We start from the raw sequence: 115,343 nt of genomic DNA on the forward strand, positions 1-115,343 counted from the left end.
TGCGGTCGTGCATATTCGCCACGCATGTTGTTCATGTGGCCGAACGCACGCATCTCGGTGATGGGCGGCGAACAAGCGGCTAGCGTGCTGGCCACTGTGCGCCGTGATGGCATCGAAGCGCGTGGCGGCGAATGGTCGGCGGAAGAAGAAGCCGATTTCAAGACCCCGATCCGCGAACGCTACGAGCGCGAAGGGCATTCGTATTACGCCACCGCACGCCTGTGGGACGACGGCATCATCGACCCGGCCGACACCCGCCGTGTGCTGGGCCTGGCCTTGTCGGCCTCGCTGAATGCGCCGATTCCGGAACCGCGCTTCGGCATCTTCCGCATGTAAGTGCTGGCCGTGAGTTTTGCCTGGCAGCCTGCCCCGGCTGCCAGGTTTTTCGGCCCGTTTTTTCGGCGTGCGACCCTGGCCAGTACCGCTCGCGCGCCCCCAGTTTCCCGCAAGACGGAGATCGCATTTCATGAGTATTGCCGCTGCCATTGACCACACCGCCTGGAAGACCATCGAGCTTGAACGCAAGCCGCATGCAGCCATCGTCTGGTTGAACCGCCCGACCGTGCGCAATGCCTTCAACGAGGTGATGATTGCCGAGGTCACCGAGGTCTTCCGCTTCCTGTCGGTCGACACCTCGCTGCGAGTGGTGGTGCTGGCCTCGCGTGGCCCGGTGTTCTGCGCGGGTGGCGATCTGAGCTGGATGAAGTCGATGGCCACCTACACGCCGGAACAGAATCTGGCCGATGCACACGGCCTGGCCGACATGCTGCGTGTGATCGACCGTTGCCCGCATGCCGTCGTGGCACGAGTGCAGGGTGCCTGCTACGCCGGTGGCCTGGGTCTGGTGACGGTGGCCGACGTGGCGATTGCCAGCGACGACGCTGAATTCTGCCTGTCCGAGACGCGCATCGGCCTGATCCCGGCCACCATTTCGCCCTATGTGTTGCGGGCCATGGGCGAGCGTGAGGCACGCCGCTGGTTCCTGTCGGCCGAACGCTTCGATGCCGCGCGCGCAGCGCGCATGGGCGTGGTGCACGAAGTCGTGCCGGTGGACGAACTCGACGCCACCGTGGACCGCCTGCTGGCCACGCTGGTACGCGTCAGCCCGAACGCCCTGCGCGAATCCAAGACGCTGGTGCGCGATGTGGCCGGACGCACCATCAGCGACGAACTGATTGACGACACCGCCAGCCGCATTGCGGCCATCCGCGTGTCGGAAGAAGGGCAAGAGGGCGTCAAGTCCTTCCTGGAAAAGCGCAAGCCCAATTGGCTGCCCCAGGAACTGCCCACCATCTCGGTAACCGCCCCTTCGGAGCAATGACGTGTTCCAGACCTTGTTGATCGCCAATCGCGGCGAAATCGCCTGCCGCGTCGCCGCCACTGCCCGCCGACTGGGCATCCGCACCGTTGCGGTGTATTCCGATGCCGATGCCAACAGCCGCCACGTGGCTGCCTGCGACGAGGCCGTGCACATCGGCGGCCCCGCACCGCGCGACAGTTACCTGCGCGCCGAACGCATTCTGCAAGCAGCCCGCGACACGGGCGCGCAGGCCGTGCATCCGGGCTACGGTTTCCTGTCGGAGAATGAAGGGTTTGCGAAAGCCTGCGCCGACGCAGGCATTGTCTTTGTCGGCCCGCCGGCATCTGCCATTGCCGCGATGGGCAGCAAATCCGCCGCCAAGACCTTGATGGAAAAAGCGGGCGTACCCTTGGTACCCGGTTATCACGGCGATAACCAAGACCCCGCTTTCCTGCATGAACAAGCCGACAAGATCGGCTACCCGGTGTTGATCAAGGCCAGCGCGGGTGGTGGTGGCAAGGGCATGCGCATCGTCGAGGCATCCGCCGATTTCGATGCGGCCCTGGTGTCGTGCAAGCGCGAGGCTGCATCCAGCTTCGGCGACGACCGCGTGCTGATCGAGCGCTACCTGAAGAAGCCACGCCACATCGAAATCCAGGTGTTTGCAGACACGCACGGCAACGTGGTCTATCTGTTCGAGCGCGACTGCTCGGTGCAGCGTCGCCACCAGAAGGTGATCGAAGAAGCCCCTGCCCCCGGCATGACCGAAGAACGTCGCCGCTCGATGGGCGAGGCTGCTGTCGCTGCGGCCCGTGCAGTGGGTTATGTCGGCGCAGGCACCGTGGAATTCATTGCCGAGCCCGATGGCCGCTTCTACTTCATGGAAATGAACACGCGCCTGCAGGTCGAGCATCCTGTGACGGAAATGATCACTGGTTTCGACCTGGTTGAATGGCAACTGCGTGTGGCGGCAGGTGAAGCGCTGCCGGCCACGCAGGAATCGCTGCGCATTCATGGTCATGCGATCGAAGCACGTGTCTACGCCGAGAACCCCGACACCGGTTTCCTGCCGTCCATCGGCACGCTGTCGCACCTGGCTTTGCCGCCGCATGTGGCGTTCCAGCGCAATGCCAGCGGCCACGCGGGTGACGAACCTGCAGCGGTCCGTATCGACGGCTCGGTGCGCCAGGGCGACACCATCACCCCGCATTACGATCCGATGATCGCCAAGCTGATCGTCTGGGGTGCCGACCGTGACCAGGCGCGTGCGCGCATGGTGCAGGCGCTGGCGCAGACTCGCGTAGTGGGCGTGCAGACCAACGTGGCGTTCCTCGCGCGGCTGATGCAGGACACCGCCTTTGCCGCTGCCGATCTGGACACCGGTCTGATCGAACGCCAGCGCGAGACCCTGCTGCCCACACCCAAGCCTGTGGCCGATACGGTGCTGGCGCTGGCCGTGGCGGCCGTGCTGGCACGCGAGGCAGCCCCGGTGTCGACCGACCCTTGGGCGATTCCCGACAACTGGCGGCCCGGTGGCGTGGCCACCCGCAGCTTCCAGTTTGACGATCATGGCCAGGTTCGCCACGTATCGCTGCTGCGTCGTCGCAGCGGCCTGGCGCTCGACCTGGGCCAGGGCGAACAGACCTTCACCTGGGCCACTGCCGACAGCGCGCTGCGTGTGCAAGTGGGCGAGACCCGTGCCGCTGGCACCGTGATCGAACAACCCGGACACGAGCAGGATCGCCTGACCGTGTTTGTAGGCACCGCTGCGCATCCGTTGATCCTGCAAGACCCGCTGGCGGTGGCCAGCCACGTCGAAGCCGAAGGCGGCCGTCTGACCGCGCCGATGCCGGGCAAGGTCATCGCTGTGTCGGTCAAGGAAGGTGATGTGGTCGAGCAAGGCCAGCCGCTGCTGGTGATGGAAGCCATGAAAATGGAACACACGATTGGTGCGCCGAGCGCGGGAACCGTGCGCGAGGTGTTTTACAGTGTGGGGGAACAAGTGCAGGAAGGCGCGCAACTGATCTCGCTGGAGGTCTGAGGCGCGGCCGGCCTGCCTCAAGGGGGACCGCATCGCCGCCTGGCGCGTGCGTGTCCCATCTCCGACCGCTTAGCTGGAACTTTCATGCACATCCTGTATGCCCCCAACGATGCTGGTGCTTCCGAGTGGATCACCGCGTTGACCGCAGCCGTTCCCGAGGCCACCGTATCGGTCTGGGACCCGGAAGGCCCGAGTGTCGGTGCCGACGTGGCGGTGGTCTGGGGGCCGCCGAAAAACCTGTTTACGCGCGAACCCGGCCTGAAGGTGGTGTTCACCCGTGGCGCAGGGGTGGACAGCGTGCTGGCCTTGCCCGACCAGTCGGCCTCGGTGCGCATCATCCGTCTGGAAGATGCCGGCATGGGCGTGCAGATGGCCGAGTACGTGGTGCACGAACTGGTGCATGCGTCGCGCGCCTTCGGCAAATTGGCGGTGGCGCAGGCCGAACGCGAGTGGTTGAACCTGCCCGCGACCGAGCGTCGCGATTGGCCCGTCGGCGTGCTGGGCCTGGGGCAACTGGGCACCCGTGTGGCGCAAGTGGTCGCCAGCCTGGGTTATCCGGTGGCAGGTTGGTCGCGTTCGCCGCGCGAGGTCGACGGTGTGGAATGTTTCTCTGGCCAGGCCTCGCTGAATGCCTTCCTGGCGCGCACGCGGGTGCTGGTCAACGTGCTGCCGCTCACCCCGGAAACTGAAAACATCCTTTGCCGCGATACCTTGTCGCGCCTGTGGCCCGATGCCTACCTGATCAACGTGGCGCGCGGGCATCACCTGGTCGATCAGGACTTGTTGGACTTGCTCGATGCCGGATACCTGGCGGGTGCGTCGCTGGACGCCTTCCGGGTGGAACCGCTGCCCATCGACCATCCGTTCTGGACTCACCCCAAAATTCGCATTACCCCGCACAACGCAGCCATGACCCTGCGCGATGAGTCGATTGTCCAGATTGCCGACAAGCTGGCTGCGCTCGCGCGCGGTGAAACCGTCGGCGGGACCGTCGACCGTCAGCGCGGGTATTGAGCCTGCCTTTGCTTTGCCGCTGCGTTTCCTTCGCACTCGCAGCGCGTATGAAGGCGCGTAGCGCGGCCACTTTGTCGCGCGCGCTGCCGCGTTTACCGATTCCTGGAGTTCGTTGATGTCGTATCCCCAACGCGTGAAGATTGTCGAAGTCGGCCCCCGTGACGGCCTGCAAAACGAAAAAGAACTCGTCCCCACCGACGTCAAGGTGGAATTGTGCGACCGCCTGAGCGCAGCCGGTTTCCCCAATGTGGAAGCCACCTCGTTCGTGTCGCCCAAGTGGGTGCCGCAGATGGCCGATGGTGCGGAAGTGATGGCGCGCATCGCGCGTCGTCCGGGCACCATCTACTCGGTGCTCACGCCGAACATGAAGGGTTTTGAAGGCGCACTGGCTGCCAAGGCCGATGAAGTCGTGATTTTCGGCGCGGCCAGCGAAGCGTTTTCACAGAAAAACCTGAACTGTTCGATTGCCGAATCCATGGACCGCTTCGCGCCCGTGGCTGAAGCCGCGAAGGCGCATGGCATCCGTCTGCGTGGTGCGCTCAGCACTGCGCTGGGCTGCCCTTACCAAGGCGAAGTGCCGATCGAAGACGTGCTGTATGTGGCGCGCCGCTTCAAGGAAATGGGCTGCATCGAGATCGACATTGCCGACACCATCGGCGTGGCCACCCCGCAGAAAGTGCGCAAGGTGATGGAAGCCGTGGCCAAGGAATTCCCCATCGAGGGCATCGCCGGTCACTTCCACGACACCTACGGCCAGGCCGTGGCCAACGTGGTGGCGGCGCTGGATGTGGGCATCAGCATCTTCCATTCGTCGGCTGCCGGCCTGGGCGGCTGCCCGTTCGCCAAGGGCGCAACTGGCAACGTGGCCAGCGAAGACGTGCTGTACCTGATGCGCGGTCTGGATATCGAAACCGGCGTCGATCTGGATGCCGTGGTCGATACCGGCCAATGGATCTCGGCGCACCTGCAGCGCAAGTCCTCGCGCGCCGGCAACGCGATCGCAGCCAAGCGCGCAGCATAAGCGGGCTGGTGATGAGTGCATCTTTGCCGCTGCCCAAGGTGGCGGTGCAGTTCGACCCTGCCGTCGATCCCGACCCGGTGCCCAGTCCTTGTGTCAGCGCCTGCAAGATCAGTCTGGTCGATGGCTGGTGCGAGAGCTGCACCCGCAGCCTGGATGAAATCAAGGCATGGCGCGCGGCCGACAACGATGCGCGTCGCGCGATCTGGCGCAATCTGCCGGATCGGCGTGCGCAGCGATTGGCTGAGCTTGCTCAGGCAGCGGATCGAAAATTGGCCTGAATAACGGGCCTGGCTCAGGTCTGCGGACAAGGGGCGGGCGAGTGGAGATCAATGCGGTGAACACCATAGTGATCGATACGGGCACCAAGGCCTCCGGGGACCGCCTGGCCCCTGATCGGCAGCCCGCAGCGCCTGCGCCAGACTCGTCCCCTGACAGTGCAGCCCAGTGTCTTGCTCGCGTGCCCGCACTGCGTGTGCTTGAACGCGGCTGGTTGTCTGCCAACAGCATCGTGTTTCTGGATGGCAACCGCTTAGCCGATGACCACCTGGCTGACAGCCAACCGACGCTGCCCGGCGCAGTCGTCGTCGACACCGGTTATGTCAGTGATGCCGCGCAAACCGTGTCCTTGCTGCGCGACACCTTGAATGGACGCCTGCTGTCGGCCATTCTGAACACCCACCTGCATTCCGACCATTGCGGCGGCAACGCTGCCGTGCAGGCGGCTTGGCACTGTCCGATCCTGATTCCCCCTGGCGAAGCCGATGCGGTCGCTGCCTGGGACGCCGGTGCGCTCAGTTACGACGCCACCGGCCAGGAATGCCCGCGTTTCGCCTACGACGCCTTGCTGACGCCGGGCGACACGCTGCGTCTGGGCGGCACGAACTGGGACGTGCACGCCGCGCCCGGTCACGACCCGCATTCCATCATGCTGTTCGCCCCCGAGCATCGGCTGCTGATCTCGGCCGATGCCTTGTGGGAAAACGGTTTGGGCATCATTTTCCCGGAACTGCTTGGCCGCCCCGGTTTTGGGGCCGCGAAAGAGGCGCTGGATCGCATCGAAAGCCTGGCTCCCGACTGTGTAATTCCAGGTCACGGCCCTGCCTTCGTTGACGTACCGCAAGCCATCGCCCGCGCACGCGCACGCCTGGCGGGGTTCGAGGCAAACCCCGACCGACACGCCATGTACGCGCTGAAAGTGTTGGTGCAGTTCCTGTTGCTGGACCAGCGCACGCTGTCGCTGGCGCAGATTGAAACGCTGCTGGGCAGTGCGGATTACCTGGTGCAGCTGAACCAGCGTTATCTGCGTCAGACCGTGCCAATGCTTGCACGGCAGGCCTGCGAGGCGCTGGCCAAGTCTGGGGTGGCGGTATTCGACGGGACGGGGCTGCGTCTGCCGTAGAAGACGTTGGGCGCATAGCTGCAGAAGCGAAGCGCAGAACGTCCGCCTGACCCCGACTCTGGGGCCAATCAGGGAAGCCACCGCTGGTGACCCCTTGACCGTTACCCCTCAAACCTTGAACGTCCCCACCAGCGTATCCAGTCGCACCGACATGTCACGCATGTCGCTGGCCGAACGCGCGGTTTCTTCCATGCCCGCGTTGGTCTGTTCGACCATTTGTGCAATGCCTTCCACACGCTGCGCAATCGAGGTACTGGCCGACGATTGTTCGCGCGTGGCATGGGCCACTTCACGCACGCGTTCCAGGGTCTGGTCTGCACGGTGACGGATTTCACGCAGCGACTCGGCCACATGCTGCGTGAGCGACGTGCCTTCTTCCACAATCGGGCGAACCCGGCTCATGGTCGCGGTCGAGTCCTTGGTCTCGGCTTGCACCGCGTGCACCATCTGCTCGATTTCAATCGTGGCAGACGCCGTCCGTTCCGCCAGCTTGCGCACCTCGTCTGCCACCACGCTGAAGCCGCGCCCTTGCTCACCGGCGCGCGCTGCTTCAATTGCGGCATTCAGCGCCAGCAGGTTGGTCTGCGACGCGATTTCCTTGATCGATGCGGCAATCACATTGATCTGCTCGGCGCGCAATTCCAGGCCTGCGATTTTTTCCGACGCTTCGCCCACGGCCGCCGCAATGCGCTGCATGCCGCTGGAGGCGCTGTTGACCTGGCTTTCGCTGTCGCGGCACAACACGGCCACGCCTTCCGACAGTTTCTCGGTTTCCAGTGCGGCTTCCGAAATATGGCTGACCGATACCGTCAGTTCTTCAATCGCAGCAGCCATCGATGCCGTGGCCTCGCTCTGGCTGGCGGTGGCGGCCGAGACCTGGTGCACCGATTCCGACAGGCGATTGGCGTCGCGGCTGAGTGAACCCGCTTCATCGCGCACGTTGACGATCATGCCGCGAATGGACTGCGACATGGCCCCAAACGCCGCCAGCAGGCTGCCTGGTGCCGACGCGTTGGATGCGCTGCCGGTGAAGTCGCCTTCGGCCGCGCGCTGCATCACCACCACTGCGCCTGCCGGCTCGCCGCCCAGCTGGCGCATCACGCGGCGCACGATCAATACGCCGCCAAGCACCAGAATCAGTGTCACGACAATGGCCAGCACGGCGCTCTGGACCAGTTCATCGTGGAATTCCGCCTCGACACGATCCAGCCAGACACCGGTGCCCACCACCACACCCCAGGGTTCGTACAAGCTGATGATGTTCTGCTTGCGCATGGGTTCCGGCGACCCGGCGCGTGCAAGCAGCGTGCTGTAGACAAGCTCTCCCTTGTTGGCGCGCATGTCGGCAACCCGGGCGGCGGCAATGGCTTCCTTGGTGGTATTGCCCACCACGGCGCGGAACTGGTGTTGCCCTTCCTGCGCAGCGTTCGCGTGCACCAGGGTAATGGCATCTTTTTCACGCCAGACGAACACGTAGTCGGCGTTGTCGCCGAAGCGGATACTGCGCAGGGCCTCATAGGCCGTCTGTTCCGCCTGCTCGCGCGGCATCTGGCCTGACGAGGCAAGCTTGGCGTAGCGGTCCAGCACGCTTCGGGCGGCCTGGGTGATGGAGCGGATCTCGGTGGTCTTGGCTTCAAGCTGCTGTTGATAGCTGCGATATACCGAATAGACCTGAATGCCGATCAGCAGAAGCGCGGCAAGCGCCACCAGGCCGTACAGCTTCAGGCGGAATGCCTCACGCCAGCCGCTGCGGGGTGCGCGGGAGTGAGCAGGCGATACGGGAGCATGGACCAGGGTAGCGGCCATGAGAGATCCTTCGTGGGTGATGTGGGCAGACAAGCGATCCGCCCAGCGTGAAATACAAGGCTGGTGTCGACGCGCAATGCCCCTGGTCGGCGCGGGAACCGCACGACCGGCAAAACGTCACCAGCAACAACGGGGAAGTGAGCCTGTGAACAGGGACCACGCAGGGACCTGTGTACGGAGGCAAGGACAACGCGGGGGCAAGGCCTCAAAGGCTGCGGCTTTGGACCAAGCCCATGCCTGAACGCCATGACCGCCAAGCGTTTGCAGCCGGCTCGTCGTGAACTGACGGCCTCTGTATGAACGGCAAAAATCCGGGTTTCTTGATGACCGTTGGTCTGGTATCCAAGTGGATCATCCTGGCTTGTCGCGCCGTGTGCGGTGTGACTTGAACGTATTTCCAAAAACACTTCCGCGTGGCACGGACATTCACCAGCAAGTAAAAGATAAACGCAAAAAAACGCGCTCGCTGACAGGGTCAGCGAGCGCGTCGATACGTTCGCCCTGTCTTTGTCAGACCTTGAACTGGCCTACCAGCGTATCCAGACGCACCGACATATCACGCATGTCGCTGGCCGAGCGCGCGGTTTCTTCCATGCTGGCGTTGGTTTCTTCAACCATCTGCGCAATGCCTTCCACACGCTGCGCAATCGCCGTGCTGGCCGACGATTGCTCGCGGGTGGCGTTGGCCACTTCACGGATGCGTTCCAAGGTCATGTCGGCACGGCTACGGATTTCGCGCAGCGATTCGGCCACTTCGTGGGTCAGCGACGTACCTTCTTCCACGATCGGACGCACGCGGCTCATGGTGGCCGTCGAATCCTTGGTTTCGGCCTGCACGGCCTGCACCATCTGTTCGATTTCAATCGTGGCAGACGCGGTACGTTCGGCCAGCTTGCGAACCTCGTCAGCCACCACGCTGAAGCCGCGACCTTGTTCACCGGCGCGCGCCGCTTCAATCGCGGCGTTGAGCGCCAGCAAGTTGGTCTGCGACGCGATTTCCTTGATGGCTCCGGCGATCACATTGATCTGCTCGGCACGTGCTTCCAGTCCGGCAATTTTGGTGGATGCCTCACCCACGGCTGCCGCAATGCGCTGCATGCCGCTGGATGCGCTGTTGACCTGGTTTTCGCTGTTGCGGCACAGGCTGGCCACGCCTTCCGACAACTTCTCGGTTTCGATCGCGGCTTCCGAGATATGACTGACCGACACCGTCAGTTCTTCAATCGCCGCAGCCATCGAAGACGTGGCTTCGCTTTGTGTGGTGGCGGCGGTGGTGACCTGCTGGACCGAATCGGCCAAACGGGTGGCGTCAGTCTTCAGCGTGCCCGCTTCGCCCCGGATGTTCTGCAGCGTGCTGCGGATCGAGCCGGACATGTCACCGAAGGCGGCCAACAGGCTGCCCGGATGGGCGCGGCCGTTGTCGGTGCGCGAGAAGTCGCCTTGTGCGGCGGCGGTCATGACCTGCACGGCACCGGCCGGCTCGCCACCCAACTGACGCATCACGCTGCGCACGATCAGCATGCCGATCACCAGCAGCAGTGCAATCGCAACGATGGACACGACGATGCTCTCGATGATGCTTTCGCGGAAAGCGGCGTCGACGCGATCCAGGTACGTCCCAGATCCCACCACCAGGCCCCAGGGCTCATAGATGGTGTTCATGTTCATCTTGGTGACGGGTTGCGAGGCACCCGGGCGTGCTTGCAGCACCTGGGCGAACTCGCGGCCGCCCTTGGCACGAACGCTGTCGACACGCGCCTGTGACACCTTTTCGGCGGCCTCCAGCGGCATGTTTCTCAAGGCCACCGACACACGTGTGATCGAGCCTCCTTCGATGCCGGGTACGCCGTGCACCACGGCAATCTTGTCGCTGATGCGCCAGGCGAAGACGAAGTCCTTGTCCGGTCCGAAGCGCATGCCACGCAGCGCCTGGTAGGCCTGCGTTTCCGCCGTGGCGCGATCAATCTTGCCTTCCTTGACCAGCTTGTCGAAGCCATCGAGCACCCCCATGGCCGAATCCAGCACCGAGCTGAGTTCGGTTTCCTTGGCCTCGATCTGTTCCTGATAGTTGCGCACCAGCGTGTAGGCGTTGAATGCCAACAGCAGCAGGGCTGCCACCGCCACCAGGCTGTAGAGCTTGAGGCGGAATGAGGCGCGCCAGGCTTTTTTGGATCGCCGCGACGCAGTCGGAGCTTGTGTCAGGATGGGTGATGACGGAGGGAAGGTGGCTGCCATGGCGCGTAGGGTTCCAGAAAACAGAGAAGGGCGCGTTCATGACGTGCCCACGTGACAATCTATTGATGAAAAGGTGTTCCCGGTCTGCAGAACTTATCGTGTCGAAGCCGTCAGAGGCGTTAAGTCCTCTGACTTAGCCTCAGACCTTGAACTGTCCGACCAGGCTGTCCAGGCGTACCGACATGTCGCGCATGTCGCTGGCCGAACGGGCTGTCTCTTCCATGCTGGCGTTGGTTTCTTCGACCATCTGCGCAATGCCTTCCACGCGCTGTGCAATCGAGGTGCTGGCCGACGATTGTTCACGGGTGGCATTGGCCACTTCACGCACGCGTTCCAGGGTCATGTCGGCACGGCTGCGAATTTCGCGCAACGATTCCGCCACTTGGTTGGTCAGCGAGTTGCCTTCCTCGACGATGGGCCGCACGCGGCTCATGGTTGCCGTCGAATCCTTGGTTTCGGCTTGCACGGCCTGCACCATCTGTTCGATCTCGATGGTGGCGGACGCCGTGCGCTCGGCCAGCTTGCGCACCTCGTCGGCCACCACGCTGAAGCCCCGGCCTTGCTCGCCGGCGCGTGCCGCTTCAATCGCGGCGTTGAGCGCCAGCAAGTTCGTCTGCGATGCGATTTCCTTGATCGCGCCGGCGATCACGTTGATCTGTTCGGCGCGTGCTTCCAGGCCGGCGATCTTGGTGGACGCTTCACCCACGGCTGACGCAATGCGCTGCATGCCGCTCGACGCGCTGTTGACCTGGCTTTCGCTGTTGCGGCACAAGGTAGCCACGCCTTCCGACAGCTTTTCCGTCTCGATGGCGGCTTCAGAAATATGGCTGACCGACACCGTCAGTTCTTCAATCGCAGCGGCCATCGAAGCCGTGGCTTCGCTCTGGTGGCTGGCGGCCGATGACACTTGCTCTACCGATTCCGACAGGCGGCCTGCATCGCGTTTGAGCGAGCTGGCTTCGTCACGGACATTGACGATCATGCCGCGAATGGAGCCGGACATATTGCCGAAGGCGGCCAGCAGGCTGCCGGGAATCGTCTTGCCATAAGTATGGATGGCAAAGTCGCCGTCGGCGGCGCGCTGCATGACGGCAACGGCGCTGGCGGGTTCGCCGCCCAGTTGGCGCATCACGCTGCGCACGATTAAGGCACCGCTCAGCAGCAGTACGCCGATCACGGCCAGCGAAATGATGATGCCCTTGATCAGATCGGCACGCAGATTGTCCTGGATATTGTCCAGCCACACACCCGAACCCACCATCAGACCCCAGGGTTCGTACAGCGCGCTCAAGTTGAGTTTGGCGACCGGGGCTTCCGTGCCCGGGCGCTTTTGCATCACCTGAACGTATTCACGTCCGCCCGCAGCACGCACGGCGTTGATACGCGCCTGTGCCATTTCGACAGGCGAGCGGCCATTCGACACCACGTTGCGGGCAATCGACTGACCTTCGGTCCCCGGAATGCCATGCACCATTGCAATGGTGTCGGCCAGTCGCCACGCGAAGACGAAGTCCTTGTCCGGGCCGTAGCGCATGCCGCGCAAGGCCTCGTAGGCCTGTTGTTCGGCCGTGGCGCGATCTAGCTTGCCGTCGTCGACTTGCTTGGCATACCGGTTGAGTACGCCAATGGCGGCGTCCAGCACCGAGCCGACTTCCCGTTGCTTGGCTGCAAGCGCTTCCTGATAGTTGCTGTACAGCGTGTAGGCATTGAAGCCCAGCAGCAGGACGGTGGCTACCGCAACCAGGGCATACAACTTCACGCGAAACGAATTTCGCCAGCCTTGCAAGCTGCGGCGCACGGGTTTGTGGGCGTGCAGGGCTACAGGCGTGGCGAGGGTGGTTTCCATGTCGTCTCGTATTCGGGGTGGGTAAAATCGAATTTGTCGATAGGGATAGTTACCTGTTACGACAAAAATCAATCCCCCGAATAGCGGGAATCTGGCCAATCGTGCCGAAAACACCACAGCCAACCGCATGGTCGACTGGTCAGCACGCCTTGTCATGAAACGGCATGGGAGCACTGTTAAGCAATGCTCCCTGCGTTCGATCAGACCTTGAAGGCACCCACCAGGCTGTCCAGCCGTACCGACATGTCACGCATGTCGCTGGCCGAACGCGCCGTTTCTTCCATGGTGGCGTTGGTTTCTTCCACCATCTGCGCAATGCCTTCGACGCGTTGCGCAATCGAGGTGCTGGCCGACGACTGTTCGCGGGTGGCGTGGGCCACTTCGCGCACGCGTTCCAGACTCATGTCGGCACGCTGGCGGATCTCGCGCAGCGAATCGGCCACCTGGCGGGTGAATGCCGTGCCTTCGTCCACGATCGGGCGCACCCGATCCATGGTGATCGTCGATTCCCGGGTCTCGGTCTGGACGGCATTGACCATCTGCTCGATTTCCACCGTGGCAGAGGCCGTGCGTTCAGCCAGCTTGCGCACTTCGTCGGCCACTACGCTGAAGCCACGGCCTTGTTCCCCGGCACGCGCCGCTTCAATCGCGGCGTTCAAGGCCAGCAGATTGGTTTGCGAGGCAATTTCCTTGATCGACGCGGCAATTACCGAAATCTGTTCTGCACGCGTTTGCAGACCGGCGATCTTGGTGGACGCATCGCCCACGGCGGTGGCGATGCGTTCCATGCCTTCAGAGGCGCTGTTGACCTGGCCTTCGCTGCTGCGGCACAGGCTGGCAACGTCTTCCGACAGCTGTTCGGTGTCGCGGGCGGCCTCTGAGATATGGCTGACCGAGACGGTCAGTTCTTCAATGGCAGCCGCCATCGAGGCCGTGGCCTCGCTCTGGTGGGTGGATGCCTTGGACACCTGGTGCACCGATTCCGACAGGCGCGTGGCGTCTTCCCGAAGCGCGCCGGCTTCGTCGCGCACGTTCACGATCATGCCGCGCACCGACGCCGACATGTCACCGAACGCAGCCAGCAGGCTGCCTGCCGGCACACGACCGGTGCCAAGCTGGCTGCCTTGTGTGAAGTCACCGCCGGCGGCCTGTTGCATGACCAGCACTGCACCGGTGGGTTCACCGCCCAATTGGCGCATCACACCACGCACGATCCAGATGCCGCCCAGAACCAGCACCAGAATGACCAGCACCGAGGTCACCACGCGTTCGATCAGGTCTGCACGGAATTCGGCTTCTACCCGGTCCAGGAACACGCCCGTGCCCACCACCACGCCCCAAGGTTCGAACAAGGCATTGATGTTCTGCTTGGGCAGCGGATCGGGCATGCCGGCACGGGTCTGCGTGACCCGCGCCAAGGCCTGGCCACCGGCTTTGCGCAGCACGCCCAGCCGGTCGGCAACGATCACATCCTTGGGCCGCTTGTCGGTGCCGATGTTGAATTGGTACTGGCCTTCCTGGCTGGCAATGCCGTGGACCATGGTGATTGCATCGCTGATGCGCCAGGCGAAGACGTAGTCGTCGTTTTCGCCATAGCGCATGCCGCGCAGTGCGTCATAGGCGGCGCGCTCGGCATCTTCGCGGGACATTTTCCCTTGCTCGGCCAGCGTGGCGTAGCGTTTGAGAATGCCCAATGCCGTCTGCATCACCGACTGGATTTCGGTGGTCTTGGCTTCAAGCTTGTCGTGATAGCTCAGCACCACGGAATAGGTCTGCAAGGCGATCATCAGCAGTGCAGCAATCGCCACCAAGCCATACAGCTTGGCGCGGAATCCGGCCTGCCAGCGCGAGGTGCGCGTGGCAGCAGGCGGCGGGGAAATGGAAGAATGGGTAGCGTTCATGTGGCGTCTCGGTAGGGCGGTTGTCGGCCCGAGGGGCCAGTTCAAGCCTGGTGCACAGGGCGCGATCGCAACGCGGCGGCCTTCATGCGGTTGCCGCATGATGACTGGCTGTCAGCGTGTCAATCGAAGGAACTGGCGGGTGTTTGTACGTGTTTATACGTATCTGCTGGGAAGCCGTTTTTTCAAACGTCGCATCGCGCCAACACGGTCGTCGGACCGTGGGGCAGGAGGCATGTACGGCATGCAAAAGGGATCGGATTCAGGCCGGGCGAAATCAGCGATTCGCGTGGTGCGGCTTGGGGATGCGGCATGTGAGATGCCGCATTGAAAGACCCCATCAGCCGGGCCTGCCGGCCCGACTGAACGAGGTAAAAAGTCTGAGGCAGAGATCCGTGATTGGATCTGGCTGCTTCAGACCTGCAATTCAGACTTGCAAGGTCAGACCTTGAAAGCACCCACCAGCGTATCCAGACGCACCGACATGTCACGCATGTCGCTGGCTGAACGGGCTGTTTCTTCCATGCTGGCATTGGTCTGTTCGACCATCTGCGCAATGCCTTCCACACGCTGTGCAATCGAGGTGCTGGCCGACGACTGTTCGCGGGTGGCGTTGGCCACTTCGCGTACACGTTCCAGGGTCATGTCGGCACGGCTGCGAATCTCGCGCAGCGACTCCGCCACCTGATGCGTGAGCGACGTGCCTTCTTCCACGATCGGACGCACGCGGCTCATGGTCGCGGTCGATTCCTTGGTTTCGGCCTGGACGGCATGCACCATCTGCTCGATCTCAATCGTGGCAGACGCCGTACGTTCAGCCAGCTTGCGCACCTCGTCGGCCACCACGCTGAAGCCCCGGCCCTGCTCACCGGCACGGGCGGCTTCAATTGCCGCGTTCAAGGCCAGCAAGTTGGTCTGCGATGCAATTTCCTTGATGGCCGCTGCAATCACATTGATCTGCTCGGCGCGTGCTTCCAGACCAGCGATCTTGGTGGATGCCTCACCCACGGCCGAAGCAATACGCTGCATGCCGCTGGACGCGCTGTTGACCTGGTCTTCGCTGTTGCGGCACAGGCTGGCGACACCTTCGGACAGCTTCTCGGTTTCAATCGCGGCTTCCGAGATATGGCTGACCGACACCGTCAGTTCTTCAATCGCAGCAGCCATGGAAGATGTGGCTTCGCTCTGGTGGCTGGCGGCCGACGACACTTGCCCCACGGATTCCGACAGGCGTTCGGCGTCGCGTTTGAGCGAGCCGGCTTCGTCACGCACGTTGACGATCATGCTGCGAATGGAACCCGACATGTCACCGAAGGCGGACAGCAGGCTGCCGGGGATTTTCTTGCCGCTGGTGGATGTGGTGAAGTCACCGTTGGCCGCCTGCGCCATCACGCGCACGGCACCGGCAGGCTCGCCACCCAGCTGGCGCATGACCGAGCGGACGACGACCAGGCCCAGGCCCAGCAGCACCAGCGCCGAGATGGCGCTGAGCACCACGCTGGCAATGATGTCTCGTCGGAATTCGGCTTCCACGCCATCCAGCCAGACGCCGGTACCGATCACCACGCCCCAGGGTTCGTAGATGACACCGACGTTCTGCCGTCCGACCGGCTCGGTGGTGCCAGGGCGCTTCTGCATGACCTGGTACAGACGGCGACCGCCGTTGGCGCGCATGTCGTTGACGTTTTCGGCAACGATGGCTTCGCGGGGACGCGAATCGACCACGCTGCTGAACATCATCCGGCTTTCCTGTTCGGGCGTGGCATGTACCAGGGTGGCACCGTTTTCCACCTTCCAGGCAATCATGTAGTTCTTGTTGTCGCCATAGCGCATGCCGCGCACGGCCCGGAAGGCTTGCTTCTGTGCTTCGGCCATATCAAGGGTGCCATCCTTGACCAGCTTGTCGTAGGTCGCAAGAATGCCCACCGCCGCATCGGCCATCGACGAGATTTCGTCACGCTTGGAATCAAGGGCGTCTTCGTGGGTTTTCACCACCCCGTAGATCTGCAGCGCGATCAACAGGATGGTGGCAATACAGACCAGGCCATACAGCTTCAGGCGGAAAGAATCGCGCCAGGTGTTGCGACGTGATGAGGCAGCTGTGGGGCTGGTGGCGGGCGGCGTGGAGAGAACGGCAGCCATAAAACCTTTTCTGATGGATGCGAGCGGGGGAATCTGGATACAGCGGGTATCCCGTCGTACCTACTTTGGCACTGCCGTGATCCCGGCGCGGCACGGCCGGGAAAAAGCGGTAACTGCATTAACGACCAGGCACGGAAGAACATTAGGGTTAATACCTAAATGCGCTTGGTTCTCGTTCACTTTTCCGGCTGACTTGTCTTGTGCCGCAGCAGGAGTGCTGCACGTGCAGCACGCCCGCTTCGCCATACCTTGCTCAGACCTTGAAGGCGCCTACCAACTGATCCAGGCGCACCGACATGTCGCGCATGTCGCCTGCCGAACGGGCGGTTTCTTCCATGCTGGCGTTGGTCTGTTCAACCATTTGCGCAATGCTCTCCACGCGTTGGGCAATCGCGGTGCTGGCCGACGATTGTTCACGGGTGGCATTGGCCACTTCACGCACGCGTTCCAGCGTCATGTCGGCACGGCTGCGGATTTCGCGCAGCGAATCGGCCACGTGCTGGGTCAGCGCATTGCCTTCGTCAACGATCGGTCGCACACGCGCCATGGTCTGCGTCGATTCCTTGGTCTCGCGCTGCACGGACGACACCATCTGCTCGATCTCAATCGTGGCCGATGCCGTGCGTTCAGCCAGCTTGCGCACCTCGTCGGCCACCACGCTGAACCCACGGCCTTGCTCACCAGCACGGGCGGCTTCAATCGCGGCGTTCAAGGCCAGCAGATTGGTCTGCGATGCGATTTCCTTGATCGATGCGGCAATCACGTTGATCTGCTCGGCACGTGCTTCCAGGCCGGCGATCTTGGTGGACGCTTCACCCACAGCAGAAGCAATGCGTTGCATGCCTTCGGACGCGCTGCTGACCTGGCTTTCGCTGCTGCGGCACAAGCTGGCCACGCCTTCCGACAACTGCTCGGTTTCGATTGCGGCGTCCGAAATGTGATTGACCGACACCGTCAGTTCTTCGATGGCTGCGGCCATCGAGGCCGTGGCTTCGCTTTGGTGACCGGCGGCGGATGACACCTGCTGCACCGATTCCGACAGACGGCTGGCATCGTGTCGCAACGAGCCCGCCTCGGTCCGCACATTGACGATCATGCTGCGAATCGATCCCGACATGTCACTGAAGGCCGTCAACAGACTGCCCGCGCTGCGTTTGCCGCCGAGCGTCGAGCCGCTGAAATCGCCGCCTGCGGCGCGCTGCATGACCTGTACCGCACCAGCCGGTTCACCACCAAGCTGGCGCATCACGCTGCGTACGACCAGGGAGCCACCTGCGATCAGCAGCAGCGCGGCGACGGCGGTCTGGATCAGGCTGAAGATCATGCCTTGTTGAAAGGCGTCGTTGACCCGATCCATCCAGGTACCGGTGCCGACCACCAGGCCCCAGGGTTCGAAGATCACGATGATGTTCATCTTCGGCAGCGGTGCCGAGTCGCCGCGTTTCTGCATCACGTTGTTCATGGCTTCGCCGCCACTGCTGCGGATGCTGTTCACACGGTCTGCCGCAATGACTTCCTTGGGGCGCGAATCGGTGATGTTGCGGAACTGGTTCTGGCCTTCCTGGCCCGGAATGCCGTGTACCACCGTCGTCGCATCGGAAATGCGCCAGACGAACACGTAATCGGCGTTGTCACCAAAACGCATGCCGCGCAGGGCTTCGAACGCGGCCTGCTCGGCCTGGGCGCGATCCATCTTGCCGTCGGTCACCAGCTTGGCGTAGCGCCCCAGAATGCCGGTTGCGGATTGCGATACTGATCGGATTTCATTGATCTTGGCGGTCACCTGTTGCTGGTAGTCGCTATATACCGACCAGGCCTGCAGTACCAGCACGATGAGGGTCGCCAGGGCCACCAGGCCATACAGCTTCAGACGGAACGAATCGCGCCAGCGACCTCGCGCAACGGTGGCGGGTGTCGTCGCAGTGACGGGGGAAGAAAAGGCGTCGGAGGGGATGGCAGCCATGTCGATCCTAGGATGACTGTGTAAAGACGAATGTGTCGGTGAAGCCATACGGATGACGAGCGGGCGCGGATGAGGCGATGTCGCACGTTTTGAATAAAGAGGGTCGAATCGCCAGCAATGACGCAGGTTTTCTGCTCGGGCAGATGCCGCAGGCGGGCGTGCGCGACCATGACGCGATGATGACTGAGCGCGAACGGCTCAATCGAATGAATTAGAAGGTTTTTTGGGGCTTCGGCGGTTGAGCCTAATAATTTATTAGGGAAAGCCCGAGCAATTTACTGCGTTATTTACGCAGCGCGGTTTTACCCGGTGGCAAGATAACCACGCTTTGCAGGCAGTAACGCCGGTGCTCGGGAAAACCGAAACCGATAGTGCCCGCCTCATCCGTCACTGCGTAATAGGTCTGTTCGTGAATGGCACCGCCACGCGGCGCATCGGTCAGTTTTACACCCGGATAATTCTTGCGAACAGTATGTTGACGCACGCAAATGCGATCGATATCGAATGCCAATCGTTTTATCGTCAACGGGAACGCTTTGGGCACCCGATATTCAAGATAATCCACACTGCCTTGGCGCAGTGGAAATTCAGATGTTTGAAAGGTGCTGACCGTATCGGTGTCGTTGACCAATTCGGCCGGTATCGGCAACAAGGCTTCCACGTCGCTTACGCCGCCAGACACCGCGCCGCGCATCTGGTGTACGAATTGCCAGAACTCAGTTGCCGACCGGTCGCCAGCCACGGCAATCGATGACAGGCTGCCCAAAACCAGGGCAGCTGCGAGCAGGGCGGCGGGATGACGCAGGGACATCGTCGTCGTGGGTGCGAAGAAGGGAGACCGGCACTCTATCACCCTGTCGTGCCGGCCGTACTACCACGCGTCAGACTTTGAAGGCACCCACCAGGGTGTCCAGGCGCACCGACATGTCGCGCATGTCACCGGCCGAGCGGGCGGTTTCTTCCATGCTGGCGTTGGTTTCTTCAACCATCTGCGCAATGCTCTCCACGCGTTGCGCAATCGCGGTGCTGGCCGACGATTGTTCACGGGTGGCATGGGCCACTTCACGCACGCGTTCCAGCGTCATGTCGGCGCGGCTGCGAATCTCGCGCAGCGATTCCGCTACCTGATTGGTCAGCGAAGTGCCTTCCTCCACGATGGGCCGGATGCGGCTCATCGTGGCGGTGGATTCTTTGGTCTCGGCGTTCACGGCGTGCACCATCTGCTCGATTTCAATCGTGGCAGACGCCGTACGTTCGGCCAGCTTGCGCACTTCGTCGGCCACCACACTGAAACCACGGCCCTGCTCACCGGCGCGGGCCGCTTCAATCGCCGCGTTCAAGGCCAGCAGATTGGTCTGGGACGCGATTTCCTTGATCGCCCCGGCAATCACATTGATCTGCTCGGTGCGCGCTTCCAGACCGCTGATCTGGGCAGACGCTTCACCTACGGCTGCCGCAATGCGCTGCATGCCGCTCGCCGCGCTGTTGACCTGGCCTTCGCTGTTGCGGCACAGGGTCGCCACGCCTTCGGAGAGTTGCTCGGTTTCAATGGCGGCATCCGAAATGTGGTTGACCGAGACCGTCAATTCTTCGATGGCCGCCGCCATGGACGACGTCGCTTCGCTCTGGTGACCCGCTGCGGCAGAAACCTGCTGGACCGATTCCGACAGGCGGCCTGCGTCGTGTCGCAACGATCCGGCTTCGTTGCGCACATTGACGATCATGTTGCGAATCGAGTTCGACATGTCGCCAAAGGCGGCCAGCAGGCTGCCGGGCACCCGTTTGTCACTGCGACCGCTGGTGAAATCGCCGGCAGCTGCCTGCTTCATCACCTGCACCGCACCGGCCGGTTCCCCGCCCAACTGGCGCATGACACTTCGCACGATCAGCGCACTGCTCAGGATCAGCAGCAGTGCGGCAGCCAGCGTCTCCAGCCCGCTTTTCAGCAAGCCCCGCTCGAACGCCTCGTCGACATGATCGAGCCACACGCCGGTACCCAATACCAAGCCCCACGGCTCGAAAATCATGGTGATGTTCTGCTTGGGCAGCGGATCGGGCGAGTCGCCCCGTTTCTGCATCACCAAGGTCAGTGCCGAGCCGCCTTGGCTGCGCAGTGCCTTGACGCGATCGGCGGCAATGACCTCTTTGGGGCGGGAATCGACAATGGCGCGGAACTGGTTCTGACCTTCCTGAGCAGGATTGGCGTGCACGACCGTCGTGGCATCTGCCATGCGCCAAACAAACACGTAGTCGGCATGGTCGCCAAACCGCATGCCACGCAAGGCTTCAAACGCCGCGTGTTCGGCCTGCGGGCGCGTAAGTTTGCCGTCGTCCACCGCTTTGGCAAAGCGCGTCAGAATGCCGATTGCCGACTGCGCCACCGAGCGAGCCTCTGTAGTTTTGGCTGCGATCTGCTGGCGATAATCGCTGTAGACCACCCAGGCCTGCAAGGCGATCACGATCAGCGTGGCCAAGGCCACCAGCGCGAAAAGCTTCACGCGAAACGATTGATGCCAGCGCGATCTTTGAGCGGTGTTCAGCGTACTGGGCGGGGAAGTCGGGGTTTGGGCTAGAGGGGTAGTCAAGTTAATCCTGAACAACAGGTGAATGCTAAGAATCGGTGAATGTGCACGCGAACTACCGTCTTCGTTTTGCGCAAATCAACGCAACCGGGGCGTGGGCAAAAAAGACGTGGCGGATAAAAAAACCCGTGCTGAACACGGGCTTGAATATCGACGCAAAGCATCCTTGTCGCGAGACGACTCAACCAGATTGATTAGTGGTGCTGGTGGGATAGTTTTTTATCGGGGTGGAAATATATGACGGTTTTTTTCTCGCCGCAATATCATTTGCGGCAATTAATTATTCCGTTGTTCGATATCAGACTGTCATCAAACTGAATTCCAAGGCGGTGTGCATCCCGTCGCTAGCTGGACGTTTTTGCCCGGTGTCCGCTGACTTCATCACCCGCATCGTGCGGCAGACGCATGGCGTCGATCACGGCCAGGGCGGCAAGCACGCCCATGGCTGCCAGCGCCAGCTGGAAGTCCAACATCGTCGGCAGCGCGTCTGCACCCACGGGGCGGCTGACGTAAGCCGCCACCTGCAAGGCCAGCGCGCCCAGCGCCACGCCCATGCCGGCATTCATCTGCTGCAACACGCTGAACAAGGTGGTGCTGCCACTCATCTGCGCGGGTTTCACATCGGCAAACGCAATCGTGTTGAGCGCGGTGAACTGCATGGATCGGCACGCCCCGCAGAAGAACAGAATGGCCGCCATGACCGGAATCGGGGTGGCGGGCGTAAGCAGGGCGCAGCCCGCAAAACCCACCGCCACCAGCAAGCCGTTCACTACCAGCACCTTGCGAAAACCAAAGCGGCGCAGCGTCCAGGTGGTACCGGGTTTCATCAGTAGATTGCCGGCGAACAGCGCCAGCATCAGCATGCCTGCCGTGACCGCCGACAGGCCGAAGGCCAGCTGGAACATCAGCGGCAACAGGAACGGCGCGCTGCCGATCGCAATGCGAAACAGTGAACCGCCGAGCACATTCACGGCAAAGGTAGGCACCGGCAACGCCGACACATCGACGAGCGGATGAGGGGTGCGCTTCATGTGGCGCAGCGTCAGCACGATGCTGATCACGCCCACGCCAAGCGTGGCGGCAACCAGCGGTCCCTGCAAGGGCATCTGGCTGGCCAGTTCCAGCCCGATCATCAACGCCGTGCATCCCAGCGCCGACAACACGAAGCCGGTCTTGTCGAAGGGACGGATGCCGCCCGGTGCCCCGCGAATCCAGCGCAACGCCAGCACCAGGCCAATCAGGCCAAGCGGAATGTTGAGATAGAAAATCCAGTGCCAGCCGAAATGCGTGGTGATGAATCCGCCAATCGGCGGCCCGATCACCGGTGCCGCCAAACCCGGCCAGGTGATCGTGGATATCGCCCGCACCAGGTCTTTTTTGCTGGTGCCACGCAAGACCACCAGTCGCCCCACCGGCACCATCATCGCCCCGCCCATGCCTTGCAGAATGCGGGCGGCGGTGAAGGTTTCCAGCGTGGTTGCCAGTCCACAGGCAAGCGATGCCAAGGTGAAGATCGCAATCGCACTGCCGAACACGCGACGCGGCCCGAAGCGGTCTGCCAACCAGCCACTCAGGGGAATGAACACGGCCAGCGCCAGCAGGTAGGCGCTGATGCCGATCGATAACTGGGCGGGTGCCACCCCAAAGCTGCGCGCCATTTCTGGCAAAGCCGTGGTGATGACGGTTGCGTCGAGGTTCTCCATGAAGAACGCACCAGCAACCAGATAAGGGATGTAGCGCGCGCCGGATGCGTCAGGCGCATCAGGTGTCATCGGCTGAGATGCACTGCTCAAGGGAAAAGCCTTCGTGGCGGTCCCGGCGAGCGCCGGGAAGATGACGGGACAAGGCGCTCATGTTACGCCTCGCTCTTTACGCCTGGGTCATTACGCCCCGCCCGTTATGCCTCCCTCCTTGCTTGCCTCTTGTCCGTGTCGGCTTTCCGCCGCCGTGTCGTCGCCACGGACTTACAGGAAGCGTCCTTCCGACAGCAGTTCAGTGGCACCGTTGATCAGGTAGTCGCCAGTTGCCTTGGCCTTGTAGGCCGTCGGGTTGTGGCTGATGACAGTGCGGATATTGCGCCAGTGGCGATCCAGGTTGTGTGCGCGCCCGGTGGCCGACCCGCCGGCTATGTCGAAGATCAATTCACCCGCACGTGGCCCGAGCTGCGCCACCAGCACCTGGGTCTGCGCGACTGCAAGCGTGCTTTCCAGGACCAGCGCATCGGCGTTGTCTGCATGGTCGATGATCGCCTGATACGAACGATCGAGCGCGGCAGCCGCGTCGCGCACCAGCAAGGGCAGGGCGCGGGCAATGGCGGCGATTTCGCCCACCACTTTCTGCGTGAAATAGTCGCCGCCTGCCGTCTCGGCATGGCTGTGGGCAATCGGCCGGGCATGGCTGCGGACATAGGCAACGGCATCGTCGCGCACGGCTTGTGAGATGCCCGCTGCCACGGCGGCCAGGTGCAACTGGCGGAACGACGACGCATAACGTCCGATCAGGTTGGCGCTGCCGCCTGACGCAATTTCCGCTTGCCACACCTTCACGTTGTCGACGGTAATCGTGCCACTGGCCGTCAGGCGTTGGCCCATACCGTCCCAGTCGTCCACCACCGACACACCTTCGCGGGTGGCAGGTACCGTGACCACGACGCGTTGCTCGTTTTCATCGTTGGCGCTGATGTACAGATAGTCGGCATAGATCGAACCGGTACCGTAATACTTGCGGCCGTTCAGGCGGAAGTGGTCACCTTCACGGGTCAGCCGGGTGTTCAAGATGCCGGGCCGGGGCGTGCCGCGTTCAGTGCTGCCCGCCGCATAGATTTTGCCCGCCAGAAAGCGCGGTACGTGCTCGGCCAATTCGGCCGGATTGCGATGCAAAGTCAGCTTCTCACCAAAGCCGAAATGCGAACGCAGCGAGTGCGCCACCTGCGGGTCTTTGGCGGCCAGCGTCAGCAGCAAGTCGAACACATCCTGCACGGATCCACCCGGCCCGCCCAGGGATGCAGGTATGCGCAGACCGGTCAGCCCGCTGTCGCGCAGCAGTTGGAAGCCTGCAAAGGGATATTCCCGCTCACGCTCGCGTTGGCTTTCACCCTCGCCGATCTGTGCCGACACCGGGACGATGCGGTCGAGCAGGGCTTGCAAGCTTGGAGTGGTTGGTGCGGCGGATGACTGCACCGATGAGGACGCACGCGAATCTGACCTGGACGAATCCAACACAAGCGAAAGAGGCACGATAAATTCCGATGAGGCTTATGGAAGGCCGCATCCGGGCGATGCGCGGCCAGCCAAAAAGCATACGTGCTGGGTCCGTCCGGGAAAAATAGCTGTGTGCGATATGCATATCCTTGCGCGTGCCGCGAAGACCGTGCAATCGCACGAGCGGTCAGCGGGCGACGCCCTGCCGATGTTAGGATTGACCATCCTCTATCTGTATCAGAAGGACGCGACGAAGACGCCATGAAGAGACTACTCACCATTTTGCTGCTGGTTCTCGTGGTCATCGGGGGCCTGCTCTGGTGGCAAAAACGTCAGAGCGCACCGACGGCGCAGACACAGGCACCGCAGGTCGTCCCGCCTTCGTCAGATGCTGCACAGACACCCCCCACGCCGCCAGACGCATCGCTTGCGGCCCCGTTGCCTGAGCAACCCGCCATCAAATTCCCCATCGAACCGGTGCCCGAACAAGGTGGCAAGCCGCCCGTGGCCGCAGGGGCCAATCTGAGCGAATCGGTGACTGCACTGGCCGGCAAGGACAAGACGCTGTCCTACCTGCATCTGGATGGCCTGGCGAATCGTTTTGTCGTCACTGTCGACAACCTGGCACGTCCGCACGCCGCGCCGCGCCTGTGGCCGGTCAACCCCACGCCGGATCGTTTCACGGTTGACCCAGATGGCACCAGTACGGTGATCGGTGCCAGCAATGCGGCGCGCTACAAACCCTTCGTCAATTTTGCCCAGTCCGTCGATGCCAAACGCGCGGTCGAGGTCTATACCCATTTCTACCCCGACTTCCAGGCGGCCTACGAAGAGATCGGTTATCCCGGCCAATATTTCAATGACCGCTTTGTTGCCGTGATCGATGATCTGCTGGCCACGCCAGAGGTCGAAGAACCGATCAAGGTGGAACTCACCGAGATCAAGGGCGACGTCAACACCCAGCGGCCGTGGGTGCGTTATCAGTACGTGGATTCGCGCCTTCAGGCCCTGTCCGCAGGTCAGAAGATGATGCTGCGCATGGGCTCGGAAAACCGCAAGATCGTGAAGGCCAAGCTGCAAGAGATCCGTGCGGAAATCGCACGTGGTGCGCCAGCGCAGTAAGTCGGCAAGCCGTTGCGCATGAACCTGCTTGCGGTGATCCGCATCAGGTCATGTGCCTTTGAATCAGGTCATGTGCCTTTGATGATGAGTGTCTGAGCGTTCATGCTTGGCCGTTTATACGTGGCAGTTCATACATGGCCATCCGACCCGGATCATTTCCTCTGGACTTGATCCGGCACCGCAATTCCCCAGCGCGTCATGAACTCCCGTTCACCCAGGCGCGTCACCTGTAGCGCACGCGTATCCAGATCACGGCTGATCCATTGCCGTGCTTCGATGGCGGCAAGCACGGCGGCACCCAGCGCACCGCCCAAGTGTGGGCGGCGCATGCTCCAGTCCAGGCATGCACAGGCAAACCGCCGACGCAGCTTGCGTGTGGCGTTCACGTCCACCCCCAAGGCTGTCAGCGAGGCCTCGCCCTCGGCACTCACCACATAGTCAGTGCGATCCGGGTCGCCATGAATGCCGGCCGGCGCATCGGCCTGCAACCAGCCCGCGCGCATGAAGTGATCGTGAATAGCCACCCCCAAGGTGCCGGCCATATGGTCGTAGCAGGTGCGTGCCAACTGCAATCGCCCGGGCGTCGTTGGCGCAAACACCGGCATGCGCATGCCGGCCAGCACCATCAAGGCTTCAAGCGCCGCCGCAACATGCTCATCGGCCAGGGCGTAATAACGGTGCTTGCCCTGCGCATACATGCGCAGCAGGCGCAGTTCTCTAAGCTTGCTCAGATGCGCGCTGGCGGTCGATGGGCTGACTTCCCCCACCACCGCCAGTTCGGTACTGGTGCGGGCATGGCCGTCCATCAGCGAGCACAGCATGCGCGTACGCGCAGGCTCGGCAATGGCAGCGGCAATATGGGAGATGCGGGTGTCGGAGAGTTCTGCGGTCATGCCAGCATCGTAGCGAAGACTGGCGCACACGCTTCGGCCTGCAACGAATCGTGGTGGTGGATGGGCTGGCACAGTGCGGAACATAATTTGCCTCAAGTCTTGCCCAAGGAGTCCGCACCCCATGATCGCCGTCATCTTCGAAGTCAACATCCACCCCGACCACAAACAGACCTATCTGGACATTGCAGCGGGTTTGCGTCCGCTGCTGGCCGATATCGATGGATTTGTGTCGATTGAGCGCTTCGCCAGTCTGAGCGATCCGGGCAAGATTCTGTCGCTGTCGTTCTGGCGTGATGAGGAAGCGGTGCAGCAGTGGCGACGCATCGAGGCGCATCGTGCTGCGCAAGCAGCGGGCCGTGAAAACGTATTCGAGGATTACCGATTGAGCATCGCGGAAGTGACCCGGCGCTACGGCATGAACGATCGGGCACAGGCACCGACAGACAGCCGCGCGGTGCATGGGTGAGGGTGTCCTGTAGATACGTGGCTGTGGTCAGGCGTTGACGCGATCAACGCTTTTCTGCTGCCGCCACGGCCTCTCGCAGTTGCGTCAATTCCAGGCAGCCCTGCAAGCACAGGAATTCCAGCTTCTGCACATTGTTTTTCGCGCGCTGCAATTGCCCGGTCTTGATGAACAGCTCGCCCTGATACTCAATCGCGTTGCGATGATCGGGGTCGTAATACAGCGCTTCGCGATACCACTTCGCTGCCTCGTCGTACTGACCCAGATTGCGCAGGCTGAAGCCCAGCAGGTTGTACAGGTCGGCATGTTTCACGGTGGCCGTCAGTGCCCGCAGATCGTCGGCGGCCGACTGATAATCCTTGGCGTAGACCTTGGCACGAATCGGTGCCAGGTCAGGCAGGTCGGTCGATGCCGGTGTGTCGGCGGCGAAGGCCATGCCGAAGGGGGCGACAAGCATCGCGGCCGCCACAACTGCAGCCGCAAGCCGGTCCGAAAAACGGCGGGTCACGGCATGGTTTGTCACGTCGCCCCGAGCGCGGCCATGCATTGGCTGCGCCGTCACGCCGCCGCTCGCAGTGCCTGCACGTCGTTGCGATTGTGCATGGCGTCCATCACCTGACGTTTGACCGCGGCAAACTCGGCGCTTGCCCGGTCACGCGGCAAGGGCAGCGTGACCGGAATTTCCGCTGCGATGCGGCCAGGTTTGGCGTGCATCACCACGATCTTGTCGCTCAGGTAAATGGCCTCGTCCACATCGTGTGTCACCAACACCATGGTGACGCGCTCTGAGCGCCAGATGTGCAGAATCTCTTCCTGCAGGCGTTCACGCGTCAGGGCGTCGAGCGCACCCAGCGGTTCGTCCAGCAGCAGAATTTCAGGCCGCCCCGCCAGCCCACGCGCAATGGCTGCGCGTTGTGCCATGCCGCCCGACAACTGGTGCGGATAGGACGACTCGAAGCCCTGCAGGCCCACCAGCACAATGTGGTCATGCACCCGTTTCTTGCGTTCCGCCTCGGGCAGTCCGGCGTTCTCCAGACTCAGGCCAATGTTCTGTTCCAGCGTCAACCAGGGCAGCAGGCGATGGTCCTGAAACACAATGCCGCGCTTCAGGCTGGTACCGACGATGCGCTCACCGTCCAGCAAGATGTCACCGCCGTACTCGTCGTCCAGCCCGATGGCCAGACGCAGCAGGGTGGACTTGCCGCAGCCGCTTGGCCCGACGATGCTCACGAACTCGCCGGGTGCCACGTCGAAGCTCACCCGATCCAGCACCTTGAATTCGGCCTGGTCGACCGCGTAGGACTTGCTGACCTGCTTGAATTGAAGACTGCCGCGTGTCGACATGGGGGTATCCTGTGTTGTTGCTGGTGCTTTGTTGCTTGTGCGTTATTGCAGTGGCCGCTTGGATGTTCGCGGCCACGGTTCAGTCATCGAAGTTCAACCACCGTCAGTTCAACCACCGTCAGTTCAACCCTCGAACCCTTGCTTCCAGCGCAGCACGCGCTTTTGCAGCAGGAACATCAGCCGGTCGATGCCAAACCCCACCAGCCCGATTACCACCATGCAGACCAGCAGCTGGTCTGTCATCAACAAGGCCTGGGCACGGAAGATCAGGAAACCGACGCCGTGAAGCCCGCTCAGCCCCTCGGCCACCACCACCATCGCCCACGCCAGGCCAGCTGAATAACGCAGGCTGACCATGATGCTGGGCACGGCGCTGGGAATGATCACCTTGCGCACCAGCTGGCTACGCGTCAGCGTCAATACCTTGGCCAGCTCGACATAGTTCTTGTCGACGCTGCGAATGCCTTGCAAGGTATTCAGGAACACCGGGAAGAACACGGTCTTGGCAATCACCAGAATCTTGGCGGGTGCGCCGATGCCCAGCCACAGCACGATCAAGGGCAACCACGCGATGCCGGGAATGTGGCGGATGCTGTCGAAGGTCGGGCCCAGGAAGCGCTCGACATTCTTTGACAGGCCAGCCGCCACGCCCAGCACCAGGGCTGCCACCGATCCGTAGATGAAGGCCTGGCTGACAATGGAGATGCTCTCTGCAAAATCCTTGTGAAAGGATTCGGCGAACAGCATCTTGAAAAACGCCTTGGCCGTGACCGCAGGCGAGGGCAGGAAAATCGGCGGTACCCAGCGATACCAGGATGCCGCCTGCCACAGCGCAAGAATGCTCAGGGGCAGGATCAGCCCGATCCACCAATTCGCCCTGGGCAAGCGTGCCTTGAAGGGCGTGGCGGCCGGGATCTTGCGGGCCGTCGCAATGACGGGAGGGGCCGTGGCGCTCATGGATGCGTCCTCTGGATAGCGCCGGGGTAATCAACCCCGAACGTCATTGGTAGACCGAGTATTCGGCCTTGCCGAAGAAGCGGGCATCGACGAACTTGTCGATCTGGTCGTCACTCAGGCGACGGTCGGTCAGAATATCGTCGCCTTTTTCCACATACCAGGCCTGGAATTCCTTGATATTGCGACGCGCGGCATCCGCATCCGGTTCGCCTTTCATGAATTCAAAGCTGGACGGGTCGGTAATCTGGAATTTGGCAATATGCACCGGTACGCGAGTGCCTTCCGCAATAATCTGCGAGGCCTCATCGATATTCTCGCTGATCCATTTCTTGGTGCGTTCGTGTGCGGTCAGGAATGCCTTGACCGAATGCGGGTATTTATTCACGAAATCACGCATCGCAAAATAAGACACCCGACCCGCGCCATTCACATATACCCCGTCATTGGGCGAACGGCCTACCACCTTGACCTGACCGGTTGCCCACAGCGCGGCGGCATTCGAGGTTCCCAAGTGGGCAGCGGTGGCGTCGATGGCACCGCTCAACAGCGCAGAATTCACCGCCGCCACGTTGTCGATCGACTGGTAGCGCACCTTGCCTTGCTCCTTACGCGAATCCAGGGGCAGGCCTGCCTTGGTCAGAATCTCGAAGGGCGAAGTGAAGTAGCAGCTGACACGGCTGCTGGCGAATTTCTTGCCTTCCAGGTCGGTCACGCCCTTGATGCTGTCGTCATTGGCACGCGCCAGAATGGGGGTACGGAACTGGTCGGATGGCTCGGACAGCCACACGATCACGGCATCCAGGCCATTGGCGCGGTGCACCGTGGCCGGGTAGACCATGCGCTGTGCAATGGCAATGCCGCCACGATCCAGCGCGGCGGATTCGGCACCGACCAGTTCAGCCGTACCGGTGGCCACCAGGTTGACCTCGGGAATGCCGACGCGGTCGAACTCTTCTTTCAGAAAGCCTTTTTGCTTGGCAACCACCGTCCACGGGCGCAGCTGCAAGTTGATGAAATCGAGTTTCTGCTCACCGGCTTTGGCGGTGGGCGAGGTGTTCTGGGCTGCCACCGCGTAGGTCTGCACCGCACCCACGGCACCGACGGCGGTTGCCACGGCAAGGGCGATTTTCAGCACGCGCGGGCTGATTTTATTGGCTCGTTGCGTCAATTGTGGCTTGTTCAATTGTTCGGCAGGCATGATCGATTCCCGTAATCGGTTGCGGATACTCGGTATGTGAATGTCGATATACGGAAATCGTCGCCGGCAGTTAATGCCGGGGAATCGAGTTTGCGGATAATCGAAGTGTGCGTTTTGCGAAAGAGGAATATATCAATCGGTGTCGTCGCCTGTTATATCGAGTTGCTATAACCATCTGGCTGCACTTTCTGGTGATATCCATATGCGTATCCAGAAATAAGGAAACAAGAAAAGGGTATTAACGCGCAGAGGCAGGCTTGGATATAACAGGGGCTTCCTCACGCTCGCGGCGTTGTTGTTCCCGCGTCTTTCACTGGTTGCCATGTCCAAGCCTGCTCGCCCATTCCGCTTTCTGCCGTCGCACTGGCTGGTGCTGGCCGGTCTGTTCGGACTTGCCGGTCTGTTCGGACTTGCCGGTCTGGCGGTGGCCGCGACCTATCCGTCTGCGGATCTGTCTTCCAACGCGATCGCGCCGCGTGCCCATGCGTCGGTACACACCGCCGCACACCCGTCAGGCCGACCCGCACTGCGCGTAGGGGTTGAAGCCTTGCCGCGTGGTGAGCGCCCGGGCGATGTCCGGCTCTACACCGAAGAAGGGTTTGAATTCGAGCTTGGCGCGTCTTTGGCGGCGCGTCTGGGCCGGGAGGTCCGGTATGTGAAAGTTGACTTGGCGCAGCGGGGGCGGGCGCTGGACGACGGGGCGATCGACGTCTTCGTGGGGCGTTTCGCTGCGCGTCCAGTGCTCGCCGGGACGGATGTGTTCGTCAGCGGGTATCGCTCGGGCCTGAGCGTGGCCATGCGCACCGACACCACGGTGCGAAGCTGGAAAGACCTGGCGGGTCGCACGGTGTGCGTGTCCGACGCCAATCTGCAGGCGCGCGACACCGCGATCCGTCACGGTGCGCTGGTGAAAGTAACCGAGGTGCCCGCACTGTCGCTGATGCAGGTGCGCACCGGTGAATGTGACGCCGCGATCCACGATGCTGCGCTGTTGCAGGCCTTGTTCGAAGACAGGAAGTGGGAGAAGTTCTCGGCGAGCTTGCCGGCGACTGACCCGCTGCCCTTGTCGGTGGCGGTGGCACACAACGCGCCCGAATTGTCGGCAACCGTACGCGAGGTATTGGCCTCGTCGCGTCAGGCATCTGCCTGGCGTGAACCCACCAAGAAATGGGCCAGCAACGTCGCCTTCGAAGTGGACCTCGAACAAGACTCGCCTGACTGCCATTGAGCGCAGGCAGGGCATCCAGTCGATCTGTGAGACGGCTGTCCGCACTGACTCTGGTGGCAGCATGCACCTTGTTCAGCGGGTGGTTCTGGCAAGGCGGCACCTTGGTGCAGATGTTTGACAGCATCGATCACCACATCGCCACTCAATTCCCGGACAACCCGAATGCCTGGCATCTGGCGTCGCTGCGGCGGGTCTACCAGCAGCCGCCCTCGACGTGGCCCGCGCCGCAGCGCGACCCAGATGCGGTCGCAGCCGACTTGGCACCTTGGCAGCGCGATTCGCCCCAAGCCGCTGCCGCTGTCGTTTCCACATTCAGCACGACACCCACCATCGCCCAAGTTGAACTCGGCCAGCGTCTCTTCAACGATCCCATTCTGTCGGCCTCGGGCCAGATATCGTGCCAAAGCTGCCACCACCCGGAACTGGGTTGGGGCGATGGTTTGTCGCGTTCAGTGGGACACAACCGCACGCAGGGCAAGCGCAATGCGCCGCCGCTGTTCAACGCCGTGCATCAACGCAGTTTGGGTTGGGACGGCAGCGCCAGCAGCCTGGCCGCCCAGTTGCGCAATGCCATGACCCACCCCGCCGAGATGGGTGTGCAAACGCCAGATGACATCGTGCGCAGGCTGGAACAGCACGCCGATTATCGACAGCGTTTCACCCAAATCTACGGCCCTGCACCGATTGCATCGTCGCAGCTCGACGACGCCTTGATCGCGTTCCTGGGCACACTGGAACGCCCCACCACGCTTGACCATTTTCTGGCCGGCGACAGCACACGTTTGAGCGACCAGCAGGTGTGGGGCATGCACCTGTTTCGCACCAAGGCGCGCTGCATCAATTGCCATGCCGGCCCGCTTCTGAGCGACCAGGGGTTCCACAACCTTGGGCTGTCTTTTTTCCTGCAGGCCTCGGAAGACCTGGGCCGCTATCAGGCGACTGACAACCCAGAAGACGCGGGCCGTTTTCGTACGCCCAGTCTGCGACACCTTGCACAGACGGCCCCCTACATGCACAACGGTGTGTTCCGCGATCTGCGTGGCGTGGTCAATTTCTACACACAGGGCGGTGGAGAGACGCGAGTCCGCAACGATCAGGAAGCTGCGCACCCGCTGTATGTCTACGCCGCCAGAAAGTCTGCCTTGCTCAAACCGGTGGCGCTGAGCGCCGAAGAAATCGACGCGCTGACCGCATTTCTACAAGCGCTTTGACACCCGTATTCTGGTAGCGGCTGACCTGTTCCCAGAGCTAGCTGCTTTCACTTTCACTGATCCGGGCCGCGCTCTTTTTGCACAGATTGCCGACACGGGTTTTTTGCCCGTGCCTGCATCCGTGTTTATTTGGGCGCGGACGTTCAAACCTGCGCCATGCCACCATCCACGAACAATTCCGCCCCGTTCACAAAGCTGGAATCCGACGATGCCAGAAACACGATGGCGCGCCCGATTTCCTCGGCTTCACCCACGCGTCCCATCGGCACCTGGCTGGCCAGATGGGCAAGCAAACCGTCTTGCTCTTCCTTGGTGTTTACCAGCCCCACCAGACCCGGTGTGCGGATCGGCCCCGGGCTGATCACGTTCACGCGAATGTCGCGATCTTTCAGGTCCAGAATCCAGCTGCGTGCCAAGTTGCGCACCGCCGCCTTGGAGGCGCTGTACACACTGAATGCGGCGGTCCCCATGCTGCCTGTCGTGGACCCCGTCAGAATCACCGAGGCTCCCTTGCTCAGCAAGGGTAGCGCTTTCTGCACCGTGAACAGCACCCCCTTCACATTGCGATCGAAGGTGTCGTCGTAATGGGCTTCGGTAATTGCGCCAAGCGGCTGCATGTCACCACCGCCTGCATTGACAAACACCACGTCGAGCCGACCGGCGCGGGCCTGTATCTCTGCGTACAAGGCATCCAGATCGGCCAGTTTGGTGGAGTCCCCACGCACGCCGATCGCGCCATTGCCGATCAAGGCTACGGCCGCGTCGAGTTCTGCCTGACGACGGCCGGTGATGAAAACGGTCGCGCCTTCATTGGCCAATGCCTGCGCAGATGCCAGGCCGATGCCAGTGGTGCCGCCGGTGACCAGGGCGATCTTGCCGTCGAGTTTTTTCGTCATGTCGTTCTCCAATCAATGAGTTGATGGATGAACGATATAGATCAACAAAGCGCTAATAAATACGATAATTTCCACTTTATAATTTCTGTATGTGAACAATCAATCAAACAGCCGTCCTACGCGTCTGTTGCAGACACCTCATGGAGTCCTGGTGGACCAATTGCTTGCTCTGCGCGTGTTCGTCCGCATTGCCGAAGCCGGCACCTTTGTACGCGCAGCGGAATCGCTGAACCTGCCCAAACCCACCGTGACCAAGCTGGTGCAAAGCCTGGAAGCGCATCTGGGCGCGAAGCTGCTGCAACGAACCACCCGGCGCGTATCGGTCACCCCGGAAGGCGCGGCGTATTACGAACGTGCCCGCGTCTTGATTGCCCAGCTTGAAGAGATGGATGCCACGGCGTCCAGCACACGCACGTCACCCTCTGGACGACTGCGGGTCGATATCGGGTCTTCGCTGGCAAATGTCATTCTGATTCCGGCCTTGCCCGACTTCCGGGCGCGGTATCCAGACATCCAGCTTGAAATCGGTGTCAGCGACCGGCCGGTGGACCTGATCGGTGATGCCATCGACTGCGTGATTCGTGGAGGCGAGCTGGCGGATTCCACCTTGGTGGCTAAACGCATTGCCGAGCTGGACTACGTGACCTGTGCCAGTCCAGACTATCTGGCGCGTTTCGGTACGCCCAGGCATCCCGCCGAACTGGAAACCGGGCACCAGTTGCTGAACTACTTTTCGTCCTTGAGCAACCGGCCGTTTGCGCCGGTATTCGTCAAGGCCGGCGAAAGGCTGGAAACCGCCGCGCAAGCTGCGGTGGCCGTCAACGAAAGCACCGCCCATGTCACCGCGCTGCTGGCCGGTCTGGGCATTGGCCAGACCTTCCGCTTCATTGTGCAGCCCCTGATCGATGCGGGTGCGCTGGTGCCCGTGCTGACCGACTGGTCGCGGCCGAAGCATCCGCTGTTTGTGGTGTATCCGCAGAATCGCCACCTGAGTGCTCGGCTGCGGGTGTTCGTGTGCTGGGTGGCCGAGGTGTTCGACGCCATCCAGCCTGCCACCGGCACACCGCGCTATCCGCGCACCTGAATGCTCAATGCTCGTCGAGGTTGTTGAACACGATCTCCAGCGTCTTGTTCAGGCGGGTGATCTGCGCCTCGGTCAGACCCCGGAAGCTGCGCGCAAAAATGTGCCCCGTCGCCCCCTGAATCGCCACGATGGCGTCACGGCCGGCAGGGGTCAGCGACACTTCCGTCACCCGGCCGTCGTTGGCCGAGGTATTGGTCTCCACCAGGCCTTCGGCCTTCATGCGATACACGATCTTGGTGATGGTCGACAGCTTGGCTATCGCATGCAGCGAAATGTCCGACATGCTGGACGTGCCGTGTTCCTTCAGGATGAACAGCACGCGCCAGGTGGGAATATCGGCGTTGACCTGACGCAGCGCGTGTTCCATCTGCTGGGTATAGACACCGCTCAGGCGTGCCAACCAGTAGAACGGAAACTCTTCTTTCTTGAAATCCTCGCTCGCGGGGTTGTATTGGCTCAGCCGTTTTTTTGATGCCATGACATGAAAGCCGCCGTGCGGTCGAAAGTGGGTAAGAGAGGCGATGCAGCGCGTAGATGCTCGCGTTTCGCGAGACAGCATTCTATCAAGCATGCAATTGCCTCCCTGATCTCCCCTACCAGCCCGGCCCGCACTCGCTCTGCATTTTGCGCACCATGGCATCGAAGAATGTGACCGCGAAGCCCCTGTCTGCGACCAGCATCGCGGTGAGGTCGGCGCATCGTTGGCGCGTTTCGGTCGGCAAGATCGTGTCTTCACCCGGCAAGGTGCCGGCCCGGCACTGAATTTCAGCCGCGCGTTGCACCGTCCACAACAGGAAGAACGCCGTCGGGATGCTGCGCTCGGCCACCGCAATGCCGTGATTGCGCAAGACCAGAATGTGTTTGTCGCCCAGGCTGGCGATCATGCGTGCCTTCTCGTCCTCGAACAGCGTAATGCCTTCGAAAGTATGGAAGCCCACGCGCCCATGCAGCTGCGCGCCGTAGAAGTTGTTGTGGTCGAAGGCTTGCTGTTTCTGCACGATCGCCGATACCTCGGTGGTGTGCGTGTGCAGCACACATTGCACGTCGGGCCGCGCGCCATGCACCGCGCTGTGCAGCGCAAAACCCGCAGGGTTTGCCTCGTAGGGGGACGCGTCCAGCTTGTTGCCGTTCAGATCCACCTTCAGCAGATTGGCGGGTGTCACCTCGGTGTAGGTCAGGCCGAACGGGTTGACCAGATAATGGTGCGCCGGACCAGGCAGACGCGCCGATATGTGATTGAAGATGGCCTCGGACCACCCCATGAAATCGACCAGGTGATAACACTGCGCCAGTTGCCATCGCAGCGCCCATTCTTCATCGCTGCAATTGGCCGGGCGGGTCATGGACGAATCGACAATGGGCGCGTTCATGCGTGGGCCTCTCGTTGGCTGACGCGTATGGGGGTGGTTGATGCGTGGGGCGACGATGCGCACGCACGCGCCGCCTTGCTGCGAAATCGAGCCAGTGCAATCACGTCTTTCGTGACTGGCATGTCGATGCCTTGCAGGGCGGCAAGTTCGATGATGGCGTCGCCGATGGCCGCCAGTTCCAGCGGTCGGCCCTGGTCGAAGTCCTGCAACATGGACGTGCGCACCGCGCCCATGCCTGCACCTTGCGCGAGGAAAGACTGCAGGTCCACGGGAAAACGTGCGCCGTAGGCTGCCGCCACCTGCAAGGCTTCGTGCAGGATCTTGCGCACCAGGGGCACGATGTCCGGATCGCTGTACAGGCGATCCAACGTGGCACCAGTCACTACCGACAGCGGATTCGAGGTCAGGTTGGCGATCACCTTGGTCCACACGTTGTCGCGGATGGCGGTGCTGACGCGAGCGTCGATGCCGGCGGCGCGCAGCACCGCCGCCAGGCGATGCGTGCGCGGGTGTTCGGTGTGATCCGGTTCGCCCAGCACCAGCAGCAGCGGGTTGGTGGAATGCACCGTGCCGGGCGCGGTGCGTTCCGCCGTGATGAGAACCACTGCGCCCAGCACCTGTTGCCAGGGCAGCATGGCCAGCAAGCCACCGCCGGGATCGACGGCTTCGATGGCACGTCCTTGCAGTCTCCCCGACACGCCCTGGAAGTACCACCAAGGCACGCCGTTGACCATGGGCACGACACAGGTCTCCGGGCCGATGAGCGGGGCCAGCCCAGGCAGCACATCGCCCAGCGAGTGCGCCTTGGTGCAGATGAAGATCGCATCTTGCGGCCCCAGTCCATCGGGCACGCCGGTTACCTGCACCGGCACCTGGTGCGTGCCATCGATCCGGGTCAGTCGCACGCCATCGCGCCGCACGGCATCCAGCGTGTCGCCGCGTGCAAGCAGAGTGACCGCCTGACCGGACATGGCCAGCAAGGCTGCCAGCGTGCAGCCGATCGCGCCCGCGCCCACGATGATGAGACGCATCGGGGCGCTGGTGTGCAAGACGGCGTCGTTTACCGTGCGGGTGCCTGGCGCGGGACCGGCCAGCGAGGGGCCAGCATTTGTATCGATATCTGCACCGACGTTGGTATCAACGTTCGTACCAATGTTCGTACCAACGCCTGCACCACCGTTCGCCACGACATCCGCGGCGACGCGCATATCCGCTGTGCTCATGGGCACCTCCGAGACAGGCGTCCGGCGCATGCGCATGTGCGCGCAAATGTGCATCGATCGCCGTGTTTTCGCTATTAGGCGGGTTCGCGGCGAAATGCACGGTAAACAATGTGTGCCTGAATGCCGGATCGGCATCGGCGCAGGGGAATGCGCCGATGCCGATCCGACGCACGCCGGGGCGATTCGTCTCGAACCACCTGGCGTGGCGCGTTCAGTTCACCTTTCCCATCGTGTCGATGGCCAGCAGCCGTTCGATGTCGTAGGCGTCCCACAGTGCGGTCCGATCCAGCTGGTTCAACACCGGCTTGATCCGCCGATCCAAGCGGTCGCGGGTCAGGTTGCCGATCTCGGCGGCCAGCGCGATCGACGCCGCCAGCACCGCATCCGGCGTGTCGGCCAGTTCCTGCACGATGCCAAGCTGATAGGCGCGCGTGCCGTCGATTGGCCGGCCGGTGTAGGTCATCCAGCGGGCCTGACCGGGTGACATCAGCTGGCTGATCAGGCTGTAGCCGCCGAAGGCTCCTACCTTCACTTCGGGCAGCGCCATGCGCGCATCCGGCGTGGCGATGCGCATGTCGCAGGCGCTGGCCAGCATGAAACCCGATCCCATGGCCGCACCGTGCAGGGCAGCCACCGCAGGCAGCGCGCTCTGGTAGACGGCACGCATGCCCTCGCGCACGGCAGCCGTGCCCTGGCTGGTGCCTTGGGCATCCAGTGCCGCGAATTCCTTGAAGTCATTACCGCCGCAGAAGTGCTTGTGCGGCAGGCCGGTGAACACCAGGGCCGCCACGCTGGCATCGGCTTCCAGTTCGCGCACCAGGGGTGGCAGGCTGCGCCAGCGCTCGAAGCTCAGCGCGTTCACCGGCGGGCTGTCGATGCGGATCACCGCCACCGCGCCTTCTCGTTCTACCTTGAACATGGCTTACCTCGATGCCGCGTAGGCGGGTTGGCGTTTTTCCAGGAAGGCACGGGCACCCTCGGCGGCTTCGGGGGTGCGGCGCACGGCGGCGGTCAGCGTGCACTCGTACTCGTAGCCTTCCTTCAGGTTCATCGATTCCAGGCGGTTCAAGCCCTCTTTGGACAGGCGGATTGCCACCGGGCTTTTGTCGGCAATCTCGTTGGCGTACTTCATGGCTTCGGTCATGACCTGGTCTGCATCGACCACGATGTCCACCACCCCGAAGCCTTTGGCTTCTTCTGCGGTGAAGCGCCGCCCGGTATAGGCCATCAGGCGGGTCATGCCCTTGGTTGCCAGGCGTGCCACATGGCCCGCACCACCCAGTACACCCACGTCGATTTCGGGCAGCGCAAACTTGGCGTTGCGCGACGCAATGCGGAAGTCGCACAGGCTCGCCAACACAATGCCGGTGCCCACTGCCGACCCGTTGATGGCACCCACTACCGGTACCTTGCAGTCGTAGATGGCGTTGAAGCACAGCCGCACATGGGCCAGGTATTCCGTGGACCCGTGAAAATCCAGGTCGACAAAATCGTTCACGTCGTTGCCGCCGCAGAACACCTTGCCGGCACCGGTGAACACCACCACCCGCACGTCCGGGTCGTCGTTGACGGCGTGGAAGACGCGCCGCAACTGGTCGTAGGTGACCAGGTCAACCGAGTTCACGGGCGGGCGGTCCAGGGTGACGACCGCCACGCCGCGCTCGACTTCGACACGTACAAAGGATTCCGACTTGATCATGGACGCGCTCCTGATGGCAGTGGCTGCCAGTTCGTTGACGTTGAAAAGACTGGTCGTTGAAAAAACAGAAGGCGGGCGCATACGCTGCGCCGCCGTCATGCGATCTGCGCGGGACGGACGAACAGGGACTGTGCCCGGGCGGTTTGCCGGGACAGTCGAGTACCCATACCGATGCGTCTAATGTCCCAGGTAACTGTCGGCCACCAAGGAGCCAGACAGAATGTCCTCTGCGGGGCCGTGCGTCAGCGACTGCCCGTTCTCCAGCACGTAGGCAACCTGCGCAACCGCTGTAGCCAGCGCCAAGTTCTGTTCCACCAGCAGCACGGCCACCCCGCGCCGGCGGATTTCCGCGATGGCATCGGCCACCAGTGCCACCGCCTTGGGTGACAGCCCCTGGCTGGGTTCGTCCAGAATCAACAAGCGTGGCCGGCTCATCATGGCGCGGGCCAGTGCCAGCAACTGCTGCTCGCCGCCCGACAACATGCCCGCGTGTTTGTCGCGTCGTTCCCGCAGAATCGGGAACAGCGCAAAGATCGGGTCCAGGTCGGCATCACGCGGCGCGCCATGCACGAAGGCACCCAGCGCCAGGTTTTCCAACACCGTCATCTGCGGAAAGACCTGCCGTCCTTCGGGCACCTGGATGACCCCCGCCCGCACCCGTGCCGAGGTGCTTGCATGGGTGATGTCCTGACCATCGAAACGGATGCTGCCCGCCCGCACCTTGATCAGCCCGGACAAGGCACGGCACAGCGTGGACTTGCCCGCGCCGTTGGCACCCACCACCGTGACCGCCTGCTGAGCGGCCACCGCCAGGTCCAGCCCGTGCAGCACTTCCAGGCGGTCGTAGCCCGCCACCAGTCCTTCAATGCTCAGCATCGGCCTGCCCCTTGCCCAAATACACGTCGATCACCGCCTGGTTGCCCTGGCACTCAGCAGGTGAACCCTGGAACAGCAGCTGCCCCCGGTCCATCACCGCCACGTGTTGTGCAATCTCCATCAGGAAACGCACGTTGTGCTCCACCAGGATGATCGTCAGCCCACTGTCGTTGGCCCGGCGGATGGCGCGGCCCATGCCGGCGATCTCGTCACTGGTCAGGCCCACGGCGGGTTCGTCCAGCAGCAGCATGCGCGGCCCCACGGCCAGCGCCAGTGCCATGCCCAGACGGCGCAGCACGCCGTAGGGCAGTTCGCCCGCCACGCGGTCGTAGAAGGGGGCCAGATCCAGCCCCGGGTCCACCGCCACATCGCGGTTCAAACCGTGGCCGGCTTCGGCCGCAATGCGCAGGTTCTCGCGCACCGTCAGGCCCATGAAAACACGGGTCTGCTGAAAGGTGCGGGCAATGCCGTAGCCCACCGAGCGCGCCATCGGCCACGGGCCGTTGTCACGGCCATTGAAGGACAGCGACCCTGCACTGGGCGGAATCAGGCCGGAGATCACGTTGATCAAGGTGGTCTTGCCTGCACCGTTCGGCCCGATCAAGCCGAGGATGATGCCCTCGGGCACCTCCAGGCTGACATTGCGCAGCGCGTGCACGCCCCCAAAGCTTCTGGACAGATTGCGAATCGACATGAGGCTCATCTCGCACCCTCCGTCACGGTCGGGGCAACAGTGGTCGTGGTCGAAGCCGTCCGCCGCTGGCGGGCGCGCCAGCCCTTCTTCAACAGCCCTGCAATGCCCGACGGGGCGAACAGCATGAAGCCCAGCAACAGCAGCCCGTAGGCCAGCAGGCTGTAGCTGCTGGCCACGCGCAAGGTCTCGGGCAGCGTGGTCAGCAAGATGGCTCCCAGGATCGGTCCCCACAGCGTGCCCATGCCGCCGACCACCACCAGCACCACCATCTGGAAGCCGGTGGTCATCACCGCAAAACTCTCAGGTGCCACGAAGTTGGAGATCGCCGCAAACAGGGCACCGGCTGCACCCGCAAAGAAGGCACTGAACGCAAACGCCGTCATCCGTGCTGCGGCAATGCGAATGCCCAGTGCCTGGGCCAGCACCACGTCTTCACGAATGGCCAGGCTGGCCGCACCCAGCGGCGAGCGCACGAACACGCCGGCAGCCAGGTAGGTCACCCACAGCAACAGCAGCGAGATGATCAGGTTGTTGCCCGCCGAATCCAGCATCAGGAAGGGCAGCGGCGGCGGGCTGGGGATGCCGACGAACCCCACCACGCCGCCTGTCCAGTCCTCGGCCACAAAGAACATCTGGTGACCGATCAGACCGATGCCCAAGGTCAGCACCGCGAAGTACAGGCCCTTGGTACGAAACGCCAGCAGCGCCACGATGATGCCCACCACCATGGCGATCAGCCCGCATACCGGCAAGGCCAGCCAGAAGTTCCAGCCGGCCCGTGAGGTCAGCAGCCCACCTGCATAGGCACCGACACCGAACAGCGTGCCGTGCGCCAGCGACAGGTAGCCGGTGTAGCCCAGCAACACGTCGAAGCTCACGGCCAGCACGGCCCAGATTGCGGCCAGCGTGGCCACGTAGCGCACGTAGTCGTTCAGGAACGGCGTGGCCGCGCAGGCCAGCGCCAGCAGGGCAGTGGGAATCAGATAACAGCGAATCCTGGATTGCACGTGTGTCTCCTTCAGCGTTCGAGCACGACGCGGCCGAACAGGCCTTGCGGACGCAGCAACAGGACCAGCACCAGGATGAGGAAGGTCCCCACATCCTGCAGCTGGCTGGAGATATAACCGGCGACCATCACTTCCACGATGCCCAGCAGCAGACCGCCCAGGATCGCGCCCCACAGGTTGCCGATACCGCCCAGCACCAGCACCACAAAGGCCTTCAGCACGGGGTTGATGCCCATGGTCGGGTACACGGGAAAGTTGGCGCTGAGAATCGCGCCGCCCAAACCGCCGAGCAGCGCACCGATGGCAAAGGTGGCCAGTCGCACGTCACGCAGCTCGATGCCCATCAGTTGCGCTGCGCCCTTGTTCTGGGCCACGGCACGAATCGCCAGGCCCAGCCGTGAGCGGTTCAGCACCAGCCACACGCCGCCCCAGGCTGCCAGCGTCAGCGCGATCACGAATATCTGGAAGTACGCGATGCTGAAGCCCGCCATGCGCAGCACGCCGGGAATCGGGGAAGGCGTGGTGCGCGGTTCCGAGCCCCAGATGATGGTGGCCGTCTGCTGCAGGATGATCGACGCGGCGAGGGCCGCGATCATCAATGACAGTGAACTGCTGTGGTCCAGCGGTTGGAACACCACCCGGTCCAGCACAATGCCCAGCGCGATCACGATGACGGTGGCGATCACCACCGCCAGCCAGAAGTTCACGCCTGCGCCGACCAGCGCATAGGTGGAAAACGCGCCCAGCATGTACAGCTCGCCGTGGGCGAAGTTGGGGATCAGCAGCACGCCGAACACCAGCGTCAATCCAAGTGCGATCAATGCGTAGGTGCTGCCCAGCGTCAGGCCGTTGACGAGTTGCTGCGGAAGCATGTCCAGCATGGCGCGTCTCCCTGGCTCAGTTGGGCTTCAGATTGGCCAGCGGCTGCCAGCCGTTGCCCTTCCAGATCTGCACACCACCGGGCAAGGTCACCTGACCGTCGGTGAACAGCAAGCCGCCTTCGCCAGGGGCATACGGATTGATCGCCATCGGCACATCCGTGGTCTTCAGTTGCGTGAAGGCCTTGGCCACGGCTGTGCTTTCCAGCGTGCCGGCTTTTTCGATGGCTGCCTTGAAGATGTAGACCGCGTCGTAAGACAGCGTGGACAGTTCACCGATCTCGGCGTTGAACATTTTCTTCAGCCGGGCTTCCAGTTTCAGTGCCTTCTCGTTGCCCAATGCCACATAGTCCTGAGACGTGGGCGGAATGGCATTCAGCACCCCTTCCATCTCGGCCGACGATATGTTCTTCAGCACGGTGGACGGCGGCGAGACGAACTCCCAGATCACCTGTCCTTGGTACCCCAGATGGCGGGCGGTCTTGGTGATCAGTGCACCTTCGGCTGGGTAGCCGCGCAGCACCAGCGCAGCCGGTTTGAGCGCCGCGATCTTGGTCAGCTGGGCTGCAAAGTCGGTGTCGTTGAGCTTGTGATATTCCTGCGCCACCACCTTGTTGCCCTGGCCTTCCAGCGCATCGACCAGCGGCTTTTGTGAACCCATGAAACCGGCGTGGAAGCGGTCGGTCATGATCGCCACCGTGGGGTAGGCACGCGCCTTGGTCAGCCGGGTCAGCGCATCGTTGTAGGTCTGCACGCTGGCCTGGTTGCGGAAGATGGTCTTGCCATTGGTCAGGCCATCGGCAATCGATCCATCGATCAGCTGGATCACGTCCGGCCGCGATTCGATGATGGGTTTCAAGGCCGGGGCCACGCCACTGGCAATCGGCCCGATGATGAACTTGGCACCTTCACCCAGCAGCTTGCGCAAGGCCGCCACGCCCACCGTCGGGCTTGCCTGATCGTCTGCCGTCTTGATCACGATCTGGTAGCTGGTGTTGCCGACTTTCACGCCGCCAGACGTATTGATTTCGTCGGCCGCTGCCTTGATGGCCTGACTTTCCGGCAGTCCGTAGAAGGCAGCCGGGCCGGTGATCGGGTGGATCTCACCGATCACCAGTTCTGCCGCCTGCGCCGCCACCGAGGCGGCCATCGACGCAGTGGCGGCAGCCAGACCGAACAGCAGGCGTGTCGCGAGCTTGGGTGTCTTGATCATCTTCGTCTCCACTATTTATGTTTTATGGACGAGCGATAGAACAGGCGGATGGGTGTCCGCTGGGGGTGTCTCCCCCGGGCGTGCATGGACGTGACGGATGCGTCAGGCCTGGCCAGGCGGTTGCGCCAGACTTTTTCTCAGTACGTGCTTCTGGATCTTGCCTGCCGGGGTCTTGGGCAGGTCGTCGACGAACACCACTTGGCGGGGGCTCTTGAAACTGGCGATCTGCTGGCGCGTGAAGGCGATCAGTTCCGCCTCGTCCAGCGTGGTGCCGGGTTCGCGCACCACCACCGCCACCACGCGTTCGCCGTAGTCGTTGTCGGGCATGCCCACCACAGCGCATTCACTGACGGCGTCGTGGGTGACCAGCACCTGTTCCACTTCCTTGGCGAACACGTTTTCGCCACCGGTGCGGATCATGTCCTTCATGCGGTCGACCAGGTACAAATAGCCTTCTGCATCCATGCGGCCCACGTCACCGGTGTGCAGCCAGTCGCCGCGCAGCGCGTCTTCCGTGGCCTCGGGGCGGTTCAGGTAACCCGTCATCAGGCCGTAGCTGCGAATACAGATTTCGCCCATCTCGCCCTGCGGCACTTCCTTGCCGTTTTCATCGAGCAAGGCCACCTGTGCACCCGGCACCGGCGTGCCGATGGAATGCGGGCGCGCGTGTGATTCTTCCGGCCGCAGGATGGTGATGTACGGGCCACCTTCGGTCAGGCCGTAGGCGTTGGCAATGTTCAGCTGCGTGGCACCGCGTTCGCGGAAGGCTTGCGCCACTTCCACGATCAGGTTCGATGGGTCGTAGCTGGCATAGGCAATCAGGCGCATCGACGACAGATCGGACTTGCCCCAGGCGTTTGATTCCACCATTTTGCGCAGCACCACCGGCACGCCGAACATGCCGTTGCAGCGATGGTCGTGAATCGCGCGCACGGCGGTTTCCGCCTCGAAGCGTTCGGTCACCACGACCGACCCTTGCTGCATGAAATACAGCTTGATGTAGTCCCAGGCACCGGTGTGAAACAAGGGCATGTAGCAGAAGAAACGTTCCTTGCTGCGGATGCCGAAGGCACCGATGGCCGACAGCGCATCGAGGATGCTGCGCTGGTGCGAAATGATCGCGCCCTTGGGACGGCCGGTTGTACCGCTGGTGTACAGGATCAGGTGCGGGTCAGTGGCCGACACCGGGCGGGAAATCGGTGCACTGCTTTGCCGGCGATATAACTCGTCCCAGGCGATCTGTCCGTCAGTGGCCAGGCCGCGCTTGATGATCTTGGGTGGTTCCAGCATGTCCACCATGGCGTCTGCTGCCAAGGGGTCGAACTCGTCGCTGGTCATCAGCAGCTTGGGCTGACAGTTGCCCAGAATGTAGGCAACTTCCGAGGCCCGCAGCATGATGTTGATCGGCACCAGAATCGCGCCCATGCCGGCCAGCGCGTAGTGCAGCAGGATGTAGTCGTCTGAGTTGCGGTCCAGCGCCGCCACGCGGCTGCCACGCACCACACCAAGTGCCGACAGGCCGCGCTGCAACAGCGCCACATCGTCGGCAAACTCTGTCCAGGTGCGCTGCCGGTTCTTGAAGATCAGCGCCACCTTGTCGCCGACCCAGCGGCGGTTCGAGTCGACGATGTCCGACATCAGGAAGGGGAAGCCCACGGGGCTGTCAGGCTGCACTGAAACCTCCGTCAACGGCGAGCACCACACCGGTGGTGAAACTGGACCAGTCCGACGACAGGAAGAGCGCAGTGCGGGCAATGTCTTCAGGGCGACCCAGGCGGCCGATCGGCAGCACCTGGGGCTTGGAGTATTCCAGCGTGGCCGCCGTCATTGGCGTTTCAATCACACCCGGGCAGATGCAGTTCACCCGAATGCCGCGCGGTGCACATTCCACCGCCAAGCCGCGTGAAAATGAGGCCACGCCACCCTTGCTGGCGGTGTAGGCACTGAGCTTGTCCCATCCGGCAATGGCTACTACCGAGGCCAGGTTGACGATGCTGCAACCGCCTTTCTTGTCCATCAGCTTGACCGCCTCGCGGCAGACGTTGAAGGTGCCGGTCAGGTTGACCGCAATGATCAGGTTCCAGGTGTCATCCGAGACGCGGCCAATCGGCCCATCGTCACGCGGCCGCCAGATGCCCGCGCAGTTCACCACCGCGTTGATGCCGCCGATGGATTCGCTGGCTTGAACCACGCCCGTTGCCACCGCTGCCGAATCTGCCACGTTGAAGACGGTGGTGCTGTGGCGGTCCGGGTCGGGCAAGCTGAGCCGCAAGGCTTCGCAGGCATCGTGGTCAAGGTCGTTGAGCGCCACGCGGGCACCGGACGCGGCAAACACGCGGGCCATTTCGGCACCGATGCCGCTTGCCGCGCCAGTAATGAGCGCACGCATGCCTTCCGTCTGGAACGAGGTCATCCTTTGAATCTCCTGGATATCCGGGCCGTTCGCCTTGATGGCTTGTTATCGGTCGGGCCGGATCATTGCGGTTGTCGACTACATCAGAATCTTCTCCGCCCGAAGGGTGGGGTCGTCAGGGTGGGGTTCGTCATTGAGCGGCCTTGCCGCCAGTCAGGCCATGCAGCGCCAGCGACGCGATCTGATCGGCGATCTGCTGCGGGCTGCGGTCCACGTAATCGGCCCAGCGGTGAACGGTGGACAGCACGCCCAGCACCGCGTACGTCGCCACTTTCGGGTCGCTGGTGGTGAAGCTGCCGTCGGCCAGTCCAGCGTCAACAATGTTCTGCACCATGGCTTCGAAGTTGCGTTCGATCTGCGCCAGGCTCGTGCGCGCGGCATCATCGAGCTGATGACGCTCGCGCCAGAAAATGCTCAGGAAACGGCGGTTGCCGATGTTGTAGGCAACCTGCCTTTCGATCAGCTGGTACAGCCGGTCGGCAGCGGGTGCATCGGACGCCGACATGGCCGCCACCTGCTGGAAGAAATCCTTGGTGATGTCTTCGTACAAGGTTTCCAGCAGGTGGGACTTGTTGCGGAAGTAGTAGTACAGCGTGGGCTTGGTGACACCGCATGCCTCGGCGATTTCATTCATCGAGGTGCGGTGGAATCCGTTGCGCTCGAAGAGCGTCATGGCGTGTTCGAAGATCTCGCGCGCGGCGACGGCGCTGCGTTCGGGTGCGCTGTCGATAACAGGCGTTTTTGCGTCTGAAACAAGTGCTGCTGATGAAGTAGCCTTGAACACATGAATCCCCTGAAACCGTTGATATGACTCTATACCTACCGGTAAGTAATGATCAACTCAGGGTTTTCCATCTGCGTGATTCAAGAGTTGGCTTAAGATGCTGAATCATCCTTGTTGCTTGAGTACGCCATGTCCGACGATCTGCAAACCATGTCCCTGAGCGACTCCCGCAAGAACATGCTCTACCTGCTGTGGGGGCTTTACCTGGGCAGCTTGGTGACCGGCGGTGTCACACTGATCATCGGCATTGCCCTGGCCTACATCAAACGCGACGACGCGGGCACTGGCGTCGAGCGTTCGCACTACACGTCGGCGATCCGCGTGTTCTGGTGGAGCGTCCTGTGGTGCGTGGTCGGCATGGTGCTGGTGTGGATTCTGATCGGGTGGTTCGTGTGGGCGATTGCCACCATTTGGTTCATCTACCGATGCGTGCTGGGCCTGGTGCGCGCCGGCGAGTCGCGCGCGGTCTGAGGTTCGCAAACCGCACGTGAAAAAGGGGTCGTGGCATGTGCCACGACCCCTAATTTTTTTCTTGCTGAATGTGTGTGCGGACTGATCGCCAGTACTGGTCAGACGATGATGTTCAACCAGCTGCTACGACCCGCACTGACTTCACTTCAACTCGATCCGCACCACGCTATCCAGCGCGCCTTGCTTGAACGCCGGGTGCTTGCTGCCCGCCGCCTTCACCGTGGCATACAGCACCTGACCATCCGGGCTCAGGGCCAGGCTGTTCGGGTGCACCGGCAGGTCCAGGCTGCGCTTTACCGCATAGCTCTTGGCATCGATCACCGTCAGCTTGCCCGTGCCCTGCGGCTGCTCGCGCGTCACGCCGCGCGAGGTGGCGTAGACCTCGTCACGCACCGGGTTGTAGACGATGTCGAGCGCGCCCAGACCGATCGGTACGCGCTTGACCAGCTTGCGTGTCACCAGGTCGAACACCGCAACCTCACCCGCTTCGGCATCGCTGGCGAACAGGCGCTGGCCTTGCGAATCGATGGCCAGGTTGATGAAGTAATGCTTGGCTCCGTCACCCGCATCGATGCGGTCCATGACCTGACCGAATTCAGGGTCGATCACGACGATCTGGTTGGTGCCACCGTGACCCACATACAGGCGCTTGTAGCGCGTGTCGTAGGCTGCGCCGGTAGACCACATGCCCACGTTTTCCAGCGTGTGGCGAATCTGGCCGCTGAGTGCGTCCACGATCCAGACCTTGCCTTCTCGTTCCGGGCTGGTAACGAAGATGCGGTTGTCGACCTGATCGACAATCACCTTGCGCGTGTGCGGTGTTTCACCCTTTTCATTCTTGGCGGCGAGTTGCGACACGCCCAGCACCTTGCCGCTACCTGCATCGACGGCGGTCAGCGAGCCATCGAGCGTGTTGCCGACGAAGACCATGTTGGTCTTGCTGTTGATGCCCAATGCGAATGCACGGCGACCCAGCGGAATTTCCTGCTTGACCGCCAGCGAGGTCGGATCGAGGCGATACAGAATACCGCCCTGGTTGCTGTCCTTGCCCATGACCGGTGTGGACGCCACGAACAGCGACGCCGATGCTGCGTCATAGGCCACTTCATACAGGCCTGGTCCGATATCCTGGCGCTGCGGTGCAAAGACGGCAGGCGCGGGTGCGACAACAGCGGGTGCAGGGGCAGGCGTAGTATCACGCGTCACCCGGGGCATATTGGCCTGGGGGGCGGCGCAGCCCCAAAGGGCAAGACTCACGCTGATGGCGAGGATGGTTTTCGGTAGCTGCACGGTCATGCTCGGCGGGTTCCTTGTACGAGTGCGGGTGGAAGGACGCGCGATCAGCCATATTGTTGCGTTCGACTTGTCGCCGCGCGTACGTAGCAGACGTTAACATCCTTGGGCGATGGAATTATTGAGGAATGGTGACGGGGCAGGTGCCAATGCTTCGGATTTCAAAATGATTTCCGAATAAGGGCCTACGCAATTTTTCAGATGTCGGCGTTACAGGGGCATATGAAAGCGGGTCAGAAAGCGCATCACCATGTCATTCCCAGACCCGTCATGAAGCGACGTTCATTGACGGTCTGACGCCCACCGCTGACTTGTGCGCGGCCATAACTCAGGGTCAGTGCGGCCCAGTCGGTCAGCTTGTAGCGAAGCCCGGTTTCCAGGTCCAGCGTGAAGTCTGCCGTGTTGCTCAGCGGCCGGCTGAATTCGCCCTTCACGAAGGCTTCCATGCGTTGGTTGTAAAGCACCCGTCGATAATCCCAGCGCACGCCAGCGGCATAGAAATTGTCCCGGGTGCTGTCTTGATATTTGTAGTAGACGCGGCCAACCAGACCCGTCAGCGAGAATGCGCCAAGTTCATCATCCCAGAACTGATAACCGGGACCGGTGCCCAAGGCGAACTGACGCGATACGTCTTCCACCTGATCGCGTTTGTAGAAGGTGCGGGCTTCCCAGAACAGCTTGTCGCTCAGGAAGTAATCCAGCGAATAACGGCCACCATAATTGTCGGTATTGATGTCATCGTCTTCGGTGTCGCGGTTGTAGTGCGCACCCAGAATATGTCGCCAATCGCCGTGGCTGGCTTCGCCATTGAAGATCGCGCTGTAGTTGCGCGTATCGGTCGATGCCTTCTTGGAATTCAAGCCCAGCGCCACATTGCCTTTCCAGACCAGATCGGGAATACGCGTGCGCGGTTTCATGAACGTGTCCAGGTCGGATAGCGGGGTGACCTGCTGGGTGTTGTCGGCCACCACGGCAACCTTGCCGGGTTCGGATGCACGCAGTTCCACTTGCTTGTCTGCTTCTTTCAACCCGCCCGGGATCAAGACTGCAGTCTTGCTTTCCAGGGTGCGGATAGCGGTTTTGTCGACTGAGATCACGCCGCCGTATGGCGTCTCGATCAACAGCTTGCCACCGTCCATGGACTTGATGGTGCCCGTCAGGCGGTCGCCATTTTCCATCCAGACGGTGTCTGCAAATGCATGCGCGGCAGGTATCAGCGACAGGCAGGTCGACGCAAGGAAAATGAAAGCAAACGACCCTGTGTGAGATGCGCATGCCAATGGCAGCCGCAGCCGGTCGAGACGCGGCGAACAGCGAGATAGTGAGATGGTTCGCCGCGTCAAATCTTGTCCGCCATCACCGTCTGCGCTACCGCTTGCCCCACTTCCCGCAGCAGATTTTCTGCGGGCTTGTTCTCGTCCACCCCTTCCACGCAGGCAGCCACAACGATGGCTGCGCTCTCGCGCGGGTTGATTACGCCCACGTGGCAGGCGCGCTCGAACTGCGTGCCGGTCTTGTGAATGAAACTGGTCTTGCGCGGCAGGCCGCCTGCCAGGCGATATTCGCCGGGTTCGTTGATCTTCATGTACTCAAACAGCATGTCGCGCTTGGCATCCGGCAGCAGCTTGCCTTGCACCAGTTTTTCCAGCATTGCGCCATAACCTTCCATGGTCGCGGTGTTCAGGCCGCGCTGGTAATAGCGGGCGTAGGCGTCGCGCATGGTGTCGACTTGCAGGTCAGCGGCCTTCAGTTCGGCGCTGCGGGTGAATGCCTGCACGCGCGCGGGGCCCATGTCGGCCCCAGCGATTTCCACCAGATTGCGGTTCGACAGGTCGCGTGCACTGGGGTGGAGTTCGCTGTAGACGTCGTAGCGGATCTGCGTATAACTCGTCAGTTCTCCGACCTCGCGGCGGCCCATGTAGTCGCGTGCACCGGCGTTCAGCGTGTCCTGGCCGATGGCGCGCACCAAGATGTTTGCAGCGGTGTTATCGCTGCGCATCAGCATGGCGTCCAGCAGTGTTTCCACGCTGTATCGCTTGCCGCTTGCCTGCCACACCAGTTCACCCGACCCATCCACCTTGTCGGTGTCGGCCAGCGCGAATTGCTGATCCATCGACAGCTTGCCGCGCTCGACCTGCTGCAGCACGGCAACCGCAATCGGCACCTTGGCGGTAGAGGCCAGGTACCACGGGCGATCACCCGCATACGACATCTCTTTTCCGTCATCCAGGCGCTTCACGTAGACCCCTACCGAGCCGGGCGAGCGCTGATCGATCTGCTCGATTTTCTTCACCAGTTCTGCTGGCCAATCGGCAGCGCTTGCCGGTGCCAGCACAAGCAGGCTAATTGCTGCCGCGCAGGCGAGGGTGGACAGGGCGGGAATCATGGCTTGCCTCACTCAGAGAAAAATCCGGATTGCCGGATGACAGTGCCAACTTCTTTCAGGGCTTGTTCGGATCGGGTCAGCGATGCGTCACCGCTGACACAGGCCACGATCACCGCCTGACGCGGCACGGTGGCAGACGGGATGTCGACAATGCCGGCATCGCAGAAGCGCGCGCGCTGGGTGCCGGTCTTGTGCGCAAAGAGCGTGGCGGGCGGGAAGCCGGCTTTCAGGCGACGATCGCCGGTTTTTACGCGTCGCATGGTTTTCAGCAGATAGTCCGTGCTGGCCGGCGTCAGCACCCGACCTTGCGCAAGCTGGGCCAGCAACGCGCCATAAGCATCGAGCGGCCCGGAATTCACCCGGGTGGCGTAATAGGCGGCGTAGGCGTCTTCCAAGGTCGCCTCGGGCATGTTTGCCGTGGGCGTGCCGACAATCCCCTGCAAGGCGCGGACCCGGTCGGCATCCGACGGCTGACGGCGGATCTTCACGAAGTCCATGCCGGCCAATCGGTTGGCACCGGGCACCAGATGGCTGTAAATCTCGCGGCGCACATCGGCCAAGGTCGTGATTGGCCGCATGCCGCCGGGAATCACGGTCTGCACCAGGGCGTTCACGGCATCCAGCCCCACCAGTTCGATCAGCATGTCGCTGGCGGTGTTGTCGCTGTAGATGATCATCTGTTCGATCAGATGTCGTACCGACAGTGCGGTGCCGGGTGCCATGCTGTTGGTGTTGCCCGCACCGTCCACGTAATCGGCCGCGCGCAGCGTCATGCGGGTATCGAGCGAAATCTCACCCCGGTCTACCGCCTGCATCACGGCCAGTGCCACCGGCACCTTGACCATCGAGGCCAGGTACCAGCTTTCGTGCGCCCGATGCGCGACCGCAATCCCGGTGGTGAGGTCGTGCACGTAGACGCCGACATCGGCATGCACGCGCTCGTCCAGCATCTCCAGGCTGGCTTGCAGACGGGTGGGCCAGGTGGGCGTGGCGGCGAAGCTGGGCATGGCAGCGCCTGCACCCAGCAAGGCCGCAATGAAGGCGCGCCGACCCAGGCGGATGATCGGACGGTGGCGTGCGGGATGGCGTGAATTCGACAGCGTGAGGTCCTCCTGGTCAGGGTGAAATCGATGCGGGTTCGCGTGCCTACGTGGCACTGGCTGGCAAGAGATAGCCGCGTGACGGCTGTTTTCATGAGCCGCTCACACTGCCAATCCGGCACCCGCCCGTGCTTGAGTGTTCAGCGATCGTTCAGCAAGCACCGTTCCTCGCATCCGGTTTGCATGGCACGTATCGGCCCACCGCCAGGATTCACATTCCTGTGTCCATGCGTGAACTTCCTTGTTCCAGCGCCAAAATGGCCTTTTTCAACCTTTATCATGTCGACTCAAGGGAGCGAGCGCATGAGCAGCATCAAGATCGAGGGAACACTCGCCGGCAAGATCGGCTTTGCATCTCACCAGAACGCGGTGCCGGTGCTGCGTGAATTGCAGGTCGTTAACGACAGCCAGACCGATTACCGCGATTTGGTGCTGGAACTCGTCGCCAGTCCGCCCTTCCTTGCTCCAAAATCCTGGCGCTTCGACCACCTGCCGAAGGGTGCGTCAGTGCACGTCCACGACCGCGACGTGAAGTTCGATGCGACCTATCTGTCCGGCTTGGGCGAAAGCCTGACCGGCGAGATCACGCTGCGGCTGGTGCGTGGGGGTAAGACGGATGCGAGTGAGACAACCGCGGCTGAAGTCCTTGCCACGCGCACCTATCCCGTCGAAGTTCTGGCACAAAATGAATGGGGCGGTGTCAATTCCATGCCCGAACTGCTCGCGGCGTTTGCCATGCCCAACGATCCTGCGGTCGATCGGGTGCTGAAGGCGGCGTCCAATGTGCTGCGCCGCGCGGGCAAGAACGATTCGATCGATGGCTACAACGGCCAGTCGCGCACCCGAACCTGGGAAATCGCGTCTGCGCTGTGGTCGGCGGTATGCGGATTCAAGCTCAGCTACGCCTTGCCGCCCGCCAGCTTCGAGACCGAAGGCCAGAAGATCCGCACGCCCGGCACCATTCTGGAAGGCGGTGTGGCTACCTGCCTGGATACCGCATTGCTGTTTGCGGCGGCGCTTGAACAAGCCGGCCTGAACGCGCTGATCGTGATCACCAAAGGGCACGCGTTTGCCGGCGTGTGGTTGCAGCCGCAGGAGTTCTCGCAGCTGATCACCGACGAGGTGTCGGTGGTGCGCAAGCGCCTGGACTTGAAAGAACTGCTGGTGTTCGAGACCACGCTGGCGACCCGTGCGCCGGCTCCCAGCTTCAGCGAAGCCGTGGCCGATGCGCAGCGTCAGATCAACGACGACGACTTCATGCTGGCGCTGGATATCCACCGCGCGCGCATGCAGCGCATCCGGCCCCTGGCGCTGGCCAGCACGCTGCCAGCAGGCACCGGCGAAGAGGCAGTCAGTGCCGCCGAGGCGCTGGAAGAAGCGCCCATTCTGCCGGGCTTCGACGTCGATACTGCGCCCGTGGCCGATACCCCGGCCGGCAAGCTGACCTTGTGGCAGCGCAAGCTGCTGGACCTGACCACACGCAACCGCCTGCTGCATCTGCCCGAAGGGGCCAAGGCGATCCGCCTGGTCTGCCCGGAACCCGCTGCGCTGGAAGACCGGCTGGCCGATGGCAAGCGTATTCGCATTGTGGCCATGCCCGATCTGGAGGCAGGCGGCCGCGATGCGGCTTTGTACGAACAGCAGAACCGCGAAAACCTGCGCGATGCCTATGCGCTGACGGCCATCGGTCGTGGCGAAGTGGTGTCCACGTTGGAGAAGACCAAGCTGGAAGCGGCGCTGGTCGATATGTACCGCAAGTCGCGCAGCGATCTGGACGAGGGCGGGGCCAACACCTTGTTCCTGGCGATGGGTTTCCTGCAATGGAAAAAGACCCCGGACGACCCGAAGTCGTACTCGGCACCGTTGATCCTGCTGCCCGTCAAACTGGAGCGCAAGAGCGCGCTGTCGGGCGTGACGCTTAGCCTGCTGGAAGACGAGCCGCGTTTCAACCTGACCTTGCTGGAACTGCTGCGCCATGATTTCGAACTGGTGATTCCGGGGCTTGATGGCGAGCTGCCCACCGACGGAAATGGCATCGACATCGAGGGCATCTGGAACACCGTGCGCCGGGCCGTGCGCGATGTGCCCGGTTTCGAGGTGACCAGTGAACTGGTGCTGGGGACGTTCTCGTTCGCCAAGTACCTGATGTGGAAGGACTTGGCCGACCGCTCGGCGCAGCTGCTGCAAAGCCCGCTGGTTCGACACCTGCTGGGCCGCAGCGATGCGGGTGGCGAAGGGTTTGTGTCCACTGGAGAATTCCCCCGCCCGGAAGAGTTGGACACCAAGATCGACGTGGCGAATCTGTTCACGCCGCTGCCTGCCGATTCGTCTCAGCTGGCGGCCGTGGTGGCATCGGCCAACGGGTGTGACTTCGTGCTGGATGGCCCACCGGGCACTGGCAAGTCGCAGACCATTGCCAACATGATTGCGCACAATCTGGCGATGGGGCGGCGCGTGCTGTTCGTTGCCGAAAAGATGGCCGCGCTGGACGTGGTGAACCGTCGTCTGGAAGAGAAGGGCTTGGGGGAATTCTGTCTGGAACTGCATTCCAGCAAGACCTCCAAAGTGGAAGTGCTGAAGCAGCTGGAACGCGCCTGGGACACCCGCGATACCTTGACTGCGGAGCAGTGGGCAGCGGAAGCGGCCGAAGTGCAACGCCTGCGCGACAAGCTGAATGGGGTGGTGGGTACTTTGCACAAGCGCTGGCCCAACGGGCTGTCTGCCTACCAGGCGATTGGCCGGGTGGTGCGCGATGCCAACGAATCTACACCGCGACTGAGCTGGCCCGATGGCACCCAGCACGACGCCGCTGCACTGGCGCAGCTGCGTGACGTTGCCCGTCGCCTGGACCTGAACCGCGTGGCCGCGCAGAACCTGTCGGCCACCTTCGGGCTGGTCACACGCAGCGATTGGTCCAACGGTTGGCAAGCGTCGCTGGTTACCGCTGCGCACGACGTGCCGCCCGCCATCGACGCGCTGGAAGCCGCGCGTGAACAGGTGCTGTCGGCCACGCGTCTGCCGCTGCCGGCGGCCAGTGTCGAACAGTTGCTGGTGCTGGGCAACCTGCTGCTGGATGCACACGGCGTCGATCTGTCCTTCGCCTTTGCGCCCGACATGAAAGCCAAGGTAGCGGCTGCGCGCCGGGCAATGGAATTGCTGGCGACCTACCAACGCACCGAGCAAGGTCTGTCGGTGCGTTATGCGCCAGAGACCAGCCGTCGACTGCCCATCGAACAGTTCGAACAGGACTGGACGGCCGCCAGCGGCAAGTTCTGGTTCTTTGCGACCCTTGCCAAGAAAAAGGTCGCGCAGGCACTGGCCGCGCAAGGCGGCACCGCTGGTGTGCCCGACCCCACCAGCGACCTGCCGAAGCTGAAGCAACTGCGTGCCTTGCTGGTGGAACTGGACAGCTTGAATGCGTCCTTGACCGGCATGCCCGGCTGGTCAGGCCTAGCAAGCGACACCGCGCGCATGGCGTCGGTGCTGGACCTAGCAGAACGTCTGCGCCCGTCCCTGAGCGCGCTGGCCAGTTCACCCGAGCACCTGGTTGAACTGCGCCGAGCCACCGCGCGTCTGGTGGTCGAGGCCAACGATTTGCTGGGCCCCGACGGCAAACTGGCGATCGGCTTGCAGCGGCTGAAAACCGCGCAGGACACCTACGCGGCAATGGCTACGCGTTTCATGGAACTCGCCACGGGCGACACCATGCTGCCCGACGACGTGCAGGCATTGCGTGCCGCCGCCTTGGCGGTAACCTCGCAGGCCACGCAACTGAAGGCCTGGTGCGATTGGCGTCGTGTGCGTGCCGACGCGCTGGCGCTGGGCCTGAGCCCCTTGGTGGATGCATTGATCGGACAGTCGCTTGCAGACGGCAGCGCAGCCGATGCCTTCGAGACCGCCTACGCGCGCTGGTTCGCCTCGGAAGTGATCGATTCGGAACCGCTGCTGCGCAACTTCGTGCCGGCCGAACACATGAGCGACATCGAATCGTACCGGCAGCTGGACGACCGCCTGTCTGGCCTGTCGGTGCGTTACATCCGCGCCAAGCTGTGTGGCCTGATCCCGTCCAAGAACGAGATCGGCAAGCAAGGCGGCTTCGGCATCTTGAAGCACGAATTGCAGAAGTCGCGCCGTCATAAACCGCTGCGCCAACTGGCCGCAGAAATGGGCGATGCAATGAGCAAGCTTGCGCCGTGCATGCTGATGAGCCCGCTGTCGATTGCGCAATATCTGCCGCCCGATCAGGCCCTGTTCGACCTGGTGATCTTCGACGAGGCCTCGCAGATTTCGCCGTGGGATGCCATCGGTTCGATTGCGCGCGGCAAGCAGGTGGTGATCGCCGGCGACCCGCGCCAGATGCCGCCGACCAGCTTCTTTGCACGCGGCCCGAACGCCAGCGAAGATGATGTCGAAGAAGACATGGAGAGCATTCTTGATGAATGCCTGGGCGCGGGCGTACCCAGCCACAGCCTGAGCTGGCACTACCGCAGCCGCCACGAAAGCCTGATCGCGTTTTCCAATCATCGTTATTACGACGGCAAGCTCATTACCTTCCCGGCCTCGGAAACCCGTGCCAGCGCTGTCGAATGGCGACGTGTGCAGGGCGTGTATGCGAAGGGCAGGGGACGCTACAACCAGCTCGAAGCCGAGGCCATGGTGGCAGAAACCGTGCGCCGCCTGCTCGACCCGGCCTTCACCGGTGCGGGCCGCTCGATCGGCATCATCACGTTGAACACCGATCAGCAGAAACTCGTCACCGATCTGCTGGATCGTGCGCGCCAGCAATACCCCGAGATCGAACCCTACTTCCAGGAAGACCAGCGCGAACCGGTGGTGGTGAAAAACCTGGAAACCGTGCAGGGTGACGAGCGTGATCTGATCATGCTGGGCATCGGCTACGGCCCCACGGAAGCCGGTTCAGGCAGCATGTCGATGAACTTCGGCCCGCTGAACAAGGAAGGCGGCTGGCGTCGCCTGAACGTGGCCGTGACCCGCGCACGCCGCGAAATGCTGGTGTTCTCGTCTTTCGATCCGTCGATGGTGGATTTGAACCGTACCGGCGCACGGGCCGTGCGCGACCTGAAGCACTTCATCGAGTTTGCGCAGCGTGGGCCGCGTGCCTTGGCGGAAGCGGTGCAAGGCTCGGTGGGCGGTTACGATTCGCCGTTTGAAGAAGCCGTGGCCAACGGCCTGCGTGACAAGGGCTGGCAAGTGGTGCCGCAGATCGGCGTCTCACGCTTCCGCATCGACCTGGGCATCGTGCACCCGGACCGTCCGGGCGACTATCTGGTTGGCATCGAATGCGACGGCGCGGCCTATCACAGCGCCGCCACCGCACGTGACCGCGACAAGGTCCGCAGCGGCGTGCTGCAAGGCCTGGGGTGGAAGCTGCTGCGCCTGTGGTCCACCGACTGGTGGGTGGACAAGGCGGGTGCCTTGAACCGCCTGCATGCCGACATCGAGGCTCTGCTGGTCATCTCCCGTGCCGAAGCCGCCGTGCCGCCACCGGCCGTGGTGGCAACGCCCGTGCTGGACTTTGCGGGGGTGACGGGGCAGGTGACGACTGACGAGGACGAGGTAGAAGCCGAGGTGGACACTGACGCTGACGCCCTGACAACTCCCGATGCCGTCGTGCAGCCATCGGCCACGGACGACAGTAAACGCTGACTCCTTGCAAGATCGGACAAGGCGCGACAGCACGCGCCGCGTCCGATCATCAACAATCCAGAACCGGCGTGCGAACCCTGCGCTTGAGCTGACCATTCAAGGACTACTATCAGACGGTCTGCCGACACTCGCATCGGCAGACGTCACGCTCGCTGCATTCCCGCACGGGCACCTACCGGGAGCATCCATGTCCGAGATTCCAGGCGTTGCCATTTTTGTCGCCAAACCTGGCGAAGAAGCCAAGCTTGAAGTGTTGCTGCGCGGCCTGGTCGAACCGACCCGGCAAGAGCCCGGTTGCCTGCAATACGACTTGCATGTGGATATCAAGGAACCGCGCCGCTTTGTGTTCATCGAACGGTGGGAAAGCCAGGAAGCGCTGGCAGGGCACGGGAAAACGGCGCACATCGCCTACTTCCGCGAGCACGGCCCGGCGCTGATCGAGCACAAGGAAGTGGATTTCCTGCGCAAAATCTGAACAATGGACAAGCACTGACAATCCACCCGCTGCTTACGGTTGATTCATGAATTTGTAAGCGGCACGGAACCTCTGGATGGCGGGCGTTACTGACCGAGTTGCCTCTACGCAACTGGATACGCCCATGGCCACCCCCACCCCTGAGCAAGCCGCTATTTCCGGGCTGTATGTCGCCCTGTTCAACCGTGCGCCCGACGCGGATGGGTTCGCCTTCTGGTTGAGTGCGCTGGAAAACGGCGCATCGCTGAGCGCCGTGGCGCAGTCCATGATGGGTGCACCCGAAACCGTCGCGTTGTATCCGGCGGGGCAGACCAACGCGCAGTTCGTTACAAGTTACTACACCAGCGTATTCGGTCGCGCACCGGACCCCGAAGGCCTGGCGTTCTGGTCAGCTGCACTGGCCGCCCAGGGTGGGGCAGACAATGTAGCGGCACGCGCGTCCCTGACCATGCAGATCGGCGCAATCGCGTCGACCCCGCTTACCAGCAAACCCGATGGCATGAGCGACGCGGCCTACGCACAGACGGTGGCCGACCGGGGACGTTTCATCAACAAGACCGAGTTCGGGGTGGTTTTCGCCGCCGAGTTGAAGAGCAATGACCTGGCATTGGCGAAGTCGTCCGCTGCGCTGGTGACGGCCGACCCAGCATCGCTGACCGTGGCGAACAGTGCCGCCAGCGGTACGCCCGTACCAGCGCCGAATCCCGGCGTTGCCGAACCAGCACCGGAACCGGTGCTGGTCATTACCGCTGCCGATCTCCCCGTCGACATCACCGGCAAGTTTGCCGCTTATGCCTACCGCAGTGCGGCGGTCGATGCCACCGGCATGAACGCGGCGCAACTGAGCGCGGTCGCGGCGGCATCCGGCAAGATCGCGGCCAATGGCATTACCGGCAGCTTTTCGCTGAGCAACACGCAGACCGCCCAGGAAATCGCTGCCTTGCTGGGCACGAAGACCGCTATTGCCGCCACCGTGAGCGGGCATGTTCGGTGAGCAAGTGGCGGCGCTGGGAGCGGGAGCCAGTCGCATCGACACCTTGAGCAACCTGCCGATAGTCGACATGCTTGAATACAACGTATCCAATGCCTTGCTGTTCACGCCCGAGATTCTTGCCGGGCTGTTCTCGGTGGCGGCACCGGCCAGTGTGCGGCTGTCCAACGGCATGTACGCGGCTGGTGCGCAGGTGAATGTGGTGGCCGCAAACCTGGACAAACTCTCCAGCGCGCTCGGGGGGCTTCGCGGCCTCAATATTGATCGCGACGTTTCCGTCGAGAGTATTGCGTTGCTGACGACCGCGCGTGCCGAGCAGGGCTTGGTGCACGCGATCTACGTGGTGCCCGACGGCATGAGCGCGGCACAGATCGAGGCTGTGAGCCAGGGCATGGCCGGTACCACGCGGCCAGGGGTCAGTTCCCTCTGGATCAGCAGTACGACCAGCGCCGATATCATCGCGGCTGTGCTGTCAGCGCCGGGTATCGGCCGAGTGAATGTCACGGTGGCGACATTTGGCATGACCGATAACGCCCAGCTCGCGGCCATCGGTCTGCACGGCGCCAGTGTCGATTCCTTTAACACCCCACCGCCGCTGGTGCTGGGCGACGCTGCGATCACCGATGCGGCGGCAGAGGGCTTGCTGGTGCTGGTTGATCGAATGGCACGCGGCAATTACACCCAATTCAGTACCGTACAAGTGGACGCGACCAACGCATCGCCTGCAGAGCTGGCATTGTTGGTGACCTATGCCCAGGCCGTGCAGCAGATCACCGGTACGCTCGTTCTCGATGCCACCGTGACCGACAGCCAACTGGCCGCCTTGCTGAACAAGGCCGCCATCGCTGCCGATGTGCAGCTTGATGTTGGCGGCATGAGCGTTGCGCAGTTGACCGCTGTGAAAGCCGGCTTGGCCAAGGTCGATACGATTGCCCCGATCAATGTCACAGGCATGAGCACGGCGCAACTGACTGCGCTTGCCGACCTTGCCCCAACATTGGGCACGGTCAGCGGCTTGTCTTTGAGCTTCCCGTCCGGCCTTGATGTCGCCGTACTGAGCACGCTGCTGTCTAAAACCGCCACCGGCAGCGTCTCTGTAGTCGGAACGGGGGCCAGCGCAGCCGAACTTGGCGCACTGGCCGTCAATCTCGACAAAATCGCCGCCACGGGTTTGACCGGCACGCTGCTGCTGACCAAGGATCTGAGCGCGAGTGCCATCACTGCCTTGCTCGGCGCATCGGCCACCGCGATGGCGACGATCAATGTCGATGCCACCGGCATGAGTGTCGCGCAACTGGAGGCCGTGTCCGACGGGGCGGCACGCGTCAATAGCCTGACGAATCAGCCTGACATCGTGCTCGCCGATGGCACCCTGACCGACACGACGCTTGTCAGCCTGCTGGCCATGGGCACCGAAGGCAGTCTGCGCGTGAACGCCCAGGGTGCCACCGCCAGCCAGCTGGCCATCGTGGCGAACGCAGCGTCGAAGCTCGTCACCGACGGGATCACCGGTACCTTCACGCTGGGCGCGTCATTGAGCGCCGGGCAACTCACTGTCTTGCTGGGCGACAAAACGTCCGCCGCGGCCACCGTCCAGGCGGATGGCACCGGCATGACCAGCGCACAACTGGCGGCCTTGTATGGTGACCGAGTCAAGCTGACTTCCCTGGCAAACATCCCGACCCTGATGCTGGGCGATACGGAGATGAGCGAGACGCTGATCGCCTGGCTCGTGTCGCTTGCACCCGCAGACAGCTTGCGCGCCGACACCACCGGTGCATCGATCGACAAGATTCATGTGCTGGCGGGGGACCACGGGGAAAAGATTCAGGGCGATGGCCTGACGGGAACGCTGAACCTCACGGCGGCGCTCAAGTACGAGCTGTTCTTCCCCTTCTTCGTGTCCAAGGTGGCCGAGGCTGCGAACGTGCAGGTCGACGCAACCGGCATGAGCATGGAGCAGCTCATCTACATCAGTCTGAATCGGGCCAAGATCGACGGCGTCGTCGGGGTGGACGTGTCGATGGCGAGTTTCCAATCGGACCTCAACTTCTACCGCTACCTTGCTCCGCTGGTGGCAGCATCGAACGACGGCAGTGTGAAGATGGACCTGAACGGCGCGTACTGGTATGCGCTCCAGGCCAACGTGCTGCCGAACATGAGCAAATTTGCCGACGGTGGACTCACCGGCACCTTTACCGTGCCGGGGGTAGCGACGATTGATGAGCTTAGAACCTTGCTGACGCCGAAGTTGGCCAGCGATGCCGTGGTGACCGTGCAGATCGGCACGACCAGCGACCAACTGCTGACCGACCTGGTGCCGCTTACCTCAAAAATAGCCAGTATCACGAACCTTCAACTCAATCTGGCCACCACCACGCTCGACAACACCACCTTGAATGCCGTGCTGTCGAAAGCGACGGCGGCCAAGGTCTGGGTGTCTGGAGCCAGTGCGGACAAGATCGAGCTGGTGCTGAGCAAGCTTTCCCACATCGGCGCGTTCCAGGACGCGCTACATCTGAGCGCGGAGCAATTCAATACGCTCGACGTGAGCCTGCTGGGCACCAAACTGGTCAGCTCTCCGGGTTTATCCGTCACCGGCGATGCACGCAATGACACCATTGACCTGGCCGGCACGACAGGCATGATCCGTGTCGATGGCGGGGCGGGAGCCGACACGATCATCGGCGGCAACGGTAGCGACCGCGTGTTCATCGCGTCCAAGGCCGATACGCGGGCGGACTCGTTCTCGGCGGCGTCTACGACGGCCCAAGGCAACATCGACGTCATCACGCTGGGCAACAATGACAGCCTGAGATTCTCCACGGAAGCCGGGGTGTTTGGCCCCGGTGTGATCGCTGGGCGCGTGACCTCGGTAGAAAACCGAACAGTCGGCACCGTGAACAGTTTCGATGAGATGTATGCCGCCCTGAACATCCAGGGCGGATTACAGGGCGGTGCAAACCTCAACGAGTTCATTCGCGTGACGGTAGGCGGTGGCAGCCTGGCCGGTAGCTATTTGATCTTGAACGATGACACGCCAAGCGTCGGTATCGATGACACCATCATCAGCGTGACCTTCAACGGCACTTCCGCCATGGATCTGAACTATTTCGGTTCCTGAGCCAAGTCAGCCTGCCGACCGCCAATAACAGAAATATCCTCCCGACCGGATCTCATCCATGGCCACTCCGACTTCCCCGCAACTTGCCATCGCGCGGCTGTACACCGCCTTGTTCAACCGTGCGCCGGATGCGGACGGTTTTGCATTCTGGGTGCGTGCCCTGGAAAACGGAGCATCATTGTCCGTGCTGGCGCAGTCCATGCTCACGGCCCCCGAATCCGTCGCGCTTTATCCGGCCGGGCAGACCGACGCGCAGTTCGTCACCAGCTACTACACCAGCGTCTTTGGCCGCACCCCCGATCCCGACGGGCTGGCATTCTGGTCGGCCGCGCTGGCTGCACAAGGCGGCGCTGGCAACCCAGCGGCGCGCGCCACGCTTATCCAGCAGATCAGCACCATCGCATCGGCACCGCTGACCGAAAAGCCCGCCGGCATGAGCGACGCTGCGTATGCGCAGACCGTGGCCGACCGTGGGCGCTTCATCAACAAGACCGAGTTCGGGGTGTGGTTTGCTGCTGAACTGAAAAGCAACGACCAGGCCCTGGCGAAGAACACGTTTGCCCTGGTGACGGACAATCCCGGTTCGCTGACGGCGGCCACCAATCTGGGTAACGGAAGTGCCGTACCTCCCGTCACAGAACCCGCCCCGATTGTCGTGCCGCATATCACGGTGGCCGACACCCCGGCCGCCATTGCCGCCAAGTTTGCCGCCTACGCTGGTACGGCCGGCACCGTGGATGCGACGGGTCTTGGCGTGGCGCAGCTGCAAGAGGTGGTGCTGGCCCGCGCAAAGATCACGAGCGTGACTGGAACCCTGTTGTTGACCAGCGGTTTGAGCCAACCCGAGTTGGCTGCGCTGGTGATCAACATGGTCAACCTGGACACTATTGTCAATGTCGATGCGACCGGCATGAGCCTGGATCAGCTGTCACCGATTGGCATGTCTCCCAGTGTCGTGTCAGTTGTGAATAACCTTCAGCTTTCCTTGAGCGGCGTGTCGGTCCTCGTGGTCAACGGGTTGCTGCTGCGTGCCGTCGATGCCAGCGTGGTGGCAACTGGTGCAAACGCTGTCACGGTCGGTGCGCTGGCAAACCATGCCGCCAAGCTCATCGATAACGGCATCACCGGCACGCTGGTGATGACATCGGACTTGAGTGACACGCAGATCACCGCCCTGTTGGGTGCGAAGACGGCTGACGCTGCCAACGTGACGGTCAATGCCGCTGGCATGAACGGAACCCGTCTGGCAGCCTTGGCCGGCAACCTGGACAAGGTCGACAGCATCACCAATATGTCATTCACCGCCAACGATCCCGCGTTGACCAGCAATATTGTCACTGCCCTGCTGGCCAAGGCGGCCGTGGGTAGCGTCAGCGCCAACGTGAGCGGTGCGTCTGCGGATTTCATGGCGACCGTCATCAGCCAGAACGCGCTTTTTGCCGACAGCGGCATCACAGGCGACATAACGCTGACCAAGAGCACAAGCGTGGCCGACATCACGACCCTGCTAGGCAGCAAGACGGCCGTGGCAGCCAACGTGACGATCAACGCGCTGGCGGCGCTCAACCAGAGCATGCCCGGTGCGACCGAACTTGGCTTGAGCGACACGCAGCTTGCTGCGGTGGCCGCGGGGATCGACAAGGTCGATCTCATCGTCCGGCCATACCTGAAGCTGGCAAGTTTCGACGACACGGCTACGATCGCGCTTCTGTCGAAAGCCAGCAATGCCATTATCGACACCGGTAACAACGCAGGCAGTGCTACCGAATTGTCCTTTCTGATGAGCAATCTTTCCAAGGTAGGCGACAAGAGCCTTGGCGGGACGATTGTCTTGACCAGTGCACAGCTGGCATCCACTGGGGGACTGCTGGGTGCCAAGCTTTACACGGGGGCGTTGACGATCAATGGCGATGCGACCAACGACACCATCGACCTGAGCAGCTTGAGCGCCACGCAGGCGCTCAGCACCAGTGTGGCCGTGAATCCGGGCGCAGGGGCAGACAAACTCATTTTCGGACGGGTTCCTTCGCAGGTGCAGGCCCAGACCGTCCACGTCGGTTCCCGGGCCGAGACGCGCACCGACCCGCTGACGACCGACACCAATACCGACAACTTCGACACCTTGCTGGGCGTTGCCCGCCTTGGTACTGGCACGGATGCGGTCATCCTTCGCTTTGAAGGGCCGACAGGCGCATTTGGCGCGGGGTTGGAATTCCGATCTGCACACACGGCAGTCCAAAGCCCGTCCAGCGTCAACGTCACGGTGACTGCGGCGTCTACCATGGCCGATATCCTGGCGGCAGCAAATACCTTGAACCCGGTCGCGTCGAGCAGCTCCGTGCTGGTCCTGCCCGCGCCACCCCAGCCGGATCCGAACGAAGGGCCCAAGGCTTACCTGGTACGGGCGACGGGAACGGGCGGTCTGGCTGACAAGACCTACCTGATTGTGAACGACGAGGTGCCGGAAATCACGCTGGCCGACACGATTGTGGTGATTGGCGGTGCCACGGTTCCGGTCGATACGTTCTTTGTCACGACGGTGGGGGCGTGAGGCGAAAAGTCGGCCTGACATATCCGGGTAATCCGGAGTGTTTGTACGCCGGGCCGCCCGGGAAGACAAAGTTGTAAGCGCCACGGAACTGACGGATGCATCGGGTTACCAACGTAGTCGCCCTCATCGCAACTGGAATCCGCCGTGGCCACTCCGACCTCACAACAGCTCGCCATCGCAAGGCTCTATACCGCCCTGTTCAATCGAGCCCCTGACGCCGATGGCTTCGCGTTCTGGCTGCAAGCGCTGGAAGGCGGCGCAACCTTGAACGCGCTGGCGCAGTCCATGGTGAGCGCGCCCGAGGCGCTGCTGCTTTATCCGCCGGGACAGACCGACGCGCAGTTCGTCACCAGCTACTACACCAGCGTGTTCGGTCGTACGCCAGACGCCGAAGGGCTGGCGTTCTGGACGGCGGCCTTGGCGGCGCAGGGCGGGGCGGTCAACACGGCTGCTCGTGCGGCGCTGACCATGCAGATTGGCGCAATTGCTTCCACACCGCTTACCAGCAAACCCGAAGGCATGAGCGACGCGGCCTATGCGCAGACGGTGGCCGACCGGGCTCGTTTCATCAACAAGACTGAATTCGGCGTGTATTTCGCGGCGGACCTGAAAAGCAATGACCTGGCGCTGGCGAAGTCGACTCTCGCGCTGGTTACCGACAACCCGGCGTCGATCACGGCGGCAACCAATCTGGCGCGCGGCATTATCGACCCGGCTCCGCCAGAGGTGATTCCCGCCCTTACCGCAGCGGACACCGCACCCACCATCGCAAGCAAGTTGGACGCTTACTCTGGCGCGGTCGCCACGGTCGATGCGACCGGCATGACGCCGGCCCAGCTGATCGAGGTCGCCAACAGGACAAACAAGATCGCCGACGCGGGGATCACCGGCGCGCTGGCACTGAGCAACGCCCTGAGCATCGGACAGATCACCGCTTTGCTGGGCACGAAGACAGGCGATGCGAGCGCAACCGTCAATGTCGACGCCAGTGGCATGGATCTTGGCAGGGTCGTCGCCCTCAGCAATGGCGTCGCGAAGATCGACAGCATCACCAATCTGGCGCTGGTGTTGGTCGACGTGCCCGATGTCGTGAGCAACAACCTGCTTGGCAAGGCCATGGCGGGCGCGGTCACGGCGGTGGTAACGGGTGCGAGCAACACGGAACTGTCCACGCTTGCCGCCAGCATCACCAAGATCGCCACGGCGGGCATTACCGGCACCTTGAGTCTGTCGAACACGCAGACTGCCGATGAGCTGACTGCCTTGCTGGGCGCGCAGACCGATGCAACGGCGACCGTCACGGTGGATGTCAGCGGCATGAGCGCGGCCAAGCTCGAAGCCGTGGGGTCAGGCGCGGCAAAAGTGGACACCTTGTCCGGTCTGTCGTCCTTGACCGCGAGCGCGTTGTCGGCCACCGCCATCGCCGGGCTGCTGAGCAAGGTCGCCGCCGATAGCATGGCGGTGGATGCAACCGACGCCACGGCTGCGAAGCTGTCGGCGCTTGCGAGCGCCATCGGCAAGATCACCGCCGGTGGCATCACGGGTACGCTTGCCTTGTCGAATGCGCAGAGCAGCAGCGAGCTGACTGCCTTGCTGGGCGCGCAAACCGGCGACGCGGCGGCCACCGTCACCGTCGATGCCACCAACATGGATACGACACAACTCGATGCCGTGGCCAACGGTATTGCCAAGGTCGACACGCTGAGCAGCCTGCCTGCCGTGACCAGCGCCTGGTCCGTCCCCACGATAAATACGCTGCTGGCCAAGGTGGCTGCTGCGACGGTCAGTGTGACGGCGACCGGCCTGGTTGACCTCCAGTTGTCATCGATCGTGACCTACATCGACAAGATCGTCGCGGGTGGCATCACCGGCACGCTGAGCCTGTCGAACTCCCAAGACGCGGCGGCACTCACGGCCTTGCTCGGCACCAAGACCGGCGACGACACCGCCACCGTGAACGCCAGCAGCATGACGGCGTTGCAGCTCAACGCGGTCGGCGAAAATTCCGCCAAGGTCCACACCGTGAACAGCCTGCCGCAACTGGTGCTCGCCGACCTGAGCGAGGCGGCGACCGCCGGCCTGATGGGCAAGGCCAGTTCGACCCAATTGACCGTGCTGGCAACGGGCGCGAGCCCCATGGTGCTGACCGCGCTGGCTGCCAACATTGGCAAGGTGGACACGGCTGGCATCACCGGCACCTTGAACCTGTCGAACATGCAGCTCGACCACGAGTTGACCGCCTTGCTGGGTGCGCAGACAGGTGATGGGACGGCGACGGTCACGGTGGACGCCGGTGGCATGAACGCGAGCAAGCTCGAAATAGTGGGGCAGGCCGCAGCAAAAGTGGACACCGTGGTCGGCCTGAACACCTTGAGCGCAAGTGCGCTGTCGGCCACCACCCTCAGTGGGCTGCTGAGCAAGGTCGCCGCCAATACCGCGCGGGTGGATGCGACCGACGCCACGGCCGCGAAGCTGTCGGCGCTTGCGAGCAACATCGACAACATCTTCGGCAGCGCCTTCTTCGGTGGCGGCATCATAGGCATGTTTACTTTGTCGAATGCGCTGAGCGACACCGAACTGAGCGCCCTGTTGGGCAAGACTGACGAGAGCGCCACGGTCAATGTAAATGCCAGCGGCATGAACGCCGCAAAACTGGAAGCAGTGGCCGCCGGCATCACCAATGTCGATACCTTGACTGACCTGCCGCAACTGGTGCTGGCCGACCTGTCGGACACGGCGACGGACGCCTTGCTGTCCAAGATGCAGACCGGCAGCACGGTCAGTGTGGTGGCGACCGGTGCGACCGCCAACGAACTGGCGTCGGTGTTTGTCTATATCGACAAGATTGCGGCCGACGGCATCACAGGTACGCTGGCATTGACGAGTAACCAGGGCGACATGTCGATCGCAAACTTGCTGAGCAAGACGCCAACGGCCGCGACCGTGAACGTCGATGCTGCGGGCATGACCAGCAATCAGCTGACTGCGATTGCATCGTTCATCTCCAAGGTCGACACCCTCACCAATGTGCAGATTGACTTGGGCGTCACTGGCAACTCTGCGACGGAGAACCTGCTGGCAAAGTCCAGCGTCGGGAGCGCCCGGGTCATCGCGGGCAACACCACCACGAGTTCGCAGATAGCATCATTGAGCAACCACATCGACAACGTGAAGGTGGATGGCATTACCGGCACGCTGATACTGAACCGTAGCAACGTCACCGCCGATCAACTCACCGCCCTGCTGAGCACCAAGACGGCCGACGCTGCGACGGTCGACGTCAACGCCTCGGGCATGAGCGTTGCGCAACTGGCAGCGGTCGGTCTGGGTGCCGCCAAGGTGGACACGCTGAGCGGTCTCCCGAGCCTGGTTCTGGGGGATGCTGCAATGACCGACGCCGTGACGGCCGGCCTGCTGAGCAAGGCGGGTGCCAATTCGGTGTCTGTGGATGCAACAGGTGCTTCCGATGAGGAGTTGAAATCGCTTGCCGACAACATTGGCAGGCTCGCGACCAATGGCATCACTGGCACGCTGGCCTTGTCCAGCAACTTGACGGCCGTCCAGCTTACCGCCTTGCTCGGCGCAAAGACTGACGCGGCCGCGACCGTCAACGTGGATGCCACGGGCATGGACCTGGCAAGCCTCCAGGCCGTCGTCGCAGGGATCGGCAAGGTCGACCGCCTGACTAACCTGCCGCTGGGTAGTCTGACGGACACGCAGACCTCGGACTTGTTGACCAATGTCACGACCGACGGCAGCGTCTCCGTGGTGGCGACTGGTGCAAGTGCCAACGAGGTAGGGTTGCTTGTCACGCATATGGCAAAGATCGCCAACGATGGCATCACGGGAGATATCACGCTGACAAGCGCGCCGTTGTCTTCTGAACTGAGCAGTCTTCTGCAGACGAAGATTGCGCTGGCCGCGAACGTCACGATCGACGCGACGGGCATGGACAACGACCGACTCTTGGTCGTGGGGTCAACGACCGGTATTGCGAAAACTGACAGCATTACCAATCTGCAGTTCACCGCCGGGCCACCGTTCACCGGTGCCGCGATAGGCAATCTATTGTCGAAGGCCGCACCGGCCACGGCTAAGGTCGATATGAGCGGTGCCACAGGAACGGCGATTGGCCACGTGGCGACCTACATCGCCAATATCGCCACCGGCGGCATCACCAACCTGAGTCTGTCGTTGGCGAACGTTGACGACGTCGCAACCTCTGCGTTGTTGTCAAAGGCCGCAGTCGGGACGGCAATGGTTGTCGCAACCGACGCAACGGCAAACGAGGCGACTGCATTGCTGGGCAATCTAACGAACGTTTCAGACGCCGGCATCACGGGCACGTTGATCTTGAACATGACGCAGTACGCCGATGCAGACAAAGCGACTCTGAAGACGAAGCTGGCCGTGGCTGCCGACCCCGTGCTCAGGATTGCAGGTACCAGCGGTGGCGACGTGCTGAATCTGAGCGGTTGGACCGGTATCCTCAGGGTGGACGGCGGCGCGGGTGCCGATGCCATCACCTTGAACGGTGCGGGTGGCAACAAGGTGTTCATCGGCTCCGCGCTCGAAAGTCGGGGCACGGTGGTGGGCACTGAGTCGAACACCAACAATATCGACGTGATCACCGGGCTGACCGGCGCCGACGTGCTGCGTTTGTCCTCTGTACCAGGCGTTTTCGGCACCAACATCACATTCGCGCCCAGCACCAGCAAGCACTTCTATTTCGTGAGCAACCTCAGTGCAAATACCTTAGACGAGGTATGGGCCTCGGTGTCGAGCCCGCTGGCGTCAGACAACGCTGCCGCCCGCTTCTATAGCGTCGGCGTGACGGGTGGGGCGCTTGCCGGCAGTAGGTTCCTGATCCTGAACGACCACGATGCCACCGTGAACGCCAGTGATACGATGATCGCCTTGGTGGGCTCGACCACAACGCCGACAGTCGAATTCGGCATCTGACCAGAGACGGCTCCGTAATTAGTGTGGGTAGAGGTGATCTCACGGGCATTCCGTACTCGTACGAGGTGATCTGAGGGCGGTGCCTGATTTCGTCGACGCGGGTCGTGCCACATCCTGCCGCAGTACCTCCCCGCCCTCGGGGCGATTGCTCAGCGTGAGCTAGCTTGATATCCGAGGCCGACTGGCGATCAATGCAAGAAACGCTCAGTCTGCTTTGCACACCGGGCATGCAAGCATCGATCAAGGAAGGCATGCGCGAGCCACTAGACAAAAGTGCCAAGACGCTGAGTTGGTAAGCCGCGCGAAACGTTAACACTAACTCGCCGCTTGTCTGCGCGACAATACTGCTCGTCTGTCCCACAGCGCACGACCATGAAACTCAAGCTCACCACCCCCCGCCTGCGCCTTCGCCCCTGGCTGCCGTCCGACCGCGCGCCCTTTGCCGCGCTGACGGCAGACCATGAAGTCATGGAGCATTTCCCAACCACCCTGACGCGTGCGCAAAGCGATGCGCTGGCTGACATTCTGGCCAACGAAATCGCGGAGCAGGGCTGGGGGTTCTGGGCGGTGGAAGTGCCGGGCGTGTCCGACTTCATCGGCTTTGTCGGCATCCACGAACCGCGTTTCGAACTGCCGATTTCGCCGTGCGTGGAAATCGGCTGGCGGATCGCCAAGGAGCATTGGGGCAAAGGTTATGCAACGGAAGCCGCGCGGGCCGCGTTGGCGGTTGGCTTCGAGCAATTAGGGCTGGAAGAAATCGTGTCGTTCACCGTGCCGACGAACCAACGGTCACAGCGCGTGATGCAGCGGCTTGGCATGGTGCACGCAGACGAGTTCTTCGATCATCCGGCATTGGAAGCCGGGCATCCGATGCGGCGGCACATTCTTTACCGACTGCGGCGGGACGCGTGGCGCGCTGCGCAGGCAGAGTAAGCACCAAGCGGTGAACACGCTGTTTGTTCACCGCAAGACATGTCGACCTGCTGTTCACCGCATCATTTGCGATGAACAGCAGGTCCAAGCAAATCAACGCGCCGTAAACCCACCATCCACCGGCAGCGCCACACCCGTCACATACGACGCATCGTCCGACGCCAGCCACAGCACCGCATGCGCCGCTTCATGCGGTTGACACAGACGGCCCATCGGCACCGCAGCAACCATGCGGGCCTCTGCCGCAGCCGCTTGCACCGGATCACCCGATCGCCCCGTGAAGCCCAGCTTCATCGGCGTTTCAGCCAAGCCCGGGCACACCACATTCACACGCACATTGTCGGGCGCAAAGGTCTGCGACAAGGACTTGCCCAAGCCCACCACCGCAAACTTCGCAGCGGAATAGATCGGGCTCCACATTGACCCAACCAGCCCCGACACCGATGCCGTGAAGATGATCGATCCACCGCCGCGTTTGCGCATGTGGGTAATGACCTCACCGGCCTGCAATGCGGCCGAAGTCACATTCAAATCCAGTGCCTGGCGGAACGCGTCCACGTCCAGGTTTTCGATGCCGCCCGGGCCGGGAATGCCGGCGTGGGCCCACAGCACGTCGATGCCGCCCAGCTTCTCTGCGGCTTCGTGGATGGAGCTGCGCATTTCCGCAGGCTTGGACAGATCAGCCTGGACGGTTTCGATGGTGTAGCCAGCGGCTTTCATGTCGGCGGCAAGTTTCGCCAGGCCGTCCGGGTTCACGTCCACGGCGGCTACTCGTGCACCTTCTTTCAAGAACAGTTCAACACCGGCGCGGCCCATGCCGGATGCCGCTGCCGTCACTACCGCGAGCTTGTTCGCGAGTCGCATTTCCAATGTCCTTTCCAAAAATTATTGCGCGTAGGCGTCGGGAAAACGCCCCGTCGTGCTGATCACGGTGGTCTTGGTCTGCAAGTAGGAATCGAGTGCCTCGATGCCGTTCTCGCGGCCCCATCCGCTGCCTTTGAAACCACCGTAAGGCGTGGACCAGCGGATGAAGCGGTAGGTGTTGACCCAGACCATGCCGGCGTCGATGCGGCTCGACACGCGATGGGCGCGGCCGGTGTCGCCGGTCCACAGGCCTGCAGTCAGGCCGTAGGGCGTGTCGTTGGCAATCGCAATGGCTTCTTCTTCGTCGTCGAAGGGAATCAGTGCGGCCACCGGGCCGAAGATTTCTTCCTGGGCGATGCGCATCTTGTTGTGGGCCTTGGCAAACACGGTGGGCTCCACGAAATACCCGTCGCCGTATGCGCCGCCATTCAGGCGATTGCCGCCCGCCACCAGTTCGGCACCGTCATTGCGGCCATGCTCGATGTAGGCAAGCGTCTTGGCCAGTTGCTCGTGATGCGCCTGCGGTCCCATGTGGGTGGCGGGATCAAGCGGTTGGCCAACACGTACCTTCTTGGCGCGTTCGACGAAGTCGGCCACCACGCGGTCATAGACCGAGCGCTGCACGATCACGCGTGAACCCAGCGCGCAGCTTTGGCCGCACAAGGTCCACGCCGAATTGGTCGCGGCGTTCATGGCCTGTTCGATGTCGGCGTCTGCAAAGATGATGTGCGGTGACTTGCCGCCCAGCTCGAAGGTGAACTTCTTCAGCGTGTCGGCCGTGGTGCCTGCGCGCAGAATGGCTTTTGCAGTGGCACCTTCGCCGGTGAACGCGATCTTGTCCACGTCGGGATGCGTCACCAGGCGTTCGCCCGCACCGCCCTGGCCATAGCCCGGCACGATGTTGATCACCCCAGGCGGGAAGCCGGCTTCTTCGAACAGCTTGCCGAGTTCAAGCGAGGTGACGGGTGTCTGTTCCGCAGGCTTCAACACCACCGTGCACCCTGCCGCCAAGGCCGGGCCCAGCTTCCAGGCGGCTGCCATCAACGGCACGTTCCAGGGCGTGATGGCACCGACCACACCGACCGGCACGCGTGTGGTGAACGCGTGCACGCTGCTGTCGAAGGGAATGGTGCGGCCGGACGCTTTATCGGCCAACGAGGCCCACCAGTGATACCCGTTGGAATGCCCGCCGATATCGGCGCGCGCTTCGCGGATCGAGCGGCCGGAGTCTGTGGTTTCCAGCACAGCCAGATCGGCGGCGTGCTTGGCGTAGACATCGGCAAAACGGCGCATCAGTGCAGCGCGTTCGTGGCCCGGCATCTTGCCCCACGGGCCACTGAGCGCTTCGCGGGCAGCGGCAACCGCACGGTCGATGTCACGCGGGCCGCCGTAGGCCACCAGTGCCCAGGGCTGGCCGGTGGACGGGTCGATGCTCTCCATCAAGCCGCCGTCTTCCGGGGCAACCCAGGCACCATTGATGTACAGCCGGTCGTAGCGCGCCAGCGCGGTCTGCAAACGCGCAGAGGACATGCGAATTCTCCTGATTCAAGACAATGGCGGGCACCCTCGTCAGCCCCGGCGGGCCGACACGTCGTGTGATGTGTGTACGCAGCCGTGCCGGGGCGGTGTGAACTGCTTCAGTTCACGAGGGGGCAGCCACCGTCCTTCAAGGGACGGAAAGCCTGGTCGGCCGGAATGACCGTCAGCACCTTGTAGTAGTCGTAGGGCTTCTTCGACTCTTCGGGTTTCTTCACTTCGACCAGCATCATGTCGTGGGTGACACGGCCGTCTTCACGCAGCGTGGTCTTGCCGAACAGCGGGTCGTCGAAGGTACCGGCCTCGCGCATGGCCTTCACCACCGCCACGCCGTCCTTGGCCGAACCGACCTTGGCGACAGCCTTCAAATACGCCATGGTTGCCGAGTACGCGCCGGCCTGATTCATCGACGGATAACGCTGTTTGTTGCGGGCCGCGAAGCGCTCGCCGAAGGCGCGCGTCTTGTCGTTCTGATCCCAGTAGAAAGCGGTCGTCAGTTGCAGGCCTTGTGCGGTCTGAAGCCCGAGCGAGTGGATGTCGGAGATGAACAGCAGCATGCCGGCCAGCTTCTGCCCGCCTTGCACAATGCCGAATTCCGATGCGCTCTTGATGGCGTTGATGGTGTCGCCGCCCGCATTGGCCAGGCCGATGACCTGGGCCTTCGACGCCTGCGCTTGCAGCAGGTAGGACGAGAAGTCCTTGGTGTCAGTCGGGTGGCGCAGGCCGCCCACCACCTTGCCGCCATTGGCCTGAATCACCGGAGTGGCGTCGCGTTCCAGCCACTGGCCCAGCGCGAAGTCGGCGGTCAGGAAATACCAGGTCTTGCCGCCCGCCTTGGTGATGGCGTCGGCGGTGCCGTGGGCCAGTGCCCAGGTGTCATAAGTCCAGTGCACAGAGTTCGGTGTGCAGCCCTTGCCGGTCAGGTCGGACGAGCCCGATGCGGTGAACAAGGCGACCTTGTTCTTTTCCTTCACCAGCGGCGCGACCGCCAGCGAAATGGCGCTGGTGGGCAGGTCCACCAGCACGTCCACGCCTTCGGTGTCGAACCACTTGCGGGCAATCGCACTTGCCACATCGGGCTTGTTCAGGCCGTCCACATGGACGACCTCGATCTTCAGTTTTTCGGCCTCAGGCAGCTTGCGGAAGTCCTCGACCGCCATCTTGGTGGCCTCGACCGCGCCCATGCCGCCGATGTCGGAGAAGATCCCCGACAAGTCGGTCAACACACCGATCTTCACCGGTGTTTGCGCATTGGCGCCTGACGAAAAGAGCGCTGCGACGGCGAGCGCGATCGAAGGAATGGCTAGGCGATGGTTCATGGATCTCCCTTTGCTTCTGCGGCTGCATGGGCCGGTGAATGCACAGGCAACTCAGGGGGTGAGCTGCACCGAATTCATGTTCTTAAATTCTTGTATGTGAATTAATTGATCCGTATATTGAATCTTGTATGCGGTCGGTGCAACGTCGGTTAAACCCGAATCCGGTCTGGATTTGTTCTGCAAAGGCCGGTGACACAGGCTGGTCATCGCGGTTTGCGGGCCGGTCTGGCCTTAAAATGTCACGCATGGTGTGGTCCGTCGATGGACTGTATCGACGCACTAAACAGCGCTGCACAGGCGCGCAGTCATGACGTGTTCAGAGCACCGCATGTCGGATGCTCAAGTCCTTTATCTTGGAGTCGTATGCTCGTCAGACAGGTTGCAAACGTCTTCGATCTCATGGAGTACTTCGAGCGCAGGCGGCGTCCCGCGACGCTGGCTGAAATCTCCGACGATCTCGACTGGCCGCGCTCCAGCACCTTCAACCTGGTCGGCACCATTGTCGAAAAGGGTTATCTGTACGAACCTCGTCCGCGTGGGGGCTACTACCCCACGCCACGCTGGCTGGCCCTGGCCCAGTCGATTGCCGAAGCCGAACCGTTGCCCGACGAAGTGCAGGCCGCTGTGGCCGAGATCGCTGAAAAAACCGGCGAGACGACCGCCGTGTCCGCCGTCACCGGCGTGCACGCCATGTTCCTGCTGGTGATCGAGTCGCGTCATTCGGTGCGTTATCACGCACGGGTGGGCGACCGGGTGCCGCTGTACGCGAGTTCAGCGGGCCGCGCGATCCTGGCGCAGCTGACACCTGCCGCGCGGCAGGCGCTGTACCGGAAGATGGATTTCGCGCCGTTCTCGGAGACGACGCCGACGAACGCGGATGTCATCGAGCGCGAACTGGCTGAGGCGGAAGTCCGGGGCTTTCATCAAAGCGCGTCGGAATACACCCCCGACCTGGCAGGGGTGTCATTGCCGCTGGTGGTGGGTGCGCGCAACCTGTCGGTGGTGGTGGCGGGGCCTACGTCCAGGTGTCTGGAACGGCGTCCGGCAACGGCTGCGATCATGATCGAAGCGCTGGGTCGTCACGGGCTTGGCACGGACAAACCCAAGCGCGGGCAGAAGGGCTGAGCGCAAGGGGTTGCCCTGCTGCAATGTCAGCCGGGCTTGTTGTGCTGACCAAAGACCCCGGCGAAGAAATGACTTGTCCACAGGTCGCGGCAGGCAGCTTGTCCACTGCGTATGTTGCGAAGCACAAGCGCCATGACAGTGGCGCTTGTTGGATCAACACCAGCGCCTTAGTTGCCCGCCTTCTGCGCAGCGATCAACGCGTCATCGAGTTCCTTGGCGCGAATGGCGGCAGGCCGCGCGCTCAACCGTTCCCAATACCGTTCGAACACCGGTTTCTTGGGCAGCGTGCCGAACATCATCGACCAGCCCAGCTGTGAACCCACATACACGTCTGCGGCGCTGAAGCGGTCACCCAGCAGGTAATCGCCCGTCGACAAGGCATGTTCCAGCGCGGCCACCACCTTGTCGGCGCGACCATAACCCACCATCGCTTCCTTGTCGGCAGGCACCTCTACGCCCAAGGCCTGATTCGTCACGCAGGCCTCCACCGGCCCTGCGGCGAAAAACATCCAGCGGTAATACGGCCCACGCTGCGGATCGTTCAAAGCCGGTGCCAAGCCCGCCTGCGGAAACGCATCCGCCAGATACGCGCAAATGGCCGCGCACTCGGTCACGACCACACCACGATGCGTGATGGCCGGCACCTTGCCCATCGGATTGATCGCCAGGTATTCGGGCGTCTTCATGGAATTGCGATAGTCGAGCTGCTCGGCCCGATAGGGCTGGCCGACTTCTTCCAGCATCCAGCGCACGATGCGCGCGCGGGACTGCGGGTTCATGTAGAAAACCAGTTCATCGTTCATGGGGGCGTCTCCGTATGTGGGGCAAGGCGCATCGTCGGGGGGAGATCTGTCAGAGTGGCCTCTGATAACCCAAGCACCTTGTTGATGATGCGGCAGATTGCGTGCCTGACGTGCTTGTAATGCTTGACGTGTCTGATGTACGTCGACGTGCAGTGCATGCTTCAGCAAGACCCGCCGACACCAGGTTTTTTCAGCGACGCTGCCACGACACGCTGACGATATCCCAGCTTTCCGAGGCCTTCAGTATTGCCTCGATATCGGCGCGCAGATCCGGGCTTTCAAACGCGGCCACTGTGCTGATCAACGTCGTGCCGCGCACCGTCCGCGACACGTTGGCAGACCGAAGTTCACCGCGCTGTTGCAGCAAGGCCTGCTCAAGCGCGGTACGTACCGCCGAGGTGTGGCTGCTGTCGCATTCGACTTCGAAGCACAGTTGTTCGGTCAGGCTGTCGTTGGGTCCCATGCGCAGTTCCAGCTTGCGTGCGACATTGCGCAGCAGCGTGTTGGCCACGACCAGCAACACGGCAGAAATAGTGGCTTCTTCAGCACGGCCCAGCCCGCACAAGGTACCGATTGCGGCGCTGCACCACAAGGTGGCGGCCGTGTTGATGCCACGTGTCTGTGTGCCATCACGAAACAACAGCCCGCCGCCTAAAAAGCCCACGCCCACCACGATCTGACCGGCCATGCGGATCGGGTCGGTGTAGCCCGTGGCGGTTGCCGCTGTCATCATGAACAGCGCTGCGCCCATGCTGACCAGCGCGTTGGTCTTCAAGTCGACCAGACGGCGATGCCATTGCCGCTCCAGGCCCACGAAGGAACCGAGCGCGAGCGCAAGCAAGGTGTAAAGCACGAAGGTGTACAGCGTCATGGCGGTGGAAGGTGGGGCACTGCTGCCAGTCTACCGGCAAGCGCCTTAAAACTGCGTTGCATCGGGGTGTCTACAATCGCAGCCCCGGGCACGGCCTGCCCGTTGACTGGAGAACCCCGATGTTCAAGACATTGCCGATCAAGCTGAGCTACCTGTGCATGTTGAGCATGGGCATGGTGCTGATAAGCCCTGCTCAGGTCGCCATCGCGCAAGCGTCGCCCACCGCGCCCGCTGCCGCAGACATCGCCCGACCGGTACCCGCGTCGCGTATTCATGAGGTGTCGTTGTTGAAGGGCAAACTCGCCTTCACGCTGACCGGTTACGTGAAACAGGCAGATCCCAAGCGCGCCGACGTGACGCGCTACTTCGGCCCGGCCGACAAGCGTTTCGTCGGCACGAGTGAACGATCACTGGCCAAGATGGGCGCAGGCGGTAAGGCCGTGGATTTGAAGCAGGCCGCCGAGATCATCAAGCAGGAACAGAAAAGTGAGTACCCCGACTATCGGGCGCGCAGCGAAACCCAGGGCAAGTACAAGGGCCTGGACATGATTCGCATTGATGCCTTCGATAACGCGAATGGCTACAACGTGATCAACACCAATTTGCTGATCCAAGACCGTGGTCAGCTGGCGGTGGTACAGGTCATTTCTGCCAATCGCCAGAAGCTTGAACACGAAGCCTGGGTGCAGAAAATTCTGGGCAAGTGATCTGCAGGGGAGGCCGCGCGGCTTCGCTGACAATGTCTGGGTGAAGGCCTTTCACCTGGTTTCATTGCACAAGTTTCCTTGCAGCTTCGCCCTGCCAGGCTTTCTACACTGATCCCCCGGTCAAACCACCGATCACACCGTCAGGGGATTGCAGATGATCTTCAGGAAATCGTTGAATGTGTTGGGCACCGTGTGCCTGGTTGCGGCCCTGGGCGGCACAGCAAACACAGCAATGGCCGCTGACGCACCCGCTGCTGCTTCTGCTTCCCCCGCCGCTGCCACCCAGGATTTCTCGCTGCTGGACGGCAAGCTGCCGTTCAAGCTGCAAGGCTATGAGAAGCGCGACATGCCCAGCGGCGCGCCGGGCGCGATGTACTACAGCGCCCATAAGCGCTTCGTGATCGTGAACGAAGAATCGATTCCGCCAGGTGCCCCAGAGGGCACCAGCTACGATTTCGTGGAAGCAGGAAAGCGCATCACAGAGCAACTGAAGGCCGCATCGCCTGCGTACAAAGTGGTCGGCGAGAATACCGAGAACGTCAGCGGCCTGACGGTTCATCACATCGAGGCGACCAGCGCAATGGGTGGCGAAGATGTCTTGCAGGCAACGCTGATGGCGACCGCCAACAAGAAGTTCGCTGTCATCCAGGTCATCTCGGATGCAAGAGACCCGGCGGGTCATGCTGCTGCGGTGAACAACATCCTGGGCAAGTAAACAACTGAGTGGACCTGCGTGTCCAGGTTGGCCCCGCAGGTTCTGAGTCTTTCTGTTTGCCTACATGACGCCCCGAGTAGTGCTGCTGTCGACATAGCTCGGCGGGTCAAAAAGCAGAGAAGGCGTAGAAAAGCGCCTTGTCAGCCACCGAGCGTTGGTAATCCTGCGGGCCTCCACCTGCAGGCAACGTGGTCAGTGGCGTGGCCAGTACATTGGTGATCTGCAGTACCAAGGCCGTGCGCGCTTGTCGTCTTAGAACGTGACGAAGCTTATTGCCAGATTGCTGACAGCGTACGACATGATCATGTCGTCGATGGTCAGGATGGTGTCGTTGTCATTGAGGAAGAGGAATTTTCCGTTCAGGCCGTCGCCGCCCTCGATCTCGAATGTGTACAAGACGGGGGTCTGGTTTGTCGAACCACCCAGTGGGCCGCTCAAGTAGGCTGCATTGGCGCTGGCGACCACATCGCCGAGGGTGCTGAACTGATTGCCAACCGCAGTGACTTTGTTGCTGTCGTAGTTGGATACCGCTCCATGCTGGAACGCCAGTCCATCCCCGAACGCATTGGCCTGCGTCGAAAAGTGCAGGTTTAAAAAGCCGGTCCCTTCCACATGCAACAGGTTTTCGGTGGTGGTGTTGTTCACGCTGAGGTTGCCGCTGCGTACCGTGTCACGATCAGCGATCAGGATCGTGGCACTCGAATTGCCCAGGTTGATAAGGTCGCCGCCGCCAGCCGGATTAATGCGAAGGTTGATCGAGCCGGTCGTCAGTCCCGGGAAGCTCATGATTTCCCGGCCAGCCGTGCCCGTTACTTCAAGGCTCGAGAACTGTGCGATCTTGCTCGACAGCATGGTGTTGATACCTGCGTCGAGGTTGGCATACGAGACTTCCAGCAAGCCGCTCAGGCCACCGTTGGCAATCTTGCCGAGGTTGCCGAGCACGGTTGTCGCTTCCGCTGTCGAGCCGCCGTTGACGTCGATACGCACCGTATTTGCCTGCGACTTGCTCAAGAGTGCCGACGTTGTGTTGTCAGCGACATCCTGAAGGCGGAAGTTCAAGGAAGTTATTGCGTCCACTTTGGCGATTCCGCCTCCTACTGCTATTAACTTATCGACCGTCATGCTTGATGCGTTGATGGTCACCGCGGCTGCAGCAGACGTCTTATCGCCCAGCAAAATGGTCAGATCGCTGGCACTTTGGTCGTTCGTCAGGGACAACGACCCGGTGATGCCATTGGTGGCAATGTTGCCGATATGGGTGCTCAATACAGTTAGTTGGTCACCGGTGGGTTGGGAATCTGCATGAACCAGCGCGGTTCCCATGGCAGCCTTCGACAGCAGATTGCTTGCCGTCGCAGAGGAAAATGCGCTGATCGCGAACTGCAGGTTAGTGATGCTGTCGACCTTGGCAATGGCAGCCGTACTGCCCACGAGGTTGAGCTGGTCCACGCTCATCGCCGATGCATTGACTGTCACGTTCGCTGCCGCCGACGCCTTGCTCAGCAGGTTGGAGATCATGGCTTCGATGTGGCTGCGATTCAGCACAAGATCACCCGTGATGCCGTCGGCCATGACCCTGTTGTTGTAGAAGGACACCGAGGACAGTTGGCCGTTGGTCGCCCCGGTTGCCACGATGGCCAAGGGTGCCGTAGCGAGCGTCTGGGTCATCCAATACAAGGTTGCCGTTTCCGACAAACCGGCCAATTCGAGCGGCGGCAGGTTCACAAGGCTGTCGATCTTGCTGTTTCCGCCTGCCAGGGCTTCCAGCTGGGCCATGTTCATGCCGCTGGCATCGACCGTGACGCTGGCGGTCGCGTCGCCCGTCTTTCCCCCCAACAACGCGGTCAATACCTCGGCGGTCTGGGTGCTGTTCAGTGTCAGCGTGCCGGTAATGCCACTGTCGGCGATCTTGTCGATGTGAGTCGCAAGCGAAGACAGTTCGTCTGCGCTGGCGCCGGTGGTGTCCACATACGTGTTGCCGGGACTCTTGGATAGCAGATTCTCCGTGGCCGTATCCGACAGCAGCTGAAGATCCAGCTGGCGCAGATTGGTCAACGTATCTACCTTGGCGATGTGCAAGCCCACGACTTCAAGCTGGGTCATGTCCATGCCAGTCGCGTCAACGGTGACGTTGGCTGATAGGTCGAGCTTCTCGCTCAGCAGCGTCACCAGATGCTCAATTTGGAAGCTGTTCGTCATGGACCAGTCCCCGGTGATGCCGTTTGTGACGATCTTGTCGAGGTTGTTGAGGATGACAAACAACTGCTCATTCACTCGGCCCGTGGCGTTTATCTCGACCGTTCCTGGAACTGCCTTCGACAGCAGGTTGTATGTGAAACGGTGGTCTGGATTGGCCAGTTCCAGTTTCAGGTTGGTGATGCTGTCCACCTTGTCGATGAACCATGACAACGACGAGAGTTGGCTGCGGTCCATTCCTGACACATCGGCCGTCACGTTCGCCGTCATCGACGTTTTGTTCAGAAGGGTAGTCGTCATGAAACCCGACTGTTCGCGGGTGAACGCAAGGTCGCCCGTGATGCCGTCGATGGCGATCTTGGCGAGGTTGGCCGATACGATCGACAGCGCCGCTGCCGTGGCGGCGGTTGCATTGATCGCGACCGAGTCGGCAAGCGCTTTGGGAAGCAGGGCTGATACCGTGGCATCGGTGACGTCGGCAAGCACCAGGGTCAGGTTGCTCAGGCTGCCGATCTTGTTCACGACGTTGCCAACGGCTTCCAGTTGGTCGGCAGCCATGCCGGCTGCGTCCACCGTGGCGGCGTTGCCCGAATAAGGAGCGAATTTGCGGGCGATGTCTACGGCGGTGTCGGCGGCGGTGATGACCGGCGGCGTGATGGGCGGAGTCACTACGGGCGGCTCGGGCTCGACGATGCCCTGCGCCAGATTGCTTGCCGCCTGGATCGACGCCGGATCGCTGGTCACCAGCGCCAAGGCTGACTTGGCAAGCGCCATGTCATTGCTTTTCAACTGAGACGCGAAAAATACGCCGAACTCGACCTTGTTCGCGAAAAGCGCCCGGTCCGCCACCGAACGTTGGTAATCCTGACTGCTTACGTCTGCAGGTTGCGTGCTTAAAGGCGTGGCCAGCACGTCGGTAATCTGCAGCACCAGGGCGGCGCGCGCGCCCACGTTTGCTGCCCCGCCCAGGTTTTCCAGCACCGATGACCAGAAGGCCAGGCCACTGGCGTCTGGGGCGCGCCCCAGCATGTTTGTATAGAACTGGGTCACGAACTGCGCGCTGGTCTGTGTGGATGCCTGCGCGCCAAGGACTTCGGGTGCGCCAAGCATGGACTGCGCGACGGCCTCCCGGGACGACCCATTGTTCAAGGCCTGCACCCAGAACGAGAACCCATCGGCCTCGGGGGCACGTTGAAGCAGAGAAATGTACAGCCCGGCGATCGCCAAGTCGTTCGTCATAGTGGCCACGGCGATCCCCAGAGATCAACAACTCAATGGTGTTGAGTAACGCTGCTTTGGCAAAGGTTCCGTTCCAGCAAACATTGTGTTCCGGCAAACATTTTCACCTGCAGCAACCAGGGCGGCTTCAGTGATATTTTCCGGGTAAATTTATTTCACCCTGTTTCATTCCACAAGTTTCCTTTCAGCTTTGAGTAAGCGGCTTCCCTACACTTGCGCCCCCGGTCAGCCGACCCATTACACGTAGGGATATTGCAGATGATCTTCAAGAAATCGATGAATGTGTTGGGCTCCCTGTGCGTTGTCGCTGCCTTGGCTGGGGCCGCAAATGTGGCCATCGCCGCCGACGCGCCGGCTGCTTCCGCCGCTGCCGCGCAAAACCTTGCGCTCTTGGGCGGCAAGCTCTCATTCAAGCTGCAAGGTTTCGAGAAGCGCGAAGTGCCTGGTGGTGGCCCGGGCACCATGTACTACAACAAGGACCAGAAGCGCGTCATCATGGTTGGTGAAGATCCGCTCCCGCTGATTGCTCGTGGTGGCACCGATGACGATCGCCTCAATGGCATGAAAAAAACCGTTCGCGAAAAGCAGCAAGCCGCATCGCCCGATTACAAAATCGTCAGCGAAAAGACCGAGACAGTGAAAGGTCTGAAGGTTCACCGCATTGAAGCCACCGACAACATGGATGGAAGCAACGTCCTGCAGGCTACGCTGCTGGCCGTCGACAACACGAAGCTCACCGTCATTCAGGTCATCTCGAATCCGAAAGATCCGGCTGGCCACGCCGCAGCGGTGAACAACATTCTGGGTAAATAAGCGGGACCACCCCAGTCGGTATGACAGGTCGTCGGCGTTCGACGGCCTGAAGATAAATGCGGCGTGAAAAACAAGGCAATACGCATGTCAACGCATCTGCTTAGCTGGACCCGTTCCCTGTGCCTGCTCGCCGCCCTGAGCGGTGGTGCCAACATGGCAATCGCAGCATCGCCTGAAAAGCCCGCTGCGGTTGCCACCGACACGCACTCGGTGTCCTTGGCAGACGGCAAGCTGAAGTTCGTGCTGAGAGGCTTCGAAGCGCAGCCGTTGAACGATCAGAACGGCGACACGATGTACGACAACGATAAAACCAATCAAACCATTATCGTCACCGAAGGACCCTTGCCAGCCTCGGCCGGGAATACCTCGGCCACCGCGTTGCAGGTTGCCGTGGATACCTTGAAAGAAAAGCAGCACGCCGCGTCCGACAACTTCCGCATTACCCGCGAGAGGACCACAAACGTAAAGGGCCTGAGGGTGTATCGGCTCGATGCGACTGACGACTTCAAGGGCACGAAACTGCTGATGACCTCGTTGATGACGCTCGGCGACAAGAACGTGACCCTCATCGAAGTGATGTCCAGCGCGAAAGACCCGGCCGGCCATGCGGCTGCGTTGAAGAACATTCTGGGTAAGTAGAGAGGCCGATAAGCCGAGCGTTTTCGGGTGGTAGGCTGTTGGCTCACGACAGTCTGTCCATCACAAGGAACCCGCATGATCTCGCGCGCGAAGCTTGCCCAACTTGGCATTGTCCTTCCCGACCCCCCCGCACCGCGAGGCGAATATGTGCCTGCTGTGGTGCATGACGGCGTGGTCTACGTCAGTGGTCAGTTGTCCCGCGAAGGCAATCTGACGATCACCGGGCCGGTGACCGCGTCGACGTCCCAAGACGAGCTCAAGCGCGCAGGCCGTGCGTGTGTGTTGCGTGCGCTGAGTGCGATTGACCAAGCGGTTGGGCTGGAGAATGTCAGCCGCTTTCTGTTCCTGCGCGGATTTGTTTTTGCCGAACCCGGCTTCCAGGATTTCGCGCGTGTGCTGGACGAAGCGTCCAAGGTGCTGGTGGAGATTTACGGCGAGCAGGGGCTGCATGCGCGGTCGGTGGCTGGCGTGGCTGGATTGCCGAGCAACGGGCTGCTTGAGATTGAATTGACCGCCGTGATCGCCCCGCCTTATGCGGGTACAGGCGGGGCCTGAGTGGTGACGGGTCGGTATGGATAGCCACCGGCGACCTTGGCAGAAGGGTGAATTGCGCTGATCCGCCATGCCATGGCACCCAGTTATCGGCATACCCCGTAGGCACGCAACTGAGCCGGCGTCTATGGTCGCTGCCGCCCGTGCTTCGTTGCTATCATGAACTTCCCACATAAATCGTCGGTTGATGCCGCCTGCGACGTGCGCCGGTGTTGACGACGACAACATCCAGGACCCGACGATGAAACTTCTACCTGCTTCCTGCCTGTTCGTTGCCAGCCTGCTGTCGGCCTCCGTCGTGCATGCCCAGACGCTGCCCGGCGTCACGATCTACGCCACCGGTGGCACCATCGCAGGCAGCTCGGCCAGCAACACCGACACCACCAACTACAAAGCAGGCTCCATCGGCATCGAGACCTTGATCGCGGCCGTGCCGGAGATGAAGAAGGTTGCCAACGTCAGCGGCGAGCAGATCGCCAACGTGCCCAGCAACGACGTCGACAGCGCCATCCTGCTGAAGCTGGCCAAGGCCATCAACACCAAGCTCGCCGAACCCGGCGCACAAGGCGTGGTCGTCACGCACGGCACCGACACCCTGGCCGAGTCCGCCTTCTTCCTGGACCTGACGGTCAACAGCCCCAAGCCCGTGGTGATCGTCGGTGCCATGCGCCCCGCAACCGCCATCAGCGCCGACGGCCCGATGAACCTGCTGAACGCAGTGACGCTTGCCGCCAGCAAAGACGCCATGAACCGCGGCACGCTGGTCGCGCTGAACGACCGCATCGGCTCGGCGTTCTACACCATCAAGACCAACAGCACGACGCTGGACACCTTCCAGGCCGCCGAACAAGGCTTCCTGGGTGCCTTCATCGGCGGCCAGCCGAAGTTCTGGTACAGCCCCGCAGTCCCCACCGGCAAGCTGACGTTTGACGTCAGCAACGTCACCACCTTGCCCAAGGTCGTGATCCTGTACGGCTACCAAGACCAGGACGCCGCCCTGATCGACGCCGCCATCAAAGATGGTGCCAAGGGCATCGTGATCGACGGTTCGGGTAACGGTTCGGTGAATGCTGCAGTGAAGGCCCGCCTGATCGAACTCGACAAGCAAGGCTTCCCGGTGATCCGCGCAACCCGTACCAATTCGGGTTATGTGACGACGAAGACCGAAGGCATCGGTTCGGGCGTCTACAGCGCGTCGAAGTCGCGCTGGTTGCTGTCGCTGGCACTGGCGACGGGTGCGACGCGGGAGCAGATCAAGAGCTACTTTGGGACTTGATTGACGTGCTTTGAAGCGCGGGGGATTTAGCCCCTGATGAACCGGACAGGCTTGGGTCTGTCCGGTTTTTTTATGCTTGAGCCAGGTACAAATTTCCTGGCAACTAGCCTCTTGTCCCTTTCGAGTTAGCTTCGTAGCATTCCCTGTAGGCCTCGTTTTCAAACTCACGGACGGCACGTTCGCGTGACTGCTCTGTGGAGTACTGAGGTAGCCGATAGGCTCGCTGCACGAAAAGTTTGGACATCTCGTCGATGGAACTCCCTGAGGATGTCAGCTCCATCACTTGCGACATTGGCGCGCCCACCTGGCGAAGCTTCATGAGTTCTTTGGCCAGGTGCGAAATATCTTTGCAAGCCTGGTGCGCTGAGTTGGTCTGCGCCAAGACCGGCGATGCGGCCAGCCCAGTAAACAGCAGCGTCAACAATATGCTTCGATTCATCGCCTCGTTCCGAACGTCGATTTTGTGTCTGCGGCGGTGTCTGCGAAACGTACAACCTGGAAGGTTCAACGTCGTCTGAGACCGACGGCCGGCATGATATTACTCATACGACCGCGCATCCTCAATCACCTTCCCATCATTCACCAAACTCCCCGCCGCCCCCATTACCACTTCCACGCGGATCTTCGTCAATTCCCGCGCGCTGGCCATGATCCGCTCGGCCAGTTCCGCTGACGCACCAGACACTTCCAACTTCAGTGTCACCACTTCAGCGCTTACTTTCCCCGTCACGACCAACCTCGCTTTGATGACTTCCGGGTGCCGCTTGACGATCTCGGCGACTTGCTCGGGATGCACGAACATCCCTCGGATTTTTGTTGTCTGATCGGCCCGGCCCATCCAGCCTTTGATGCGCGCATTGGTGCGGCCGCAGGGGGACGGGCCAGCCAGGATGGCGCTCAGGTCGCCGGTGCCGAAGCGCACCAGGGGGTAGGCGGGGTTGAAGGTGGTGACGACCACTTCACCGACTTCGCCGTCGGGCACGGGGTCGTTGGTGCCGGGGCGCACGATTTCCACGATGATGTCTTCGGCCAGCACCAGGCCGTCGCGGGCTTCAGTCTCGTAGGCGATCAGGCCGACATCGGCGGTGCCGTAGGCTTGGTAGCCTGCCACGCCGCGCTCGGCGAACCAATCACGCACCGACGGCGGGAAGGCTTCGCCGGATACCAGGGCTTTGTGAATCGATTCCAGTTTCACGCCGAGTTCATCGGCTTTTTCCAGAATGATTTTCAGGAAGCTGGGGGTGCCGACATAGCCGTGCGGTTTCAGGTCGGCGATGGCGCGCACTTGTTGTTCGGTCTGGCCGATGCCGCCGGGGAATACGGTGCAGCCCACTGCATGCGCGGCGGTTTCCATCATCGCGCCGGCTGGCGTGAAGTGGTAGGAGAAGCAGTTGTGTGCCAGTTCACCGGCGCGGAAGCCGGCTGCATACAGCGCGCGGCCGAAGCGCCAGTAGTCGCGCTGGGTGCCTTGTGGTTCGTAGATGGGGCCGGGCGATGCGAACACGCGGGGCATGTCTTCGCCGTAGTCGACCGCGCTGAAGCCGCCGAAGGGCGGTTGTTTGGGCTGCAGGTCTACCAGTGCGTGTTTGCGCGTGACGGGGATCTTGGCCAGGGCTTCGCGCGAGGTGACGCTTGCCAGGTCGATGCCTTCCAGCTGGCGCGCCAGTGCGGGTGCCCGTTTGACGGCACGCGCAAGGGCGGCGGGCAGGGCGGCGAGCAGCGCTTGTTCGCGCTCGGCCGGGCTGCGCGTTTCCAGCGTGTCGAAGTAGTCGGGCATGGTGGGACCTCGGGTGGTGTTCGCACGGCCTGCTGGCCAGATGCGAGGTGAATACGTGGAATAACGGCTTGCAAGTCAGTGCGGACTAGCGGCTTGTCTCTGCACATAGGTCGTACAGAACACAGGCGATGGTGCTTGGTGTCTGGGGACAAGATTGGCTCGTTCGGCGGTTTGCCGTCGGCTGTCTTCTTCACGCCCCGACACGCACCATCACGCCAGCCAACGCTTCCTTCGCCGATAGAACTTGTTGTCGCGGAAGCTCTTTCTTCCCCCGCTGGACAGGCCCAGATAGAACTCTTTGACGTCTTCGTTTTCAGCCAGGGCTTTGGCTTCCCCGTCCATCACGACACGTCCGTTTTCCAGGATGTAGCCGTAGTCGGCATAACGCAGTGCGACGTTGGTGTTCTGTTCGGCCAGCAGGAAGCTCACGCCTTCGCGGGTGTTCAGGTCTTTCACGATTTCAAAAATTTCTTCGACGATCTGCGGTGCCAGGCCCATGGACGGTTCGTCCAGCAGGATCATGCTGGGGTCGGCCATCAGCGCGCGGCCAATTGCCGTCATTTGTTGTTCGCCGCCCGACGTGTAGCCGGACTGGCTGGTGCGGCGGGTTTTCAGGCGCGGGAAGTAGGCGTAGACCTTTTCCAGCGCGGCGGAAATGTCGCCGCGTGACAGGGACCGTGTGTAGGCCCCGGTCAGCAGGTTGTCTTCGATGCTCAGGTGAGCAAAGCAGTGTCGGCCTTCCATCACCTGCACCACGCCGCGCTTGACCAAGTCAGCCGGCGACAGCCGTTCGATGCGCTCGTTGCGCAGTTCGATATAGCCCTTGGTCACGTCGCCACGCTCGCCTTTCAGCAGGTTGGACACTGCGCGCAAGGTGGTGGTCTTGCCTGCGCCGTTGGCACCCAGCAGGGCGACGATGCCGCCTTGCGGAACGACCAGCGACACGCCTTTCAAGACCAGGATGACGTGGTTGTAGATGACTTCGATGCCGTTGACGGTCAGCAGCGCGGGGGCTGCGGCCGGGGCGGCGTCGACAGGGGCGGGTGCGGTAGCGGTGGCGCTCATGGATTCGGTCCTGCTGTCGGCAGGTGCACCACCTGGGGTGCAACCTGCCGGGGTTAACGCGCGGCTGTCAAACAACGCCTGTCAAGGCGTGACCATCGAGCCAGGTCTTCACATCACCAGCCGTCCATCAGCCTTCGCACTTGCGCGGGGTGATGTTCTTTTCGCTGGCGTACTTGGCGGCAGCTTCTTTCACCAGTGGGTCGATCACGCTGGCATCGCCTTGGTACCAGTCAGAGCTGTTGGTGAACTTGCCACCGTCCCAGGTGATGATGTGCGCCCAGCTTGCGCCCATGTGGTCTTTGCAAGACGTCTTGATCGGACGCAGCAGGCCGTTGAAGCCCAGCTGGTCGATACGCTCCTGGGTGATGTTGAGGTTCTCGTAACCCCAACGCACTTGCTCGCGTGTCATGGTCTTGCCCTTGCCGTACTTTTCCTGCGCAGTACGGATGGCTTCCACCGTGATCATCGAGATCAGCATGCCGCGGGTGTGCGCCACGGTGCCGACTTCTTCACGCTTGGCCGAGCCGTTGTTCTTGTCGTAGACGTTCTTCAGCAGGTCGTCGTGAATACGGCTTTTGCCGGCCGCGTTCTGAACCGTAATGGCGTTGTAGCCCTTGGCGGCTGCGCCCAGGTCTTTCACGTCAGCTTCCGAACCCGCCCACCAGATGGCGTACATCTTTTCGCGCGGGAAGCCGGTGGCTTGTGCTTCGCGGATGGCGGTCGGCGTCATGATGCCGGCGCTCCACAGCAGCACATAGGCCGGGCGTTGCTGGCGAATCTGCAGCCAGGTGGATTTCTGTTCCACGCCCGGTGCCACGACCGGCAGCAGGCTGAGTTCAAACCCGTGCATCTTGGCGCGTGCCGTCAGCAGCGGAATCGGTTCCTTGCCGTAGGGCGAGTCGTGATAGACCAGCGCGATCTTCTTGCCCTTCAACTTGTCCCAGCCGCCTTCTTTCTTGGCGATGTCCTGCAGCATGATGTCGGCTGCGGTCCAGTAGGTGCCCAGGATCGGGAAGTTCCATTCGAAGACCGAGCCATCAGCCGATTCCGAGCGGCCGTAGCCGGTGGTCTGGATGGTGACCTTGTCGTTCGGGGCCTTGTCGGTCACGGCGAAGGTAATGCCGGTGGACTGCGGATCGAAGGACGATGCGCCGGTGGGGCCTTTGCTTTTCAGGCGTTCGTAGCATTCCACACCACGGTCGGTGGAGTAAGCGGTTTCGCACTCTTCATACGTGATCTTGACGCCGTTGATGCCGCCGTCGCGTTCGTTGATGAGCTTGATGTAGTCCAGCTTGCCATCGGCCCACGGAATGCCCAGCGGTGCAAAGGAACCGGTGCGATACACCAGCAGCGGTACGAACTGTTCCTGCGCCTGGGCTTGCGCCAGCATTGGCGTGGCGGTGGCGGCCAGGGCACCGGTCAGTGCCATGGCTGCGGCGGCGGTACGGAATCGGGTGAATGTCATCGCTGTGTCTCCGTGGTTGGCGGGCGGCCACGCCGTCTGCCTGGGTGTTTTCCGGTCAATGCCGGCTATCTGTGTCGATGAAAAACGGGGAATGCAGGAAAAGCGCGTGCGTGAAAACGGTCAGTGCGGGAAGGGCCAGATACGCAGTTTTTCTTTCGCGATGCTCCACAGCTTGGCCAGGCCATGCGGTTCAGCGATCAGGAAGAAGACGATCAATCCACCGAAGATCATGTGTTCGATGTGGCTGGCGGTGTCTACCGACAGCGGCAGGCCCAGCATGTGCGGAATATTGTTCAGGCCCACCGGCAACAGCACGATGAAGGCTGCGCCGAAGAAGCTGCCGACAATCGAACCCAGGCCGCCGATGATGACCATGAACAGCAGCTGGAAGGAACGTTCCAGGCTGAAGGCCAGCGGTTCCCACGAACCCAGGTGCAGGTAGCCCCACAGTGCACCGGCCACGCCGACGATGAAGGAACTGACTGCAAAGGCCGTGAGCTTGGCGTACATCGGGCGAATGCCGATCACGGATGCCGCCACGTCCATGTCACGAATGGCCATCCATTCCCGGCCGATGGCACCACGCACCAGGTTCTTGGCCAGCAAGGCAAACACGGCAACCACGCTCAGGCAGAACAAGTAGCGCGACAGGGCCGACTGGATCGGGAAACCGAAGACTTGCAGGTTGGCGACCGACACCGAACCCGATGCCGAGTAGTTGGTCAGGAACGGAATCCGCAGGAAGGCCCAGTCCACGAAGAACTGCGCAGCCAGTGTCGCCACTGCCAGGTACAGACCACGAATGCGCAAGCTGGGAATGCCGAAGATCACGCCCACGATGGTGGCGCACAGACCGCCCAGCAGCACTTGCACCAGCAGCGGCAGGAAGGGGAAACGCACACCGAAGTTGAAGGCTGCATAGGCCCCCACTGCCATGAAGGCACCGGTCCCCAGCGAGATCTGTCCGCAGTAGCCCACCAGAATGTTCAGGCCGATGGCCGACAAGGACAGGATCAGGAACGGGATCAGGATGGCGCGCAACAGGTAGTCGCTGGCCAGCATGGGCACGGCAAGGAAGGCGACCGCCAGTACCAGCAGCATGAACACCCGGTCTTGTCGGATCGGGAAGATCTGCTGGTCGGCGCGGTAGCTGGTCTTGAATTGACCGTTTTCACGATAGAACATGGGCTTGGTATCCGTTAAGAATGCGGTGCTGGTTGAGCTTCAGACCTTGGCGTTCAGACCCGATCGATGATCTTTTCGCCGAACAGCCCCTGCGGTCGGAACAGCAGGAACACCAGCGCCAACACGTACGCAAACCACACTTCGATGCCGCCCCCGACCATCGGGCCAAGGTAGACCTCGGACAGCTTCTCGCCCACGCCGATGATCAGGCCACCGATGATGGCACCCGGCACCGAGGTCAGCCCACCCAGAATCACCACCGGCAAGGCCCGCAGGGCGACGGTGGACAGCGTGAACTGCACGCCCAGTTTTGATCCCCAGATGATCCCGGCAACCAGCGCCACCAGACCAGCCACTGCCCACACGATGATCCAGATGCGGTTCAGCGGAATACCGATGGACTGCGCCGCTTGGTGATCGTCGGCCACGGCGCGCAGCGCACGGCCGGTGGCGGTGTACTGGAAGAACAAGGCCAGTGCACCGACCAAGGCCGCAGCAACCGCAGCCGCAATCATGTCTTCCGCATTGACCAGTACGCCGCCTTCGAACATGCCTTCCAGCAGGAACAGCGGGTCTTTGGGCATGCCGACGTCGATGGCGTACACCGCGCTGCCGAACATGATCTGCCCAGCGCCGTCCAGGAAGTACGAGATGCCCAGCGTGGCCATCAGCAGCGTGGTCAGCTCCTGGTTGACCAGGTGGCGCAACACCACCCGCTCAATGGCCCAGGCGACCACCACCATCATGGCACCGGTGACGATCATCGCCAGCAGGTTTGCCAGGAATTTGTTCTCAAACCCGAACCAGGCTGGAATCCAGACCGAGAAGCGGGCCATGCACAGCGCGGCCAGCAAGACCATTGCGCCCTGTGCGAAGTTGAAGACGCCCGATGCCTTGAAGATCAGCACGAAGCCCAGTCCGATCAGCGCGTACAACATGCCTGACATCAGGCCGCCGAACAGTGTTTCCAGAAAAAATGCCATGGTGTGTTGTCCTGGACCTTAGTGGGACACGCCAAGATAGGCGCGGATCACGTCTTCGTTGTTGCGGACGTGGTCCGGTTCGCCGTCGCCGATTTTCTTGCCGTAGTCGAGCACCACCACGCGGTCGGAGATATCCATCACCACGCCCATGTCGTGCTCGATCAGCACGATGGTGGTGCCGAATTCGTCATTCACGTCCAGGATGAAGCGGCACATGTCCTGCTTTTCCTCGACGTTCATCCCGGCCATCGGCTCGTCCAGCAGCAACATGCGCGGTTCCATGGCCAGCGCACGGCCCAGGTCGACGCGCTTTTGCAGACCGTAGGGCAGACGCCCGACCGGCGTTTTGCGGAAGGCCTGGATTTCCAGGAAGTCGATGATGTTCTCGACCACTTCACGGTGCGCGGTTTCTTCACGTTCGGCCGGGCCTAAACGGAAGGCCTGTGCCAGGATGCCGGACTTCATGCGCAGGTTGCGGCCCGTCATGATGTTGTCCAGCACGCTCATGCCCTTGAACAAGGCCAGGTTCTGGAAGGTGCGCGCGATGCCCATTTCTGCCGCGCGGCGCGGGTTCATCTTCGAGAAGCTCGCGCCCTGGAATTCGATGGACCCTTGCTGCGGCGTGTAGACGCCATTGATCACGTTCAGCATCGAGCTTTTGCCCGCGCCGTTCGGACCGATGATGGCGCGGATTTCATGCTCGCGCACATTGAAGGAAATGTCGGTCAGTGCTTTCACGCCACCGAAGGCAAGCGAGATGTGCTGCAAGTCCAGCACCACGTCGCCGATGCGTTTTTCTCTGCTCATGCTGCTTCCCGCTGTACGCCTACGGTTTTCACGGTACGGATCGGCAGGTCCGCCGAGATCGAGCCGGTACGGCCGTCCTCGAACTTCACCTGCGTCTCGATGAACTGATGGGTCTTGCCCGTGTAGAGCGCATCGACCAGCACCGCGTACTTCTGGTTGATGAAGCCACGGCGCACCTTGCGGGTACGGGTCAGTTCGTCGTCATCGGGGTCCAGCTCCTTGTGCAGGATCAGGAAGCGATGCAGCTGTGAACTGGCCAGCAAGGGGTCGCGCGCCAAGTCGGCATTGACCTGTTCCACGCAGTCCGCGATCAGTTCGTACACTTCGGGTTTGGATGCCAGGTCGGTGTAGCCCGCATACGGCAGCCCACGGCGCTCGGCCCAGTTGCCCACCGCTTCCACGTCGATGTTGATGAAGGCGGTGGCTTCATTGCGGTCAGCGCCGAAGGCCACGGCTTCCTTGATGAACGGGAAGAACTTCAGCTTGTTCTCGATGTACTTGGGCGCGAACATCGCGCCGCTGGCGAGCTTGCCCACGTCTTTGGCGCGGTCAATGATCTTCACGTCGCCATCGGCGTCGACGAAGCCTGCATCCCCCGTGCGGAACCAGCCGTCGGCGTCCTTCACTTCAGCCGTGGCAGCGGGGTTGCGGTAGTACTCCTTGAACAGGCCCGGGCTTTTCACCAGGATTTCGCCCGCTTCGGAAATCTTGATTTCCACGCCATCGGTCGGGGGACCAACCGTGTCGGCCTTCACCTGACCGTTCTTCTGAATGCAGACAAAAACTGAAGTTTCCGTCGAGCCGTACAGCTGCTTCAGGTTGATGCCAATGGACCGGTAGAACACGAACAGGTCCGGGCCGATGGCTTCGCCTGCGGTGTAGGCCACGCGCACGCGGTTCATGCCCAGCGCGTTGCGCAAGGGACCGTAGACCATCAGGTTGCCCAGCGCGTAGTGAATGCGGTCGCCCATGCCGACCGGCTTGCCGTCCAGGATGTCGGTGCCGACCTTGCGCGCCACGCCCATGAAGTGGTGGAACATCTTGCGCTTGATCAGGCCCGCGTCTTCCATGCGGATGGTGACCTGCGTCAGCAGCGCTTCCAGCACGCGCGGCGGCGCGAAGTAGTAGGTCGGGCCGATGGCGCGCATGTCGATGTCGACGGTTTCGGGCGACTCGGGGCAATTCACCGTGAAGCCCGTGACCAGCGGCTGGATGTAGGAAAAGATGTTCTGGCCGATCCAGGCGGGTGGCAGGTAGGCCAGCACGTCTTCGCGGTCGGTCAGGCCTTCCAGGCGTTCGCAGGCACGTGCCCGGCCGATCAGCGCGTCGTGGGTCAGCACCACGCCCTTGGCCTTGCCGGTGGTGCCCGAGGTGTACAGCATGGCGGCGGTGTCGTCCGACTTGCCAGCGGCCACGGCGTCATCGAACAGGCCCGGGTGGGACGCGTCGTATTCCTTGCCCAGCGTTTCCAGCTGGTCAAGCGACAGCAGGGCCGGGTCGGTGTAGTGGCGCATGCCGCGCGGGTCGTCGTAGACCACGGTCTTCAGGCTGGGCGCCTGTTCCATGATCTCGAACATCTTGTCGACCTGTTCCTGGTCTTCCACCACCGCAATGCGCACCTCGGCGTCTTGCAGCACGTAGACCATTTCCTGGGCGACGGCGTCCTGGTACAAGGGGATCGGAATGGCGCCGAGCGACTGCGCGGCCATCATCGTCCAGTACAGGCGCGGGCGGTTTTCGCCGATCACGGCAACGTGGTCGCCGCGGACCACGCCCTTGGCCGCCAGGCCGCAGGCAATGGTACGTACGCGGGCGGCAGATTCGGCCCAGGACCAGGTTTGCCAGATGCCCAGGTCTTTCTCGCGGATCGCGGGGCGATCGGGGCGGTTGCGGGCATGCGAAAGCAGCAGCCGGGGCAGGGTGTCCGCAGATGCTGCGGCGGCGTTGCGCGAATCGGGCTGGGCCACGTGATCTCCTGCGATATCGTTATCCGGCTTGGGCGGCAAGTCGCCCTGTGTCCGGTACGTTCGTCATTTCTTTTTTGCGCTGTCATGCACCCGTATTGCGCGTTCGAAAACCCGGTCACGGAAGCTGACAAGCTGCTTGGTTGCGGTAAGGTAGCGAGTCGCTGGCACACCAACTGTCGCGGAAACGACAATCGGCGACAAAGGCCGGGTAAACGACAGGTCTGTAAAACCCTTGAGCGATAAAGGATCGATGAGCTGGTTTGACGAGACAAAAGTGGCATCCAGCTGGCCAGCCCTGCTGACAGCGCCGCAACGCGACCGCGTGCGGCGTGACGTTGCCATCCATCAGGTACCGGCCGGCACGGTGATCGGCCGCAAAGGCGATCGCGCCGACAGCTGGTTGGGCGTGGTCGACGGCTTGCTGAAGATTTCGGTGGTCAGCATCGACGGCAAGTCCGTCAGCTTCACCGGCGTGCGTGACGGCGGCTGGTTCGGCGAGGGAACCTTGCTGAAAGATGAGCCACTCAAATATGACATCGTGGCGCTGCGCGACTCCACCCTGGCCCGGATGCCGCGCGCGACTTTCGAATGGCTGCTGGAAAACAGCATTGGCTTCAATCGTTATCTGCTGGATCAATTCAATGAACGGCTGGGCCAGTTCATTGGCATGATCGAGAACGAACGCCTGCTCGGGCCGGACACGCGGCTGGCCCGTTGTCTGAGCGGCCTGTGCAATCCGATTCTGTATCCGGGCTCTGACCTGCGTATTGAAATTACGCAGGAAGAGCTTGGCTATCTCGCTGGCGTGTCGCGTCAGCGGGTCAACCAGGCGTTGCACAAGCTCGAAAACGTCGGGCTGGTGCGCGTCGAGTACGGGGCGGTCTGGGTTACCGACCTGGCTGGACTGGGGAGCTACGATGGGTGATCAAAGCGAAAACCGGGCGGCGGTCGCCCCGGGTGTGGTGCCGGCCGGTACCCGCCGTGTTGGTGTCGAGCCCTTTGCCTGCGCTGCGTTGATCCGCGAGATCGGCCGGGGCAAGGATGGGTCGAAGTCCTTGCCGCGCGATCAGGCTGAAACCCTGATGGCTGCCATGCTGGACGGTCAGGTCAATGACCTGGAACTCGGTGGCATTTTGCTGGCGCTGCGCATGAAGGGCGAGCAGCACACCGAGATTGCCGGTTTCCTGGATGCCATCGAGGCGCGCATGCGCCGGGTGACGGCACCGGGCGCACCGGTGGTGGTCATTCCCACTTATAACGGTGCCCGGCATGCCGCCAACCTGGTGCCCTTGCTGGCCGGCCTGCTGGCCAAGCGCGGCATTCCGGTCTTGCTGCACGGCCAGGCCAGCGATCCGCTGGCGCAAGGGGCAGGAAGCAATGTCAGCCGCGTGACCACGGCTTCCATTCTGGAAAAAATGGGGATCGAGGCGTCTGCGAACGTCTACAAGGCCGAAGACGCCTTGCACGATCGTCTGCTGGCATACCTGCCGCTGGATGTGGTGAGCGCGCCGCTGGCACGCCTGATCAGCCTGCGTCGCATTCTGGGGGTGCGCAATGTGTCGCACACCTTGGTGAAGCTGGTGTGCCCGGTGGCGGGGCCGGCTTTGCTGTTGTCTGCATATACCCACCCTGAATTCGGCAGCATGCTCAACGAGCTGTTCGCCGAGCGCGGCACGGCTGCCTTGCTGATGCGCGCAACCGAAGGCGAGGCGGTGATCAACGTGCGCCGCAGTCAGGAAGTGTTGCGCTGGCGCGGTGGCCAGGTCGAGACCCTGGCCGAACGTGCGCCGACGGCTGCGGCCGAGTTGCCCGAACTGCCCCCGCGCGATGCCGAGAGCACGGCCGTGTGGACCAAGGCGGTGTTGGCGGGGGATATTCCCGCCCCTGAATCCTTGGTGGCGCAGTGCGACATGATCGAGGAATCGCTGGGCCTGCTGGACCGGCGCAAGGGGGCGCGATGAGCGCAGATATTGACGGTGGCAAGCCCACGCTGGCGGACGGTGGGGCAATTCCCCCCGCCACCGGCTGGCCCGATGCCACCGCCTTGGTGCTGTTTGCGCACGGCGCGCGCGATCCGCGTTGGGCCGAGCCGTTGAACCGTCTGGCCGATGTGGTGCGCGCCCAGCGGCCGGATGTCGCGGTCGTGACGGCATTCCTAGAATTGATGCAGCCTGATCTGCCTGCGGTATTGGACGGCTTGGCGGCGGACGGTCATGTGCATGTCAACCTGATGCCGGTATTCTGGTCTGCGGGCGGCCATGTGATTCGTGATTTACCTGTATTGATCGCGGATTCCCGCCTGCGTAATCCGGGTTTGAACGTGGCGGTGCTGCCGGTATTGTCTGAATTGCCCGGCGTGCTGGATGCCGTCGCCCGGGCCGCCTGGCCGGCTGCCTGATGTACTTGGCTTGATCACTTGGGTTGATGCTTTTGGCTTGATGCATCTGATCTGATGCGTTCGGTCTGACGCCCTTTACCAAGCGCGCAACGCCAGGCCCACCACGGTTCTTTCCACTATCTGCACCTGCGTGCCCGTGGTCGGGCATGCCGGGTGCTGAGGCTTGCGCCTCGCCTATACACACCATCTACCCACCCACGGGAGTACTGCATGATCCGGATATGGGGACGCCTGAGTTCCATCAACGTGCAAAAAGTCGTCTGGACCGCCGTCGACCTGGAGCTTGATTTCACCCGTCTCGACGCCGGCGGCCCGTTTGGTGGCCTGGATACCCCGGAATACGGCCTGCTGAATCCGAACCGCTTGATCCCGGTATTGGAAGACGACGGGTTTGTGATGTGGGAATCGAACGCCATCGTGCGTTATCTGGCCGAGCGCTACGGCAAGAACAAGCTGTGGATCGACGCGCTGCCCGCGCGTGCCAAGGCCGATCGCTGGGTCGATTGGCAGGCGACGACCTTCGCCCCTTTGATGATGCCGGCGTTCATCGGTCTGGTGCGCACGCCCGAGGAAGAGCGCAACGAGCTGGCGATTGCCGACTCCCTGGCGCAGTGCGGCTTGCTGATCAACATTCTGGAACGCGAGCTTGAGCAGCGCCCGTTCCTGGGTGGCGAGGAATTCTCGATTGCCGATATTGCAGTCGGCGCGCAGGTGCATCGCTGGTTCCACCTGCCGATCAACCGTGCCCCGTCGCCTGCGCTGCGCGCCTGGTATGACCGCATCATCCATCGTCCGGGTGCGGTGGCGGCGCTGGGACAGCCGGTGGCGTAAACGGTAGTGGGAGTGTGTCTGAGCTTGCCTGAATCCGGCCGCGCTGCACGCTTGCGCGCGACGGGCGACAATAGGACGGATGGACAACCCCGCTTTCCTGTATCTCACTGGCGTCGGCGGCCAAGCCCCGATGCTGATCGCGCAAGCCCGTGGCAAGTTGCCGTTGCTGTGGCAGATTCTGCTGGCAGGCGGTGCGCCTGCTGCCGGGTCTGATCCGGCATCGCCTGTCATTGACGCAGTTGCTGCACCTGCACCCATCGCCGCAACGCATGGCAACGACGCGCCTCGCCTGACCAGCAACGCCGACGCGGCGCTGCTGCGTCTGCGCTGTGTGGTCGACTTCATCGCCAGTCATCCGGCCTTGCGTACCCGGCCTTCCTTGGGCTGGGCCTTCGACGGTGCCTTGGCGTCGTTACGCGAAGCGGTAGCCGCGCAGCCCGGGCGAAGCTTTTCTGTCGGGCTGGAGGCGTTGTCGTGGATCAGCGATGCCACGCCCGCCACCTTCATCGAAGAATGCCGTGCGGACTGCAATGCCCGCTGGCGCATGCTGGCCGAGGCCATCAGCGCGCGCGACCACATGGCCTTGAGCCGTGCGCTGTACTTGGACGACCCTGACGATTGGCGCTATTGGGCGGACAGCTTCGGTTTCAGTACCTTGGCTGACCCCTACTTCCACGGCCACATCACGCAGCCCGACGCGCCGCACCCGCTGGCCCCGTTGCCAAGGCGCAGCAGCTGGTGGCGCTGGTTCAATGCTGACTGATCAGCGCCAACCGATGCGCCTGTCGCCTTAGAACTGATAACGCGCCGTCAAGGTGATGGTGCGCGGCGCGCCGTAGTAGCACCAGATGGCGCTTTGGCAGACCGCGACGTATTCCTTGTCGAACAGGTTGCTGATGTTCAACTGCAGACGCCACTGGTTGATGTCGTAATGCGCTTGCGCATCCACAATCGCGTAGCCGCTGGTGCCCCACTGGTTGTAGGTATCGCCATAGTGCTTGCCCATGTAGCGCACTGCGCCTCCGAAGCCCAGGCGGGCCAGCGGGCCGGACTGGATGGTGTAGTCGGCACCCAGCGATGCCTGATGACGTGGCACCAGACGCAGTTGCTTGCCTTGCTCCAGCGGGTCGTTGCTTTCCTTGGCCTTGGCGTCGTTGAAAGCGTATGAACCAATCAGCTTGAAGCCACGCGACACGTTCACACGTGCTTCGAATTCTGCACCGCGCACCTGCGTCTTGCCCTGCTGCACCGTGGCAAAGGCCACGTTCGGGTCCAGGGTCTGGGTGTTCTTCTGCGTCATGTTGTACACGGCTGCCGTGTACTGGTCGCTGCGTCCCTTGGGCTGGTATTTGACGCCGGCCTCAAGCTGGTCGCCCGTGGTGGCTTTGAACGGCTCGCCGCGTGCGGTCGCACCGATCACCGGCTGGAACGAACGCGAGTACGCGGCATACGGGGCAATGCCCGAGTCGAACACATAGTTCACGCCCACCCGGCCCGACCACGCGTTTTCTTTGGTGGTGGTCTGCGTGTTGGCAATGCGGTTGTCGGTGTTGGTGTCGCTCCAGTCGTGGCGCAGGCCCAGCGTGCCCACCCAGCGGCCGATGCGGATCTGGTCTTGCGCGTACACACCTAGCTGCTTCTGCGTCTGGTCGATGTGGTAGTTGTAGGCCGGGGTGACCAGTGGCGACTGTCCGTAGACCGGGTTGAAGATGTCCAGCGTGGGTGCACCCGCCGCAAAGCCGGATGCATAGTCATTACTCAAGCGGCTGTAGTCCAAACCGACCAGCAAGGTGTGCTTGAAGTCGCCGGTGGCGAAGCGCGTTTCCAGCTGGTTGTCGACGGTGAAGGCGCGTGAGTGTTCTTCCAGCGGATAGTAATAGCGATTCAGCGTGCGCAAGTCGGCTTGCAGGCCAAGCGTACCGATGGAATTGTGGTCCAGATCGACATTGGCCTGGCGCAGGTTCTGGCGGAAGGTCCAGTCTTCATTGATCCGGTGCTGCAACTCGTAGCCGACCGACTTGAATTCCTTGTCGTAGTTGTCGTAGCCCGGTTCTCCCGTGAACACCTTGGGCGAAATCTTGCCGTTCGGGTTGAAACGCGCCGTGCCTTCCGAAGGCAGGAAACCGCCGCCCAGCGCGGTTTCGCCTTTCTGGTAGCGCGCCAGGAAGGTCACCGAGGTGTCATTGGTGGCTTTCCAGGTCAGGCTGGGCGCAAAGAAATAGCGGTCATCTTTCACGTGGTCGATCTGCGTATCGCCCTTGCGCACCAGGCCGGTCACGCGATACAGCAGGCGTCCTTCGTCGTCGATCGGGCCGGAGAAATCGGCGGCGACTTGCTTCTGGTGGAAGCTGCCGGCCTGCACTTCGATTTCGCGCAAGCGTTCCTCGGTGGGACGCTTGCTGACCACGTTGATCAGGCCACCCGGCGGCATGGCACCGTACAGACCGGATGACGGTCCTTTCAGCACCTCGATGCGTTCCAGGCCGTAAGGTTCGATGCGCGTGGCGCCGGTCCAGGTGCCATTGGGCAGCGGCAAGCCGTCCATGTAACGCGAGGGGTCGAAGCCGCGCACCAGCAGCCAGTCCGACCGTGAGTCGAAGCCGTACGAGCCGCCCACCACACCCGCGCTGTGCCACACCGCTTCCTCGATGCCGTGAATGCCGTAGTCCTGCATCTGCTCACGCGTGACGATGGAAATCGACTGCGGCGTCTCCAGAATGGGGGTATCGGTCTTGGTGGCCGTGGCGCTGCGCTTGGCTACGTAGCCAAGCACGGGGCCGACGGCCGTTTCATTGTCTACCGAAGCCGAGACATTCACGGCGGTCAGGGTGGCGGCGCTGGTTGCGGCCGAAGTCGGCGGCGCGCGACGCAGCGAATAGCTGTTGCCCGCACCCGACGCGACTTCCAGACCCGTGCCCGCCACCAATCGCGACAAACCCTGGTCCACGGTGTAGCGGCCTTGCAAGCCCGCCGTGCTGCGGCCGGTGGTCAGCGACGCATCGACCGACAACAGCACACCGGCTTCCGCCGCGAACTGCGTCAGCGCATTGGCCAGCGGTCCTGCCCCGATGTTGAATTCGCGCGCTGCGGGTGCGGTCTGTGCCTGGGTCACACTCGCGGTTGCCGCCAGCAAAGGCAGGCCAAGAAACGCGGCGCGCAAGGCCAGCGTCAGTGCACGCGGGGCAAGGTGCCGCGTGCGCGGCGAATTCGATCGGAAGGACGGCATGGTGAGCCTCGATGACGGAGGATTGTGAAGGTGTCTTCCGTATTGCCAATCGAGATGCTTGAAGCGGAACCGGCGTTACAAATTAGTCGGTAGCTTTGACGAGAATGATTACTCGAGGTGTGCATCGGCACCAAGATTCATGATCCGAATGCCTCTGTTGTTGCCGCATTTTTTGCCGGTTCATTTTGGTTTTCAAGTCTTTGTTCTAAAAAGAAAAAACCCGATTACGTCGAAAATTCTTGCCGCTTGTTTTGCCGGTTTTTTTCCAGACATTCACCGCTGTTTCGTGCCGAAAATCACAAGGCAACTTCGGTGATCAAACCGCCTCAACACTTACCCACCAGGGCGTAAGTGTCCTGATCCGCACTGGCAGCGAGCCGGCCACCGCTTGCAGAATCCGGTCGGTATCCCCAAGCGGATACGCGCCTACCAGCCGCAGGTGCGCCACTTCTGGCGTACAGCCCAAATGTCCGCGCCGATAACGCGACAGCTCTGCCAGGAAATCGTCCAGCCGCTGGTTGTTGGCCAGCAGCATGCCGGTGCGCCAGGCTTGGCGTGCGGGGTCGGCGGCTTCCAACGTGCTGATCGACGTGGCCGCGAAGCGGGCCTGTTTGCCGGCCGGCACGACCTGCGCGGCTGCGCCAAGCGGCTGGATTTCCACCGATCCGTCGAAGACCGCGACATGACAGGTGGTTCCTTCCTGGCGCACCGTGAAACGGGTGCCCAGCGCGCGCAATCTGCCTTGGGCGACGTCGACGACCAGTGGGCGCTGCCGATCAACCGCTGAGTCGATCAGGATTTCGCCTTCACGCAGCAGCAGGCGACGCCAGGCATCGTCGTAGGCAACATCGATGGCGCTGGCGGTGTTGAGCCAGACCTGGGTGCCGTCGGCCAAGCGCAGGTCGCGCGTTTCGCCCACGCCGGTGCGGTAGGCGGCGGTCCAGGCTTGCCAGGGCAGGGCGTCGCGGCCGATGAGGCCGGCGATACAGGCGCCACCGCCCAGGACGGCTGCGCCCAGGAGGTGCCGGCGACGCCGACCCGGGACGCTCAGCGCAGTGCGCGCTGCACGTGCCGGCAAACGATCGAATTGGCTGCCGATGGCTTCGACCCGTTCCCAGGCTTGCAAATGCTGCGGGTTGGCCGCGATCCAGTCGCGCCACTGGCGACGGCTGTCGTCATCGACCCGGTCGTCGCGCAAGGTGGCGAACCACTGCGCGGCTTCGGCCAGCACGTTGGGGTCCAGCGGACCGGCCGCGCGGGCGGGCGAGGGAGAAAGTTCAGCCACGACAATTCAGCTGCGGTTGTCGAGCAGCAGGCAAGCCAGCATGGCCTGCGCCATGTATTTGCGCACCATGCGGTCCGAGACGCCCAAGGCCGTGGCAATGTCGGCGTAGCTCATGCCGTCGAACTGCGCCATCAGGAAGGCTTGGCGAACCTTGGTGGGCAAGGTGTCGAGCATGGCGTCGACTTGATACAGCGCTTCGAGCGCCAGCGCCTGTTCTTCGGGCGAGGCACTCAGCGGCTCGGGCAGGGTGGCCAGGGCTTCAAGATAACTGCGTTCCAGATCGCGACGCCGCAGGTGGTTGACCATCAGCCCGTGGGCGATGGTGCCCAGGTACGCACGCGGCTCGCGCAGCGTGGTGGCTTCCTGCGATACGAGCACCCGCATGAAGGTGTCTTGCGCCAGGTCCGCGGCCTGGGCGGTGCAGCCCAGCTTCTTGCGCAACCAGCCGGCCAGCCACCCGTAATGGGCGCGATACATTGCGCCGAGCGGGTCTTGGGTGGGGGAGAGGCCGGGGTGCATGGGTTTAATCAAATAAGAAGCGTTCTCATTCTATTTGGTTTCCGCCGAATGACAATCGATTTATGCGCAAAGATGAAGTGCCACGTGGGGTTTCACGCGGTTTTGCAAGCGCCGCGCAAGGTGTCAGCGGAATACGACGGCCAATGCAGAAGGCGCTTACATCGCGGCCGGAATGGCCGACCATATGCGCCTCGACACGGCCCGGACTTGTTCACCCTGAACAATCTGCCTGACCGGGGTCAATGGAGCAGCAGCATGTCGTTCGGCTTGAAAGCAGGGTGGGTCCGCCTGGGACGGGTGTCATCGATGGCCTTGCTGGCGGGCAGCAGCCTGTGCCCGCTTGCGCCGGTGTTCGCGGCGGGTGGGGCGCATGTGGTGGAAGATTCCGAGGTCGAAGAACCCGGCCGCTGCCACGTGGACAGCTGGGTGTCGCGGCAGGGCGGGCGCGACGGCGGTATCACGCTGTCGCCTGCCTGTACCTCCAAGGCCATGCCCGATCTGGAATTTAGCGCAGCGGTGCAGCGCAATTGGGGCAGCAGCCGTGACACGCTGGTGGGGCCGGGCTTCAAGTACAACTTCATGCCCGAGGCGCAGGGCGTTGGCCTGGCGCTGGCCGGCAGCGGCGCGTGGAGCACGCGCGATGGCCACTTCGACAATGCCTTGCTGGTCGTGCCCCTGACGCTGCGTCTGCACGAAGATGTACGGGTGAATCTGAATGCAGGGTGGAGTTACACCCACGGCCGGGGCCGCAAGGAACAGGCGTTTCTGGGCGCGCAGGTGGAATACGCCGTCGCGTCCGACGTGTCCCTGATGGCCGAGGTCTTTGGTCGTGATGGCGATCCGATGGGAAGCCAGCTGGGCGTGCGCTGGACGCCGGGCGGTGGGGATGTGGATGTCGATCTTTTGTACGGCCGACGTCTGGATGGCAGCACGCCCAGGACGGTCACGCTGGGCGTCACGTTCCGGTATTGAGGTGGGTTGGATCGAGGCGGATTTGATCCCTCCTTGGCAAGCCCCCCGTTTTTGGACGAAAATGAGAGTAATTCTTATCTGTCGACCGTTATAACTGCCTTCCCGCATTTTTCATCGCGTGAAGCGCTCGGCGACGCAGGAGCATGACCGGTTTTCCGGCCCTACCCCTTCTACCCGCGCCGTCCATGTCCGCCTCTTCCGCTCGTTCCCCTCGCCTTGTTCGGGCGATTGTCTGGTTGTTGCTCGTCCTGGCCGTGCTGGCCTCGGTCTGGTTCTTTGTGTGGCGCAAGCCCGCTGCCGAGGCTGCGCCGCCCAGCGCATGGGCCGGCCCGGTGCCGGTCAAGGTGGTTGCCGCCAAGCGCGAACCGCTGACGGTCCGCGTCAAAGCCATCGGCACCGTGACCGCCTTGAATACGGTGGTGGTACGTAGTCGGGTAGACGGGCAGTTGCTGCGGGTGGCGTTCAACGACGGCGACACGGTACGTAAGGGCCAGTTGCTGGCCGAGATCGATCCTGCTGTCTACCGGGTGCGTCTGGCGCAGGTCGAAGGGGCGTATCAGCAGAATCAGGCCCAATTGCGCAGCGCCGAACTGGACCTTGCGCGCTTCAAGCGATTGGCGGAGCAGGAATCGATTGCCCGTCAGCAGCTCGATACGCAGGAAGCGCGCGTGACGGAATTGCGTGGTGCGCTGAAGTCGGACCAGGCGCAGATCGACGACGCCCGGTTGCAGCTGTCGTACACCCGCATCGAGGCACCGATTGCCGGCCGTCTTGGCATCAAGCGGGTGGACGCGGGCAATCAGGTCAGCGCGGGCGATGCCAACGGGCTGGTGACGATCAACCAGACCACGCCGGTGTCGGTCTTCTTCACGGTTCCCGAAACGCAGGTGGCCCCCTTGCGCGAGGCGCAGCGTGGCACGGCAGGGCTGGCGGTCGAAGCCTGGGATCGCGACGAACGCAAGCTGCTGGGCTCCGGCCGCCTGGTGGCCATCGACAATGAGATCGACGTCACCACAGGCACCTTGCGCCTGAAGGCCGAATTCCCGAATGCCGATGACATTCTGTTCCCGAACCAGTTCGTGAACATGCGCCTGGCCCTGAGTACCCTGGACGATGCAGTAGTGATTCCCACGGACGCCGTGCAATACGGGTCCAAGGGCACCTATGCCTATGTGATCGCCGACAACAAGGCGACCGTGCGCATGTTGACGCTGGGCCCCACCGAAGGTGACCGCGTAGCCGTGACACAAGGGCTGACAGCGGGCGATCAAGTGGTGCTGGAAGGACTGGACCGCCTGCGTGAAGGCCGTGTGGTGCGGGTGGTGGATACGCCGCAGCCGGCCGCCAACAGCCCGCTGCGCAGCGGCGGCTGAGGCCGCCATGAATCTGTCCCGTCCTTTTATCGAGCGTCCGGTTGCCACGCTGCTGTTGATGATCGCGTTGATGGTCTCCGGCATTCTGGCCTGGCGGCTGTTGCCGGTCGCGGCCTTGCCGCAGGTCGATTATCCGATCATCCAGGTGTTCACGTTCCACCCGGGGGCCAGCCCCGATGTCACGTCACGCACGATCACCGCACCGCTGGAACGGCGTCTGGGGCAGATCCCGGGCCTGAAGCAGATGAGTTCCACCAGTTCCGGTGGTGCATCGGTCGTCACGCTGCAGTTCTCGCTGGAAGTCGATCTGGGGGTAGCCGAACAGGAAGTGCAGGCCGCCATCAACACCGCCAGCACCTTGCTGCCCTCGGACCTGCCCGCCCCGCCGATCTACCGCAAGGTGAACCCGGCCGACGCGCCGATCATGACGCTGGCTGTGACCTCGGACAGCCTGCCGCTGCCGCGTGTGTATGACTTGGTCGATACCCGCATGGCACAGAAGCTGGCGCAGTTGCCGGGTGTGGGCATGGTCAGTCTGGCGGGTGGACAGCGCCCGGCCTTGCGGGTGCAGGTCAACCCGACCGCGCTTGCGCAGCAGCAGCTGAGCATGGAAGACGTGCGCACCGCGATCACCGCCGCCAACGTCAACCAGCCCAAGGGCAGCTTCGACGGACCGGTGCGTTCGACCATGCTGGATGCCAACGACCAGATTCGCAGCCTGGCGGAATACCGCGCGCTGATCGTGGCGTGGCGCAATGGTGCACCGGTGCGTCTGGGTGACCTGGCGACGGTCGAAGACGGTGCCGAAGACCGCTTCCTGGCAGCCTGGGCCGACAAGGCCCCCGCAGTCTTGGTAAACATCCAACGCCAGCCCGGTGCCAACGTGATTGACGTGGCCGACCGGGTGCGGGCGCTGCTGCCGCAACTGACCGCCACCTTGCCGGCTGCCGCGCAGGTCACGGTGCTGACCGACCGCACGCAAAGCATTCGTTCCTCGGTGCGCGACGTGCAGAAGGAACTGGTGTTTGCGGTGGGCCTGGTGGTGCTGGTCACCTTGGTGTTCCTGCGCAAATTGTCGGCCACCTTGATTCCCAGTGTGGCCGTGCCGCTGTCGCTGGTGGGCACCTTCGGCGTGATGTACCTGATGGGTTTTTCCGTCAACAACCTGTCCTTGATGGCGTTGACGATTGCCACCGGGTTCGTGGTCGACGATGCCATCGTGATGCTGGAGAACATCGCGCGGCACCGCGAAGAGGGCGCATCGCCCATGGAAGCCGCGTTGAAAGGCGCGGCCGAGATTGGCTTCACACTGATCTCGCTGACGGTGTCGTTGGTAGCGGTGCTGATTCCGTTGCTGTTCATGGGTGACGTGGTGGGGCGTCTGTTCCACGAATTTGCGATCACGCTGGCGGTGGCCATCGGTATTTCGCTGGTGGTGTCCCTGACGCTTACGCCGATGATGAGCGCCCGCATGCTGACAGGGCCGGTGCACGCTGCCGAGCCGACAAAGCCCGGTTTTCTGGACCGCGTGATTGCCAGTTATGGGCGCGGTCTGGACTGGGTGCTGGAACACCAGGCGCTGGCCATGCTTGCCATGCTTGCCACCCTGGCGCTGACTGCCGTTCTTTACCTTGCCGTGCCCAAGGGATTTTTCCCGGTGCAGGACAGCGGCGTGATCCAGGTGGTGACCGAGGCCCCGCAGCAGATATCCTTCGGTGCGATGGCCGAGCGTCAGCAAGCATTGGCCGCCGAGCTGTTGAAAGATCCCGATGTGGCCAGCCTGTCGTCGTTCATCGGTGTGGACGGCAGCAACGTCACCATGAACAGTGGCCGCATGCTGGTGAACCTGCGTCCGCATGGTTCCGACCGCGCCAGCGCCAGTGAAATCGGCGTGCGGCTGCGCACCCGCATTGCCGAGGCCAAGGGCCTGGACGGTATCACCGCCTGGTTCCAGCCGGTGCAGGAACTCAGCATCGAGGACCGCGTCAGCCGCACGCAGTATCAGTTCTCGCTGACCACACCTGACACGACGCAGCTGGCCGAGTGGACCGCACGCATGGTCGAGCTATTGCGTGCCCGGCCGGAACTGGCCGATGTTGCCAGCGATCTGCAGATGGGCGGCTTGCAAGCCAGCGTCGAGATCGACCGCGATGCCGCCGCGCGCCTGGGCGTGCGCAGCAGCAATATCTCGACCGCCTTGCAGAACGCGTTCGGCCAACGCCAGGTGGCTACCTTGTTCACCCAGGCCAACCAGTACCGCGTGGTGCTGGAAGTCGATCCGCGTTATGCACGTGGCATGGACGCGCTGGCGACCACCTACGTGCCGACCGCAAGCGGCACCCCCGTGCCCTTGTCGGCGGTAGCGCGGGTAACCATGCGCCCGGCTGCGCTGCTGATCAGCCACCAGGGCCAGTTCCCGGCCGCCACGATTTCCTTCAATCTGGGTGAAGGTGCGTCGCTGGGCGAAGCGGTGGCGGCGATTGAAGCGGTACGCGATGGCGCGAACCTGCCAGCCACCATCGAGACCCGTTTCCAGGGGGCTGCCGAGGCCTTCCGCGCATCCTTGTCGAACACCTTGTGGCTGGTGCTGGCAGCGGTGGTGACCATGTATCTGGTGCTGGGCATTCTGTACGAAAGCACCATTCATCCGCTGACGATTCTGTCGACCCTGCCGTCTGCAACCGTGGGCGCATTGGCGGCCTTGCTGCTGACGGGCCGGCCGCTGGACTTGATCGCGGTGATCGGCGTGGTCCTGCTGATCGGGCTGGTGAAGAAGAACGGCATCATGATGGTGGACTTCGCACTAGAAGCGCAGCGTCGTCAGGGCATGACGCCGCGCGAAGCCATTCATCGTGCGGCGCTGATGCGTTTTCGTCCGATTCTGATGACCACGCTGGCCGCATTGTTCGGGGCCGTGCCGCTGATGCTTGCCAGTGGATCGGGTGCCGAATTGCGCCAGCCGCTGGGCATTGTGATGGTGGGTGGTCTGCTGGTCAGCCAGGTGCTGACGCTGTACACCACACCGGTGGTGTATCTGTGCTTTGACCGACTGGCAACGCGTCGTGCGCGCGTGGCGACCACGCCTGCTGCGGACGGCGCACGATGAAGATGGATAGCCCGACGGACGTCCGTCCATGAACCTCGCCCGTCCTTTCATCCGGCGACCGATCGCCAGCATTCTGCTGGCCGTAGCGGTGGTGCTGCTTGGTTTACTGGCCTGGCGCATGCTGCCGGTCGCGCCCTTGCCGCAAGTAGATTTCCCGACGATTCGTGTCAGCGCGAACCTGCCGGGTGCCAGCCCGGAAAGCATGGCTGCAACCGTGGCCACGCCCTTGGAACGTGCACTGGGCAGCATTGCCGGGGTGAGCCGAATCAGCTCGTCCAGCAACCAGGGCTCGACCGATGTGCGGCTGGAATTCGCGCTGGATCGCGACATCGACGCCGCCGCCCGCGACGTGCAGGCGGCAATCAACGCAGCCCGAGGCCAACTGCCGGCGGGCATGCGCGAGAACCCCAGCTTCCGCAAGATCAACCCCTCGCAAGCGCCCATCATGGGGCTGGCGCTGAGTTCGCCCAATCTGTCGTCCAGCGAGTTGTACGACGCGGCATCCACCATTCTGGCGCAGAAGCTGTCGCAGATCGTGGGCGTGGGGGAAGTGAGTGTCGGCGGTGCATCGCTGCCGGCCGTGCGGGTGCAGTTGCACCCGTCTGCGCTGGCGCATCGTGGCGTGGCGCTGGACGAGGTGCGCACCGCCCTGGCCGACAACAGCGCAGTCACGCCGCTGGGCTACATCGAAGACGGCAACCGACGCTTGCAGGTGCAGATCGGTGGCCAGCCGCGCCGCGCCGCCGATTTCCAATCCCTGGTCGTGACCTACCGCGACGGCGCACCGATCCGCCTGTCCGATGTGGCCGAGGTCAGTGACTCGGTCGAGAACCGCTACAGCAGCGGCTTCCACAACGATCGCCCGGCCGTGATTCTGATGGTCAGCCGCCGCAGCGGTGCCAACATCGTGCAGACCATCGACGCGATTAACGCGCAGCTGCCGCAACTGCGCGCGCTGATGCCTGCCGATGCAGAACTGTCGATCGTGATGGACCGCTCGCCCGGCATTCGCGCCACACTTGCCGAGGCACAGCTGACCTTGCTGATCTCGGCCGCGCTGGTGGTCATGGTGGTGTGGCTGTTCCTGGGCCGCCTGCGCGCGGCGCTGATTCCCAGCATTGCCATCCCGGTGTCGCTGATCGGCAGTTTTGCGGTGATGTATGTCTACGGCTTTTCGCTGAACAACCTGTCGCTGATGGCCTTGATCGTGGCCGCCGGGCTGGTGGTCGACGACGCCATCGTGGTGCTGGAGAACATCGAACGCCACATCGCGCGTGGCATGTCGCCATACCGTGCCGCCATACGCGGCGCGGGCGAGGTGGGCTTCACCTTGCTGGCCATGAACGTGGCCTTGGTGGTGGTGTTCGTCTCTATCTTGTTCATGGGCGGGGTGGTCGAACGCCTGTTCCGCGAGTTTTCGATCACGCTGGCGGCCGCCATGCTGATCTCGCTGGCTGTATCGCTGACGCTCACGCCCAGCCTGTGCGCACACTGGCTCAAGCACGGTGCAGCAGACGCACCCGGGCGTTTCGCACAAGCTTTCAGTGCTTGGTTCGACCGCTTGCAGGCCGCCTATGGGCGCAGCCTGGGCTGGGTGCTGCGTCACGGCAAGCTCACCATGCTGGTGCTGGCCGCAGTCACTGCCCTGAACGTCTATCTGTACATTGAAATTCCGAAAGGCATGCTGCCGAGTCAGGACACCGGACAGATGACGGCCTTTGCGCGCGGTGACGACGGATTCTCGTTCCAGGTCATGCAACCCAAGATCGAGGTCTACCGCCGCCTGCTGATGGCGGACCCGGCCGTGCGCGACGTGGTGGGCACCAGCGGTGGCAGTGGAGGACTGAGCAATTCCGCCATGCGTGTGCGCCTAAAGCCGCTGTCCGAGCGCCGTGAATCGGCCCAGAGCGTGATCAACCGCCTGCAACGCACTGCACCGCCCATTCCGGGCGCCATGTTGATTACCTTCATCGACCAGGACGTGCGCTTCGGTTCTTCCTTCGGCAACAACTCGCAGGAAATCATGTTGATGTCCGACGACCTGAGCGCGCTGCGGGTATGGACCCGGCGTGTGGGCGATGCCTTGCGACAGGTGCCTGAAGTCACCAACGTCAACGCCGACGCCAGCGAAGCCGCCCAGCAGATCGTGCTCGACATCGACCGGGAAGCCGCGCAGCGACTGGGCGTGGACATGCGCATGATTACCTCGGTGCTGAACAACTCGTTCTCGCAGCGGCAGGTCGCCACCTTGTACGACCCGCTGAATCAATACCGGGTGGTGATGGAGTTGACGCCACGCTTCACAGGCCGGCCCGATGCGCTGCGCGAAGTGCAGGTCGTGACGGCAACCGGGTCGCGCGTGCCCTTGTCGGCGTTTTCCACGTACCGATACGGCTTGGTCGATGATCGGGTGTCGCACGAGAACCAGTTTGCATCGGCCTCTGTCGGATACGAGCTGGCACCGGGCATTGGCGCAGAACAGGCCTTGCAAGCCATCGACCGGGCCGTCGCAGGCGTAATGCTGCCCGCCAACATCTACACGCAGGCGGGGGGGGATGCAGGTGGCTTGAACAAGATGGTGCAGGCCCAGCCGCTGCTGATCCTGGGCGTGCTGATCGCGGTCTATCTGGTGCTGGGTGTGCTGTACGAAAGCACGCTGCACCCGCTGACCATCCTGTCGACCTTGCCACCGGCCGGCGTGGGTGCCTTGCTGGCGTTGCGCGCCACGCAGACCGAGTTCAGCCTGATCGCCTTGCTGGGCTTGTTCCTGCTGATCGGCATCGTGATGAAAAACGCGATTCTGATGATCGACTTCGCGCTGGCCGCGCAGCGCCGCGAGGGCATGGGCGCACAGGCGGCAATCACGCGTGCCGCATCGCTGCGACTGCGCCCGATTCTGATGACCAATCTTGCCGCGCTGCTGGGTGCCTTGCCGTTGGTGATGGGCATGGGTGAAGGGTCGGAACTGCGTCGTCCGCTGGGCGTGGCGATTGTGGGTGGCCTGCTGGTCAGCCAGTTGCTGACGCTGTACACCACGCCCGTGGTGTATCTGTATCTGGAACGTCTGCGGCAGTGGGGGCTGCGGCGTCCGGCATCAACGGCAGGGCAGCAATAGCCAGGCAAGCATACGGTCAGGCCAAGCGAACATAAGGTCAGTGCGGGGGCAATGCCGACGGCGGGCCTGACACCAGGAAATCCGCCACTTCACCCGGCGCATTCGCAAACCCGTCGACCAGCGCATCCAGAAAGTTGCGCACCGCCGGCACCATGCCACGACGCGACGGAAACACCGCATGCACGATGCCGCGCATGCGGGCCAGCTGCGGCATGACACGCACCAGCCGGCCCGCGCGCAGGTCGGCCCGTACGGTGATCTCGGGTAACCATGCCACGCCCAGGCCACCCAGCACGGCAACGTGCAGGCTCTGAAAATCGTCCACCGTCAGACGCGGCACGTGCGAGAACAGCATTGGCTTCTTGTGCGCATCCAGGAACTGCCACACCTGCGTGGTGGTGTTGTCGCTCATTGCCAGCGTGGGCAATTCTGCAAGTTCTTCCAAGGTCGTCGGTGCCTGCTTGCCACGCCACAAGCTGGGGCAGGCGACCAGCATGGTGTCGGTTTCACCAAAGCGGCGAATGGCCAGGTCCGAGTCTTCCAGCGGCGGCTGGCGCACCCGCAAGGCCACATCAAAACGCTCTTCGACCACGTCTACCCGGCGATTGCTGGCCTCGATATGCAGGCGCACCAAGGGGTTGTCGGACAGGAATTTGGTGGCGATGGTGGCAACGTGACTGTGCAGCAAGCCGGGCGGACAACTGACACGAACCAGACCGCGTGGTTCGGACCGGGTCTGTTCGATGGCTTCATGCGCGGCATCGGCAATGCCCACCAGCGACAGGCAATGACTGTGGAAGGTTTCGCCTGCGGCCGTCAGGGAAATGCGCCGCGTGGTGCGGTTGAGCAGGCGCACGCCCAGGCGTTGTTCAAGCTCGGCGATACGGCGGCTGAGCATCGAGGTCTGCACGCCCAGGTGACGTGATGCCGCGCTGTAGCCGCCGTATTCGACCACCTTGGCAAAAAAATACATGTCGTTCAAATCGGGCATAGGTGATCTCCAGTACGTCCAGAAATGGCGTCGTTACTGGGATTTCGCGCGCACTACACGCGAGACATGACACCACGGTGGAACTGATTATCCTGAATATAGGACAGTTCTTCCGTTTAACGCTGTTTTTCTGTCTTTTTCAACTAGATAAACTGCAGTCATCCAAACATCAACGAACGCCGAATTCAGGCGCTGACATCATGACCACATTGCTTCAACTCGATTCCAGCCCGCTCGGTGCCAATTCGGCTTCGCGCGCTTTGACCGCCGCCATCGCCCAGACCCTGAAGACCACGGGCCAGGTCGACAACGTGGTTTACCGTGACCTGAGCGTTGACCCGATCAGCCATCTGGACGGCGCGCTGCTGTCTGCCATGCGTCCTGCCGAAGGTGCCACCACGCCGGAATCGGTCAAGGGCGAACTGGCGCTGAACGACACGCTGATCGACGAACTGTTCGCCGCAGACGTGATCGTCATCGGCGCACCGATGTACAACTTCTCGATCCCGACCCAACTGAAGGCCTGGATCGACCGCGTGGCGCAAGCCGGCCGCACCTTCCGCTACACCGCCACCGGCCCCGAAGGCCTGGTCACCGGCAAGCGCGCGATCATCGCGTCGTCGCGTGGCGGCGTGTATGCCGGTTCACAGATGGAAACCGCACTGGACCACCAGGAAGCCTATCTGAAGGGCGTGCTGGGCTTCATCGGCATCACCGACGTGAAGGTGATCCGCGCTGAAGGCCTGGGCATGGGCCCGGAAGCCCGCCAGAAGGCGATGGACGCCGCGATTGCACAATCGCAGGAACTGACCGCCTGAGCGGTTTGCAAGCCCGGCGTTTGATGCCGGGTGGTACTGCGTAAGACGTTTATCCGCCCCTGCAAGCCGACTTGTTGTCTGGTTTGTGGGGGCGAGTTGTTTGTGTGCGCGGTGTTGCCGCTTTGCGTTTCTGCGTTCGTTTGGTTGCCACGCAACTGGCTGTCCGCGTCTGCTTGAGATTGTGCTGCTCGATATGCGCTGGTCTATGCGTCAGGCGGTCAGGAAATGCCTGCTCGACGGATGCACAAACGGCCGCCGCGCGCTACCCTTGGCGATTCGGGGTGTGTGATCATGCGCGCCCCAGGATGATCAAGGAATACGCCATGAAAACGCTTCGCGCTTTATTCGTTTTAGCCGGTGCGCTGACGCTTCAGTCGCTGCCGATGGCGTCTCACGCCCAATTGCTTGACGCCGTGAAAGGCGCGCTTGGGAACCATAACGCGACGTCTGGTTCTGCACCTGCCTCCTCGTCCTCGTCGTCTTCTGGCGGCTTGGGTGCACTGAGCGGTCTGGGCGACCAGTTGTCGTTGCCGGCGATTGGTTCGGCCAGTGCGGGAAATGTGGCGGGTGTGTTGACCTTCTGCATGAAGAACAATTACCTGGGCAGCAATGGTGTGGCCGGCATCAAGGACAAGCTGCTGGGCAAGCTGGGTGGCCAGAAGCAGGCGGCGGCTGATCCGGGTTATGCGGATGGGATGAAGGGCATCATCGGTGGTGGCGGCAGCAAGCTGGACCTGTCGAATATGCGCAAGCAGGTGACGGATAAGGCGTGCGAGAAGGTGCTGGAGTATGGGAAGTCCATGCTCTGATTTCGTACCCCGGGGCGCGGTTTTGCTGCGACGGTGGTTGAGTCTTTGGTCGGTCGCGTTTTGTCCGTGACGGTGTGGTTGTTCTTCTGCCAGTCGCGGGTGGTGGGGCCGGCTCGTCTGCCCCGCTGGACTTTCGCATCGGGACTCCCGCCCTCCACGTCGTCCAGAAGGGCAGCCAATCCGGCCCCACCACCCGCGCCTTCAAGCTTTCTTGGTCAAAAGCACATGCCGCCTTTGGGCGGCTTCTGTTTTTCTGGCTGCTTGGTGCCGTAGGCGGTTCTCGGCATTCGTGGGTCACCATTCTTGATCGCCATGCGGCTGGCCTTGGGGACTTGGCTGGCCAAGTCGCCACGAAGCGGCTCAGCGGCTCACGGTTCTGACCGTTCTCTAGCGGCCTTTCAGGGCAGCGCCACTGAAGAAAATTTGCGCGCCTGTTTTGCGGTGGGGTGACTTGGAAGCGGGTGGCCGCACACCAGGTAATGCGACGAAAAGGCAGAGCGCTGAAGGTCCAGGCTTTGAAGGCTGCGCATTGAACGTTTGGGGCGATGACGAACGCTCGAAGCGATGACGAGCTTTCGAAGCGGTGGTGATGCCAGGCGCTTCCAACAGTCCAGCATGTGCTGTCACCCGTCGAGAACCAACTCGTCGCCGTTGTCGGGAACAAGATGATCGAGAACGCGAAGATCGCCGTGTGCAGCTAGCGCGCCCAGCTGCCGATGCCCCGAGTAGTGTTGCCGTCGCCATGTGGCAACCGCCTGGACCAACTCGCAACAGGCGTTTTCGCCAATCAGCCACCAACGCGACGATTGCCGCTGCCGCTCTCCGCATGCCGTGATGCGGCGGCCACCCGCTTCGGTGTCACCCCACCACCAAGCAGACGCGCAAATATTCTTGAGAGGCGCTGCGGTAAAAGGCAGCAGAAGAACCCACCAAATAGTGAGCCGGAGAAATCGCTTCGTGGCGACCTGGCCAGCCAGTCCCCGATGCCAGCAGCGTGGCGATCAAGAATGGTGGCCAAAAAATGCCGAGAACCGCCTACGGCA

90 protein-coding genes (1 of these 90 running past the window's edge) are annotated in these 115,343 nt (G+C 62.4%); 39 read left to right on the top strand and 51 right to left on the bottom strand.

Going from position 1 to position 115,343, the window contains the following annotated elements:
• The 7 genes from FXN63_RS01235 to FXN63_RS01265 form a co-directional block, all read left to right on the top strand.
• Window positions 1–336: the final stretch of a carboxyl transferase domain-containing protein gene (locus FXN63_RS01235; RefSeq protein WP_148812080.1), read on the top strand. It extends 1,272 nt beyond the left edge of the window; only the last 336 of its 1,608 coding nucleotides appear in the window; its start codon lies off the left edge, out of view; its stop codon occupies window positions 334–336.
• A 130-nt stretch (window positions 337–466) separates the two neighbouring features.
• Window positions 467–1,321: an enoyl-CoA hydratase/isomerase family protein gene (locus FXN63_RS01240; RefSeq protein ID WP_148812082.1), complete on the top strand. Its 855-nt coding sequence runs from the start codon at window positions 467–469 to the stop codon at window positions 1,319–1,321.
• A 1-nt stretch (window position 1,322) separates the two neighbouring features.
• Window positions 1,323–3,341: an acetyl/propionyl/methylcrotonyl-CoA carboxylase subunit alpha gene (locus FXN63_RS01245; RefSeq protein WP_148812084.1), complete on the top strand. Its 2,019-nt coding sequence runs from the start codon at window positions 1,323–1,325 to the stop codon at window positions 3,339–3,341.
• 84 nt (window positions 3,342–3,425) lie between these two features.
• Complete coding sequence (locus FXN63_RS01250) at window positions 3,426–4,355, top strand: 2-hydroxyacid dehydrogenase (protein WP_148812086.1); 930 nt, start codon at window positions 3,426–3,428, stop codon at window positions 4,353–4,355.
• A 115-nt stretch (window positions 4,356–4,470) separates the two neighbouring features.
• The gene (locus tag FXN63_RS01255; RefSeq protein WP_148812088.1) at window positions 4,471–5,376 is read left to right on the top strand and encodes a hydroxymethylglutaryl-CoA lyase; all 906 of its coding nucleotides are present in this window, start codon (window positions 4,471–4,473) and stop codon (window positions 5,374–5,376) included.
• An 11-nt stretch (window positions 5,377–5,387) separates the two neighbouring features.
• Window positions 5,388–5,654, top strand: coding sequence for a DUF1289 domain-containing protein (locus tag FXN63_RS01260; protein WP_148812090.1), 267 nt, complete (start codon window positions 5,388–5,390; stop codon window positions 5,652–5,654).
• Window positions 5,655–5,710: 56 nt separating this feature from the next.
• The gene (locus tag FXN63_RS01265; protein ID WP_246164998.1) at window positions 5,711–6,775 is read left to right on the top strand and encodes an MBL fold metallo-hydrolase; all 1,065 of its coding nucleotides are present in this window, start codon (window positions 5,711–5,713) and stop codon (window positions 6,773–6,775) included.
• A 108-nt stretch (window positions 6,776–6,883) separates the two neighbouring features.
• On the opposite strand, the gene FXN63_RS01270 is transcribed toward FXN63_RS01265, so the two are convergent.
• The 6 genes from FXN63_RS01270 to FXN63_RS01295 form a co-directional block, all read right to left on the bottom strand.
• A complete protein-coding gene (locus FXN63_RS01270) occupies window positions 6,884–8,581 on the bottom strand; it encodes a methyl-accepting chemotaxis protein (protein WP_148812092.1) in 1,698 nt (565 codons plus the stop codon).
• A gap of 510 nt (window positions 8,582–9,091) precedes the next feature.
• Complete coding sequence (locus FXN63_RS01275; protein WP_148812094.1) at window positions 9,092–10,816, bottom strand: methyl-accepting chemotaxis protein; 1,725 nt, start codon at window positions 10,814–10,816, stop codon at window positions 9,092–9,094.
• 139 nt (window positions 10,817–10,955) lie between these two features.
• A complete protein-coding gene (locus FXN63_RS01280) occupies window positions 10,956–12,662 on the bottom strand; it encodes a methyl-accepting chemotaxis protein (protein WP_187395056.1) in 1,707 nt (568 codons plus the stop codon).
• Between the two features lie 200 nt (window positions 12,663–12,862).
• Window positions 12,863–14,563 (bottom strand): methyl-accepting chemotaxis protein, encoded by a 1,701-nt coding sequence (locus tag FXN63_RS01285; RefSeq protein WP_187395057.1) that lies wholly within the window; start codon window positions 14,561–14,563, stop codon window positions 12,863–12,865.
• A 438-nt stretch (window positions 14,564–15,001) separates the two neighbouring features.
• Window positions 15,002–16,702 (bottom strand): methyl-accepting chemotaxis protein, encoded by a 1,701-nt coding sequence (locus tag FXN63_RS01290; RefSeq protein ID WP_148812100.1) that lies wholly within the window; start codon window positions 16,700–16,702, stop codon window positions 15,002–15,004.
• 253 nt (window positions 16,703–16,955) lie between these two features.
• A complete protein-coding gene (locus FXN63_RS01295) occupies window positions 16,956–18,665 on the bottom strand; it encodes a methyl-accepting chemotaxis protein (protein WP_187395058.1) in 1,710 nt (569 codons plus the stop codon).
• A gap of 77 nt (window positions 18,666–18,742) precedes the next feature.
• Between FXN63_RS01295 and FXN63_RS26660 the strand changes: the two genes are divergently transcribed.
• Window positions 18,743–18,880, top strand: coding sequence for a hypothetical protein (locus FXN63_RS26660; protein WP_187395059.1), 138 nt, complete (start codon window positions 18,743–18,745; stop codon window positions 18,878–18,880).
• A gap of 68 nt (window positions 18,881–18,948) precedes the next feature.
• Here the strand turns inward: FXN63_RS26660 and FXN63_RS01300 are convergent, their stop codons facing one another.
• The 4 genes from FXN63_RS01300 to FXN63_RS01315 form a co-directional block, all read right to left on the bottom strand.
• Complete coding sequence (locus FXN63_RS01300; RefSeq protein WP_148812103.1) at window positions 18,949–19,326, bottom strand: hypothetical protein; 378 nt, start codon at window positions 19,324–19,326, stop codon at window positions 18,949–18,951.
• Window positions 19,327–19,546: 220 nt separating this feature from the next.
• Window positions 19,547–21,163 carry a methyl-accepting chemotaxis protein gene (locus FXN63_RS01305; protein ID WP_148812105.1) on the bottom strand — a complete coding sequence of 539 codons (1,617 nt, stop codon included), beginning with the start codon at window positions 21,161–21,163 and terminating at the stop codon, window positions 19,547–19,549.
• Between the two features lie 428 nt (window positions 21,164–21,591).
• A complete protein-coding gene (locus tag FXN63_RS01310; RefSeq protein ID WP_246164999.1) occupies window positions 21,592–23,040 on the bottom strand; it encodes an MFS transporter in 1,449 nt (482 codons plus the stop codon).
• Window positions 23,041–23,211: 171 nt separating this feature from the next.
• Window positions 23,212–24,483: an acyl-CoA dehydrogenase family protein gene (locus tag FXN63_RS01315; protein WP_222863982.1), complete on the bottom strand. Its 1,272-nt coding sequence runs from the start codon at window positions 24,481–24,483 to the stop codon at window positions 23,212–23,214.
• A 225-nt stretch (window positions 24,484–24,708) separates the two neighbouring features.
• On the opposite strand from FXN63_RS01315, the gene FXN63_RS01320 reads away from it, so the two are divergent.
• On the top strand, window positions 24,709–25,569 hold the full coding sequence (locus FXN63_RS01320) for a DUF3014 domain-containing protein (RefSeq protein WP_148812107.1): 861 nt from the start codon (window positions 24,709–24,711) through the stop codon (window positions 25,567–25,569).
• A gap of 152 nt (window positions 25,570–25,721) precedes the next feature.
• Here the strand turns inward: FXN63_RS01320 and FXN63_RS01325 are convergent, their stop codons facing one another.
• Complete coding sequence (locus FXN63_RS01325; protein WP_148812108.1) at window positions 25,722–26,462, bottom strand: ArsR/SmtB family transcription factor; 741 nt, start codon at window positions 26,460–26,462, stop codon at window positions 25,722–25,724.
• A gap of 121 nt (window positions 26,463–26,583) precedes the next feature.
• Between FXN63_RS01325 and FXN63_RS01330 the strand changes: the two genes are divergently transcribed.
• Window positions 26,584–26,928: an antibiotic biosynthesis monooxygenase family protein gene (locus FXN63_RS01330; protein WP_148812110.1), complete on the top strand. Its 345-nt coding sequence runs from the start codon at window positions 26,584–26,586 to the stop codon at window positions 26,926–26,928.
• Window positions 26,929–26,971: 43 nt separating this feature from the next.
• Here FXN63_RS01330 and FXN63_RS01335 read toward each other — a convergent pair whose 3' ends face one another.
• The 4 genes from FXN63_RS01335 to FXN63_RS01350 form a co-directional block, all read right to left on the bottom strand.
• Window positions 26,972–27,382: a tetratricopeptide repeat protein gene (locus tag FXN63_RS01335; protein ID WP_222863983.1), complete on the bottom strand. Its 411-nt coding sequence runs from the start codon at window positions 27,380–27,382 to the stop codon at window positions 26,972–26,974.
• A 101-nt stretch (window positions 27,383–27,483) separates the two neighbouring features.
• Complete coding sequence (locus FXN63_RS01340; protein ID WP_148812115.1) at window positions 27,484–28,269, bottom strand: ABC transporter ATP-binding protein; 786 nt, start codon at window positions 28,267–28,269, stop codon at window positions 27,484–27,486.
• 123 nt (window positions 28,270–28,392) lie between these two features.
• Window positions 28,393–29,226 (bottom strand): ABC transporter permease, encoded by an 834-nt coding sequence (locus FXN63_RS01345; RefSeq protein ID WP_148812117.1) that lies wholly within the window; start codon window positions 29,224–29,226, stop codon window positions 28,393–28,395.
• Between the two features lie 43 nt (window positions 29,227–29,269).
• Window positions 29,270–30,424, bottom strand: coding sequence for an ABC transporter substrate-binding protein (locus tag FXN63_RS01350; RefSeq protein ID WP_148812119.1), 1,155 nt, complete (start codon window positions 30,422–30,424; stop codon window positions 29,270–29,272).
• Between the two features lie 322 nt (window positions 30,425–30,746).
• On the opposite strand from FXN63_RS01350, the gene FXN63_RS01355 reads away from it, so the two are divergent.
• Both FXN63_RS01355 and FXN63_RS01360 read left to right on the top strand, forming a co-directional pair.
• Window positions 30,747–31,652: a transporter substrate-binding domain-containing protein gene (locus FXN63_RS01355; RefSeq protein ID WP_148812121.1), complete on the top strand. Its 906-nt coding sequence runs from the start codon at window positions 30,747–30,749 to the stop codon at window positions 31,650–31,652.
• Window positions 31,653–31,678: 26 nt separating this feature from the next.
• A complete protein-coding gene (locus tag FXN63_RS01360; protein ID WP_148812123.1) occupies window positions 31,679–32,863 on the top strand; it encodes a cytochrome-c peroxidase in 1,185 nt (394 codons plus the stop codon).
• Window positions 32,864–33,006: 143 nt separating this feature from the next.
• Here FXN63_RS01360 and FXN63_RS01365 read toward each other — a convergent pair whose 3' ends face one another.
• On the bottom strand, window positions 33,007–33,759 hold the full coding sequence (locus FXN63_RS01365) for an SDR family oxidoreductase (RefSeq protein WP_148812125.1): 753 nt from the start codon (window positions 33,757–33,759) through the stop codon (window positions 33,007–33,009).
• Between the two features lie 151 nt (window positions 33,760–33,910).
• On the opposite strand from FXN63_RS01365, the gene FXN63_RS01370 reads away from it, so the two are divergent.
• Window positions 33,911–34,843 (top strand): LysR family transcriptional regulator, encoded by a 933-nt coding sequence (locus tag FXN63_RS01370; protein WP_148812127.1) that lies wholly within the window; start codon window positions 33,911–33,913, stop codon window positions 34,841–34,843.
• A 4-nt stretch (window positions 34,844–34,847) separates the two neighbouring features.
• Here the strand turns inward: FXN63_RS01370 and FXN63_RS01375 are convergent, their stop codons facing one another.
• From FXN63_RS01375 to FXN63_RS01435, 13 genes are all read right to left on the bottom strand, one after another.
• A complete protein-coding gene (locus FXN63_RS01375; protein ID WP_148812129.1) occupies window positions 34,848–35,321 on the bottom strand; it encodes a MarR family winged helix-turn-helix transcriptional regulator in 474 nt (157 codons plus the stop codon).
• Window positions 35,322–35,436: 115 nt separating this feature from the next.
• On the bottom strand, window positions 35,437–36,213 hold the full coding sequence (locus FXN63_RS01380) for a class II aldolase/adducin family protein (protein WP_148812131.1): 777 nt from the start codon (window positions 36,211–36,213) through the stop codon (window positions 35,437–35,439).
• Window positions 36,210–37,436, bottom strand: a complete 1,227-nt coding sequence (locus tag FXN63_RS01385) for a ketopantoate reductase family protein (protein ID WP_246165000.1) — start codon at window positions 37,434–37,436, stop codon at window positions 36,210–36,212. Before FXN63_RS01385 ends, FXN63_RS01380 begins: the two co-directional genes overlap by 4 nt.
• 211 nt (window positions 37,437–37,647) lie before the next feature.
• Window positions 37,648–38,355 (bottom strand): enoyl-CoA hydratase/isomerase family protein, encoded by a 708-nt coding sequence (locus FXN63_RS01390; protein WP_148812133.1) that lies wholly within the window; start codon window positions 38,353–38,355, stop codon window positions 37,648–37,650.
• A 3-nt stretch (window positions 38,356–38,358) separates the two neighbouring features.
• Window positions 38,359–39,135, bottom strand: coding sequence for an enoyl-CoA hydratase-related protein (locus FXN63_RS01395; protein ID WP_148812136.1), 777 nt, complete (start codon window positions 39,133–39,135; stop codon window positions 38,359–38,361).
• A 177-nt stretch (window positions 39,136–39,312) separates the two neighbouring features.
• Entirely contained in the window at window positions 39,313–40,011 is a 699-nt protein-coding gene (locus FXN63_RS01400; RefSeq protein WP_148812138.1) for an ABC transporter ATP-binding protein, read from the bottom strand.
• Complete coding sequence (locus tag FXN63_RS01405) at window positions 39,998–40,714, bottom strand: ABC transporter ATP-binding protein (protein WP_148812139.1); 717 nt, start codon at window positions 40,712–40,714, stop codon at window positions 39,998–40,000. The genes FXN63_RS01400 and FXN63_RS01405 overlap by 14 nt, the downstream gene beginning before the upstream one ends.
• Complete coding sequence (locus FXN63_RS01410) at window positions 40,711–41,712, bottom strand: branched-chain amino acid ABC transporter permease (protein WP_148812141.1); 1,002 nt, start codon at window positions 41,710–41,712, stop codon at window positions 40,711–40,713. The genes FXN63_RS01405 and FXN63_RS01410 overlap by 4 nt, the downstream gene beginning before the upstream one ends.
• Window positions 41,713–41,723: 11 nt before the next feature.
• A complete protein-coding gene (locus tag FXN63_RS01415; RefSeq protein WP_148812143.1) occupies window positions 41,724–42,593 on the bottom strand; it encodes a branched-chain amino acid ABC transporter permease in 870 nt (289 codons plus the stop codon).
• Between the two features lie 16 nt (window positions 42,594–42,609).
• A complete protein-coding gene (locus FXN63_RS01420) occupies window positions 42,610–43,803 on the bottom strand; it encodes an ABC transporter substrate-binding protein (RefSeq protein WP_222863984.1) in 1,194 nt (397 codons plus the stop codon).
• Between the two features lie 102 nt (window positions 43,804–43,905).
• Window positions 43,906–45,477: a class I adenylate-forming enzyme family protein gene (locus tag FXN63_RS01425; RefSeq protein WP_148812145.1), complete on the bottom strand. Its 1,572-nt coding sequence runs from the start codon at window positions 45,475–45,477 to the stop codon at window positions 43,906–43,908.
• Entirely contained in the window at window positions 45,467–46,216 is a 750-nt protein-coding gene (locus tag FXN63_RS01430) for an SDR family NAD(P)-dependent oxidoreductase (RefSeq protein ID WP_148812148.1), read from the bottom strand. The genes FXN63_RS01425 and FXN63_RS01430 overlap by 11 nt, the downstream gene beginning before the upstream one ends.
• 130 nt (window positions 46,217–46,346) lie before the next feature.
• Complete coding sequence (locus FXN63_RS01435; RefSeq protein WP_148812150.1) at window positions 46,347–47,000, bottom strand: TetR/AcrR family transcriptional regulator; 654 nt, start codon at window positions 46,998–47,000, stop codon at window positions 46,347–46,349.
• Window positions 47,001–47,129: 129 nt separating this feature from the next.
• On the opposite strand from FXN63_RS01435, the gene FXN63_RS01440 reads away from it, so the two are divergent.
• On the top strand, window positions 47,130–47,471 hold the full coding sequence (locus FXN63_RS01440; protein WP_148812153.1) for a DUF4870 family protein: 342 nt from the start codon (window positions 47,130–47,132) through the stop codon (window positions 47,469–47,471).
• A 141-nt stretch (window positions 47,472–47,612) separates the two neighbouring features.
• On the opposite strand, the gene FXN63_RS01445 is transcribed toward FXN63_RS01440, so the two are convergent.
• From FXN63_RS01445 to FXN63_RS01460, 4 genes are all read right to left on the bottom strand, one after another.
• Window positions 47,613–48,767, bottom strand: coding sequence for a YncE family protein (locus FXN63_RS01445; RefSeq protein WP_148812155.1), 1,155 nt, complete (start codon window positions 48,765–48,767; stop codon window positions 47,613–47,615).
• 242 nt (window positions 48,768–49,009) lie between these two features.
• Window positions 49,010–49,942 carry a DUF481 domain-containing protein gene (locus tag FXN63_RS01450; RefSeq protein WP_148812156.1) on the bottom strand — a complete coding sequence of 311 codons (933 nt, stop codon included), beginning with the start codon at window positions 49,940–49,942 and terminating at the stop codon, window positions 49,010–49,012.
• 161 nt (window positions 49,943–50,103) lie between these two features.
• Window positions 50,104–51,150, bottom strand: a complete 1,047-nt coding sequence (locus FXN63_RS01455) for a serine hydrolase (protein ID WP_148812158.1) — start codon at window positions 51,148–51,150, stop codon at window positions 50,104–50,106.
• A gap of 8 nt (window positions 51,151–51,158) precedes the next feature.
• Window positions 51,159–52,157 carry a serine hydrolase gene (locus tag FXN63_RS01460; protein ID WP_148812160.1) on the bottom strand — a complete coding sequence of 333 codons (999 nt, stop codon included), beginning with the start codon at window positions 52,155–52,157 and terminating at the stop codon, window positions 51,159–51,161.
• A 396-nt stretch (window positions 52,158–52,553) separates the two neighbouring features.
• Here FXN63_RS01460 and FXN63_RS01465 point away from each other — a divergent pair, with 396 nt between their 5' ends.
• The 7 genes from FXN63_RS01465 (at window position 52,554) to FXN63_RS01495 (ending at window position 70,953) form a co-directional block, all read left to right on the top strand.
• The gene (locus FXN63_RS01465) at window positions 52,554–57,917 is read left to right on the top strand and encodes a DUF4011 domain-containing protein (RefSeq protein ID WP_148812162.1); all 5,364 of its coding nucleotides are present in this window, start codon (window positions 52,554–52,556) and stop codon (window positions 57,915–57,917) included.
• Between the two features lie 187 nt (window positions 57,918–58,104).
• Complete coding sequence (locus tag FXN63_RS01470) at window positions 58,105–58,392, top strand: putative quinol monooxygenase (protein ID WP_148812164.1); 288 nt, start codon at window positions 58,105–58,107, stop codon at window positions 58,390–58,392.
• 124 nt (window positions 58,393–58,516) lie between these two features.
• The gene (locus FXN63_RS01475; protein WP_187395060.1) at window positions 58,517–59,386 is read left to right on the top strand and encodes a DUF4214 domain-containing protein; all 870 of its coding nucleotides are present in this window, start codon (window positions 58,517–58,519) and stop codon (window positions 59,384–59,386) included.
• Window positions 59,376–62,507 (top strand): hypothetical protein, encoded by a 3,132-nt coding sequence (locus tag FXN63_RS01480; protein ID WP_148812168.1) that lies wholly within the window; start codon window positions 59,376–59,378, stop codon window positions 62,505–62,507. Before FXN63_RS01475 ends, FXN63_RS01480 begins: the two co-directional genes overlap by 11 nt.
• Window positions 62,508–62,565: 58 nt before the next feature.
• Window positions 62,566–65,058: a DUF4214 domain-containing protein gene (locus tag FXN63_RS01485; RefSeq protein WP_148812170.1), complete on the top strand. Its 2,493-nt coding sequence runs from the start codon at window positions 62,566–62,568 to the stop codon at window positions 65,056–65,058.
• A gap of 144 nt (window positions 65,059–65,202) precedes the next feature.
• Complete coding sequence (locus FXN63_RS01490) at window positions 65,203–70,020, top strand: DUF4214 domain-containing protein (RefSeq protein WP_187395061.1); 4,818 nt, start codon at window positions 65,203–65,205, stop codon at window positions 70,018–70,020.
• Window positions 70,021–70,392: 372 nt separating this feature from the next.
• The gene (locus FXN63_RS01495) at window positions 70,393–70,953 is read left to right on the top strand and encodes a GNAT family N-acetyltransferase (protein ID WP_148812174.1); all 561 of its coding nucleotides are present in this window, start codon (window positions 70,393–70,395) and stop codon (window positions 70,951–70,953) included.
• 93 nt (window positions 70,954–71,046) lie between these two features.
• Here the strand turns inward: FXN63_RS01495 and FXN63_RS01500 are convergent, their stop codons facing one another.
• The 3 genes from FXN63_RS01500 to FXN63_RS01510 all read right to left on the bottom strand — a co-directional run bounded on the left by FXN63_RS01500 (window position 71,047) and on the right by FXN63_RS01510 (window position 74,672).
• Window positions 71,047–71,817 (bottom strand): SDR family NAD(P)-dependent oxidoreductase, encoded by a 771-nt coding sequence (locus tag FXN63_RS01500; RefSeq protein WP_148812176.1) that lies wholly within the window; start codon window positions 71,815–71,817, stop codon window positions 71,047–71,049.
• A 21-nt stretch (window positions 71,818–71,838) separates the two neighbouring features.
• Window positions 71,839–73,347 (bottom strand): aldehyde dehydrogenase, encoded by a 1,509-nt coding sequence (locus FXN63_RS01505; RefSeq protein WP_148812178.1) that lies wholly within the window; start codon window positions 73,345–73,347, stop codon window positions 71,839–71,841.
• Between the two features lie 107 nt (window positions 73,348–73,454).
• Window positions 73,455–74,672 (bottom strand): ABC transporter substrate-binding protein, encoded by a 1,218-nt coding sequence (locus tag FXN63_RS01510; RefSeq protein ID WP_148812180.1) that lies wholly within the window; start codon window positions 74,670–74,672, stop codon window positions 73,455–73,457.
• Window positions 74,673–75,035: 363 nt separating this feature from the next.
• On the opposite strand from FXN63_RS01510, the gene FXN63_RS01515 reads away from it, so the two are divergent.
• Window positions 75,036–75,797, top strand: a complete 762-nt coding sequence (locus tag FXN63_RS01515) for an IclR family transcriptional regulator (RefSeq protein ID WP_187395062.1) — start codon at window positions 75,036–75,038, stop codon at window positions 75,795–75,797.
• Between the two features lie 167 nt (window positions 75,798–75,964).
• Here FXN63_RS01515 and FXN63_RS01520 read toward each other — a convergent pair whose 3' ends face one another.
• On the bottom strand, window positions 75,965–76,600 hold the full coding sequence (locus FXN63_RS01520; protein WP_148812183.1) for a glutathione S-transferase family protein: 636 nt from the start codon (window positions 76,598–76,600) through the stop codon (window positions 75,965–75,967).
• A 190-nt stretch (window positions 76,601–76,790) separates the two neighbouring features.
• Window positions 76,791–77,471 (bottom strand): MgtC/SapB family protein, encoded by a 681-nt coding sequence (locus FXN63_RS01525; protein WP_148812185.1) that lies wholly within the window; start codon window positions 77,469–77,471, stop codon window positions 76,791–76,793.
• A 119-nt stretch (window positions 77,472–77,590) separates the two neighbouring features.
• Here FXN63_RS01525 and FXN63_RS01530 point away from each other — a divergent pair, with 119 nt between their 5' ends.
• Together FXN63_RS01530 and FXN63_RS01535 are read left to right on the top strand one after the other, a co-directional pair.
• Window positions 77,591–78,178, top strand: coding sequence for a hypothetical protein (locus FXN63_RS01530; protein WP_148812187.1), 588 nt, complete (start codon window positions 77,591–77,593; stop codon window positions 78,176–78,178).
• A gap of 154 nt (window positions 78,179–78,332) precedes the next feature.
• Window positions 78,333–78,893, top strand: coding sequence for a DcrB/PsbP domain-containing protein (locus FXN63_RS01535; protein ID WP_148812189.1), 561 nt, complete (start codon window positions 78,333–78,335; stop codon window positions 78,891–78,893).
• Window positions 78,894–79,145: 252 nt separating this feature from the next.
• Here FXN63_RS01535 and FXN63_RS01540 read toward each other — a convergent pair whose 3' ends face one another.
• On the bottom strand, window positions 79,146–82,328 hold the full coding sequence (locus tag FXN63_RS01540) for a DUF4214 domain-containing protein (protein WP_246165144.1): 3,183 nt from the start codon (window positions 82,326–82,328) through the stop codon (window positions 79,146–79,148).
• Between the two features lie 258 nt (window positions 82,329–82,586).
• Between FXN63_RS01540 and FXN63_RS01545 the strand changes: the two genes are divergently transcribed.
• The 4 genes from FXN63_RS01545 to FXN63_RS01560 all read left to right on the top strand — a co-directional run bounded on the left by FXN63_RS01545 (window position 82,587) and on the right by FXN63_RS01560 (window position 85,608).
• Window positions 82,587–83,141 (top strand): DcrB/PsbP domain-containing protein, encoded by a 555-nt coding sequence (locus FXN63_RS01545; protein ID WP_148812193.1) that lies wholly within the window; start codon window positions 82,587–82,589, stop codon window positions 83,139–83,141.
• A gap of 84 nt (window positions 83,142–83,225) precedes the next feature.
• Complete coding sequence (locus FXN63_RS01550; RefSeq protein WP_148812195.1) at window positions 83,226–83,780, top strand: DcrB/PsbP domain-containing protein; 555 nt, start codon at window positions 83,226–83,228, stop codon at window positions 83,778–83,780.
• A gap of 75 nt (window positions 83,781–83,855) precedes the next feature.
• Complete coding sequence (locus tag FXN63_RS01555; protein ID WP_148812197.1) at window positions 83,856–84,335, top strand: RidA family protein; 480 nt, start codon at window positions 83,856–83,858, stop codon at window positions 84,333–84,335.
• Window positions 84,336–84,573: 238 nt separating this feature from the next.
• A complete protein-coding gene (locus tag FXN63_RS01560; RefSeq protein WP_222863986.1) occupies window positions 84,574–85,608 on the top strand; it encodes a type II asparaginase in 1,035 nt (344 codons plus the stop codon).
• A 103-nt stretch (window positions 85,609–85,711) separates the two neighbouring features.
• Here FXN63_RS01560 and FXN63_RS01565 read toward each other — a convergent pair whose 3' ends face one another.
• From FXN63_RS01565 to FXN63_RS01600, 8 genes are all read right to left on the bottom strand, one after another.
• The gene (locus FXN63_RS01565) at window positions 85,712–86,047 is read right to left on the bottom strand and encodes a hypothetical protein (RefSeq protein ID WP_148812201.1); all 336 of its coding nucleotides are present in this window, start codon (window positions 86,045–86,047) and stop codon (window positions 85,712–85,714) included.
• A 99-nt stretch (window positions 86,048–86,146) separates the two neighbouring features.
• Window positions 86,147–87,385 (bottom strand): phenylacetate--CoA ligase family protein, encoded by a 1,239-nt coding sequence (locus FXN63_RS01570; RefSeq protein WP_148812203.1) that lies wholly within the window; start codon window positions 87,383–87,385, stop codon window positions 86,147–86,149.
• A gap of 210 nt (window positions 87,386–87,595) precedes the next feature.
• Complete coding sequence (locus FXN63_RS01575; RefSeq protein ID WP_148812206.1) at window positions 87,596–88,450, bottom strand: ABC transporter ATP-binding protein; 855 nt, start codon at window positions 88,448–88,450, stop codon at window positions 87,596–87,598.
• Between the two features lie 127 nt (window positions 88,451–88,577).
• A complete protein-coding gene (locus FXN63_RS01580) occupies window positions 88,578–89,915 on the bottom strand; it encodes an ABC transporter substrate-binding protein (protein WP_148812208.1) in 1,338 nt (445 codons plus the stop codon).
• A gap of 120 nt (window positions 89,916–90,035) precedes the next feature.
• Window positions 90,036–91,100: a branched-chain amino acid ABC transporter permease gene (locus FXN63_RS01585; protein ID WP_148812210.1), complete on the bottom strand. Its 1,065-nt coding sequence runs from the start codon at window positions 91,098–91,100 to the stop codon at window positions 90,036–90,038.
• Window positions 91,101–91,153: 53 nt separating this feature from the next.
• Window positions 91,154–92,083, bottom strand: coding sequence for a branched-chain amino acid ABC transporter permease (locus tag FXN63_RS01590; RefSeq protein WP_148812212.1), 930 nt, complete (start codon window positions 92,081–92,083; stop codon window positions 91,154–91,156).
• 18 nt (window positions 92,084–92,101) lie between these two features.
• Window positions 92,102–92,890: an ABC transporter ATP-binding protein gene (locus tag FXN63_RS01595; protein ID WP_148812214.1), complete on the bottom strand. Its 789-nt coding sequence runs from the start codon at window positions 92,888–92,890 to the stop codon at window positions 92,102–92,104.
• Complete coding sequence (locus tag FXN63_RS01600; protein ID WP_148812216.1) at window positions 92,887–94,857, bottom strand: AMP-dependent synthetase/ligase; 1,971 nt, start codon at window positions 94,855–94,857, stop codon at window positions 92,887–92,889. Before FXN63_RS01600 ends, FXN63_RS01595 begins: the two co-directional genes overlap by 4 nt.
• Window positions 94,858–95,107: 250 nt before the next feature.
• Between FXN63_RS01600 and FXN63_RS01605 the strand changes: the two genes are divergently transcribed.
• The 5 genes from FXN63_RS01605 to FXN63_RS01625 all read left to right on the top strand — a co-directional run bounded on the left by FXN63_RS01605 (window position 95,108) and on the right by FXN63_RS01625 (window position 98,849).
• Window positions 95,108–95,782, top strand: a complete 675-nt coding sequence (locus FXN63_RS01605; protein WP_148818815.1) for a Crp/Fnr family transcriptional regulator — start codon at window positions 95,108–95,110, stop codon at window positions 95,780–95,782.
• Window positions 95,775–96,818, top strand: a complete 1,044-nt coding sequence (gene ybiB, locus FXN63_RS01610) for a DNA-binding protein YbiB (protein ID WP_148812218.1) — start codon at window positions 95,775–95,777, stop codon at window positions 96,816–96,818. Before FXN63_RS01605 ends, ybiB begins: the two co-directional genes overlap by 8 nt.
• Window positions 96,815–97,255 (top strand): sirohydrochlorin chelatase, encoded by a 441-nt coding sequence (locus FXN63_RS01615; protein WP_148812220.1) that lies wholly within the window; start codon window positions 96,815–96,817, stop codon window positions 97,253–97,255. Before ybiB ends, FXN63_RS01615 begins: the two co-directional genes overlap by 4 nt.
• 210 nt (window positions 97,256–97,465) lie before the next feature.
• A complete protein-coding gene (locus FXN63_RS01620) occupies window positions 97,466–98,086 on the top strand; it encodes a glutathione S-transferase family protein (RefSeq protein WP_148812222.1) in 621 nt (206 codons plus the stop codon).
• Between the two features lie 79 nt (window positions 98,087–98,165).
• A complete protein-coding gene (locus tag FXN63_RS01625; protein WP_148812224.1) occupies window positions 98,166–98,849 on the top strand; it encodes a hypothetical protein in 684 nt (227 codons plus the stop codon).
• A 27-nt stretch (window positions 98,850–98,876) separates the two neighbouring features.
• Here the strand turns inward: FXN63_RS01625 and FXN63_RS01630 are convergent, their stop codons facing one another.
• The 3 genes from FXN63_RS01630 to FXN63_RS01640 all read right to left on the bottom strand — a co-directional run bounded on the left by FXN63_RS01630 (window position 98,877) and on the right by FXN63_RS01640 (window position 103,116).
• Window positions 98,877–101,312 (bottom strand): TonB-dependent siderophore receptor, encoded by a 2,436-nt coding sequence (locus tag FXN63_RS01630; protein WP_148812226.1) that lies wholly within the window; start codon window positions 101,310–101,312, stop codon window positions 98,877–98,879.
• A gap of 316 nt (window positions 101,313–101,628) precedes the next feature.
• Window positions 101,629–102,597 carry a FecR domain-containing protein gene (locus FXN63_RS01635; protein WP_222863987.1) on the bottom strand — a complete coding sequence of 323 codons (969 nt, stop codon included), beginning with the start codon at window positions 102,595–102,597 and terminating at the stop codon, window positions 101,629–101,631.
• 6 nt (window positions 102,598–102,603) lie between these two features.
• Window positions 102,604–103,116, bottom strand: a complete 513-nt coding sequence (locus tag FXN63_RS01640) for a sigma-70 family RNA polymerase sigma factor (RefSeq protein ID WP_148812227.1) — start codon at window positions 103,114–103,116, stop codon at window positions 102,604–102,606.
• Window positions 103,117–103,371: 255 nt separating this feature from the next.
• On the opposite strand from FXN63_RS01640, the gene FXN63_RS01645 reads away from it, so the two are divergent.
• From FXN63_RS01645 to FXN63_RS01660, 4 genes are all read left to right on the top strand, one after another.
• A complete protein-coding gene (locus tag FXN63_RS01645; protein WP_222863988.1) occupies window positions 103,372–104,088 on the top strand; it encodes a hypothetical protein in 717 nt (238 codons plus the stop codon).
• A gap of 185 nt (window positions 104,089–104,273) precedes the next feature.
• Complete coding sequence (locus FXN63_RS01650; RefSeq protein WP_148812229.1) at window positions 104,274–105,461, top strand: MdtA/MuxA family multidrug efflux RND transporter periplasmic adaptor subunit; 1,188 nt, start codon at window positions 104,274–104,276, stop codon at window positions 105,459–105,461.
• 7 nt (window positions 105,462–105,468) lie between these two features.
• Window positions 105,469–108,567 carry a multidrug efflux RND transporter permease subunit gene (locus FXN63_RS01655; protein WP_148812231.1) on the top strand — a complete coding sequence of 1,033 codons (3,099 nt, stop codon included), beginning with the start codon at window positions 105,469–105,471 and terminating at the stop codon, window positions 108,565–108,567.
• 28 nt (window positions 108,568–108,595) lie between these two features.
• Window positions 108,596–111,682 carry an efflux RND transporter permease subunit gene (locus tag FXN63_RS01660; protein ID WP_148812233.1) on the top strand — a complete coding sequence of 1,029 codons (3,087 nt, stop codon included), beginning with the start codon at window positions 108,596–108,598 and terminating at the stop codon, window positions 111,680–111,682.
• A 37-nt stretch (window positions 111,683–111,719) separates the two neighbouring features.
• Here FXN63_RS01660 and FXN63_RS01665 read toward each other — a convergent pair whose 3' ends face one another.
• Window positions 111,720–112,673, bottom strand: a complete 954-nt coding sequence (locus FXN63_RS01665) for a LysR substrate-binding domain-containing protein (RefSeq protein ID WP_148812235.1) — start codon at window positions 112,671–112,673, stop codon at window positions 111,720–111,722.
• Between the two features lie 200 nt (window positions 112,674–112,873).
• Here FXN63_RS01665 and FXN63_RS01670 point away from each other — a divergent pair, with 200 nt between their 5' ends.
• Complete coding sequence (locus tag FXN63_RS01670; RefSeq protein WP_148812237.1) at window positions 112,874–113,491, top strand: FMN-dependent NADH-azoreductase; 618 nt, start codon at window positions 112,874–112,876, stop codon at window positions 113,489–113,491.
• Window positions 113,492–113,814: 323 nt separating this feature from the next.
• Entirely contained in the window at window positions 113,815–114,300 is a 486-nt protein-coding gene (locus FXN63_RS01675; protein ID WP_148812239.1) for a DUF2501 domain-containing protein, read from the top strand.
• The last annotated feature ends 1,043 nt before the right edge of the window (window positions 114,301–115,343 follow it).

The organism is Pigmentiphaga aceris (assembly GCF_008119665.1).
GTDB classification, from domain to species: Bacteria; Pseudomonadota; Gammaproteobacteria; order Burkholderiales; family Burkholderiaceae_B; genus Pigmentiphaga; species Pigmentiphaga aceris.

What these genes read in the sequence shown, in the direction of transcription:
- FXN63_RS01240 (WP_148812082.1), top strand. Translation starts at nt 467, where the DNA reads ATGAGTATTGCCGCTGCCATTGACCACACCGCCTGGAAGACCATCGAG.
- FXN63_RS01250 (WP_148812086.1), top strand. Translation starts at nt 3,426, where the DNA reads ATGCACATCCTGTATGCCCCCAACGATGCTGGTGCTTCCGAGTGGATC.
- FXN63_RS01255 (WP_148812088.1), top strand. Translation starts at nt 4,471, where the DNA reads ATGTCGTATCCCCAACGCGTGAAGATTGTCGAAGTCGGCCCCCGTGAC.
- FXN63_RS01260 (WP_148812090.1), top strand. Translation starts at nt 5,388, where the DNA reads ATGAGTGCATCTTTGCCGCTGCCCAAGGTGGCGGTGCAGTTCGACCCT.
- FXN63_RS01270 (WP_148812092.1), bottom strand. Translation starts at nt 8,581, where the DNA reads ATGGCCGCTACCCTGGTCCATGCTCCCGTATCGCCTGCTCACTCCCGC.
- FXN63_RS01275 (WP_148812094.1), bottom strand. Translation starts at nt 10,816, where the DNA reads ATGGCAGCCACCTTCCCTCCGTCATCACCCATCCTGACACAAGCTCCG.
- FXN63_RS01280 (WP_187395056.1), bottom strand. Translation starts at nt 12,662, where the DNA reads ATGGAAACCACCCTCGCCACGCCTGTAGCCCTGCACGCCCACAAACCC.
- FXN63_RS01285 (WP_187395057.1), bottom strand. Translation starts at nt 14,563, where the DNA reads ATGAACGCTACCCATTCTTCCATTTCCCCGCCGCCTGCTGCCACGCGC.
- FXN63_RS01290 (WP_148812100.1), bottom strand. Translation starts at nt 16,702, where the DNA reads ATGGCTGCCGTTCTCTCCACGCCGCCCGCCACCAGCCCCACAGCTGCC.
- FXN63_RS01295 (WP_187395058.1), bottom strand. Translation starts at nt 18,665, where the DNA reads ATGGCTGCCATCCCCTCCGACGCCTTTTCTTCCCCCGTCACTGCGACG.
- FXN63_RS26660 (WP_187395059.1), top strand. Translation starts at nt 18,743, where the DNA reads ATGTCGCACGTTTTGAATAAAGAGGGTCGAATCGCCAGCAATGACGCA.
- FXN63_RS01320 (WP_148812107.1), top strand. Translation starts at nt 24,709, where the DNA reads ATGAAGAGACTACTCACCATTTTGCTGCTGGTTCTCGTGGTCATCGGG.
- FXN63_RS01325 (WP_148812108.1), bottom strand. Translation starts at nt 26,462, where the DNA reads ATGACCGCAGAACTCTCCGACACCCGCATCTCCCATATTGCCGCTGCC.
- FXN63_RS01330 (WP_148812110.1), top strand. Translation starts at nt 26,584, where the DNA reads ATGATCGCCGTCATCTTCGAAGTCAACATCCACCCCGACCACAAACAG.
- FXN63_RS01335 (WP_222863983.1), bottom strand. Translation starts at nt 27,382, where the DNA reads ATGCTTGTCGCCCCCTTCGGCATGGCCTTCGCCGCCGACACACCGGCA.
- FXN63_RS01340 (WP_148812115.1), bottom strand. Translation starts at nt 28,269, where the DNA reads ATGTCGACACGCGGCAGTCTTCAATTCAAGCAGGTCAGCAAGTCCTAC.
- FXN63_RS01345 (WP_148812117.1), bottom strand. Translation starts at nt 29,226, where the DNA reads ATGAGCGCCACGGCCCCTCCCGTCATTGCGACGGCCCGCAAGATCCCG.
- FXN63_RS01350 (WP_148812119.1), bottom strand. Translation starts at nt 30,424, where the DNA reads ATGCCTGCCGAACAATTGAACAAGCCACAATTGACGCAACGAGCCAAT.
- FXN63_RS01355 (WP_148812121.1), top strand. Translation starts at nt 30,747, where the DNA reads ATGTCCAAGCCTGCTCGCCCATTCCGCTTTCTGCCGTCGCACTGGCTG.
- FXN63_RS01365 (WP_148812125.1), bottom strand. Translation starts at nt 33,759, where the DNA reads ATGACGAAAAAACTCGACGGCAAGATCGCCCTGGTCACCGGCGGCACC.
- FXN63_RS01375 (WP_148812129.1), bottom strand. Translation starts at nt 35,321, where the DNA reads ATGGCATCAAAAAAACGGCTGAGCCAATACAACCCCGCGAGCGAGGAT.
- FXN63_RS01380 (WP_148812131.1), bottom strand. Translation starts at nt 36,213, where the DNA reads ATGAACGCGCCCATTGTCGATTCGTCCATGACCCGCCCGGCCAATTGC.
- FXN63_RS01385 (WP_246165000.1), bottom strand. Translation starts at nt 37,436, where the DNA reads ATGAGCACAGCGGATATGCGCGTCGCCGCGGATGTCGTGGCGAACGGT.
- FXN63_RS01390 (WP_148812133.1), bottom strand. Translation starts at nt 38,355, where the DNA reads ATGTTCAAGGTAGAACGAGAAGGCGCGGTGGCGGTGATCCGCATCGAC.
- FXN63_RS01395 (WP_148812136.1), bottom strand. Translation starts at nt 39,135, where the DNA reads ATGATCAAGTCGGAATCCTTTGTACGTGTCGAAGTCGAGCGCGGCGTG.
- FXN63_RS01400 (WP_148812138.1), bottom strand. Translation starts at nt 40,011, where the DNA reads ATGCTGAGCATTGAAGGACTGGTGGCGGGCTACGACCGCCTGGAAGTG.
- FXN63_RS01405 (WP_148812139.1), bottom strand. Translation starts at nt 40,714, where the DNA reads ATGAGCCTCATGTCGATTCGCAATCTGTCCAGAAGCTTTGGGGGCGTG.
- FXN63_RS01415 (WP_148812143.1), bottom strand. Translation starts at nt 42,593, where the DNA reads ATGCTGGACATGCTTCCGCAGCAACTCGTCAACGGCCTGACGCTGGGC.
- FXN63_RS01420 (WP_222863984.1), bottom strand. Translation starts at nt 43,803, where the DNA reads ATGATCAAGACACCCAAGCTCGCGACACGCCTGCTGTTCGGTCTGGCT.
- FXN63_RS01430 (WP_148812148.1), bottom strand. Translation starts at nt 46,216, where the DNA reads ATGACCTCGTTCCAGACGGAAGGCATGCGTGCGCTCATTACTGGCGCG.
- FXN63_RS01440 (WP_148812153.1), top strand. Translation starts at nt 47,130, where the DNA reads ATGTCCGACGATCTGCAAACCATGTCCCTGAGCGACTCCCGCAAGAAC.
- FXN63_RS01445 (WP_148812155.1), bottom strand. Translation starts at nt 48,767, where the DNA reads ATGACCGTGCAGCTACCGAAAACCATCCTCGCCATCAGCGTGAGTCTT.
- FXN63_RS01450 (WP_148812156.1), bottom strand. Translation starts at nt 49,942, where the DNA reads ATGGAAAATGGCGACCGCCTGACGGGCACCATCAAGTCCATGGACGGT.
- FXN63_RS01455 (WP_148812158.1), bottom strand. Translation starts at nt 51,150, where the DNA reads ATGATTCCCGCCCTGTCCACCCTCGCCTGCGCGGCAGCAATTAGCCTG.
- FXN63_RS01460 (WP_148812160.1), bottom strand. Translation starts at nt 52,157, where the DNA reads ATGCCCAGCTTCGCCGCCACGCCCACCTGGCCCACCCGTCTGCAAGCC.
- FXN63_RS01465 (WP_148812162.1), top strand. Translation starts at nt 52,554, where the DNA reads ATGAGCAGCATCAAGATCGAGGGAACACTCGCCGGCAAGATCGGCTTT.
- FXN63_RS01470 (WP_148812164.1), top strand. Translation starts at nt 58,105, where the DNA reads ATGTCCGAGATTCCAGGCGTTGCCATTTTTGTCGCCAAACCTGGCGAA.
- FXN63_RS01475 (WP_187395060.1), top strand. Translation starts at nt 58,517, where the DNA reads ATGGCCACCCCCACCCCTGAGCAAGCCGCTATTTCCGGGCTGTATGTC.
- FXN63_RS01480 (WP_148812168.1), top strand. Translation starts at nt 59,376, where the DNA reads ATGTTCGGTGAGCAAGTGGCGGCGCTGGGAGCGGGAGCCAGTCGCATC.
- FXN63_RS01485 (WP_148812170.1), top strand. Translation starts at nt 62,566, where the DNA reads ATGGCCACTCCGACTTCCCCGCAACTTGCCATCGCGCGGCTGTACACC.
- FXN63_RS01495 (WP_148812174.1), top strand. Translation starts at nt 70,393, where the DNA reads ATGAAACTCAAGCTCACCACCCCCCGCCTGCGCCTTCGCCCCTGGCTG.
- FXN63_RS01500 (WP_148812176.1), bottom strand. Translation starts at nt 71,817, where the DNA reads ATGCGACTCGCGAACAAGCTCGCGGTAGTGACGGCAGCGGCATCCGGC.
- FXN63_RS01505 (WP_148812178.1), bottom strand. Translation starts at nt 73,347, where the DNA reads ATGTCCTCTGCGCGTTTGCAGACCGCGCTGGCGCGCTACGACCGGCTG.
- FXN63_RS01510 (WP_148812180.1), bottom strand. Translation starts at nt 74,672, where the DNA reads ATGAACCATCGCCTAGCCATTCCTTCGATCGCGCTCGCCGTCGCAGCG.
- FXN63_RS01515 (WP_187395062.1), top strand. Translation starts at nt 75,036, where the DNA reads ATGCTCGTCAGACAGGTTGCAAACGTCTTCGATCTCATGGAGTACTTC.
- FXN63_RS01520 (WP_148812183.1), bottom strand. Translation starts at nt 76,600, where the DNA reads ATGAACGATGAACTGGTTTTCTACATGAACCCGCAGTCCCGCGCGCGC.
- FXN63_RS01525 (WP_148812185.1), bottom strand. Translation starts at nt 77,471, where the DNA reads ATGACGCTGTACACCTTCGTGCTTTACACCTTGCTTGCGCTCGCGCTC.
- FXN63_RS01530 (WP_148812187.1), top strand. Translation starts at nt 77,591, where the DNA reads ATGTTCAAGACATTGCCGATCAAGCTGAGCTACCTGTGCATGTTGAGC.
- FXN63_RS01535 (WP_148812189.1), top strand. Translation starts at nt 78,333, where the DNA reads ATGATCTTCAGGAAATCGTTGAATGTGTTGGGCACCGTGTGCCTGGTT.
- FXN63_RS01540 (WP_246165144.1), bottom strand. Translation starts at nt 82,328, where the DNA reads ATGACGAACGACTTGGCGATCGCCGGGCTGTACATTTCTCTGCTTCAA.
- FXN63_RS01545 (WP_148812193.1), top strand. Translation starts at nt 82,587, where the DNA reads ATGATCTTCAAGAAATCGATGAATGTGTTGGGCTCCCTGTGCGTTGTC.
- FXN63_RS01550 (WP_148812195.1), top strand. Translation starts at nt 83,226, where the DNA reads ATGTCAACGCATCTGCTTAGCTGGACCCGTTCCCTGTGCCTGCTCGCC.
- FXN63_RS01555 (WP_148812197.1), top strand. Translation starts at nt 83,856, where the DNA reads ATGATCTCGCGCGCGAAGCTTGCCCAACTTGGCATTGTCCTTCCCGAC.
- FXN63_RS01560 (WP_222863986.1), top strand. Translation starts at nt 84,574, where the DNA reads ATGAAACTTCTACCTGCTTCCTGCCTGTTCGTTGCCAGCCTGCTGTCG.
- FXN63_RS01565 (WP_148812201.1), bottom strand. Translation starts at nt 86,047, where the DNA reads ATGAATCGAAGCATATTGTTGACGCTGCTGTTTACTGGGCTGGCCGCA.
- FXN63_RS01570 (WP_148812203.1), bottom strand. Translation starts at nt 87,385, where the DNA reads ATGCCCGACTACTTCGACACGCTGGAAACGCGCAGCCCGGCCGAGCGC.
- FXN63_RS01575 (WP_148812206.1), bottom strand. Translation starts at nt 88,450, where the DNA reads ATGAGCGCCACCGCTACCGCACCCGCCCCTGTCGACGCCGCCCCGGCC.
- FXN63_RS01580 (WP_148812208.1), bottom strand. Translation starts at nt 89,915, where the DNA reads ATGACATTCACCCGATTCCGTACCGCCGCCGCAGCCATGGCACTGACC.
- FXN63_RS01585 (WP_148812210.1), bottom strand. Translation starts at nt 91,100, where the DNA reads ATGTTCTATCGTGAAAACGGTCAATTCAAGACCAGCTACCGCGCCGAC.
- FXN63_RS01590 (WP_148812212.1), bottom strand. Translation starts at nt 92,083, where the DNA reads ATGGCATTTTTTCTGGAAACACTGTTCGGCGGCCTGATGTCAGGCATG.
- FXN63_RS01595 (WP_148812214.1), bottom strand. Translation starts at nt 92,890, where the DNA reads ATGAGCAGAGAAAAACGCATCGGCGACGTGGTGCTGGACTTGCAGCAC.
- FXN63_RS01605 (WP_148818815.1), top strand. Translation starts at nt 95,108, where the DNA reads ATGAGCTGGTTTGACGAGACAAAAGTGGCATCCAGCTGGCCAGCCCTG.
- ybiB (WP_148812218.1), top strand. Translation starts at nt 95,775, where the DNA reads ATGGGTGATCAAAGCGAAAACCGGGCGGCGGTCGCCCCGGGTGTGGTG.
- FXN63_RS01615 (WP_148812220.1), top strand. Translation starts at nt 96,815, where the DNA reads ATGAGCGCAGATATTGACGGTGGCAAGCCCACGCTGGCGGACGGTGGG.
- FXN63_RS01620 (WP_148812222.1), top strand. Translation starts at nt 97,466, where the DNA reads ATGATCCGGATATGGGGACGCCTGAGTTCCATCAACGTGCAAAAAGTC.
- FXN63_RS01625 (WP_148812224.1), top strand. Translation starts at nt 98,166, where the DNA reads ATGGACAACCCCGCTTTCCTGTATCTCACTGGCGTCGGCGGCCAAGCC.
- FXN63_RS01630 (WP_148812226.1), bottom strand. Translation starts at nt 101,312, where the DNA reads ATGCCGTCCTTCCGATCGAATTCGCCGCGCACGCGGCACCTTGCCCCG.
- FXN63_RS01640 (WP_148812227.1), bottom strand. Translation starts at nt 103,116, where the DNA reads ATGCACCCCGGCCTCTCCCCCACCCAAGACCCGCTCGGCGCAATGTAT.
- FXN63_RS01645 (WP_222863988.1), top strand. Translation starts at nt 103,372, where the DNA reads ATGTCGTTCGGCTTGAAAGCAGGGTGGGTCCGCCTGGGACGGGTGTCA.
- FXN63_RS01650 (WP_148812229.1), top strand. Translation starts at nt 104,274, where the DNA reads ATGTCCGCCTCTTCCGCTCGTTCCCCTCGCCTTGTTCGGGCGATTGTC.
- FXN63_RS01655 (WP_148812231.1), top strand. Translation starts at nt 105,469, where the DNA reads ATGAATCTGTCCCGTCCTTTTATCGAGCGTCCGGTTGCCACGCTGCTG.
- FXN63_RS01660 (WP_148812233.1), top strand. Translation starts at nt 108,596, where the DNA reads ATGAACCTCGCCCGTCCTTTCATCCGGCGACCGATCGCCAGCATTCTG.
- FXN63_RS01665 (WP_148812235.1), bottom strand. Translation starts at nt 112,673, where the DNA reads ATGCCCGATTTGAACGACATGTATTTTTTTGCCAAGGTGGTCGAATAC.
- FXN63_RS01670 (WP_148812237.1), top strand. Translation starts at nt 112,874, where the DNA reads ATGACCACATTGCTTCAACTCGATTCCAGCCCGCTCGGTGCCAATTCG.
- FXN63_RS01675 (WP_148812239.1), top strand. Translation starts at nt 113,815, where the DNA reads ATGAAAACGCTTCGCGCTTTATTCGTTTTAGCCGGTGCGCTGACGCTT.